This is a genomic window from Serratia sp. B501, assembly GCF_051172315.1.
Taxonomy (GTDB): Bacteria; Pseudomonadota; Gammaproteobacteria; order Enterobacterales; family Enterobacteriaceae; genus Serratia; species Serratia ureilytica.
Genome location: NZ_JBPIZB010000001.1, coordinates 108,626 through 221,261, shown reverse-complemented (window position 1 = coordinate 221,261; position 112,636 = coordinate 108,626). Strand labels below are relative to the sequence as shown.

General features: G+C 57.2%; 112 protein-coding genes, 3 tRNA genes, 2 other RNA genes and 3 pseudogenes (2 of these 120 cut by a window edge). 46 read left to right on the top strand and 74 right to left on the bottom strand.

The genetic code is table 11. The features are described from left to right. Positions 1–559, top strand: partial view of a two-component system response regulator DcuR gene (gene dcuR / locus ACSBQV_RS01245; RefSeq protein ID WP_033642727.1) — the 3' portion only. It extends 161 nt beyond the left edge of the window; 559 of the gene's 720 nt are visible here — the last part of the coding sequence; the start codon falls outside the window, past its left edge; it ends in the stop codon at positions 557–559. Positions 560–596: 37 nt separating this feature from the next. On the opposite strand, the gene ACSBQV_RS01240 is transcribed toward dcuR, so the two are convergent. The 7 genes from ACSBQV_RS01240 to ACSBQV_RS01210 form a co-directional block, all read right to left on the bottom strand. After that, on the bottom strand, positions 597–932 hold the full coding sequence (locus ACSBQV_RS01240) for a hypothetical protein (protein WP_099782357.1): 336 nt from the start codon (positions 930–932) through the stop codon (positions 597–599). Positions 933–965: 33 nt separating this feature from the next. Beyond that, a complete protein-coding gene (locus ACSBQV_RS01235) occupies positions 966–1,391 on the bottom strand; it encodes a hypothetical protein (protein WP_050440156.1) in 426 nt (141 codons plus the stop codon). 61 nt (positions 1,392–1,452) lie between these two features. Further along, positions 1,453–1,752: a hypothetical protein gene (locus ACSBQV_RS01230; protein ID WP_033642724.1), complete on the bottom strand. Its 300-nt coding sequence runs from the start codon at positions 1,750–1,752 to the stop codon at positions 1,453–1,455. 637 nt (positions 1,753–2,389) lie between these two features. Continuing rightward, on the bottom strand, positions 2,390–2,605 hold the full coding sequence (locus ACSBQV_RS01225; protein WP_025302459.1) for a helix-turn-helix domain-containing protein: 216 nt from the start codon (positions 2,603–2,605) through the stop codon (positions 2,390–2,392). A 7-nt stretch (positions 2,606–2,612) separates the two neighbouring features. After that, positions 2,613–3,176 carry a DUF2975 domain-containing protein gene (locus tag ACSBQV_RS01220; protein WP_033642723.1) on the bottom strand — a complete coding sequence of 188 codons (564 nt, stop codon included), beginning with the start codon at positions 3,174–3,176 and terminating at the stop codon, positions 2,613–2,615. Between the two features lie 157 nt (positions 3,177–3,333). Continuing rightward, positions 3,334–4,533 carry an enoyl-ACP reductase FabV gene (gene fabV / locus ACSBQV_RS01215; protein WP_099782358.1) on the bottom strand — a complete coding sequence of 400 codons (1,200 nt, stop codon included), beginning with the start codon at positions 4,531–4,533 and terminating at the stop codon, positions 3,334–3,336. Positions 4,534–4,702: 169 nt separating this feature from the next. Beyond that, the gene (locus tag ACSBQV_RS01210) at positions 4,703–5,053 is read right to left on the bottom strand and encodes a DUF4377 domain-containing protein (RefSeq protein ID WP_099782359.1); all 351 of its coding nucleotides are present in this window, start codon (positions 5,051–5,053) and stop codon (positions 4,703–4,705) included. Positions 5,054–5,300: 247 nt separating this feature from the next. Here ACSBQV_RS01210 and ACSBQV_RS01205 point away from each other — a divergent pair, with 247 nt between their 5' ends. Both ACSBQV_RS01205 and ACSBQV_RS01200 read left to right on the top strand, forming a co-directional pair. After that, on the top strand, positions 5,301–5,645 hold the full coding sequence (locus ACSBQV_RS01205) for a hypothetical protein (RefSeq protein WP_033642719.1): 345 nt from the start codon (positions 5,301–5,303) through the stop codon (positions 5,643–5,645). A 76-nt stretch (positions 5,646–5,721) separates the two neighbouring features. Beyond that, the gene (locus ACSBQV_RS01200) at positions 5,722–5,940 is read left to right on the top strand and encodes a hypothetical protein (RefSeq protein ID WP_004940942.1); all 219 of its coding nucleotides are present in this window, start codon (positions 5,722–5,724) and stop codon (positions 5,938–5,940) included. On the opposite strand, the gene ACSBQV_RS01195 is transcribed toward ACSBQV_RS01200, so the two are convergent. Further along, complete coding sequence (locus ACSBQV_RS01195) at positions 5,937–6,341, bottom strand: hypothetical protein (RefSeq protein ID WP_099782360.1); 405 nt, start codon at positions 6,339–6,341, stop codon at positions 5,937–5,939. The genes ACSBQV_RS01200 and ACSBQV_RS01195 overlap by 4 nt on opposite strands. A 586-nt stretch (positions 6,342–6,927) precedes the next feature. After that, a pseudogene (locus ACSBQV_RS01190) lies at positions 6,928–7,888 on the bottom strand (IS5 family transposase); the annotation flags it as partial. A gap of 248 nt (positions 7,889–8,136) precedes the next feature. Between ACSBQV_RS01190 and ACSBQV_RS01185 the strand changes: the two are divergent. Next, positions 8,137–9,720, top strand: coding sequence for a P-loop ATPase, Sll1717 family (locus tag ACSBQV_RS01185; protein WP_143557033.1), 1,584 nt, complete (start codon positions 8,137–8,139; stop codon positions 9,718–9,720). 533 nt (positions 9,721–10,253) lie between these two features. Here ACSBQV_RS01185 and ACSBQV_RS01180 read toward each other — a convergent pair. From ACSBQV_RS01180 to ftnA, 4 genes are all read right to left on the bottom strand, one after another. Beyond that, positions 10,254–10,595 carry a YebY family protein gene (locus ACSBQV_RS01180; protein WP_016928154.1) on the bottom strand — a complete coding sequence of 114 codons (342 nt, stop codon included), beginning with the start codon at positions 10,593–10,595 and terminating at the stop codon, positions 10,254–10,256. Positions 10,596–10,664: 69 nt separating this feature from the next. Continuing rightward, positions 10,665–11,546 (bottom strand): copper homeostasis membrane protein CopD, encoded by an 882-nt coding sequence (copD, locus tag ACSBQV_RS01175; protein ID WP_099782636.1) that lies wholly within the window; start codon positions 11,544–11,546, stop codon positions 10,665–10,667. 2 nt (positions 11,547–11,548) lie between these two features. Continuing rightward, entirely contained in the window at positions 11,549–11,965 is a 417-nt protein-coding gene (gene yobA / locus ACSBQV_RS01170; protein WP_046686875.1) for a CopC domain-containing protein YobA, read from the bottom strand. Between the two features lie 293 nt (positions 11,966–12,258). After that, the gene (gene ftnA / locus ACSBQV_RS01165; protein ID WP_033642716.1) at positions 12,259–12,777 is read right to left on the bottom strand and encodes a non-heme ferritin; all 519 of its coding nucleotides are present in this window, start codon (positions 12,775–12,777) and stop codon (positions 12,259–12,261) included. 340 nt (positions 12,778–13,117) lie between these two features. On the opposite strand from ftnA, the gene ACSBQV_RS01160 reads away from it, so the two are divergent. Next, positions 13,118–13,348 (top strand): DNA polymerase III subunit theta, encoded by a 231-nt coding sequence (locus tag ACSBQV_RS01160; protein WP_033642715.1) that lies wholly within the window; start codon positions 13,118–13,120, stop codon positions 13,346–13,348. 31 nt (positions 13,349–13,379) lie between these two features. Here ACSBQV_RS01160 and pip read toward each other — a convergent pair whose 3' ends face one another. Continuing rightward, positions 13,380–14,333: a prolyl aminopeptidase gene (gene pip, locus ACSBQV_RS01155; RefSeq protein ID WP_089192588.1), complete on the bottom strand. Its 954-nt coding sequence runs from the start codon at positions 14,331–14,333 to the stop codon at positions 13,380–13,382. A gap of 177 nt (positions 14,334–14,510) precedes the next feature. Continuing rightward, positions 14,511–14,936: an RNA polymerase-binding protein DksA gene (gene dksA, locus ACSBQV_RS01150; RefSeq protein WP_033652008.1), complete on the bottom strand. Its 426-nt coding sequence runs from the start codon at positions 14,934–14,936 to the stop codon at positions 14,511–14,513. Positions 14,937–15,305: 369 nt separating this feature from the next. Between dksA and ACSBQV_RS01145 the strand changes: the two genes are divergently transcribed. Continuing rightward, on the top strand, positions 15,306–16,052 hold the full coding sequence (locus ACSBQV_RS01145) for a carbon-nitrogen hydrolase family protein (RefSeq protein ID WP_099782638.1): 747 nt from the start codon (positions 15,306–15,308) through the stop codon (positions 16,050–16,052). A gap of 26 nt (positions 16,053–16,078) precedes the next feature. Continuing rightward, the gene (exoX, locus tag ACSBQV_RS01140) at positions 16,079–16,747 is read left to right on the top strand and encodes an exodeoxyribonuclease X (protein WP_033644251.1); all 669 of its coding nucleotides are present in this window, start codon (positions 16,079–16,081) and stop codon (positions 16,745–16,747) included. A gap of 35 nt (positions 16,748–16,782) precedes the next feature. Here the strand turns inward: exoX and ACSBQV_RS01135 are convergent, their stop codons facing one another. The 6 genes from ACSBQV_RS01135 to ACSBQV_RS01110 all read right to left on the bottom strand — a co-directional run bounded on the left by ACSBQV_RS01135 (position 16,783) and on the right by ACSBQV_RS01110 (position 23,672). After that, on the bottom strand, positions 16,783–18,816 hold the full coding sequence (locus ACSBQV_RS01135; RefSeq protein ID WP_099818190.1) for a S9 family peptidase: 2,034 nt from the start codon (positions 18,814–18,816) through the stop codon (positions 16,783–16,785). A gap of 68 nt (positions 18,817–18,884) precedes the next feature. Continuing rightward, positions 18,885–19,538, bottom strand: a complete 654-nt coding sequence (locus tag ACSBQV_RS01130) for a tellurite resistance TerB family protein (protein WP_099782788.1) — start codon at positions 19,536–19,538, stop codon at positions 18,885–18,887. A 149-nt stretch (positions 19,539–19,687) separates the two neighbouring features. Beyond that, a complete protein-coding gene (locus ACSBQV_RS01125; protein ID WP_046899285.1) occupies positions 19,688–20,266 on the bottom strand; it encodes a TorD/DmsD family molecular chaperone in 579 nt (192 codons plus the stop codon). 42 nt (positions 20,267–20,308) lie between these two features. Next, positions 20,309–21,046 (bottom strand): phosphatase, encoded by a 738-nt coding sequence (locus ACSBQV_RS01120; RefSeq protein ID WP_099782644.1) that lies wholly within the window; start codon positions 21,044–21,046, stop codon positions 20,309–20,311. A gap of 90 nt (positions 21,047–21,136) precedes the next feature. Further along, positions 21,137–22,078 (bottom strand): glyoxylate/hydroxypyruvate reductase GhrA, encoded by a 942-nt coding sequence (ghrA, locus tag ACSBQV_RS01115; protein WP_099782646.1) that lies wholly within the window; start codon positions 22,076–22,078, stop codon positions 21,137–21,139. A 127-nt stretch (positions 22,079–22,205) separates the two neighbouring features. Beyond that, positions 22,206–23,672 (bottom strand): peptide MFS transporter, encoded by a 1,467-nt coding sequence (locus ACSBQV_RS01110; RefSeq protein WP_099782648.1) that lies wholly within the window; start codon positions 23,670–23,672, stop codon positions 22,206–22,208. 446 nt (positions 23,673–24,118) lie between these two features. Here ACSBQV_RS01110 and ACSBQV_RS01105 point away from each other — a divergent pair. The 4 genes from ACSBQV_RS01105 (at position 24,119) to ACSBQV_RS01090 (ending at position 24,993) form a co-directional block, all read left to right on the top strand. After that, positions 24,119–24,208: transfer RNA gene (locus tag ACSBQV_RS01105), tRNA-Ser, on the top strand. A 364-nt stretch (positions 24,209–24,572) separates the two neighbouring features. Next, positions 24,573–24,662: transfer RNA gene (locus ACSBQV_RS01100), tRNA-Ser, on the top strand. 46 nt (positions 24,663–24,708) lie between these two features. Next, positions 24,709–24,828, top strand: a non-coding RNA gene (locus tag ACSBQV_RS01095) — RtT sRNA. A gap of 46 nt (positions 24,829–24,874) precedes the next feature. Next, positions 24,875–24,993: non-coding RNA, RtT sRNA (locus ACSBQV_RS01090), on the top strand. Between the two features lie 219 nt (positions 24,994–25,212). Here ACSBQV_RS01090 and ACSBQV_RS01085 read toward each other — a convergent pair. After that, positions 25,213–25,569 carry a helix-turn-helix domain-containing protein gene (locus ACSBQV_RS01085; protein WP_033642706.1) on the bottom strand — a complete coding sequence of 119 codons (357 nt, stop codon included), beginning with the start codon at positions 25,567–25,569 and terminating at the stop codon, positions 25,213–25,215. A gap of 297 nt (positions 25,570–25,866) precedes the next feature. Between ACSBQV_RS01085 and sdeA the strand changes: the two genes are divergently transcribed. Further along, complete coding sequence (gene sdeA / locus ACSBQV_RS01080) at positions 25,867–27,054, top strand: multidrug efflux RND transporter periplasmic adaptor subunit SdeA (RefSeq protein WP_099782650.1); 1,188 nt, start codon at positions 25,867–25,869, stop codon at positions 27,052–27,054. A gap of 24 nt (positions 27,055–27,078) precedes the next feature. Next, positions 27,079–30,222 carry a multidrug efflux RND transporter permease subunit SdeB gene (sdeB, locus tag ACSBQV_RS01075; RefSeq protein WP_042784219.1) on the top strand — a complete coding sequence of 1,048 codons (3,144 nt, stop codon included), beginning with the start codon at positions 27,079–27,081 and terminating at the stop codon, positions 30,220–30,222. Between the two features lie 65 nt (positions 30,223–30,287). On the opposite strand, the gene ACSBQV_RS01070 is transcribed toward sdeB, so the two are convergent. The 9 genes from ACSBQV_RS01070 to hinT form a co-directional block, all read right to left on the bottom strand. Beyond that, positions 30,288–30,767 (bottom strand): RrF2 family transcriptional regulator, encoded by a 480-nt coding sequence (locus ACSBQV_RS01070; RefSeq protein WP_099782652.1) that lies wholly within the window; start codon positions 30,765–30,767, stop codon positions 30,288–30,290. 265 nt (positions 30,768–31,032) lie between these two features. After that, complete coding sequence (locus ACSBQV_RS01065; RefSeq protein WP_004928798.1) at positions 31,033–31,569, bottom strand: glycine zipper 2TM domain-containing protein; 537 nt, start codon at positions 31,567–31,569, stop codon at positions 31,033–31,035. A gap of 356 nt (positions 31,570–31,925) precedes the next feature. Beyond that, a complete protein-coding gene (locus tag ACSBQV_RS01060; RefSeq protein ID WP_099782654.1) occupies positions 31,926–33,230 on the bottom strand; it encodes an NAD(P)/FAD-dependent oxidoreductase in 1,305 nt (434 codons plus the stop codon). Between the two features lie 332 nt (positions 33,231–33,562). After that, positions 33,563–34,105 carry an alpha/beta hydrolase YcfP gene (ycfP, locus tag ACSBQV_RS01055; protein WP_015377468.1) on the bottom strand — a complete coding sequence of 181 codons (543 nt, stop codon included), beginning with the start codon at positions 34,103–34,105 and terminating at the stop codon, positions 33,563–33,565. Positions 34,106–34,184: 79 nt separating this feature from the next. Beyond that, positions 34,185–35,204: a beta-N-acetylhexosaminidase gene (gene nagZ / locus ACSBQV_RS01050; RefSeq protein WP_099782656.1), complete on the bottom strand. Its 1,020-nt coding sequence runs from the start codon at positions 35,202–35,204 to the stop codon at positions 34,185–34,187. Positions 35,205–35,241: 37 nt separating this feature from the next. Beyond that, entirely contained in the window at positions 35,242–36,108 is an 867-nt protein-coding gene (locus ACSBQV_RS01045; RefSeq protein ID WP_099782658.1) for a phosphotransferase, read from the bottom strand. After that, entirely contained in the window at positions 36,089–36,676 is a 588-nt protein-coding gene (gene lpoB / locus ACSBQV_RS01040) for a penicillin-binding protein activator LpoB (protein ID WP_099782660.1), read from the bottom strand. Before lpoB ends, ACSBQV_RS01045 begins: the two co-directional genes overlap by 20 nt. A gap of 26 nt (positions 36,677–36,702) precedes the next feature. Further along, entirely contained in the window at positions 36,703–37,098 is a 396-nt protein-coding gene (locus ACSBQV_RS01035; RefSeq protein ID WP_099782661.1) for a YcfL family protein, read from the bottom strand. Positions 37,099–37,109: 11 nt separating this feature from the next. After that, a complete protein-coding gene (gene hinT, locus ACSBQV_RS01030; protein WP_004928776.1) occupies positions 37,110–37,460 on the bottom strand; it encodes a purine nucleoside phosphoramidase in 351 nt (116 codons plus the stop codon). 221 nt (positions 37,461–37,681) lie between these two features. Between hinT and ACSBQV_RS01025 the strand changes: the two genes are divergently transcribed. Continuing rightward, on the top strand, positions 37,682–38,587 hold the full coding sequence (locus ACSBQV_RS01025) for a transporter substrate-binding domain-containing protein (protein WP_099782663.1): 906 nt from the start codon (positions 37,682–37,684) through the stop codon (positions 38,585–38,587). Here the strand turns inward: ACSBQV_RS01025 and ACSBQV_RS01020 are convergent. Continuing rightward, positions 38,584–38,961: a winged helix-turn-helix transcriptional regulator gene (locus tag ACSBQV_RS01020; RefSeq protein ID WP_099782665.1), complete on the bottom strand. Its 378-nt coding sequence runs from the start codon at positions 38,959–38,961 to the stop codon at positions 38,584–38,586. The two genes, ACSBQV_RS01025 and ACSBQV_RS01020, sit on opposite strands and share 4 nt — an antisense overlap. A 99-nt stretch (positions 38,962–39,060) precedes the next feature. Here ACSBQV_RS01020 and ACSBQV_RS01015 point away from each other — a divergent pair, with 99 nt between their 5' ends. After that, positions 39,061–39,810, top strand: coding sequence for an SDR family oxidoreductase (locus ACSBQV_RS01015; protein WP_099782667.1), 750 nt, complete (start codon positions 39,061–39,063; stop codon positions 39,808–39,810). A 36-nt stretch (positions 39,811–39,846) separates the two neighbouring features. Here ACSBQV_RS01015 and ACSBQV_RS01010 read toward each other — a convergent pair whose 3' ends face one another. Beyond that, entirely contained in the window at positions 39,847–41,151 is a 1,305-nt protein-coding gene (locus ACSBQV_RS01010) for an Nramp family divalent metal transporter (protein ID WP_099782669.1), read from the bottom strand. Positions 41,152–41,381: 230 nt separating this feature from the next. Here ACSBQV_RS01010 and mntR point away from each other — a divergent pair, with 230 nt between their 5' ends. Together mntR and ACSBQV_RS01000 are read left to right on the top strand one after the other, a co-directional pair. Further along, on the top strand, positions 41,382–41,852 hold the full coding sequence (gene mntR, locus ACSBQV_RS01005) for a manganese-binding transcriptional regulator MntR (protein WP_016928182.1): 471 nt from the start codon (positions 41,382–41,384) through the stop codon (positions 41,850–41,852). 14 nt (positions 41,853–41,866) lie between these two features. Beyond that, entirely contained in the window at positions 41,867–42,232 is a 366-nt protein-coding gene (locus ACSBQV_RS01000; RefSeq protein WP_099782671.1) for a DUF4180 domain-containing protein, read from the top strand. Positions 42,233–42,289: 57 nt separating this feature from the next. Here the strand turns inward: ACSBQV_RS01000 and ptsG are convergent, their stop codons facing one another. The 14 genes from ptsG to yceD form a co-directional block, all read right to left on the bottom strand. Beyond that, the gene (gene ptsG / locus ACSBQV_RS00995) at positions 42,290–43,723 is read right to left on the bottom strand and encodes a PTS glucose transporter subunit IIBC (protein ID WP_016928184.1); all 1,434 of its coding nucleotides are present in this window, start codon (positions 43,721–43,723) and stop codon (positions 42,290–42,292) included. A 344-nt stretch (positions 43,724–44,067) separates the two neighbouring features. After that, positions 44,068–44,844, bottom strand: a complete 777-nt coding sequence (locus ACSBQV_RS00990; RefSeq protein WP_042784208.1) for a metal-dependent hydrolase — start codon at positions 44,842–44,844, stop codon at positions 44,068–44,070. 19 nt (positions 44,845–44,863) lie between these two features. Further along, entirely contained in the window at positions 44,864–45,871 is a 1,008-nt protein-coding gene (gene holB / locus ACSBQV_RS00985; protein WP_033650744.1) for a DNA polymerase III subunit delta', read from the bottom strand. Then, positions 45,871–46,509: a dTMP kinase gene (gene tmk, locus ACSBQV_RS00980; protein WP_099782673.1), complete on the bottom strand. Its 639-nt coding sequence runs from the start codon at positions 46,507–46,509 to the stop codon at positions 45,871–45,873. The genes holB and tmk overlap by 1 nt, the downstream gene beginning before the upstream one ends. Next, the gene (gene mltG / locus ACSBQV_RS00975) at positions 46,499–47,524 is read right to left on the bottom strand and encodes an endolytic transglycosylase MltG (protein ID WP_308348290.1); all 1,026 of its coding nucleotides are present in this window, start codon (positions 47,522–47,524) and stop codon (positions 46,499–46,501) included. The genes tmk and mltG overlap by 11 nt, the downstream gene beginning before the upstream one ends. A gap of 13 nt (positions 47,525–47,537) precedes the next feature. Further along, positions 47,538–48,335, bottom strand: a complete 798-nt coding sequence (gene pabC, locus ACSBQV_RS00970) for an aminodeoxychorismate lyase (protein ID WP_033642686.1) — start codon at positions 48,333–48,335, stop codon at positions 47,538–47,540. A gap of 145 nt (positions 48,336–48,480) precedes the next feature. Continuing rightward, positions 48,481–49,722, bottom strand: coding sequence for a beta-ketoacyl-ACP synthase II (gene fabF, locus ACSBQV_RS00965; protein WP_033642685.1), 1,242 nt, complete (start codon positions 49,720–49,722; stop codon positions 48,481–48,483). An 82-nt stretch (positions 49,723–49,804) separates the two neighbouring features. Next, positions 49,805–50,041, bottom strand: coding sequence for an acyl carrier protein (acpP, locus tag ACSBQV_RS00960; protein WP_004719003.1), 237 nt, complete (start codon positions 50,039–50,041; stop codon positions 49,805–49,807). Between the two features lie 154 nt (positions 50,042–50,195). Further along, a complete protein-coding gene (gene fabG, locus ACSBQV_RS00955; RefSeq protein WP_004928729.1) occupies positions 50,196–50,930 on the bottom strand; it encodes a 3-oxoacyl-ACP reductase FabG in 735 nt (244 codons plus the stop codon). An 11-nt stretch (positions 50,931–50,941) separates the two neighbouring features. Beyond that, a complete protein-coding gene (gene fabD / locus ACSBQV_RS00950) occupies positions 50,942–51,871 on the bottom strand; it encodes an ACP S-malonyltransferase (RefSeq protein WP_099782677.1) in 930 nt (309 codons plus the stop codon). Between the two features lie 18 nt (positions 51,872–51,889). After that, on the bottom strand, positions 51,890–52,843 hold the full coding sequence (locus ACSBQV_RS00945) for a beta-ketoacyl-ACP synthase III (RefSeq protein ID WP_033642683.1): 954 nt from the start codon (positions 52,841–52,843) through the stop codon (positions 51,890–51,892). Between the two features lie 6 nt (positions 52,844–52,849). After that, the gene (gene plsX / locus ACSBQV_RS00940) at positions 52,850–53,884 is read right to left on the bottom strand and encodes a phosphate acyltransferase PlsX (RefSeq protein WP_099782679.1); all 1,035 of its coding nucleotides are present in this window, start codon (positions 53,882–53,884) and stop codon (positions 52,850–52,852) included. A gap of 11 nt (positions 53,885–53,895) precedes the next feature. Further along, the gene (rpmF, locus tag ACSBQV_RS00935; RefSeq protein ID WP_004927778.1) at positions 53,896–54,063 is read right to left on the bottom strand and encodes a 50S ribosomal protein L32; all 168 of its coding nucleotides are present in this window, start codon (positions 54,061–54,063) and stop codon (positions 53,896–53,898) included. A 16-nt stretch (positions 54,064–54,079) separates the two neighbouring features. After that, positions 54,080–54,601: a 23S rRNA accumulation protein YceD gene (gene yceD / locus ACSBQV_RS00930; protein WP_099782681.1), complete on the bottom strand. Its 522-nt coding sequence runs from the start codon at positions 54,599–54,601 to the stop codon at positions 54,080–54,082. Between the two features lie 141 nt (positions 54,602–54,742). On the opposite strand from yceD, the gene ACSBQV_RS00925 reads away from it, so the two are divergent. Then, a complete protein-coding gene (locus tag ACSBQV_RS00925) occupies positions 54,743–55,324 on the top strand; it encodes a Maf family protein (protein WP_099782684.1) in 582 nt (193 codons plus the stop codon). A gap of 6 nt (positions 55,325–55,330) precedes the next feature. On the opposite strand, the gene rluC is transcribed toward ACSBQV_RS00925, so the two are convergent. Next, entirely contained in the window at positions 55,331–56,290 is a 960-nt protein-coding gene (gene rluC / locus ACSBQV_RS00920) for a 23S rRNA pseudouridine(955/2504/2580) synthase RluC (protein ID WP_004927787.1), read from the bottom strand. Positions 56,291–56,842: 552 nt separating this feature from the next. Here rluC and rne point away from each other — a divergent pair. Next, entirely contained in the window at positions 56,843–60,205 is a 3,363-nt protein-coding gene (gene rne / locus ACSBQV_RS00915; protein WP_099782686.1) for a ribonuclease E, read from the top strand. A gap of 60 nt (positions 60,206–60,265) precedes the next feature. Here the strand turns inward: rne and ACSBQV_RS00910 are convergent, their stop codons facing one another. Further along, positions 60,266–60,553 carry a putative quinol monooxygenase gene (locus ACSBQV_RS00910; protein WP_025302406.1) on the bottom strand — a complete coding sequence of 96 codons (288 nt, stop codon included), beginning with the start codon at positions 60,551–60,553 and terminating at the stop codon, positions 60,266–60,268. Between the two features lie 213 nt (positions 60,554–60,766). On the opposite strand from ACSBQV_RS00910, the gene pyrC reads away from it, so the two are divergent. From pyrC to ACSBQV_RS00870, 8 genes are all read left to right on the top strand, one after another. Beyond that, entirely contained in the window at positions 60,767–61,813 is a 1,047-nt protein-coding gene (pyrC, locus tag ACSBQV_RS00905) for a dihydroorotase (protein WP_047026294.1), read from the top strand. 75 nt (positions 61,814–61,888) lie between these two features. Further along, complete coding sequence (gene dinI, locus ACSBQV_RS00900) at positions 61,889–62,128, top strand: DNA damage-inducible protein I (protein ID WP_099782688.1); 240 nt, start codon at positions 61,889–61,891, stop codon at positions 62,126–62,128. A gap of 130 nt (positions 62,129–62,258) precedes the next feature. Then, positions 62,259–62,540 (top strand): hypothetical protein, encoded by a 282-nt coding sequence (locus ACSBQV_RS00895; protein ID WP_046686854.1) that lies wholly within the window; start codon positions 62,259–62,261, stop codon positions 62,538–62,540. 199 nt (positions 62,541–62,739) lie between these two features. Further along, entirely contained in the window at positions 62,740–62,994 is a 255-nt protein-coding gene (gene bssS / locus ACSBQV_RS00890; protein ID WP_004927812.1) for a biofilm formation regulator BssS, read from the top strand. Positions 62,995–63,133: 139 nt separating this feature from the next. Next, positions 63,134–64,249 (top strand): N-methyl-L-tryptophan oxidase, encoded by a 1,116-nt coding sequence (gene solA, locus ACSBQV_RS00885; RefSeq protein ID WP_047026296.1) that lies wholly within the window; start codon positions 63,134–63,136, stop codon positions 64,247–64,249. A 216-nt stretch (positions 64,250–64,465) separates the two neighbouring features. Beyond that, a complete protein-coding gene (locus ACSBQV_RS00880; protein ID WP_033642674.1) occupies positions 64,466–65,092 on the top strand; it encodes a LuxR C-terminal-related transcriptional regulator in 627 nt (208 codons plus the stop codon). A 122-nt stretch (positions 65,093–65,214) separates the two neighbouring features. Continuing rightward, a complete protein-coding gene (locus tag ACSBQV_RS00875; protein ID WP_004927822.1) occupies positions 65,215–65,331 on the top strand; it encodes a DUF2770 family protein in 117 nt (38 codons plus the stop codon). A gap of 3 nt (positions 65,332–65,334) precedes the next feature. Beyond that, entirely contained in the window at positions 65,335–66,354 is a 1,020-nt protein-coding gene (locus ACSBQV_RS00870) for a zinc-dependent alcohol dehydrogenase family protein (RefSeq protein ID WP_099782692.1), read from the top strand. A gap of 278 nt (positions 66,355–66,632) precedes the next feature. On the opposite strand, the pseudogene ACSBQV_RS00865 reads toward ACSBQV_RS00870, so the two are convergent. From ACSBQV_RS00865 to ACSBQV_RS00820, 10 genes and pseudogenes are all read right to left on the bottom strand, one after another. Next, positions 66,633–67,112: pseudogene (locus ACSBQV_RS00865) on the bottom strand (DDE-type integrase/transposase/recombinase); the annotation flags it as partial. Between the two features lie 65 nt (positions 67,113–67,177). Further along, the gene (locus ACSBQV_RS00860) at positions 67,178–67,594 is read right to left on the bottom strand and encodes a ParB N-terminal domain-containing protein (protein ID WP_099782790.1); all 417 of its coding nucleotides are present in this window, start codon (positions 67,592–67,594) and stop codon (positions 67,178–67,180) included. A gap of 7 nt (positions 67,595–67,601) precedes the next feature. Next, positions 67,602–68,786: an aminotransferase class V-fold PLP-dependent enzyme gene (locus tag ACSBQV_RS00855; RefSeq protein WP_099782694.1), complete on the bottom strand. Its 1,185-nt coding sequence runs from the start codon at positions 68,784–68,786 to the stop codon at positions 67,602–67,604. Further along, positions 68,755–69,915 carry an ABC transporter substrate-binding protein gene (locus ACSBQV_RS00850; protein ID WP_099782696.1) on the bottom strand — a complete coding sequence of 387 codons (1,161 nt, stop codon included), beginning with the start codon at positions 69,913–69,915 and terminating at the stop codon, positions 68,755–68,757. The genes ACSBQV_RS00855 and ACSBQV_RS00850 overlap by 32 nt, the downstream gene beginning before the upstream one ends. After that, the gene (locus ACSBQV_RS00845) at positions 69,912–71,138 is read right to left on the bottom strand and encodes an MFS transporter (protein WP_099782698.1); all 1,227 of its coding nucleotides are present in this window, start codon (positions 71,136–71,138) and stop codon (positions 69,912–69,914) included. Before ACSBQV_RS00845 ends, ACSBQV_RS00850 begins: the two co-directional genes overlap by 4 nt. Before the next feature lie 2 nt (positions 71,139–71,140). Further along, on the bottom strand, positions 71,141–72,298 hold the full coding sequence (locus ACSBQV_RS00840) for an NAD/NADP octopine/nopaline dehydrogenase family protein (RefSeq protein ID WP_099782700.1): 1,158 nt from the start codon (positions 72,296–72,298) through the stop codon (positions 71,141–71,143). Further along, positions 72,298–73,311: a PLP-dependent cysteine synthase family protein gene (locus ACSBQV_RS00835; protein ID WP_099782702.1), complete on the bottom strand. Its 1,014-nt coding sequence runs from the start codon at positions 73,309–73,311 to the stop codon at positions 72,298–72,300. Before ACSBQV_RS00835 ends, ACSBQV_RS00840 begins: the two co-directional genes overlap by 1 nt. 11 nt (positions 73,312–73,322) lie before the next feature. Next, the gene (locus ACSBQV_RS00830; protein ID WP_055313500.1) at positions 73,323–74,723 is read right to left on the bottom strand and encodes a Y4yA family PLP-dependent enzyme; all 1,401 of its coding nucleotides are present in this window, start codon (positions 74,721–74,723) and stop codon (positions 73,323–73,325) included. An 11-nt stretch (positions 74,724–74,734) separates the two neighbouring features. Then, positions 74,735–76,840 (bottom strand): TonB-dependent receptor, encoded by a 2,106-nt coding sequence (locus ACSBQV_RS00825; protein ID WP_099782792.1) that lies wholly within the window; start codon positions 76,838–76,840, stop codon positions 74,735–74,737. Positions 76,841–76,874: 34 nt separating this feature from the next. After that, entirely contained in the window at positions 76,875–78,734 is a 1,860-nt protein-coding gene (locus ACSBQV_RS00820; RefSeq protein WP_099782704.1) for an IucA/IucC family protein, read from the bottom strand. A 216-nt stretch (positions 78,735–78,950) separates the two neighbouring features. Here ACSBQV_RS00820 and ACSBQV_RS00815 point away from each other — a divergent pair, with 216 nt between their 5' ends. Further along, positions 78,951–79,775, top strand: coding sequence for an HpcH/HpaI aldolase/citrate lyase family protein (locus ACSBQV_RS00815; RefSeq protein ID WP_099782706.1), 825 nt, complete (start codon positions 78,951–78,953; stop codon positions 79,773–79,775). Positions 79,776–79,902: 127 nt separating this feature from the next. Here the strand turns inward: ACSBQV_RS00815 and ACSBQV_RS00810 are convergent, their stop codons facing one another. Beyond that, a complete protein-coding gene (locus tag ACSBQV_RS00810) occupies positions 79,903–80,961 on the bottom strand; it encodes an AI-2E family transporter (RefSeq protein WP_099782708.1) in 1,059 nt (352 codons plus the stop codon). A gap of 442 nt (positions 80,962–81,403) precedes the next feature. On the opposite strand from ACSBQV_RS00810, the gene ACSBQV_RS00805 reads away from it, so the two are divergent. Beyond that, positions 81,404–81,958 (top strand): cytochrome b, encoded by a 555-nt coding sequence (locus ACSBQV_RS00805; protein WP_099782710.1) that lies wholly within the window; start codon positions 81,404–81,406, stop codon positions 81,956–81,958. 23 nt (positions 81,959–81,981) lie between these two features. Continuing rightward, positions 81,982–82,560: a YceI family protein gene (locus tag ACSBQV_RS00800; protein ID WP_016928208.1), complete on the top strand. Its 579-nt coding sequence runs from the start codon at positions 81,982–81,984 to the stop codon at positions 82,558–82,560. 42 nt (positions 82,561–82,602) lie between these two features. Here the strand turns inward: ACSBQV_RS00800 and ACSBQV_RS00795 are convergent, their stop codons facing one another. Further along, positions 82,603–83,670 carry a rhodanese-related sulfurtransferase gene (locus ACSBQV_RS00795; RefSeq protein ID WP_033638032.1) on the bottom strand — a complete coding sequence of 356 codons (1,068 nt, stop codon included), beginning with the start codon at positions 83,668–83,670 and terminating at the stop codon, positions 82,603–82,605. 405 nt (positions 83,671–84,075) lie between these two features. Between ACSBQV_RS00795 and ACSBQV_RS00790 the strand changes: the two genes are divergently transcribed. From ACSBQV_RS00790 to ACSBQV_RS00775, 4 genes are all read left to right on the top strand, one after another. Then, positions 84,076–84,996 carry a Kdo(2)-lipid IV(A) acyltransferase gene (locus ACSBQV_RS00790; RefSeq protein WP_025159951.1) on the top strand — a complete coding sequence of 307 codons (921 nt, stop codon included), beginning with the start codon at positions 84,076–84,078 and terminating at the stop codon, positions 84,994–84,996. A 101-nt stretch (positions 84,997–85,097) separates the two neighbouring features. Further along, positions 85,098–85,382, top strand: coding sequence for a YciI family protein (locus ACSBQV_RS00785; RefSeq protein ID WP_033642669.1), 285 nt, complete (start codon positions 85,098–85,100; stop codon positions 85,380–85,382). Between the two features lie 199 nt (positions 85,383–85,581). Next, positions 85,582–86,820, top strand: coding sequence for a multidrug efflux MFS transporter MdtG (gene mdtG, locus ACSBQV_RS00780; protein ID WP_099782712.1), 1,239 nt, complete (start codon positions 85,582–85,584; stop codon positions 86,818–86,820). 474 nt (positions 86,821–87,294) lie between these two features. Next, positions 87,295–88,848, top strand: a complete 1,554-nt coding sequence (locus ACSBQV_RS00775; protein ID WP_042784184.1) for a peptide MFS transporter — start codon at positions 87,295–87,297, stop codon at positions 88,846–88,848. Positions 88,849–88,897: 49 nt separating this feature from the next. On the opposite strand, the gene ACSBQV_RS00770 is transcribed toward ACSBQV_RS00775, so the two are convergent. Genes ACSBQV_RS00770 through ACSBQV_RS00755 form a run of 4 tightly spaced genes read right to left on the bottom strand, consistent with a single transcriptional unit; the run spans position 88,898 to position 90,459 of the window. Further along, positions 88,898–89,296, bottom strand: a complete 399-nt coding sequence (locus ACSBQV_RS00770; protein WP_033642666.1) for a VOC family protein — start codon at positions 89,294–89,296, stop codon at positions 88,898–88,900. After that, on the bottom strand, positions 89,287–89,715 hold the full coding sequence (locus ACSBQV_RS00765) for a YeeE/YedE family protein (RefSeq protein ID WP_099782714.1): 429 nt from the start codon (positions 89,713–89,715) through the stop codon (positions 89,287–89,289). The genes ACSBQV_RS00770 and ACSBQV_RS00765 overlap by 10 nt, the downstream gene beginning before the upstream one ends. 2 nt (positions 89,716–89,717) lie before the next feature. Then, a complete protein-coding gene (locus ACSBQV_RS00760; RefSeq protein WP_033642664.1) occupies positions 89,718–90,152 on the bottom strand; it encodes a YeeE/YedE family protein in 435 nt (144 codons plus the stop codon). Then, entirely contained in the window at positions 90,142–90,459 is a 318-nt protein-coding gene (locus ACSBQV_RS00755; RefSeq protein ID WP_069100846.1) for an ArsR/SmtB family transcription factor, read from the bottom strand. Before ACSBQV_RS00755 ends, ACSBQV_RS00760 begins: the two co-directional genes overlap by 11 nt. A gap of 137 nt (positions 90,460–90,596) precedes the next feature. Between ACSBQV_RS00755 and ACSBQV_RS00750 the strand changes: the two genes are divergently transcribed. Continuing rightward, positions 90,597–91,397 carry an AraC family transcriptional regulator gene (locus ACSBQV_RS00750; protein WP_099782716.1) on the top strand — a complete coding sequence of 267 codons (801 nt, stop codon included), beginning with the start codon at positions 90,597–90,599 and terminating at the stop codon, positions 91,395–91,397. On the opposite strand, the gene leuA is transcribed toward ACSBQV_RS00750, so the two are convergent. Then, positions 91,348–93,036, bottom strand: coding sequence for a 2-isopropylmalate synthase (gene leuA / locus ACSBQV_RS00745; RefSeq protein WP_099782718.1), 1,689 nt, complete (start codon positions 93,034–93,036; stop codon positions 91,348–91,350). The genes ACSBQV_RS00750 and leuA overlap by 50 nt on opposite strands. A 209-nt stretch (positions 93,037–93,245) precedes the next feature. Between leuA and ACSBQV_RS00740 the strand changes: the two are divergent. Both ACSBQV_RS00740 and ACSBQV_RS00735 read left to right on the top strand, forming a co-directional pair. After that, positions 93,246–93,622: pseudogene (locus ACSBQV_RS00740) on the top strand (MysB family protein). Positions 93,623–93,655: 33 nt separating this feature from the next. Then, the gene (locus tag ACSBQV_RS00735) at positions 93,656–94,201 is read left to right on the top strand and encodes a GNAT family N-acetyltransferase (protein ID WP_099782720.1); all 546 of its coding nucleotides are present in this window, start codon (positions 93,656–93,658) and stop codon (positions 94,199–94,201) included. A 6-nt stretch (positions 94,202–94,207) separates the two neighbouring features. Here the strand turns inward: ACSBQV_RS00735 and ACSBQV_RS00730 are convergent, their stop codons facing one another. The 3 genes from ACSBQV_RS00730 to mdoG form a co-directional block, all read right to left on the bottom strand. After that, positions 94,208–94,453 (bottom strand): YceK/YidQ family lipoprotein, encoded by a 246-nt coding sequence (locus ACSBQV_RS00730; protein WP_033642658.1) that lies wholly within the window; start codon positions 94,451–94,453, stop codon positions 94,208–94,210. A gap of 163 nt (positions 94,454–94,616) precedes the next feature. Continuing rightward, positions 94,617–97,175, bottom strand: a complete 2,559-nt coding sequence (gene mdoH / locus ACSBQV_RS00725; protein ID WP_099782722.1) for a glucans biosynthesis glucosyltransferase MdoH — start codon at positions 97,173–97,175, stop codon at positions 94,617–94,619. Continuing rightward, entirely contained in the window at positions 97,168–98,736 is a 1,569-nt protein-coding gene (gene mdoG, locus ACSBQV_RS00720; protein WP_169539530.1) for a glucans biosynthesis protein MdoG, read from the bottom strand. The genes mdoH and mdoG overlap by 8 nt, the downstream gene beginning before the upstream one ends. Before the next feature lie 259 nt (positions 98,737–98,995). On the opposite strand from mdoG, the gene mdoC reads away from it, so the two are divergent. The 5 genes from mdoC to ACSBQV_RS00695 all read left to right on the top strand — a co-directional run bounded on the left by mdoC (position 98,996) and on the right by ACSBQV_RS00695 (position 104,264). After that, the gene (gene mdoC, locus ACSBQV_RS00715) at positions 98,996–100,126 is read left to right on the top strand and encodes a glucans biosynthesis protein MdoC (protein ID WP_042784177.1); all 1,131 of its coding nucleotides are present in this window, start codon (positions 98,996–98,998) and stop codon (positions 100,124–100,126) included. Between the two features lie 217 nt (positions 100,127–100,343). Beyond that, positions 100,344–101,360 (top strand): acyltransferase family protein, encoded by a 1,017-nt coding sequence (locus ACSBQV_RS00710; protein WP_033650721.1) that lies wholly within the window; start codon positions 100,344–100,346, stop codon positions 101,358–101,360. Between the two features lie 302 nt (positions 101,361–101,662). Further along, positions 101,663–101,887: a hypothetical protein gene (locus ACSBQV_RS00705; RefSeq protein WP_033642653.1), complete on the top strand. Its 225-nt coding sequence runs from the start codon at positions 101,663–101,665 to the stop codon at positions 101,885–101,887. A gap of 283 nt (positions 101,888–102,170) precedes the next feature. Then, positions 102,171–103,892 (top strand): potassium/proton antiporter, encoded by a 1,722-nt coding sequence (locus ACSBQV_RS00700; protein ID WP_004927894.1) that lies wholly within the window; start codon positions 102,171–102,173, stop codon positions 103,890–103,892. A 243-nt stretch (positions 103,893–104,135) separates the two neighbouring features. After that, a complete protein-coding gene (locus tag ACSBQV_RS00695) occupies positions 104,136–104,264 on the top strand; it encodes a hypothetical protein (RefSeq protein WP_033642652.1) in 129 nt (42 codons plus the stop codon). A gap of 60 nt (positions 104,265–104,324) precedes the next feature. Here ACSBQV_RS00695 and ACSBQV_RS00690 read toward each other — a convergent pair whose 3' ends face one another. The 5 genes from ACSBQV_RS00690 to cho form a co-directional block, all read right to left on the bottom strand. Further along, entirely contained in the window at positions 104,325–104,456 is a 132-nt protein-coding gene (locus tag ACSBQV_RS00690) for a hypothetical protein (RefSeq protein WP_015377413.1), read from the bottom strand. Between the two features lie 69 nt (positions 104,457–104,525). Then, on the bottom strand, positions 104,526–105,029 hold the full coding sequence (locus tag ACSBQV_RS00685) for a YlaC family protein (RefSeq protein ID WP_047026308.1): 504 nt from the start codon (positions 105,027–105,029) through the stop codon (positions 104,526–104,528). 123 nt (positions 105,030–105,152) lie between these two features. Continuing rightward, the gene (locus ACSBQV_RS00680) at positions 105,153–105,452 is read right to left on the bottom strand and encodes a sigma-S stabilization anti-adapter protein IraP (protein WP_033642650.1); all 300 of its coding nucleotides are present in this window, start codon (positions 105,450–105,452) and stop codon (positions 105,153–105,155) included. Positions 105,453–105,638: 186 nt separating this feature from the next. Then, positions 105,639–105,735 (bottom strand) — tRNA-OTHER (locus tag ACSBQV_RS00675). 112 nt (positions 105,736–105,847) lie between these two features. Further along, positions 105,848–106,696 (bottom strand): excinuclease Cho, encoded by an 849-nt coding sequence (cho, locus tag ACSBQV_RS00670; RefSeq protein WP_033644249.1) that lies wholly within the window; start codon positions 106,694–106,696, stop codon positions 105,848–105,850. Positions 106,697–106,912: 216 nt separating this feature from the next. Between cho and ACSBQV_RS00665 the strand changes: the two genes are divergently transcribed. The 4 genes from ACSBQV_RS00665 to proP form a co-directional block, all read left to right on the top strand. Beyond that, the gene (locus ACSBQV_RS00665) at positions 106,913–108,118 is read left to right on the top strand and encodes an efflux RND transporter periplasmic adaptor subunit (protein WP_080280844.1); all 1,206 of its coding nucleotides are present in this window, start codon (positions 106,913–106,915) and stop codon (positions 108,116–108,118) included. Beyond that, complete coding sequence (locus ACSBQV_RS00660; RefSeq protein ID WP_047571986.1) at positions 108,115–110,052, top strand: MacB family efflux pump subunit; 1,938 nt, start codon at positions 108,115–108,117, stop codon at positions 110,050–110,052. The genes ACSBQV_RS00665 and ACSBQV_RS00660 overlap by 4 nt, the downstream gene beginning before the upstream one ends. A gap of 3 nt (positions 110,053–110,055) precedes the next feature. Then, a complete protein-coding gene (locus tag ACSBQV_RS00655) occupies positions 110,056–111,423 on the top strand; it encodes a TolC family protein (RefSeq protein WP_099782724.1) in 1,368 nt (455 codons plus the stop codon). Positions 111,424–111,837: 414 nt separating this feature from the next. Continuing rightward, a protein-coding gene (gene proP / locus ACSBQV_RS00650; protein WP_025302375.1) for a glycine betaine/L-proline transporter ProP crosses the window boundary here: on the top strand, positions 111,838–112,636 show its 5' portion. 704 nt of this gene lie beyond the right edge of the window; 799 of the gene's 1,503 nt are visible here — the first part of the coding sequence; its start codon is at positions 111,838–111,840; the stop codon falls past the right edge of the window.

The window sequence follows — 112,636 nt, the reverse complement described above, 5'->3', positions numbered from 1 at the left end:
GCTGGATATCTACATGCAGCAGGAGAACGGGCTGGATCTGCTGCCCGGCCTGCGCGAGCTCGGCGAGAAGACCGATGTGATCATCATCTCTTCCGCCAGCGATGTGAACACGGTGCAAAAGGCGCTGCACTACGGCGTGGTGGATTACCTGATCAAGCCATTCCAGTTCAGCCGCTTCAAAGAGGCGCTCAGCCACTATCGACAACAGTCGCAGCTGCTGGCGCAGCGCGAGTTTTCGCAGGCTGACGTCGACAGCCTGCTGCGCCGCCAGCCCGGCGGCCAGGAGAGCAAAAAGCTGCCGAAGGGCCTGACCAGCATCACCCTGAGCACGGTCTGCGAGTGGATAGAACAGCAGCACGACAGCGAATTCTCCACCGACAACCTGGCCAACGCCATCGGCATTTCGCGGGTGTCCTGCCGCAAATACCTCATCTACCTGGCGGAAAGCGGCATTCTCGGTACCCGCATTCTGTACGGCGCGACTGGCCGCCCGGTCTATCTGTATCAGCTGAAGCCGGACGCGATCGCCATGCTGAAAGAGCATTGCCGCCCGGCATAAACGACGCCGGGCGCTGCAAGCGCCCGGACGTTGAAAGCTAGAAGTTGTACATGTAACACCTCGCCTCGCGGTGAGGATCTTTCGAGTGTATCCGCAGGCAGCGCTGCTTTTTCTGCTGTTGCTCCAGGTGACGCTGCTGCCGCTTGGCGGCTTCTGCGGCCTCGCGCTGCTGCTCACGCGCGATCGCCTGCTCATTGGCCTGCGTCAGGCTGTCGACATTCCACACCTTGTGGCGCAGCGCGCTGCGTTTTTTCTGGTACTCCTCGGGGACTTTATTGTCGTTCGGCGGCGCCGCGTGGTATTCCAAATCCACCCGCGCCTGCGCAAAGCAGGCGCAACACAGGGCCACGCCGACCAACACTAGCCTTTTCATCGATAAACTCCTGACAAATCCCTGTTCTCATCTTTAGCAATTCAGCGGCCGGCCATTCAGCCAGGCGCGGCAATAAACGCCGACAAACGGTCGATGCGGCCCCGTCAGAGACGTCCGCCGCAGACGCAGCGACAGGCAACGGACGATATCGGCACCCTGCTCACAGGCCGATCGGGCGCTCTGATGCCCCTGCGCGGAAGGTCTCGCCGCTTCCTGCGTTTGCAACCGGATTTCCAACGCTTCCCGCTCCGCACGCAGCAGTGCCAGCTGCATGCGCTCCGCCTGAATCTGTTCAGCCAACCAAATATGCTGCAACAAGCCATCCAGCCGCGCCGGACACCCCGCCGCAGAGGGACTTTCCGTCGAGGCGCCGGGCGAGGAATGGCGATCGATGAACGCCTGACTGCAAAATGAGGCCAGCAGCGCCAGCGCCGCAGCGATTAACGAAGGTAGTTTCAATACACAAGCTCCATGAATAAGCCGACTGGGGCGCGCCGCGAAAAACGACGCAGAGAACCGTTCAACAGCCGTTGAGTGAAGACACCTGAGGCTCCGCGGGATCGGGCGCATGTTGCCCTCCCGTCGCCGGCGCTTTCGCGTTTTCGGCATCGCATTCCGCCAGACGCGCCAAGGTTTCGGCCTCATTCTCCGTGGGCGGGGTCGGCTCAGCCATCTCTTGTCGCAGGCCATGCGCCAGCTCTTTCAATTTCTTCTGAAACAGCACGGGAGAAATTCCCTCGCATTGCCGATCGTAACGGGCCGCATTTGCTTGCAGACTCAACAACGACATTATCAACATGGCGACAATACGCTTTGCCATTGAAAACTCCTGTAAGGATGTCTGGGTATGTTGATATATATTCAACAAGCAGAGATTCATCGTTTAAAGATAAATAACGCATCGGAAAAACAGAGTAGCGAATTAATAATAAACCGTTCCACAATATCTTTGAGATAACGTCTGCCGCCCCGCCGAATAAAGAGCAGCGGTTAGCGCCCCCCTATTTTCGACCAGTCCAGCGTACCGCCGATACCGACCCGGCCTTCATTCAGCACGGCAGCGGCGGATTCGCCGGCGATAATGCGCTGTTTCTGTTCTCGCGTTGCGGGCTGCGGTGTCCCCCAATTCCCCCAGTGAGTGGAGGAGGATGAGGATGAAACAGTGGGGTGAATGGCACTGCATCCGTTTAATACAAGACACAATGCCAGAAGAGAATTACGCCATGTCATACTATTTCCCTTAAAATAACGCTATTGGTAGTGACGGTAAATGAAAAACGAGTTTATTTAGTTTAATAACTTTCGCCGCATGCAATCGCCTGCGACAAAAAGAATACGCAAGTGTTAATCACCCGTTATTTTAATTAACCTGAATCAAACAAATATCGTTCAATAACACAACGCTAATCGCAGAAATGGGCCAGCAGGTTCAGCGCACTTCCGAGTGCGCTGGGATCTTACTCTTCGCCGTCCGGCTGCCAGGCCAGCAGATCGCCAGGCTGGCAGTCGAGAATGCGGCAGATCTTGTCCAGCGTTTCCAGCCTGACTCCCTTGACCTTGCCGTTTTTCAACAGAGACAGGTTTTGCTCGGTGATCCCCACCTGCTCCGCCAGCTCCTTTGAACGCATCTTCCTTTTGGCCAACATGACATCAAGACTTACGATTATTGCCACTCTATTCTCACACGAAAGAAAGCTGTTCTTCATTCAGCCGCAACGCTTCCAGAAATACCCGGCTAAATACCAGGATTGCGCAGCCTACGATCAGCGAGCGCACCGACTCGCTATTGACGCCATAATAAAGGATAAACAGCATTTTTTCATCGGCGGTCAATACCATCACCTGCAGCAGACCGGCTAACGACGGGAACAACACATCGACGATCAGCAAGATGCCAATGATCTGCAACAGCACCATATTGTTGCGATGCCACACGTTGCCGCGGAAGAATTGATAAAACAGCCCGGCGCCGCACAGCAGCGCGCTGTAATAGGGCAAATAACCGAGCATGTCGATAACCAGCGTGGCGAACAGCGCCCAGCGTTGCTGCGGGATCGCGTAGGCGAGCAGCTCCGGGTAATATTCCCGGTAAGAGGCGACGATATCGCGATAGGCTACGCCCTGCAGCCAGTCCCGCACGATGATGAACATCTCAACGCCGGTGCTGACGATCAGCATCGCCATGATGAGCAAACACAGACAACGCACATACAGCGGCAGATGGATCCTTGGCGCAGCGCCCATAATTTTCTATCCCTTAATCAACAGCAATAAATTATCGTAAAACGATAATTTATTGCTGTCAATGATCAAGTGGACTGATGAGTCAGGCGGTGGTCGCCAACGCGCGGACAATAAAAAAGGCCGGGCTAACCCGACCTTGTTTGACCGCTCGACGCGCTTAGACCAGTTCGATCACATCGAAGTTGGCTTCGCCGCTCAGATCGGCATCGTAATCAACGCCCTGCAGACCGAAGCCGAACAGGCGCAGGAATTCCGCCTTGTAGCCCTGGTAATCGGTCAGGTCGTTGATGTTGCTGTCGTTAAGCTGCTTCCAGATTTCACGGCAGGTTTCCTGCACTTCGTCACGCAGTTCCCAGTCATCCAGGCGCAGACGGTGTTTCTCGTCGGTATCCGGCGCCGCACCGCTGTACAGCTTGGTGGCGAACAGACGCTGGATCTGCTCGATGCAGCCTTCGTGAATGCCCTGCTCCTTCATGATCTTGAACACGATGGAGATATACAGCGGCATCACCGGAATGGCGGAAGAAGCCTGCGTCACCACCGACTTGAGCACCGCAACGTAAGCCGCACCGCCTTTGGCCTGCAGCTTCTGGTTGATGGCGTGCGCCGCGCGATCCAGATCTTCTTTCGCCTTGCCCAGCGTACCGTGCCAATAGATTGGCCAGGTCAGATCGGTACCGATGTAGGAGTAAGCGACAGACTGCGCGTTATCCGCCAGCACGCCCGCTTCGTCCAGCGCGTCCATCCACAGCTGCCAGTCCTGGCCGCCCATCACCTTCACGGTGTCGGCGATTTCTTGCTCGTTGGCCGGCTCGACCACGGCCTCAACCAGCACGTCTTTGTTGGTGTCCAGCGCGACGGATTTGTACGGCTCGCCGATCGGCTTCAGTGCGGAACGCACCACTTCGCCGGTTTCCGGCATCTTACGCACCGGCGAAGCCAGCGAGTAAACCACCAGGTCAACCTGACCCAGGTCTTTCTTGATCAGATCGATAACGGTCTGACGGCACTCGTTGGAAAATGCGTCGCCGTTGATGCTTTTCGCGTACAGGCCTTCTTCTTTAGCTGCCTTGTCGAAACCGGCGGAGTTGTACCAACCGGCGGAACCGGTTTTGCCTTCGCTGCCAGGCTTCTCGAAAAATACGCCGATGGTGGCCGCACCGCTGCCGAAAGCGGCATTGATGCGCGAGGCCAGACCGTAACCGGTGGATGCACCAATGACCAGCACCTTTTTAGGCCCGTTTTTCAGTTCGCCGCGCGACTTAACGTAGGCGATTTGCTCACGGACGTTGGCTTCACAGCCTGCCGGGTGAGCGGTGGTGCAGATAAAACCACGAATTTTAGGTTTGATAATCATAGTAATTTTTTCTTGGTAGCTAAAAACCGAAGGACAATATACCTGATTTTCTCGATATACTTAAGAAAGTGCGAAAACAAGCGCAGTGAACAGACCAGTCAACGGCCCTGCGACACAGGCAAAGGATAATGATAGCAGGCCAGGTTGCTATTGCCCGGCCTGTTGAGGGTCATGCCTTGTGCTTTTCCAACTGCTCGATCAGCGTGTAACGCAGCGATGAGGCGTCGGCCGGTACGTTCTCCACCGGGGTGACGCGCACTTTCAGCCGATACTGATAGCCTGGTTCGAAGGTGAAACCCTCGATGCCGGTATAGAACAACTCCCACGGCTGCTGCGCGGAGCGGCGCACCTGCATGCACTTCATCGGGCCGACGCCCACGCAGTCCACCAGCGCGCTGTTGACCAACAACACTTCCGTTTGGCCTTCTTTCGCGTTTGCGGGCTGATTCATCGAGGTTCCCTCCTGGCTGCAGCCGGCCAGCGCGGCCAACGCAACAAATAACAACGCTTTAATTTTCAATGTACTGCACCAATAGTCATCCAGGGGCGCCATGCTAACAAATTAACCGGCTCAAGAGAACGGATAGCGATACGGATCCACACGCCCAAAATATCATTCCTCGGTGCTCTATCAGTCTGGAAAATATCGCAAAATAAACCCCCTGTTCTTATCCGAACCGGTAATTACCCCCGCTATTTTTTCTGTTAAAACAGCTGGCTTGCGCAAGCTTTACTGAATTTAACTGAATCGATAAAGAGGGAATTTTATGCAAGAGATCGATGCCAAACACTTTCACCTGATCGCCGGCGCCGGTAACTTTGCCGACAACCGCGGCAGCAATGGCCGCGTCAACAACAACGGCGGCAACAAGAACGGGGGCGGGTCATCCAATCAGGGATTCTACGGCAAGCACACCTCGCCGGATTGCGTTAACGGCGTGATCACCGGTTCTCTGGGCGGCCTTGGCGGCCTGGCGGTGGGCGCGCTCAACGGCGGCTGCTTCAAGGAAGGCAGCAAAGGCGGCGGCAACGTCGGCATGGGGAAAGGCGGCAACAAAAACAGCGGCAGCAACTGCAATAGCAATAAAGGCGGCAATACCTGTTCGCGCTAAGCGGTTTTAATTAATCAAAGCCCCGGCTGAGCCTCTCTCCGTTCGGTCGGTGCTTTCCGTATTTTTGGTGATAACCATGTTTAAACTGTTTCGTACCTTATGCCTGCTGCTCGGCTTCTGGATCGCCACCCTGCTGCTCAGCGGCGCGGGGGTCTCCTTTACCCACGGCTACGCCGCGCCTAAAAATCTGTCGCATTTCGTCGTCTCGCTGGTGGTGGTCGGCGCCATCCTGCTGTGGACCCATAAATTGCTGCGGTTCTTTTTTGCCGAGAAATTTGAGAAGAAACCGCGTTAAGCCGTGTTCTTATTGGGAGCGCCGCCCGCAACGATAAAACCGGCATCGCGAATCGCCGCCTTAACCTGCCTGGCGTCCATCACGGCCGTTTTCACATAGCCAAAAAAGGCCACCCGTGCGCTGGGCAAACGGATTGGCGTCGCCAGTTGGGCCATAAGATCACGATTGCGCTGCGCCATCAGCTCGGCGCGCGCCCGCCAAAACGCGGTGGCATCGGCGCGTGTTTCAGTGACGGTGTCGAACCGAGACGCCAACTCGCTGAGCGCCTCCCACTCAGCCAACAGGGCGGCGACCACTTCAGGATGAGCCACCTGCTCCCAGTCAGAGGGTAAGGCCCCCTCACGCCACGCATTGAAATAGCCGGGCAACATCATCTTTAGTTGACTCAGTTGCTCGTTCACTGCGGGCTACCTTTTATAGCGCCTGATGCCGGGATATTTCCCATAATGACACTCTCGTTAAACCGTTGATGGGAGCAATGGCCGAAGCTTATCAGCGCCATACGCCATAGATGACGTAATGACTTTTGGTGCGACCAAATTAGCGTTAGGTGCGGTTGGGGAGTGCAGGAGTGCAGGAGTGCAGGAGTGCAGGAGTGCAGGAGTGCAGGAGTGCAGGAGTGCAGGAGTGCAGGAGTGCAGGAGTGCAGGAGTGCAGGAGTGCAGGAGTGCAGGAGTGCAGGAGTGCAGGAACACTAACGCATCAAAAATATTTGTGAAGCTGTAATTTTAGAATCATTCAATATGCCAAAGATGTGCGAAAAGCGTTCACTAAGGCTGACCTATTTGAGTCAGGGCTAGCAGGCACTACTGTTAAATCAGGGTCTTTCTTAGGGATCAGGAAAACCTGACTTTTTACCTGTGCTCTTATATTCCGTAATTGAAACCATTGGTTGTAAGGAACAGTTCCAGCTAGTTGTTGGATATCCAGCACGGCTTTGTTGAATAAATCAGATTTAAGGAGAGTTTCCCTGTATCGGGCTATCGTTTAGGCAATACGCACACTTTCTGGCATGCCAGCCTTTATCATTTTGTTCAGCGCACGCACCATAGCCAAAGCCTCTGCAACCTGACCGTCGTATTCACGCAACGTCAGTGTTCCGCCGAACAACTGTTTTATTCTGTACATCGCCGTTTCGGCTATTGAGCGACGATTATATTCCGTTGACCATTTCCATCGCGCATTACTCCCGCTCAGGCGCTGATTCGCAACTGCACGGTTTCGGTCTGCATACTCCTCAGGCCAGTAACCCGCTCCCTTTCGGGGAGGGATGAGTGCTATGATTTTCTTACGGTGCAGTTCATCGTGGCATCGTCGTGTATCGTAAGCCCCGCCTGCCGCCGCAGACTTTATTTTTCGGTGTGTCTGTCGGATAAGACCCAGGAAAGCTTCTGTATCGATCACGTTGTTCAGCGACAGGTCAGCACAGATAATTTCATGGGTTTTTGCATCCACTGCCAGATGCAGTTTACGCCAGGTACGACGCCGCTCCTTGCCGTGCTTTTTAACTTTCCACTCCCCTTCACCGAAAACTTTCAGCCCCGTGGAATCAATCACCAGATGCGCAATTTCACCCCGGGTGGGCGTTTTAAAGCTGACATTAACCGACTTTGCTCGTTTGCTGACACAGGAGTAGTCCGGGCTGCGCAGTGGAACCCTCATCAGGGAAAAATAGAATCAATAAAGCCCTGAGCTGCCCGCAAGGTCAGTCGGAAAACGCACTTAATCACGAGGACGGTTGTGATGGCCAGGTCAGAATAGCGCTGAGGTCTTCCCCGTGATGAGGATGCTGCTGAGTCGTACCACGCCTGAATGGCTTCATTGTCGAGCCAGAAAGTGATGGAGCCACGATAGATGAGGGCTTTGTTGTAGGTCTTCCAGTTGATGATTTTGTACTTCTGTTTTGCCACGGGGTGCCTGCGTTATCAGGATGATGCGTGCTCTGATCCTACCGTTGAGCAAAAGTTCGATTTATTCAACAAAGCCATCCAACACCTCACAGTTACCGTTCGTCGCCTGCTCTGTATGTGGCTATTTTGCGGATCGTAGACTACTTTGGTATCCAGATTATTGAAAAAACAAATTATTAGAACGAGGTAGGTATAATTATCTAATATGGCATGTAACTTTCTTTATGATAACATGACTAAGATTTAACCTTGCCAAGATAAAAACCACTGGAGATTATTATTAAAAATGAGAAATATTAGCAATCTAATAATACCATCTGTTGACGCCATTGATTATACATCCTCTGAAAAGAAAAATTTCTTTAAAGAATCATATTTATCAACAAGTTTCTCTGATAAGGCTTGTGAAGAAAACTGCTACTATTTTGTTGGTGAAAAAGGAACTGGAAAAACAGCTTTAGCTTTTCATATACAAAATAATGAGCCTAATGACATCAATGCAAAGTTATTACCAATTTCCGAAGCGCAATATACTAGATTTATCAATTTAAAAACATCAGGAAAATTGGCGTACACTGACTACCCCATTATTTGGCGAGCTACAATACTTTACTTAATCTGCAAACTTATAATTGAAAAAAGGAAGCGTTGGTATCATAGCCTAACTAAAAAATTCAACAAATTACAGTCAGCCATAACAACCTACGATAAGGATGCTCACATTCCTGAGTTAGAGTATGTTATAGAATTCGCAACCTCACTAACGGAGGGAGGAAAGATATCAGCCAATCTTCCAGAGGCATTTAAACTTGCGTTAGAATCCAGTGAGACAAATTCAGTTAAAACAACCCAAACATCAATAAAAGCCTCCTTGCTTGAATGTGAGAAAGTTCTTAAAAACAGTCTTTACGACCTTAAGCTAAACAAACAAGTTGTATTATTTCTCGATGGTATTGATGCGAAACCCGGTGGGATAGAGTTTATAGAATATCAGAAATGCATAGCAGGGCTAGCTGAAGCCGCATGGAGTTTGAATAAAGATTTCTTTTCGAATTTTAAACACTCATCAAAGAAACCAAGGGTTGTTTTACTTCTTCGTCCAGATGTATTTGATTCATTAAACTTGCACAATTCAAACTGCAAGTTAACTGATAACTCTGTAATCTTCGATTGGGGTTCCTCTAGACTTGGTTATAAGCACTCTGACCTTTACAAAATGTCTGACAAATATTTTAATTCACAAAACGATGGTAAATTCGGATGGGAGGATTATTTTCAAGACACTTCACTACCCAATAGAAACAAATCATATAGAAAGCTATTGAGAATATCATACCAAAGACCTCGCGATATTTTCTCCGCAATTAAAATCCTCATAGGGTTATATAAGAAAAATGGTAGGAAAGGCTCTGAGCTTTTTACTGGGCAAGACATTCACAGCCCTGAGTTCACTAAGCTTTACTCCCAATATCTCCTTGGTGAAGTTAAAAATTACTCAAACTATTATATATCAAATAGCCAATTCGACATTCTCATATCATTTTTCCAGCATTTTGACGGAAAGAGTAATTTCACCGAAGAAGAATTCGAGGAAGCGTATAATAAATTCAGTATAAAACTTGGTGATGAGATTAAAGGAGCGCCGAACATCACTACCGATTATGCTTCCTTCTTGCAATTTTGGTATGACGTTAACGTTATTGGTTACAAAGAAAGAATAGCAGAGGAAAATAATAACTTTTACCACTGGTCTTATCGTGAAAGAAATGCAATGAATGTAATGCCAAAAATAAAAAAAGGGTGTATTTACATCATACACCCTGGCATTGCAAAGGCATTAGACATCGGAAAACCAACGATCAGGGAATAGTTTTCACTATAGAATAAACATTGGGGGGGATTCCCCAATGTTTATTCTTAGAGCATTTTAATTTAAATTTTAACAGAAGAGTTTTATTCTAGAGAAAGAGAAGCATGGTCGACTGCCGCCAGAGAAAGAGTTCACTCAAAAACTGCTTGGCCATAGGATGACACAGAAGCACCTGGATACCCGTAGAAAGGAGTTCATTCTGTTGTGACGAAAAAAAAGACCGACTATCAAAATTCGTGGGAATTTCGTGTTTTTTCGTGGATGGGTGAAATTTTCCATTATAAATCAATCACACAAAAAAAGACCGAATACGATTCCTATATTCGGTCTAGGGAAATGGCTCTTGGGAGAGAGCCGTGCGCTAAAAGTTGGCATTTAATGCAGGGCTTGTTCAGCCGTGCACTTTAAGAGTAGCCTACCGCGCCAGTTTTGCCAGCCGCCCGGCGGCCGCGTGATAGTTTCGTGACGAAATAACTATGCGGCAAATGCGCATCAATCTGCGCGCGCTGGGCAAGGCGTTGGCAAACAAGCGGTTAGTCAGCACACAGCTTCTCGGCGCGTTCGATAAACGGCGCCATGCTCATTTTCTTCCCCGGTTCAGCGGGATCGTCCAGCAGGATCACGTCCAGCGGCTGTGCGCGCTGATGGCCCTTCTTCACCTGCTGCTCCGCCGCGTCGTTGAGCGGATATTGCATCAGGGTGCTGTTATTCAGCACGAACAGCGCGCCGCCGCTGCGGCACTGCAGCGTCACCTCTTCCTTGGTGAACGCCCACTGTTTGCCGTACTCCAGTTTGGTGATGTTAACCAGTTTGTCTGCCGCCAGCGCGCCGGTCGCGGTTGCCAGCAGCGTAATGCCGAGTAATACCGATTTCATGTGATGGCCTTAAGGTTGCTATTCGCGTCGATTTTCCCGCAGCTTGCCGGCCTGCGGCAAGCTGAAATGTCAAACCGGCGCATAGGTTGCAAATAAACTGACCAGCAGCAGCACCGCCATCCCCAGCCCGACTTCGAGCCAGCAGGCCAGCACCACCCCGCGCTGCGCCAGCGCCGGTACGCGGCTCATCGCCGGCACGATGGCGTAGCGATTGGCCAGCGCCACCATCACCATCAGCGCCACCAGCGCGGTTTTGATCAGCAGCAGGCGCTGATAAGGCGAGCTGAGATTAAGCGGCCAACCGCCGAGTATGATCAGGCTGTTGACGATGCCGGTAACAATCACCGCCGCCACCGCCAGGTGCCCCCAGCGCGAGAAACGGATCAGCGTGGTAATGGCGTCGCTGCGCCATTGCGGCGGCTGCAGGTAGCGCAGGCAGACCAGCAGCGGCGCCAGGCTGCCGAACCAGTAACCGGCGGCCAGCAGGTGCACCGCATGGTTGGCGCGGTGCAGCGCGCCCAGCGCGCCTTCGTGCATCGCCGCGTGGCCGATGAACGCCAGGCTCACCAGCAGCAGCGCTGAGCACAGCGCCACTGCCTGCGCGCGCGGCCGTTCCGGCAGCAGCAGGCTCAGGATCGCCAGCAGCGACAGGCCCAGATGCCAGCGCCACACTTCGCCGAAGGTGGTGCCGAGCACCGCCCACCAAACCTCCAGCCGCCAGGCGTCTTGCCAACCGTCGCCCATCTGCCCGGCCTGAATGGCCAGCAGCGCCACGGCGGAAAGCCCGGCAGCCCAGGTACCGGCAAGCAGCAGCGGACGCACATCGCGGGAGAGGATCGGGGAAAGGCGCTGCGGTGCCAATAAGGCGGTGAACAGACTGATGCCAAACATCAGCATCACCGCCGCAAAGTGCACCAAGCGACACAGAACGAACAGGGTCGCCAGACTCACGATCAGTTTACGGTGAAGCTGTACTGGCCTTTGGTTTTATGCCCGTCGACCGACACCACATGCCAGCTGACGTTGTATTTGCCCGCGCTCAGCTCGCCTTCGATCGGCACGTTGACCTGGGTGTTGTTGTTCGGATCGAGCTGCAGCTTGCCGGTTTTCACCACGGCGTTATCCGGGCCGGTGATTTTCACGCCGCTGAAGTTCGGCTCGATGCCTTCGGAGAAGCTGAGAGTCAGCGCCTTCGGCGCCGGGCTGACGCTGGCGTCGGCCTTCGGCGTTTCCACTTTCAGGTGAGCGTGCGCTAACGCTTGCTGTGAAGACAGGCCAACGAACAGGACGAAAACGGTGGAAAGCAGGCGACAGGAGGAACGAATTTTACCGATCACAGTGGTATCCCTTAACAATATAAAGAGGGTCATAAGGGTTAAGGCCACAGCCAAGGCGATGTATCAGCGGCCCCAACCCACCGCAAATGATTGCGCCACGGGTAAACAGAAAAACGGGTTGTATCGGCTAACCCGCTGTTTTGACTCTACCATCCCTGTAGCGTATCGCGGTAAATCATAGCGAGCACGCCTCAGCAAGTCGAGCGCATCACTGGCATTTTGCGATCCGGCAGCACGTATCGCCGCATAACCGCGATAAACGCAGGGTAAAAAAAACCACGCGTCGGGTTTGCCCCGCGCGCGGTTTTTCAATGTTCAGTCAGGGATCAGGCCTGGCCGTTGCCGCCCTGGCCCATCGCGCCCATTTTCTTCAGGTCTTTGTCGATGAAGAACAGGCCTTTGCCGCTGGTGCCCACCAGCGCCAGCTTATCCAGCACGGATTTGAACAGTTTCTCTTCTTCGTGCTGCTCCGCCACGTACCATTGCAGGAAGTTGAAGGTGGAGTAATCGTGCGAGGACATTGCCGCGTGCGCCAGCTCGTTGATCTGACGGGTGATCAGCTTCTCGTGTTCGTAGGTCTGTTCGAACACGTCCGCCAGCGACTCAAACGCCACCGGCGGGGCCGCGATAGTGCCCAGCAGCGGCAGAGAGCCGGTGTCGCTCAGGTAGTCGAACAGACGTTGCATATGCTGCATCTCTTCCTGAGAGTGCTCTTTAAGAAATGCGGCGGCGCCTTCAAAGCCTTTGTCGCTGCACCATGCGCTCATCTGCAGATACAGGTTGGCGGAGTAGAACTCCAGATTCAGTTGCTCATTCAGCTTTTGAGTCATTTCTTGCGTCAGCATAATGATTCCTTTTATTTTGCAGGTCATGAATTTAATTTTCGCGCATTATGCCCTGTCGCCGTAAAAATAAAAACACCTTATTTACATTCAAACCAAATCAATTACAAAAACAAATTATATCAATAAGTTAAAATATCATAAAATTATTGGTAATTAACATGAGAATTATTTAGATCTTTTATTTTAATCAAAAAGCGAATCATTCTTATTTAAAAGAATAAATAGATTGCATTACTCTTGGATAAATATCGCCCGCCGCCGCGGCGCAACGGGCTTGCCAAGCGCCGCCGGGTGGATTACCTTCTGCGCAGATTCAATGCGGCAAAGTAAGGAGCATAAGGTGGGTTACAATCTGGCCGAGTTGTCCAAAGAAGAAATGGACAGGGTGAATGTGGATCTCGCCGCCTCAGGCGTGGCGTACAAAGAGCGTTACAACATGCCGGTGATCCCGGAAGTGGTGGAGCGCGAACAGCCGGAGCCGCTGCGCGACTATTTTCGCGAGCGCGTGGCGCACTACCGCGCGGAATCCCACAAGTTTTCGCGTCTGCCTTACGAACCGAAGGCCAAATAACAAAACCCGCCGTTACGGCGGGTTTTTCGTGTCACTTGCCGGCGAATCGATCGGTGGCGATCATCAGCTGGTGCAAAATGCCCGGTTCATCAAACGAATGCCCCGCCCCTTCCACGATATGCAGCTCCGCCTCCGGCCAGGCCTTGGCCAGATCCCAAGCGTTCTGCACCTGGCAGGCCATGTCATAGCGGCCGTGGACGATCACCGCCGGGATATGGCGGATCAGCGGCACGTTGCGCAGCAGTTGGTCATCGCTCTCCAGGAACCCCAAATGCGTGAAGTAGTGGTTTTCAATGCGGGCGAACGCCAGCGCGAAATCATCCTCGCCGAACGAAGCGGATTCACGGCTTGGCAACAGCGTCACCGTTTCCCCTTCCCACACGCTCCACAGTTTGGCCGCTTCGAGCTGCACCTGCGGATCGGCTGAAGTCAGCCGCTGCCGATAGGCGGCAATCACGTCTTTGCGCTCGTCATCCGACAGAATGGACAGCACGCGCTCCCACTTGTCCGGGAAGAAGCGCGAAGCGCCGTCCTGGTAATACCAATGCAGCTCCTGCTTGCGCAGGGTAAAGATACCGCGCAGCACCATTTCACTGACGCGCGCCGGGTGGGTCTGCGCATAGGCGAGCGCCAACGTAGATCCCCAGGAGCCGCCGAACACCAGCCACTGCTCGACGCCGGCCATTTCGCGCAGCCGCTCGATATCGGCCACCAAATGCCAGGTGGTGTTGTTGTCCAGGCTGGCGTGCGGACGGGAGCGGCCACAGCCGCGCTGATCGAACAGCAGCACCTTGTAGCGCTCGGGATCGAACAGCTGGCGATGATGCGCAGAGATGCCGCCGCCCGGCCCGCCATGAATGAAGACCGCCGGTTTACCGTTCGGGTTGCCGCTCAGCTCCCAGTAGATCCGGTGGCCATCCCCAGTGTCCAGCCAACCGCTGTCGTATGCCGCTAACGGCGGGTACAAACCTCGTAATTGTTCCATGGCGCTTTCCGTCTCTCTGTGAGTCATGCTTTCATCAAAGCGGAAGCCGCCCGGCAGGTCAACGGTAAAACCTGAAAACTCGAACGCGCGCCGGGAACTCGGCGCGCGTTTGCTCAAAATCGCAACGACCCGCCTGCAAAACACCCACAGGCCCGATCAGTTCACGCCTTGTTACGCCTACACACCTTTACGCATATGCGGCTCGCGCATCTCCTGTGCGGTTTTCGCCTCGATGCTCAGTTCCGCCGTCGGGCGCAACATCAGGCGTGCCAAGCCGATGGGTTCGCCGGTTTCCCGGCAGTAGCCGTATTCGCCGTTCTGCAACCGCGCCAGCGCCGCATCGATTTTCGGCAGCAGGCGGCTTTCGCGATCCAACTGGCGGAACAACAGGCGCAGCTCTTCTTCGCGCGCCGCCTTGTCGGCTTCATCGCCCGTCGCTTCGCCGCTGTCGATCGCCTTCTTCAGCTCATCGATGTGCAACAGCAGTTTTTGCCGCTCATCCTGCAGCAGCTGGCGGAAAAAAGCCCGTTGAACCGAGTTCATGTAATCAGAATCCGGCATGGCCAGCAGTTGCTGCGCATCCGGTAATGTCATCACTGTCATTGCGTTCTCCGAACCCTAAAGGTGTAATATTATAACATAATAAATATTTTAAGCACCCGGTCATCCAAAAACAAAATTTCACGTGCAAACAGCAGGTTACATACTACTTGCACTTTGTCGCTTGCATCCTGTCGGCTTTAGGCGGTTAATGGCTGAGCAAGCCACCCAATCATAGGTAACGAGAGGCCATCATGAGTAAGGGAATGGATAGCAAAAAAAATGCGAAGAAGAAGCCGTTGAAAACCCCAGCCGAGAAACGTGCGGAGAAACGCGCCAAAAAAGCGCATCCGTCTGGTGAGTAAGCGTCCTTCCATCCGTCATTAAACCCGCCAAGGCGGGTTTTTTATTGCCTCACTGGAGAGATGGCCAATGCCGTGCTTTACCCTCGCCGCAGCCCAATACCCCGCCGCTGCGGCCAATATCGCCTGCAACCTTGAACGTCACCTTGAATTTGTCGCGCAGGCAGCCGAACAGCAGGTGCAACTGCTGGTTTTTCCCGAACTGTCGCTAAGCGGCTATGAGCTGGCCGATGCCGCCGAACTGGCGCTGACGCTGGGCGATCCGCGTCTGCAACCGCTCGCTGCGGCGGCGCAATCGCATCAGATGACGATCATCGTCGGCGCGCCCTTGCGCAGCGGCCAGGCGCTGCATATCGCCGCCTTGATCTTTCCCCCCAACGGCGCGGTGGCCGCCTATACCAAGCAACATCTGCACGGCGCGGAACAGCAACGGTTCTTGCCCGGTAATGGCGGCACGCTGCTGGAAATACATCGGCAACGCATCGCGCTGGCTATCTGCGCCGACACCTCGCAACCCGGCCACGCAAGCGCCGCCGCGCTGGCGGGTGCGCAGATTTATGCCGCCGGCGTGCTGGTATCTGAAGCCGGTTACGCGAAAGACAGCGCCGCGCTGGCAGGCTATGCCCGTCGTTATGGCATGGTCACGCTGATGGCCAACCATGCGGCGCCGACTGGAGGCTGGATCCCGGCAGGCCGCAGCGCCATCTGGGATGAAACGGGAGCGCTTTTGGTTGCCGCGCCGGATGACGCCCCTGGTCTTATCATCGCCGACAGGACCCGCGACGGTTGGCACGGCCGCCTGTGCCGGTTAAGCTGAAGCCTGACGGCAACGCGGAGGAAAGCATGACGTTACGCGTAATAGATACCGAGACCTGCGGGCTGGACGGCGGCGTGGTGGAAGTGGCCTCCCTCGATCTGCTCGACGGCCAATTGACCAACCCGATGAGCGACCTGATCAGCCCGGACCGCCCCATCAGCCTCGACGCGATGGCTATTCATCACATCACCGAACAGATGGTGGAAGGCAAACCGCGCATTGCGGTGGCGATCGGCCGCTATCAGGGCAGCCCCTACTACGTGGCGCACAACGCCGCCTTTGATCGCGGGGTGTTGCCGGAGATGAACGGCGCCTGGATCTGCACCCTCAAGCTGGCGCGCACGCTGTATCCGGACATCAAGTACGGCAACCAGTATCTGCGCTACGCGCTGAATCTGGACGTGCAGTTGCCGGCAGACGCCACGCTGTACCCGCACCGCGCGCTGTATGACTGCTACGTCACCGCCGCGCTGCTGCAACGCATCATCAAGGATTCGGGCTGGACGCCGGAGCAAATGGTGCAGATCACCGAACAGCCGGTGCTGCTGAAGAAGTTCAAGTTCGGCAAGTATCGCGGGCAGGAGATCGATCGCATCGCCCAGGAAGACCCCGGCTATCTGCGCTGGATGCTGAAATCCATCGACGATCTGAGCCCGGACATGAAACACACGCTGAAATACTATCTGATTGGCTAACACGGCGGGCGGCGCAGGCCGCCCGCCGAACGCTATTATTCCGCCAGCGCCAGAATGAAGGCGTACTCCAACGCAATATCCTCATAGGCCTTGAAGCGGCCGGATTTGCCGCCGTGGCCGGCATCCATGTCGGTATACAGCAGCAGCTGCCGATCGTCGGTTTTCAGTTCGCGCAGCTTGGCCACCCACTTGGCCGGCTCCCAATACTGCACCTGCGAATCGTGCAGGCCGGTGGTCACCAGCAGATGCGGGTACTCCTGCGCTTTCACCTGATCGTACGGGCTGTACTGCTTGATGTAGTCGTAATAGGCCTGCTCGTTCGGGTTGCCCCACTCGTCGTATTCGCCGGTGGTCAGCGGAATGGACTCATCCAGCATGGTGGTCACCACGTCGACGAACGGCACCTGCGCCACCACGCCGTGGAACAGCTGCGGCGCCTGGTTGATCACCGCGCCCATCAGCAGGCCGCCCGCGCTGCCGCCCATCGCGAACACCCGCTTGCCGTCGCCGTACCCCTGGGCGACCAGCGTTTCGGTCACGTCGATAAAGTCGTTGAAGGTGTTCTGCTTGTTGAGCAGCTTGCCGTCTTCATACCACAGCTGCCCCAGCTCGCCGCCGCCACGAATGTGCGCCAGCGCGAACACGAAACCGCGATCCAGCAGGCTCAGGCGGCTGGCGCTGAACGCTGGATCCATGCTGCTGCCGTAAGAGCCGTAGCCATACACCATCAGCGGGTTGGCGCCGCGCTGGAAGCTGTCCTGGCGATACACCAACGAAACCGGCACCTCGACGCCGTCGCGCGCCTTCACCCACACCCGCTCGCTGCGGTAGTTGTCCGGCGTGAAATTCTTCACTTCCTGCTGTTTGAGCATCGTCCGCTCGCCGCTGTCCATGTTCAGCTCGTACAGCGTGGTCGGGGTGGTCATCGACGAATAGCCGTAGCGCAACAGCGCGGTTTCCGGATCCGGGTTATACGCCAGCCAGGTGGTGTAGGTCGGATCGTCGAAGGCGATGCGCTTCTCTTCGCCGCTTTGCCAGTGGATCTGGCGCAGCAGCGTCAGGCCGGCATTGCGCTCTTCCACCACTAACCAATCACGGAACAGGCTGAAGCCCTCCAGCATCACGTCGGCGCGCGGGGCGATCAGCGTCTGCCACTGCGCTTCGTCCGCCTGCTCGCTCTGGTACAGGCCGAAGTTCTTGCCGTCCTTGTTGGAGCGGATATAGAAATGCTGGTGATAGTGATCGATGGCGTACTCGTGATCCTTGCGGCGCGGCACGAACAGCTGCGGCTTGGCGTCCGCCCGATCGGCGTCCAGCAGCAGGATCTCCGAGGTGGTGGTGCTGCTCAGGTGGATCAGAATAAAGCGCTCGGAGGTGGTCTTCTCCAGCCCGACGTAAAAGGTATCGTCCAGCTCTTCGTAAATCAGCTCGTCCTGCTGCGGATCGCTGCCCACCACGTGGCGATAAACCTGATACGGCAACAGCGTCTTGGCGTGCTTGCGCACGTAGTACACCGTCGAGGAGTCGTTGGCCCACTCGAAGCTGCCGGAGGTGTTTTCCAGCACTTCGTCGGCCCAGCTGCCGTCGGCCAGGTTCTTGAAACGAATGTCATACTGGCGGCGCGACAGGAAATCCTCCGCCACCCCCAGCCGCTGGTTGTCGGGGCTGACGTCCAGTCCGCCCAGGGTGTAAAACTCGTGGTTCTCGGCGCGCTGGTTGCCGTCGATAAGCACATCCCACCGCTCGCTCTCGGCCTGCGGCTGGCGCACATAAATCGCGTATTCGTTACCCGGCTCGTAGCGCGTCTGATAACGATAGCCGTGACGCACGTAAGGCACCGAATGTTCCTGCTGCGGGATGCGCGCCACCATCTCTTCGTACAGGGTTTCGCGCAGCGCCTGCTGCGGCTTCAGCATCGCATCGGTGTAGGCGTTCTCCGCCTGCAGGTAGTCCAGCACCTGACGGTCTGCGCGCTCGTCGTCGCGCAGCCAGTAGTAGTCATCCACGCGCGTGTCGCCGTGGATGGTGATGGGATAAGGGCGTTTTTCCGCTTTTGGTGGGGTCATCATTGCTAAATCATCCGCTTACATAGATTGCGGCAAGAGTGACACGATTCCCCCCGGCTTGCCAAGCGGCGCTACGCCAGCTCGCGCTTTTTCTCGTTGACGTCGCTCTCGATGCCCTGCTTGACGTCCGCCGGGATCTTCAGCGCCTGCGCCAGCGCATCAAGATAGCCACGCTCCATAAAGTGATCGACGTCGATCACCAGACAACTCAGGTAATAAACCTCCAGCGCCTCGTCTTCGTTTTGCACGCTGCGGGCGATTAACTCCGGGTTGAGCGGCTGGTCGAGCGCTTCCTGCACCCAGCCCTGCGCCTCTTCCCCCACCTGCAGTTGCGCCAGGCTGTGATCGATGGCGCGCTGCTCGTCGGCATCGATATGGCCGTCGCTCTTGGCGGCGAACACCAGCGCCTGCACCAAACGCTTGGCGCGCAGATCCACCGGCGTGGTTTGCATACCGAACTGCGGTTCGTCCTGATGGGTCTCTTTCACCCGCTGCTTGTACTTGTTCCACAGCACCGCGCCCACCGCCGCGCTGCCGCCGATAATCAGCGCATTCTTGCCGAACTTACCCACCAGCTTGCGCGAAGATTTGTTGGCCAACAGCACGCCGACCAGGCCGCCCAGCGCCGTGGGCGCCAGCAGTTTGCCGATGCCTTCTGCCCCGCCCATCGCGCCGGCCTTCTGCCCGATCAACGTTTGAATCTGCTGCATCCAGTTACTTTTCATCATCTACCCCTTGCGTGAGAAAACGCGGCGCGCAGGCGCGGCCGAACCGACGGTAAACCGCCAGATTAGGGGATCTTTTGTCAATTTACGTCTGGGGGATGCAAACCTGTGTTTAGCGGGCCGGGTGGCCCGCCTGGATGGCTGCGGCGTTACGCGTCTTCGTCGCCCGCTTCATCGTCCTGCTCGTACTCGGCCAGCTCGTCGCGCATCGCCTGGATGGCATCGCGGGTCATCAGCGCCAGCGTGCGGTAGAAACCGGTGGTGGCGTGCGCTTCCACTTTGCCGAGGAAGCGGCCGCACCACGGCAGCAGGAACTCGTCGAATAGCGCGATCTGCGCCTGCGCTTCATCTTCCTGCGACTGATCTTCCAGCCAGGATGCCGCCAGCAGCAGCTGGCCGAAATGGTCGGCCGGCGCCTCAGCCAGAGGCATGCCGCGCTGCTGCAGGAAGGCGCGCACTTCAGCCTCGCTTGCGCCTTCAACATAGTCGGAGCGGAACGGCGGCACGCTGCATTCGCTGCCGACGAACATCGCATTGAAGTCGGTCGCCAGTTGGTTGACGTCGCCGCCCTGCTGCAGGCGCTTCAGCAGGTCATCCTGCTCCAGCGGCCAGTGCTGCTGCAGCTTGCCCTCTTTAATCAGCGCGAACAGCGGCACCAACAGCGGATCCTGCGGCTGGCGGTAGAACAGCGTACCCAGCACGCGGCAGACAATCGAAAACTCATTCATGATAAAGCCTTATTCAATACGGAAAATTTTGCCGGGACGATGTCACAAATCGGCCAATTCCGCAATCGCCGGCTTGCCGCGCCGCTCGAGAAAATCCAGCAGCCGGCGCGGGCTGACGTTGAGAATACGCTCCTGCGGGAAGCCCACCTCTTCGATAATGCGCTCGCAGTGCTCAAAGTTACCCAGCGAAAAGGCGACGTGCGAATCCGAGCCCAGCGCCAGCCAGCCGCCGGCGTCGCGCACCGCGGCGGCGATCGCCCGACAGTTGGCCTCGCTGCCCTTGCGGGAGTGGGTGAACGACGAGTTATTCAGCTCCAGCGCCACCTCGTATTTGGCCGCCGCCGCCGCGACGGCGGGAATGTCGATCGGATAACGCGGGTTGCCGGGGTGGCTGATGATATGCACGTCCCCCTGCGCCATCGCGGCGATCATCGCTTCAGTATTGGACGCTTTATCCTGCGGCGCAAACACCGGCTCATGGAAACCGGCGATGATCACGTCGGTGGCCGTCAGCATCGGGCCGGTGCAGTCGATGTCGCCCTGCAGGTTTTTGATGTTGGCTTCGATGCCGCGCAAGATGCCCACGCCGTTCACCCGGCGCGGCCACACGTGCATGTTCATAAAGTGCCAGTAGTGCGGCGCATCGGCCATGTCCGGGCCGTGATCGGTGATGGCGAACAGCTTGATGCCCTTCTGCCGGGCTTCGGCGATGTAATCGTGCAGCGTGCTGTAAGCGTGCGTGCTGGCGACGGTGTGCATATGCAAATCAACGGGGTACATTGTTTCTCCTTCCAGAGGGCCCACCCGCAGCGGTGCGGGCGGGCGCGATGACGGTGTCAGCTTATCAGTTACCGAACGGCGGCTGAAGGATCAGTACCCCCGTTGCCTGTCGACCACGCCGGCAGGGGTATGCCCCGCCTCCAGCGCGCGAATGTTGGCGGCGATCTGATCCATCGCCTGCTGCGGCAACGTGATGGCAGCAATATGCGGGGTAATGGTGACACGCGGATGACGCCAGAACGGGTGATCCTGCGGCAGCGGCTCGCGGACGAACACGTCCAGCGTGGCGGCGGCCAGTTGCCCCTGTTCCAACGCCGCCAGCAGATCGGCTTCCACCAGGTGCGCGCCGCGCGCGATGTTGATGAGGTAGGCGCCCGCGCTCAACTGCGCGAACAGCTCGCGGTTGAGGATGCCAACGGTCTCCGGCGTATTGGGCAGCAGGTTGATCAGCAGTTTGACGCCGTCGAGGAAGGCCGCGCGCTGAGCCTCCCCGGCGAAGCTTTGCACGCCGTCAATCTGTTTGGCGCTGCGGCTCCAGCAGCGCACGCTAAAGCCAAACTCGGTCAGCTTGCGCGCCACGCTCTGCCCCAGCACGCCGGCGCCGAGGATGCCGATGGTGAAATCATCCAGTGAGTGCGGATCGAGCGGCTGCCATTCCTGCCGCTGCTGCAACGCCTGATACTCGTCGAAACGGCGGAAATAGCGCAGCACATAGCTCAGCGCATATTCCTGCATCTGCTGCGCCATGCCGGTATCCTCCAGCCGCAGCAGCGGCACGCCGGCGGGCAGCGTGCCGGGGTGTTTGCGCTCCTGATCGAGAATGGCGTCGACGCCGGCGCCGAGGGCGAACACCGCTTTCAGATCGCGGCGGTTGGCTAACATCTCGTGCGGCGGGCGCCATACCAGCGCGTAATCCGCCGGCCGCTCGTCGCCGCGCTGCCATTCGCGGATCTCGGCCTGCGGCAGGCGTTGCTTGATGCCGGTCAGCCATTCCTGGGCGTTAAATAAGGGATGGTAATAGATGATGTTCATACTGCGGGCTCCCGTTTGTTTTTATTGGTTTTCCTTCAGCCTTCCGCGATTCATCGCCGGATGCAAGCGTTAAAGCCCAAAATAAAAACAGCCCCGACCAGTGGGGCTGTTGTGCATGTTCGCAAAATCAGGCGGCAGACGCGCCGTCGCGCCGGATAAGACGCCGCAACAGCGGAATTAAAATCAGCATCGCCACGCCGACGCCCGTCGCCCCCCAACCCAGCGCGCTGAAGATTTCGCTGTAGCCGGGATTGGTTTGCAGCGGCGTGCTGCCGCTGTTTTCCGGCATCAGGCCGGATACGTAGCCCGCCAACACCGAAGCGACGCCGGTCACCATCATCCAGCAGCCCATCATCACGCCCTGATAGCGCGGCGGCGCCAGCTTGCCGATCATCGCGTAACCGATCGGCGAGATCATCAATTCACCGACGCTTTGCAGCACATAGCTGATGACGATCCATTTGAATGCCACCAGCCCGTCGCCGCCCGCCATGCTGATGCCCAGCGGCAGCACCAGCATGCCGAGCCCGATGCAGAACAGCGATCCGGAGAACTGCAGCGGAATGTCGATGTTGCAGCCGCGAGCGCGCAGGCGGTTGAACCACCAGGCCAGCAGCGGGCCGCCCACCACGATCACCAGCGTGTTGATGTTCTGGATCCACTGCGGCGCCACCTGAATGCCGTAAACGTTCAGATTGATGTTGTGCTCGGAGAACAGCATCAGCCCCATCGGCGCCAGCTGATACAGCGCCCAGAACACCAGCGACCCCAGCGCCAGGATCAGATAGGCCGCCATTCTGCGGCGCTCATCGCGCGGATGGTGGCGCAGCGTCACGACGCACAGCATCAGGAAGATCAGCGCGCCGAGCACGATCACGAAATGGCCGCTGAACTCGGCATGGGTCAGCATCACGCGGATAATCGGCACCAGCGCCACCAGCACCGCCAACCCGGCCAGCATGCGCCAGCGGTATTGGCTGCGGCTGGCGTCGTGCAGCGGCGTATTGAGATCGGCCAGAATGCGCCAGCGACAGACGGCGACGATGATCGCCGCCGCGTTGCCCAGCGTGGCGAACAGGAACAGCGCGCGATAGTTTTCCGTCAGTTGGTAATACCCGGCCACGGTAAAGCCAACGAAGAACCCGAGGTTCATGCCGGCGTAATTCCACAGGAACGCCGATTCGCGCCGATCATCGTCCGGTTTGAAACGCTGGGTGAGCATCATATTGATGCAGGTCACGTTGAGGCCGCTGCCGGTCAGGAACATCGCCAGCCCCCAGTACAACCCCCACACGCCCGCGACGGCAATCAGCGCGCAGCCGAACACCTGCAGCACCATACCGAGCACGAACAGGTTGCGGTTGCTGAGGAAACGGCCGCCGAGATAGCCGCCGAACATGTGCAGGCCATAGTTGAAGGCGCCGAACACGCCCATCATGGCATTGGCGCTGCTTTCGTTGAAACCCAATCGCTTGGTGGCGTACAGCACCAGCGTGGAATAGAGCACGGCGAAACCCAGCGTGGCGAAGATCTGGATGAAGAACAGCGCCCCCGCGCCGGGGGGAATGGCATGGCGCGCTTGCGGCGCCGGCATGGCATCTGAAGGAGTCAAAACGAACCTCTACTGCATTATTATGTAATGAGTCTGTCCCTGTCTGCGGTATCGCCGGCCTGTCACCCGGCAATCTGCGCGGCGACGTGATGTTCCTTGCCAAAAACGCCGCGCCGACATGATTCCATTTAGCGACACATCTGACTAATAATCCAGTATTAATGCATATAACAGCAAACAACCCAACTTCAATGGCGAGATATTGAGCTATCTGTGCAGAAAAAAGTCAAACAATCGGCTTTCACGCATTTTGCTCGCTGCCGCCCTGTCCGCCGGCGGCCGAGAGTCAGGATATCGTTCGGTAAATCAGCAAATTGCTGCAAGTTTGACTAAACAGTCATGAGAATGAAATAAGAGGGTTGACGCTGAGATCAGATTCTCCTACATTAGCGCCCGTCGACAGCGCAAGGCGTTATCGGCAACAAAACGGTGAGGTGTCTGAGTGGCTGAAGGAGCACGCCTGGAAAGTGTGTATACGCGAAAGTGTATCGAGGGTTCGAACCCCTCTCTCACCGCCAAATTCAAAGAGAAAGCCTGGATTCGCGTCCAGGCTTTTTTTTGCATGGTGCACCGCCGAGAGGGGTGAGAAGCCTCGACAGGGTTCGACAAAACGCCTGCGTTTTGAACCGCCAACGGCGGCCCGCCGCGAACACCTCCCCGCCTTACGCTACCGAGGTTCCCCTTTTTCTCGGTTCTCCTCGAACCGCCTCTCTGATTTTCTCGCCCTTTCATGACTTCTGACGTGTAGTTCGCCGCAGTTTTCAACAAAGTGAACACGGCTTGAGCGGACAAGCAAAAACACAGAAATTATTCTTGACCGGATCGGCCCCACTCCCTATAGTAGCGCCCCGTTGCAGCGATGATTTCGCAACAAAAAAATATGGTGAGGTGTCCGAGTGGCTGAAGGAGCACGCCTGGAAAGTGTGTATACGCGAAAGTGTATCGAGGGTTCGAATCCCTCCCTCACCGCCATATTCTACGAAGAAGCCTGAACTCGCGTTCAGGCTTTTTTGTATGCATAGTGCACCGACCGGGAGGGTGAGAATCCTCGACAGGGTTCGACAAAACGCCTGCGTTTTGGACCGCCAACGGCGGCCCGCAGGGTGAGCGCAGCGAATCTATCCCTCCCTCACCGCCATATTCTACGAAGAAGCCTGAACTCGCGTTCAGGCTTTTTTGTTTGCATCGCGCACCGACCGGGAGGGTGAGAATCCTCGACAGGGTTCGACAAAACGCCCGCGTTTTGGACCGCCAACGTGGGCCGCAGGGTGAGCGCAGCGAATCAATCCCTCCCTCACCGCCATATTCTACGAAGAAGCCTGAACTCGCGTTCAGGCTTTTTTGTTTGCATCGCGCACCGGCCGGGAGGGTGAGAATCCTCAACAGGGTTCGACAAAACGCCCGCGTTTTGGACCGCCAACGTGGGCCGCAGGGTGAACGCAGCGAATCAATCCCTCCCTTACCGCCATACAAAAAAGCCCGAACGCAAATTCAGGCTTTTTTATTCCCACTGCCAAACCGTTCAGTGGTGCGTGCATCTCACCGCCGTCGGCTGCGCCAGTGCGCGGCGCCAATCCCCCGGCGTTTGGCCGAACTGGCGTTTGAAGCTGCGGTTGAACGACTGCTGTGAGTCGAAGCCGAGCGAGATCGCCACGCTGACGATCGGTTCGCCGCTATTGGCCAGGCGCTCCGCCGACACCTTCAGTTTTTGCATGCGGATATACTCCCCCAACGCATAGCCGGTCTGACGCTTGAACATGCGCTGCAGATGCCATTTGGAGTAGCCCGCGCGGTCCGCTACGGTGTTGATATCCAGTTTTTCTTCCAGATTGTTGTCGATCCACGTCTTCAAATCGGTAATGAAACCCGTCGTGTTCATGCTGATGCTCCCATCATGTCGGCAGGGTCCCCCTCTGCCCAGTGCGCATACGTTGCAACAGTTTCGCTTTAAATGCAATTTTTATTATTGCATTTACCAGAAAGCCGCCTCTATACTCCACCCAATTAATGTAACCGATATTGATACATTAATGTGACACCAATATGTTTCAAAACCTAACGTTGCGCCATGACAAAGCGCGACGCCCCTTCCGCCGAACGCCGGCATGAAGGGAAAAGCCCGGAAAACAGGGCTGGGTATGGGGCCAGACAGCGCTTACTTATCGGAATAAAAATAATGCCAAATCAACCAAACTCATCGTTCAACGCCGGCGGCCGCACGCGCGCCTTCGCTCTGGGCCAGCGGCTCTCCGGGGTGGCGCTGCTGGCCGCCCTGCTCGCCGGGTGTGACAACAGCGTCGCGCACAACGCCCCGCCACCGCCGCCGGTGGTCAGCGCCGCCAGCGTGGTGGTCAAACCGATCAGCCAGTGGGATGCGTTCAATGGCCGGGTCGAAGCGGTGCAAAGCGTACAGCTGCGCCCGCGGGTTTCCGGCTACATCGAGCGGGTCAACTACACCGAAGGCGACGAGGTGAAGAAAGGCCAGGTGCTGTTCACCATTGACGATCGCACCTACCGCGCCGCGCGCGAACAGGCGCAGGCGGAGCTGGTGCGGGCGCGCAATCAGGCAGCCCTGGCGCGCAGCGAATCTTCGCGAACCGAGAAACTGATCGGCACTCAGGCCATCTCGCAAGAGGTGTGGGAACAGCGCCGTTCGTCCGCCGCGCAGGCGCAAAGCAACGTGCTGGCGGCGCAGGCCCAGCTCGATATGGCGCAGCTTAATCTCGACTTTACCCGCGTCACCGCCCCGATCGACGGGCGCGCCAGCCGCGCGATGATCACCGCCGGCAACCTGGTCACCGCCGGCGACAGCGCCAGCGTGCTGACGACGCTGGTATCGCTCGATAAGGTTTACGTCTATTTCGACGTGGATGAGGCGACCTTCCTGCGCTATCAGCAGCAGGGCCGACACGACGCGCGTCTGCCGGTGAAGGTGGGCCTGGTGGGCGAAGACGGCACTCCGCATCAGGGGCTGGTGGACTTCACCGACAATCAGTTGAACGCCGGTACCGGCACCATCCGCATGCGCGCCCTGCTCGACAACCGCGATCGCCGCTTCACGCCGGGGCTGTTCGCCCGCGTGCAGATGCCCGGCAGCGCCGAGTTCAACGCCATGCTGATCGACGACAAAGCGGTGATGACCGATCAGAACCGCAAGTTCGTTTACATCGTCGATAAAGACGGCAAGGCGCAGCGCCGCGACATCGACGTAGGCCGGATGGCCGAAGGATTGCGCATTGTGCAAAAAGGCCTGGTGAACGGCGATCGGGTGATCGTCGACGGCATGCAGAAAGTGTTTATGCCGGGCATGCCGGTCGACGCGAAAAGCGTCGCCATGACCACCACCGCCTCCGCCCTTAACTAAGCTCCCAGCAGAGAATTCTGACCCATGGACTTTTCCCGTTTTTTCATCGACCGGCCGATCTTCGCCGCGGTGCTGTCGATACTGATTTTTGTCGCCGGGGTGATCGCCATTCCGCTGCTGCCGATCAGCGAGTACCCGGACGTGGTGCCGCCCAGCGTGCAGGTGCGCGCCGAATACCCGGGCGCCAACCCGAAAGAGATTGCTGAAACGGTGGCGACGCCGCTGGAAGAAGCGATCAACGGCGTCGAAAACATGATGTACATGAAATCGGTCGCCGGCTCCGACGGCGTGCTGGTGACCACCGTCACCTTCCGCCCGGGCACCGATCCCGATCAGGCGCAGGTGCAGGTGCAAAACCGCGTGGCGCAGGCCGAAGCGCGCCTGCCGGAGGATGTGCGCCGCCAGGGCATCACTACCCAGAAACAGTCTCCGGCGCTGACGCTGGTGGTGCATCTGGTATCGCCTTCCGGCAAGTACGACTCGCTGTACCTGCGCAACTACGCCACCCTGAAGGTCAAAGATGAACTGGCTCGCCTGCCGGGCGTCGGCCAGGTGCAGATCTTCGGCGCCGGCGAATACGCAATGCGCATCTGGCTCGATCCGAACAAGGTCGCCGCGCGCGGGCTGACCGCCTCCGACGTGGTGAGCGCCATGCAGGAGCAGAACGTGCAGGTCTCCGCCGGCCAGCTCGGTGCGGAGCCGATGCCGACGCGCAGCGACTATCTGCTGTCGATCAACGCCCAGGGCCGCCTGCAAACCGAAGAAGAGTTCGGCAACATCATTCTCAAGAGCGGCGATAACGGCGAGATCGTGCGGCTGCGCGACGTGGCGCGCATCGAAATGGGTTCCGGCAGCTACGCGCTGCGCGCCCAGCTCAATAACAAGGATGCGGTCGGCATCGGCATCTTCCAGTCGCCGGGCGCCAACGCCATCGAGCTGTCGGACGCGGTGCGCGGCAAGATGGCCGAGCTGGCGACCCGCTTCCCGGACGGCATGAGTTGGAAATCGCCGTACGATCCGACGGTGTTCGTGCGCGATTCGATCCGCGCGGTGGTGGACACCCTGCTGGAAGCGGTGATCCTGGTGGTACTGGTGGTCATTCTGTTCCTGCAGACCTGGCGCGCCTCGATCATTCCGCTGTTGGCGGTACCGATCTCCGTGGTCGGCACCTTCGCCGCGCTGTATCTGCTCGGCTTCTCGCTCAACACCCTCAGCCTGTTCGGGCTGGTGCTGGCGATCGGTATTGTGGTAGATGACGCCATCGTGGTGGTGGAGAACGTCGAGCGCAACATCGAAGAGGGGCTGTCGCCGCTGGCGGCGGCGCACCAGGCGATGCGCGAGGTCTCCGGCCCGATCATCGCCATCGCCGTGGTGCTGTGCGCGGTGTTTGTGCCGATGGCGTTCCTCTCCGGCGTTACCGGCCAGTTCTACAAACAGTTCGCCGTCACCATCGCCATCTCGACGGTGATCTCCGCCATCAACTCACTGACCCTGTCGCCGGCGTTGGCGGCGCGCTTGCTGAAGCCGCACGGCGCACCGAAAGATCTGCCGTCGCGCCTGATCGACCGGCTGTTCGGCTGGCTGTTCCGGCCGTTCAACCGCTTCTTCGCCAGCGGCTCGCAGCGTTATCAGCACGGGGTCTCCCGCGTGCTGGGCCGACGCGGTGCAGTGTTCGTCGTCTACCTGCTGCTGCTGGTCGCCGCCGGGGTGATGTTCAAGACCGTGCCCGGCGGCTTTATCCCGACGCAGGACAAGCTGTATCTGATTGGCGGCGTGAAGATGCCGGAAGGCGCCTCGCTGGAGCGCACCGATGCGGTGATCCGTAAGATGAGCGCCATCGGCCTGAGCGTGGACGGCGTCACCGATGCGGTGGCCTTCCCCGGCCTGAACGCGCTGCAGTTCACCAATACGCCGAATACCGGCACGGTGTTCTTCGCGCTGGAGTCATTGAGCACCCGTACCCGCACCGCAGCGCAGATCAACGCCGAGATCAACGCGCGCATTTCACAGATCCAGGAAGGTTTCGCCTTCTCGATCATGCCGCCGCCGATCCTCGGCATCGGCCAGGGTTCCGGCTATTCGCTGTACGTGCAGGATCGCGGCGGGCTGGGTTACGGCGCGCTGCAGACCGCGATCAACACGATGTCCGGCGCCATTATGCAAACGCCAGGCATGGGGTTCCCGATCTCCTCTTATCAGGCCAACGTGCCGCAGCTGGACGCCAAAATCGATCGCGATAAGGCCAAGGCCCAGGGGGTGCCGCTCAATGCGCTGTTCAGCACGTTGCAGACCTACCTCGGTTCGTCTTACATCAACGACTTTAACCGTTACGGCCGCACCTGGAAGGTGATGGCGCAGGCCGACGGCCAGTTCCGCGACAGCGTGGAAGACATCGCCAACCTGCGTACCCGCAACGACAAAGGCGAAATGGTGCCGATCGGCAGTATGGTCAGCATCGGCACGACCTACGGCCCGGATCCGGTGATCCGCTACAACGGTTTCCCGGCGGCGGACCTGATCGGCGACGCCGATCCGCGCGTCCTCTCCTCTACCCAGGCGATGAGCGCGCTGACGCAAATGGCCGGCAAGCTGTTGCCGAACGGCATGAACATCCAGTGGACCGATCTCAGCTACCAGCAATCGACCCAGGGCAACGCCGCGCTGGTGGTGTTCCCGGTCGCGGTGCTGCTGGCGTTCCTCGCGCTGGCGGCGCTGTATGAAAGCTGGACGCTGCCGCTGGCGGTGATCCTGATCGTGCCGATGACCATGCTGTCGGCGCTGTTCGGCGTGTGGTTGACCGGCGGCGACAACAATGTGTTCGTGCAGGTCGGGTTGGTCGTTCTGATGGGGCTGGCCTGCAAGAACGCCATTCTGATCGTCGAGTTCGCCCGCGAGCTGGAAATGCAGGGCAAAGGCATCGTCGAGGCGGCGCTGGAAGCCTGTCGATTGCGGTTGCGCCCGATCGTGATGACCTCCATCGCCTTCATCGCCGGCACCATCCCGCTGATCCTCGGCCACGGCGCCGGCGCCGAAGTGCGCGGCGTCACCGGCATCACGGTGTTCTCCGGCATGCTGGGGGTCACGCTGTTCGGGCTGTTCCTGACGCCGGTGTTCTACGTCACCCTGCGTCGCCTGGTGGCACGCAAAACGCAGACGCAGACGGCGTAATCCTCGTCTTAACATGCAAAAAGGTCGGGCATTGCCCGACCTTTCTTTATGCATCAGAACCGCGATTATTTATCGGCGGTTTCGGCCTCTTGCGAGGCGGCGTATTCCGCACAGGCGCGCTTGTCGCCCCGCTCCAGTTCGGCCAGCGAGTCAGCCACGGTGTGGCGCGCCAGCACCGCGAGCGAAGCCTGCTCGGCCTCGTTCACCACCGATTTAAAATACCAACAGGCGTTGGCGCTCACCAGGCAACGGGCCGGCACTTCAGGGCGTGAGGCCCAGATGCGCTTGTCGTCGATCACCGCCAGGTAGATATCCCGCAGGGTAATCTCTTCCGCCGGGCGGCCAAGGTGGATAGAGCCGTTTCGGCCCAGGGTGGAAACGATGATGCCGTCTTTGGTCAGCGGCACCATCAGTTTGCGGATAAAGCTCGGGTTAGCTTCCAGAGTGGCGGCGAGCGTGGCGCTCGTCGAACGCATGCCCTGCTTCTCAGCTACGGCGACGCTAAGGACCATTTGCAACGCTGTCGGAAAGCGAAAATCTAACATGTCGTTATCTCTGCGAGACGAAATACTCGGGTTTGGCCGGTGCGGCGATTAGCGCCGAACACACCGCTTAATCGCACAATAATATAACAAACGCGGGGGCTTTTTTGAAGTTTTGCCCAGTGATATCGCACGCAGACATTAGAACGATCGTCGAATTCGCGGGCAGACAAAAAGCAGAAACCCGCGTCAATGTTAACGCCGCTCGCTTAACCGAGTTAAACGATCAGAACTAACACTGCCCGCGGGTTTAATTCGAATGCGTCGATCAGGCTCTGTTCAGCACCAGCTGGCCGTTTTTGTCCAACGGGATTTGGGTGCCCGGATCGTGATCCATGCGGATCTTGCCCTGCTGATTGCCGATCTTGTAGGTCACGTCATAGCCCAGCATTTTCTGAGACTTGTCGTAGACCGTTTTGCAACGCTGCTGAACGCTGGTGGTGACATCGTTATTCTGCATCGCCCCTTGCACCTGGTTACCGGCGTAGCCGCCGCCCAGAGCGCCCACCACGGTCGCCACGTCGCGTCCGCGACCGCCGCCGAACTGGTGGCCGATCACGCCGCCCGCCACTGCGCCCAGCACAGAACCGGCGATGCGGTTTTCATCCTGCACCGGTGCACGGTGCGTGACGGTGACGTTGCGGCATTCCTGACGCGGCGTTTTGATGGTTTCTTTAATCGGCGTTGCGGCGAGCACCTGCGCATATTGCGGACCGGCAGAAAAGACGTCCAGGCTGGCTACCGCGGCAATCCCCAGAGCGGCAGCGATGCCAATCCCAACACCGGCTAACATTGACTTGTTCACAGGAAACCTCCTGAAAGTGTTACCACGCATTTTTTCCGGGTCTGTTACCGGCATGGCACCGCGCTTATTATTTTGCGCATGGGCGGCTTGCGGTATCCCGGTTTACGGCGTGCGCGACGCGCCGTCTGTAAACGAGGTAAAGTCTGCACAATGATTTGAGGGCTCGCAATAAGACAAGGGGACCAAAAATGCGGGAAAACGGCCGTTTTGCCGTTGTTTAGGAGGAATCTTAAGAATTTTACCCATGTCGGCGACAGCTTATGCTGAAGAATCAAGCAACCGCCGCCGTTAGCCTCGCCCCGCCATAAAAAAACCCGCGCGGGCGAACCGGCGCGGGTTGATCGACAACGGCGGGATCAGTGCATCTTCAGACGCGGGCGGATCACCCGGTTAATGCCGCCCACCAGCATCATCAGGCCGGTTTTGATGTAGCCGTGCAGCGCCACCTGGTGCATGCGGTACAGCGAGATGTAGACGAAACGCGCAATGCGCCCTTCCACCATCATCGAGCCGCGCATCAGGTTGCCCATCAGGCTGCCAACGGTGCTAAAGCGCGACAGCGACACCAGCGAACCGTGGTCTTTGTACGCGTAAGGCTTCAGCGTCTGACCGTTCATCAGCGCCAGGATATTGGTGGCGCAGCGTGAGGCCATCTGGTGCGCCGACTGGGCGCGTGGCGGCACGAAACCGCCGCCCTCTTTCGGGCAAGAGGCGCAGTCGCCGATGGCGAAGATGTTCGGATCGCGCGTGGTCTGCAGCGTCGGCTCCACCACCAACTGGTTGATGCGGTTGGTTTCCAGGCCGCCGATGTCCTTCATAAAGTCCGGCGCTTTGATGCCTGCCGCCCATACCATCAGATCGGCGTCGATGAACTCGCCGCCCTTGGTATTCAGGCCTTTGGCGTCCGCGCTGGTCACCATGGTGTTGGTCAGCACGCGCACGCCCAACTTGATCAGCTCCTGGTGCGCCGCAGCGGAAATGCGCGGCGGCAGCGCCGGCAGAATGCGCTCGCCGGCTTCGACCAGCGTCACGTTGAGCGCGCTGTTGTCCAGGCCTTCAAAACCGTAGCTGTGCAGCTGTTTCACCGCGTTGTGCAGTTCGGCGGACAGTTCAACGCCGGTGGCGCCGCCGCCGACGATGGCGATGTTGACCCGCTCTTTTTGCCCCGGCTGCGCCGAGAACTTCAGGAACAGGTTAAGCATTTCGTTGTGGAAACGACGTGCCTGATGCGGGTTATCCAGGAAGATGCAGTGCTCTTTCACGCCCGGCGTACCGAAATCGTTTGAGGTGCTGCCCAGCGCCATCACCAGGATGTCGTACGGCAGTTCACGCGCCGGCACCAGCTCGCCGCCCTGCTCGTCGCAGATCTGCGCCAGCTGCAGCGTTTGCGTCTCGCGGTTGATGTTGGTCAACGACCCCAGCTGGAAACTGAAATGGTGATTGCGCGCGTGCGCCAGGTAGCTGAGCGCATCCACGCCGTCATCGAGGGATCCGGTCGCCACTTCGTGCAACAGCGGTTTCCACAAATGGCTGTGGTTGCGATCCACCAGCGTGATCTCGGCTTTGTTCTTACGGCCAAGTTTATGGCCCAGGCTGGTCGCCAGCTCCAGACCACCGGCGCCGCCGCCGACAATAACGATTTTCTTCTTTGGCGTTGTCAAAATAACCCCCTAAATGTGAACCATTTGTTATCCCAGGGTAAATAAATAATATCCTTAGAATACATAGGGTTCGCGTAAAATAAATCGGCTCTCTGCAGCCAGAATAGCATGTGAGGTTATTTGGTCATACCAAAATTGACGTACATCAATTTTTTTTGGTTAAAGGCTGGACGAGGGCATTTTTTGGGGATTGCGATTCAAATAGTTAGCGCTGAGTCACAGTTTTAAATTTTGCCGATTGCCACGCAAAATCTGGCTTTGGCGCACAAAAAAGCCGCACTTTCCGTCGGTGAAAAACGGGGAGCGCGGCTCGCGGCAGCGTTATGAAACTGTTAACCCAGCGCCTTGAACGCCTTGAGCCGCTGCAGATGCGGCGAGATGTTTTTGAACTTGTGCGTCTGCTGTTCATCCCACACGATCTCGTAGTAGTGATGCAGCAATTCGGCGCTGCGCCGGTTATCCAGCACCTCGTCGTGGCGCGACAGCACCACCAGACAGCGATCGCGGTTTTTCTCGCGGAAATCCTCCACGCACTTGGTGGCGATATCGCGATACTCTTCCGGCCGGTCTATCTTGCCGTGCATGTGCTCTTCCGGGTACAGGTTGGGATTGAACATCGCCTGGCGAATGCCGCACAGGAAGCCGATGCGCTCCGCCCAGAAGCCGCCAAGGCCGACCCCGCAGATCAACGGGTGCGCATCGCCGCCCTGCTGCACCGCCTTGTCCACCTCTTTCAACAGATGCTGCATGTCGTGACGCGGGTGCAGCGTGCTGTAGCTGATAAAGCGCACATCCGGATCGATAAACTGCAGCTGTAACACCTTTTCATGATTGCCGGGGCTGGTGGAATCGAAGCCGTGCAAATAGATAATCATCTGGATCCTCGCAACAAGCCAAGGGCCGCGGGCGCGGCCCTCATCATTTCCGCTCTGCGCCGCGATGCGGCGCCTGGATTCACCCTTGCGAACGCTGCTTGTGCTCCTCCCAGCGTTCGCTCAGCGCGCTGAGCGCCTTGTGCGCCTGCTGCCAGCGCTCGGAGTCGCGCAGTTCCTGACGGGTGAACTGACCGCGATGATATAACCGCTTCACCTTCTCTGCTTTGACCGGGGACAGGTTATCCAACACGCTGACCGCGCCTTCGCGGTGGTTGCACACCAGGATCATGTCGCAACCGGCATCCAGCGCCGCCTGGCCGCGTTCGGCATAGCTGCCCATGATGGCGGCGCCTTCCATCGACAGATCGTCGGAGAAAATCACGCCGTCGAAGCCCAGCTCCTGACGCAGGATCTGCTGCAGCCAGTACGGCGAGCCGCTGGCCGGACGCGGGTCCGCTTCAGTATAGATGACGTGAGCCGGCATGACGGCGTCCAGCAATTGACGATTGATCAGCTCGCGGAAGATCGCCATGTCATGCTCGCGGATCTGCGCGAGCGGCCGCGGATCGCGCGGGGTTTCCTTGTGCGAATCGGCGCTGACGGCACCGTGCCCCGGGAAGTGTTTACCGGTGGTTTTCATGCCGGCGCTGTGCATGCCGAGGATAAAGCGCTCCGCCATCGCCAGCGCCTGCTGCGGATCGCTGTGGAACGAACGCTCGCCGATCGCCGCGCTGCCGTGGCCGATATCCAGCACCGGCGCAAAGCTGATGTCGATATCCTGCGCGATCATCTCCGCCGCCATCAGCCAGCCGGCCTCCTGCGCCAGGCGGCCGCCTTCCTGCGCATCGTTCAAGGCAGCGAACGACTGCGCCGCCGGCAAACGGGTGAAGCCTTCGCGGAAGCGCTGCACGCGCCCGCCCTCCTGATCCACGGCCACCACCAGCCGATCGTGCGAAGCGGCGCGGATCTGGCGCACCAGCTCACGCAGCTGTTCCGCATCGTGGAAATTGCGGGTAAACAGGATCAACCCGCCAACCAGCGGGTGTTTCAGAATCTCGCGTTCTTCTGCATCCAGCTCGTAGCCGGCGACATCTAGCATTACTGGGCCCACGGGCACCTCACTTCATATTGTTCGTTCAGAATTCGGATGATGATAAACAGAATTGCCGGCGCAGCGCCGCGCCCCAACGCAAAAATTCGGCGTCGCCGCTCTGCTGCCAGCGCACTTCACACCACAGCAGCATCAGATAGTCCACCCACGGCAGCCAGCGGCGCACCTGCGCCTGCAACCGGGCGACATCGTGATAGCCCTGACGCGCATAGTGCTGCAAAAAGCGTTGCTGCGGCTCGGCCGCCCAGCCGTTGCCGCGAAACAGCGCGGCGATATCCAGCGCCACATCGCCGTCGGCGGCATACTCCCAGTCGATCAGCCGCAGCCCCTCGCCGGTCGCGAGCAAATTGCCCGGATGGATGTCCATGTGCAGCGGCGCCAGGCGTAATGGCCGCGGCGGCGCGCAGCGTAAGAAATGACGCTGCCAGCGCAGCCAGGTGGGGGTTAAACGCCGCCCATCCAGCTGCTGCCAGTAACGAATGAACTGCCGACGCAGATCCAACCGGTAATCGCTGAGCGGCCGCCGGTGCAGCGTCGCCGCCATCGCAGCCAGCTCGCCGCGTTGATTCAGCGCGTCAAACTCAGCTTCTGTGACGATGTCACCTTCGAGCCATTCGAGGACAAGCCACTGATTATTCTGCGCGAAAACCCGTGGCCCCAGCCCCGACGCGCAGCGACGCAAGACCTGCGCTTCCCGCCGTCGGCTCACGCCCAGCGTGCGTTTCTCCGCGCTGTTTTGCCGCGCCAGCAGCGTGATGCCCGATCCGTCGATGCGCCAGCTCTCGCCGGTCAGCCCCTGCACCGGGCTGAAATGACAACCGGCGGTATTCACCGCCGGCAGCCTGGTTTCCATCAATTGTCGCAGCGCGGCCTCAGCGTTTAACGGCGCCATTGCCCGACCAGACGATCTCGCCGGTTTGCACCAGCATCAACTGCATATCCAGCGCCGGCGACTTCACGTCGCCGCTGACGTCGCTGTACAACACGTACTGCGCGCCGACGATGCGCGCCAGGCCAATCGCCTTGCTGCGCGAGCCGAAGCTGTCATCCGCCGACAGGCCCAGCGTTTGTCTGGCGCTGGTCAGCTTCGCTTCCGGCACCACGCTGAAGGTGGAATTCGACGCCAGCGCCTTATACAGCGCAGCGGTGGCTTTGCCCATCTGCAGCGAACCGTTGGTGTTGTTCTTGACGCTGTCCAGCAGCAGCACGCTGCCGGCCGCTACGCCATCGGCCTTCAGCATCTGATTCACCAGCGGCTGAACGCTGCCCAGCCAGTCAAGCTGCTGGATTTTCGGCGGCTGCGGCACCGGTTCGGTGGTTGGCGGCGGCTGCTCTACCGGCGGCGTGGGCTGTTCCGGTTCGACGGTGACCGGCGGCAACGGCTGATCCGGCTCAGGCGGACGCGACAGACAGCCGCTCAGGGTGAATGCGGCCAGCGCCACTAAGACGTACTTTTTCATGCTTTCTCTCCAAACCTGGCAAGCGCTTACAGGTACAGATACAGACGCGCGCTTTTAGCTTCCAGATTACCGTTAATCGAGTAGATTTTGGCGTCCGAGTTAGGCGCCACGACGATCTCACGCGGTTTCTCGAAGGGGCGAATATCCAGCCCCTGCGCGTCGTACCAATAGAAACGATAATGCACGGTGACCGGCGTCGGTTGGCTGTTATTGAGCACCGAAGTCGCCATCACCCGCCCGGAAGCGTTCGAGACAGAGGGCGTATCGGCAAAAATGCCGGCGGTCAGCACCGAAGGATCCATCACCACCGTTTGCCCCCGGTTAACCGCGATGCCGGATGGCGAACTGCACCCCATCAGCAATGCGGCGGGCAGCGCCAACGCCAACGCCATCAGACAACGCAGAGTTTTTTTACCGCGCATGATTTCCTCGCTTAACGTGACAGCAGCGGCCCCAGCGAGCGGCCACCGACCAGGTGCATATGAATATGATAGACCTCCTGACCGGCGTGGCGGTTGCAGTTGACGATCAGGCGGTAGCCGTCCTCGGCGATGCCTTCCTGTTCGGCGATTTTTGCCGCGGCGGTGATCATGCGCCCCAACGCGGCCTCATGCTCCACGGTCACGTCGTTGACGGTTGGGATCAGCACGTTGGGAACGATCAGCACATGGGTGGGCGCCTGGGGGGAGATGTCACGGAAAGCGGTGACCAGTTCATCCTGGTAAACCACATCAGCAGGGATTTCGCGGCGGATAATTTTACTGAAAATCGTTTCTTCGGCCATCTGGCGTTCCTTGTTTTACACAATTAGCTGTACGCAGTATGAGTGACAAATTCTACTGCTTTCAACCTGATTGCGCACTTTCCACGTCGAGTGCTGCAGATTCGCGCAGGCCGTCGCCCCGCTTGTGCATCTTTTCACTTTGGTTATTCACTATTGTTGCTTTACTTGCCCCGCGCCGCCGCCAATAGTAACCCCATGATTAACAAAGGATAGAGGGTACTATGCCACTGAAGATTGCGGCGCTGTGCGCGCTGTTGCTGAGCGCCGCCGTGCAGGCGGCCACGACGGGCGGTATCGACCTGCAGGCTAACCGAGAGCCGATACGCGCGGAGAAAAATCCGGCGGCTATCGCGCTGATCCCGGCGAACTTTCACTTCGCGGTGCCCGGCAAGCTGACGGTGGCGGTAGCATTCGAGAACTCCCCGCCGCTGGCGCTGTTCGCCGAAGACAATAAAACGCTGATCGGCAGCGATCCGGACATCGCCCGCCTGGTGGCCGACAGCCTCGGGCTGGAGCTGAATCTGGTGCCCACCTCCTGGGAAGATTGGCCGCTGGGCATCAGCGCGGGCAAATACGATGCGGCGATCTTCAACATCGCCGTCACCAAACAGCGTAAAACCAAATTCGATTTCGCCACCTACCGGGTGGACACGCTGGGCTTTTACGTCAAATCCACCAGCCACATCACCGCGATCAACCACCCGCAGGATGTGGCCGGGCTGCGGATCATCGTCGGATCCGGCACCAATCAGGAAAACATTCTGCTGGGATGGGATAAGCAGAATCGCGCCGCCGGGCTGCCGCCGGTACAGCCGATCTACGTGACCGACGACGCCGCCACCAACCTCAGCATTCAGTCCGGGCGCGCCGATGCGTTCTTCGGCCCCCACTCCACCGGCGCCTACAAGGCGGCGCTGACCGGCAAAACCAAAATGGTCGGCATCGGCCCCAACGTGGCCTACGTCGCGGTCACCACCAAAAAAGGCAACGGATTGGTGAACGCCGTCAACGCCGCGATCAATGGCGCGATCGTCAGCGGCGAATACGCGCAGGTGCTGGAACGCTGGGGCGAAGGCGACGAAAAGGTCGAGCGTTCAACCATCAACCCGCCGGGCATCGGCGACTAACCGCCGATCAGCTGCGGGGCATGCCGACGCATCCACTCGGCCAGCGAGTCCAGCGTCGGCCGCAGCGATTTGCCCAGCGCGGTGACCTGATACTCCACTCGCGGCGGCACTTCGGGATACACCTGCCGCGTCACCAGACCGCGCTGTTCAAACAGCCGCAGCTGGCGCGTCAGCTCTTTTTGCGCGATGGGCGCCACCGCCCGCTGCAGCTCGCTGAATCGCACCGGGCCATCGATTATGATCAGCCGGTACAGGATGGGTATCGCCCATTTGCCCGACACCAGATTGACGAAGTCCACCATCGGGCAGGGTTCGCCCGCCGTCGGCAGCGCCGACAAACTATTTTCCGCCGCTAACAGCGCTTGCGTCGTCATTTCATCCCTCCTCGTCCTTTAGTATCCAAAAGGTGCCTACTATGCAAAAGGAACTATAGCGCAAATAATGCCGCAACAGACGCTAAAGAGGAATCGGTTATGTCACGACTGCAAGGCAAATACGCATTGATTACCGGCGGCACCAGCGGCATCGGGCTGGAAACCGCCCGCCAGTTCATCGCCGAGGGCGCAACGGTGGCGATCACCGGCCGCAGCCAACGCGCCCTGGACGCGGCGGGCCAGGCATTGGCGGGCAAGGCGCTGTTGCTGCTGAGCGACGCCGGCGATATCCCGCAGCAGCGCGCGCTGGCGCAGCAGTTGGAGCAACGGTGGCCGCGGCTGGACGTGCTGTACGTTAACGCCGGCGACGTCACGCACCGCCCGCTGCAGGAGTGGGATGAGCAAAGCTACCAGCGGCTGATGGACATCAACCTGAAGGGGCCGTTCTTTCTGATCCAGGCGCTGCTGCCGCTGCTGGCCAACCCTTCATCGGTGATCCTGTGCGGTTCGGTCAGCGCCCATATCGGCCTGCCGCAGAGCAGCGCCTACGCCGCCAGCAAAGCCGGTTTGTTGTCTTTGGCCAGAACGCTCTCCGGCGAGTTGCACGCGCGCGGCATTCGCCTTAACGGCCTCAGCCCCGGCCCGACCGAAACCCCGGCGCTGGGTAAGCTGGGGTTGGCGGAAGCGGATGAGCAGGCATTGCGCGATGATATCCGTTCGCTGGTGCCGATCGGCCGCATGGGCAGCGCGTTGGAGCTGGCCAAAGCGGCGGTGTTTCTGGCGGCGGATGAGTCGGCCTTTATGGTCGGCGCGGAGCTGCAGATGGACGGCGGCGTAGGGAATTTATAATTCGGCGGTGCGGCCGCGGCCTGCGCGGCCCGAAAATCACCCCAGGCCGGGAATATCGACGCCAAAGGTCTGCAGCAGCAACACCACGTTGAGCAGCACGATCACCACCGTGCCGACCATCGCCGCCAGGCTGGTCCAGCGGCCGTTGGCGAATTCGCCCATGATGTCGCGGCGGCGGGTGAACATTACCAGCGCAATCATCGGCGCCGGCAGCGCCAGGCTCAACACCACCTGACTGTAGACCAGCGCGTCGGTGGCGTTGACGCCCATCGCCACCACGATAAACGCCGGCACCATCGTGACCAGACGGCGTACCCAGACCGGTATGCGGAAACCGACGAAGCCCTGCATGATCATTTGCCCGGCCATGGTGCCCACCACCGAGCTGGAAATGCCGGAGGCGATCAACGAAGCCAGGAAGATGCCGGCGGCCGCAGCGCCGAACAGCGGCGTCAGCGTATGGTAGGCAGTGCCGATTTCGGCCACGTCGCTGTTACCGGCGTGGAAGGCGCTCGAGGCCATGATCACCATCGCAATATTCACCAGCCCGGCAAGCGCCAGCGCGATCACCACTTCAATATTGGAAAAACGCAGCAGCTTGCGCCGCTCGCCGTTGTCGCTGGCCGGGCTGCGGTGCTGGGTCAGCCCCGAATGCAGGAAAATGGCGTGCGGCATCACGGTGGCGCCGATAATGCCGACGGCGATGGTCAACGCCTGTGCATCCGGCAACTGCGGCGTCACCATGCCGAGGCCGGCCGCCGGCCAATCCACCGGCACGATGAACATTTCCACCAGGTAGCACAGCGCGATGATGCCCACCAGGCCGCCGATCATCAGCTCGACCGGGCGGAAACCTTTCTTTTCCACCATCAACAGTGCATAGGTGATCACCGCCGTCACCCCCATGCCCGCCAGCAGCGGCATATGGAACAGCAGCGCTAACGCGATCGCCCCACCGAGAAACTCCGCCAGATCGGTGGCCATCGCCGCCACTTCGCTGAGCAGCCACATGCCGATCACTACCGGCCGGGAAAACTGGTCGCGACACATCTCCGCCAGATTGCGGTTGGTGACAATGCCCAATTTGGCTGACAGCGCCTGGAACAACATAGCGATCAGGTTGGCCATCACCACTACCCACAGCAGACTGTAGCCATATTTCGCCCCGGCCTGAATGTTGGTGGCGAAGTTACCGGGATCCATATAGGCGATCGAGGCAATCACCGCCGGGCCGGCGAACAGCAGCGGCGTAAAGGCGCCGCGCTTGCGTCCGGCAAGGGCAGCGCCAATCGCGATGTTGGTCCGTTCGGTTAACGATGAGGGGGTTGCCGCGTCTCGCATGAAGTACCCTTAATCTTTTGCTGGTTATTTTTCCACCGATCATGCTGACAATGTAGCATCGGCTACACTTTATGCAACAGGCGAAATTAATGGGCTTTGTGTAGAGATATTTCTAACTACCACAATGCATGGCATCGAATTGATAATGTGTGCTATTTGGACTAACTTAGGGCAACCCTCCCCGCATTGCCGGGAGACGCCATTTTTATGCTTACAGGACGCCCCACGCTATGGTTACCCGCGCGCCAGATAACGCCGACCGCCACGCCCAGACCGACATGCCGGACGAGGCCGAGCACGCCCTGCGTTTTAGCCGCGCCCGCGAAGCGCAGTCCAATGCGCTGATCGAAGATTACGTTGAGCTGATCGCCGATTTGCTGCAAAGCACCCGCGAAGCCAGAACCACCGATATCGCGCGCCGCTTCGGCGTCTCTCACCCGACGGCGATCAAAAATATCGCGCGGTTGAAAAGCGCCGGGCTGGTGGAGTCGCGCCCTTATCGCGGGGTGTTTTTAACGGAAGAAGGCGAGCAGTTGGCGCAGAAAGTGCGCCGCCGTCACCGCATCGTGGTCGATCTGCTGATGTGCCTCGGGGTGCCGAGCGAAACCGCCGAGCTGGACAGCGAAGGAATTGAACACCATATCTCGGACGAAACGCTGGCGGTGTTCGAGCATTACCTGCAAAAGCACGCCAAACCCTGACTCCCGGAACGCCGATGAGCTACGCCGTGCAGCAAGTCCATGGTCTGCGCCTGGTGGTTTTCGCCGAAGCCGGGCCGATGTTGAAAGACGAAAACGACGTCAGCCTGTTTATCGCGCCCGCCTTTGAACACGAGGCCGGGATGATTGCCCTCCCCGTCAAGCGCCTCGACGCCGCCTTCTTCCAGCTCAGAAGCGGCATTGCCGGCGCCGTATTGCAGAAATTCATCAACTACCGCCTGCGCGTGGCGCTGCTGGGCGATATCACCCCCTGGCTGGCGAAAAGCAACGCGCTGCAAGATTTCGTGCGCGAAGCCAATCGCGGCGAACAGGTCTGGTTCCTCTCTTCTCTCACCGAACTCGAACAGCGGCTTGGCGCCTGACGACAGGCAATAAAAAAAGGGAGGCTTTCGCCTCCCTTTACAACTCCCCTGCCTGAATCAATGATTACGGATGTATTCGTCCATATCGGTTTTCAGGTTGTCGGACTTGGTACCGAAGATGGCCTGCACGCCGGAGCCAGCGACGACTACACCGGCTGCGCCCAGTTTCTTCAGGCCCGCCTGGTCGACTTTGGACACGTCGGCCACGCTGACGCGCAGACGGGTGATGCAAGCATCCAGGTTAGTGATGTTTTCTTTACCGCCGAAGGCCTGAACCAGCGCTGCGGACATTTCGGAACCGCCCTGCGCAGTCTGCTCGGCAGCGGTGTCTTCACGGCCCGGCGTTTTCAGATCCAGCTTGGCGATCAGCACGCGGAAGATGGTGTAGTACACCAGACCGTAGACGATACCGACGATTGGGAACAGCCAGATCTTGCTGCTGTTGCCGCTCAGTACGATAAAGTCGATCAGGCCGTGCGAGAAGCTGGTGCCGTCACGCATGCCCAACAGGATGCAGATTGGGAACGCCAGGCCGGCCAGGATAGCGTGGATCACGTACAGGATCGGCGCGACGAACATGAAGGAGAACTCGATCGGCTCGGTGATACCGGTCAGGAACGAGGTCAGCGCGGCGGAGATCATGATGCCGCCGACTTTCGCGCGGTTTTCCGGCTTGGCCGAGTGCCAGATGGCGATGGCCGCAGCAGGCAGACCGTACATTTTGAACAGGAAGCCGCCGGACAGTTTGCCCGCGGTCGGGTCGCCCGCCATATAGCGAGGGATATCACCGTGGAATACCTGGCCCGCCGCGTTGGTGAACTCGCCAATTTGCATTTGGAACGGGACGTTCCAGATGTGGTGCAGACCGAACGGCACCAGAGCACGCTCAACCACGCCGTAGATGCCGAAGGCCACGACCGGGTTCTGATAAGCCGCCCACTGCGAGAAGGTCTGGATAGCCGTACCGATCGGCGGCCAGATGAAGGACAGCACTACGCCCAGAACGATCGCCGCCAGACCGGAAATGATCGGCACGAAACGCTTACCGGCAAAGAAGCCCAGGTATTCCGGCAGTTGAATGCGGAAGAAGCGGTTAAACATATAGGCCGCGATGGCGCCGGAGATAATCCCCCCGAGCACACCGGTATCCGCCAGGTGTTTGGCCGCAATTTCTTCAGCCGGCAAGTGCAGCACCAGCGGCGCAACCACCGCCATGGTTTTCACCATGATGCCGTAAGCCACCACTGCCGCCAGCGCGGAAACGCCGTCGTTGTTGGTGAAGCCCAAGGCGACGCCGATGGCGAAAATCAGCGGCATGTTGGCGAAGACCGAACCGCCCGCTTCCGCCATCACGTGGGAGACTACCGCAGGTAGCCAGCTAAAGTTGGCGGAACCGACGCCCAGCAGGATACCTGCGATAGGCAACACGGACACCGGCAGCATTAGCGATTTACCTACTTTTTGCAGGTTTGCAAATGCGTTCTTGAACATAGTTGAGTGTGCTCCTGAGTAATAATGCTTTGCTACTTCTTGTCGCGATTGGTCGCGCTGCAAGGGGGGGGAGAAAAACCCCTGCAATTCAGGGTGTCTGAGCACCCCTTGAATTTATTACGCAGAGTAAAATAAATAGCCTGCGCAATGTTTGATGACAATCACGTTTCGATGATCGAGCCGCGGCAACTTTGCATAAACCGGCGTTTTTTTGGCAAAACAGAGCAAAAAACGCGCGCCAATCACCCTGAAACGGGAGCGAACCTTACCCGTTTCAGTGATTAATTACGAGCTTAAAAAAAATTACGCAGACAATGACCTACTGCTATAGCCTAGGTCAAAGATCATAGTTCAAGGTGAAATAAGCGTGAAAAGTTGGCGGTGGTCGCTTCGGCCAGTTGTTCCAGGCTGACGCCCTTCAATACCGCCATGTATTCAGCCACATCACGCACATAGGCGGGTTGGTTTTCTTTGCCGCGATGCGGCACCGGCGCCAGATAAGGCGAGTCGGTTTCCACCAGCATGCGATCCAGAGGCACATAGCGTGCCACTTCGCGCAGCTGTTCGGCATTGCGGAAGGTGACAATGCCGGAGAAGGAGATGTAGAAGCCCAGATCCAGCAAGGCTTCGGCCGTGGCCAGATCTTCGGTGAAGCAGTGCAGCACGCCGCCGCAGTCTTGCGCGTTCTCTTCACGCAGGATCGCCAGCGTGTCCGCGCGCGCCTCGCGGGTGTGGACGATCACCGGCTTGTTCAGATCACGGCCAATGCGGATATGTTCGCGGAAAGAGTCCTGCTGCAGCTCAAGGTTGTCTTTCTGGTAGAAGTAATCGAGCCCGGTCTCTCCCAGCGCCACCACCTGCTCCGCCGCCGCCAGGCGACGCAGCTCGGCGTAATCATAGCCCTCTTCCAGATTAAGCGGATGCACCCCGCAGGAGAAAGCCACATCGTTGCGCTCGCCGATCAGTTCGGTCATGGAACGGTAACCCGGCAACGTGGTGGCGACCGCCAGCACATAGCCGACGTCGCGCGCCTTGGCCTTGGCCAGCGCGTCGTCCACATTCTGGTGCAGCGTTTGGTAATCCAGGCCGTCAAGGTGGCAATGAGAATCGACTAACAACATAATTTTTAACTCTTTTACTTTACAGCGAATGAGGTTGGGAATAGCCGGCGGCGCCAAGCATCTGTTCCCAGCGAAGTAACTGTTCGGTCAGCAGCAGCTCGCGGTTGACGCCCACTACGCTGAGCAGCTGGTGACGGCAGTTCAGCCACTGCTGCACAATCTGTTGCAGCGAAGCGCTGCTCAGCAGGCTGGCCAGCTGATGCACCAGCGGCTGCTGATCCTGATTCAATACATAGTGATGCGCGCCCTGTTGCCACTTCATTGCGTCCACCAATAACGCGCACAGCCAATGCAGGCGTTCGGCGACGTCTTCATGGTTTAGCACCGGCAACAGCGACAGCATATCGCGTTGCGGCAGCGCGGCGCTCAATGCGGCGCACAGGGCGCCGCGCTGTTGCCACTGCTGCGGTTGCAACAGCTGTTCGGCGGCCAGGGGCGCGCCGTCGTGCAGGCGCAGCGCCGTGACTCGGTCTGTCTGAGAGCCCGCCGCCTGCCGGCCCAACCACTGCAGGCTGAGCTGCTCATCCGGGCTGGCCAAATGCCAGTACAGGCAGCGGCTGCGCAGCGTCGCCATCAGCCGCGATGGCTCACGGCAACCCAACAGAAAATAGGTTTTCTCCGGCGGCTCTTCCAGCGTTTTCAACAGCGCGTTGGCCGCCGCCTCGGTCAGCTGTTCCGCCTGCGGCAGCCAAATCACCTTGGCACCGCCCTGTTGCGCGTGGGCGTACAGCGTTTCAATCACCTGGCGGATGGGTTCGATGCCCAGGCTGCTCTTGCCCTTTTCCGGCGCCAACACGTGATAATCCGGGTGATTGCCCGCCAGCATCAACCGGCAGCTGTGGCACTCGCCGCAGCTTTTTTCGCCGTTGCGCTGTTGGCAGATCAACCAACGGCTCAGGCCGTAGGCCAACGCATCGTCACCATTGCCCGCCGCCGCATGCAGCAGCAGCGCATGATGGCCACGGCCGTCGGCGTACTGCCCAATCAGCTGGCGATAAGGGCCATTCAGCCACGGGTACCAGTTCATTATGCGCCTTCCTGCTGCCGCAGCCAGTGGCTGACGCAGTCGCGGATCGCCGCAGTCACCTGCTCCAGCGGCTGGGCGGCGTCGACGGTGACGATCGTTTCGTCCTGCGCCGCCAGTTCGAGATAGCGAGCGCGGGTGCGTTCGAAGAACGGCAGCGCCTCCTGCTCGATGCGATCCAACTGACCGCGCGCCTGCGCGCGTTGCAGGCCGACCAGCGGCGGCAGATCGAGATAGACCGTCAGATCCGGGTGAAAATCCCCCAGCACGGTGTCGCGCAGCGAGGCCATCAGCTGCGGATCCACGCCACGGCCGCCGCCCTGATAGGCTTGTGAAGAGAGATCGTGGCGATCGCCCACCACCCAGGCGCCACGCGCCAGGGCGGGTTTGATCACGGTTTCCACCAACTGCACGCGCGCAGCGTACAGCATTAAGACTTCGGCCTTGATGGTCGGCAATTCGCCGTCGATGCCGCGCTTGAACAGGTCGCGCAGCTTCTCCGCCAACGGCGTGCCGCCGGGTTCACGGGTGAAGACGATGTCGTTGATGCCATGTTCACGCAGCACATTGACTACCGTGTCGCGCGCGGTGGTTTTGCCCGCGCCTTCCAGCCCTTCGATTACAACGAATTTACTTTTCATTCTTTTCCTTTAACGCCTGAAGGTACACGCGCACCGCCTGGTTATGGCTCGCCAGATTGGTGGTGAAGGTATGCCCACCCTTGCCGTCGGCGACAAAATAGAGATATGGCGTTTTGGCCGGATTGGCGGCCGCTTGCAGCGAGGCCTCGCCCGGCATGGCGATCGGCGTTGGCGGCAGGCCGGCGATCACATAGGTGTTGTAAGGCGTCGGCGTCTCCAGATCCTTGCGCGTGATGTTGCCATTATAGCGCTCGCCCATGCCGTAGATCACCGTCGGATCGGTCTGCAGACGCATGCCGAGACGCAAACGGTTGACGAACACCGACGCCACCTTGCTGCGCTCTTCCGGCACCGCAGTCTCTTTCTCGACGATCGATGCCATGGTCAGCAGCTCTTCCGGCGTTTTGTACGGCAGACTGGTGTCGCGGCCGTCCCAGGCGGCCTGCAGCGCTTTGTTCATGCGGACGTGGGCGCGTTTGAGCAGCGCGATGTCGCTCATGCCAGCGGTATACTGGTAGGTATCCGGGTACAGCCGCCCTTCCGGGGTTTCTCCTGCAGCAATGCCGAGCGCGGCGGCGATCTCCGCGTCGCTTTTGCCCGCCAGAGTGTGTTTCAGGTATTTGGACTGCTGGAGCACCTGCTGCCAGTCACGCAGGCGTGAGCCTTCGATAAAGCGCGCGGTAAACTGCGCCTCTTTGCCGCTGGCCAACAGTTTCAGCATCTGGCGCACCGTCATGCCCGGCGTGAACCGGTAGGTTCCGGCCTTGAACTCCGCCAGCTCCGGTTCCAGTTTCAGCAGCCACTGGAACCAGCGGCCGCTGCGCACCAGTTTATCGCGCACCAGTAACCCTTCCAGCGCCACCCGGCCGGTGCCGGCAGGCAGTTTGAAGATAGTCTCTTGCTGGATAGCCAGCGGCGTATCGGCAAAGCGTTCGATCTTCTGGTAGCCCCAAAACAGCAGCGCCAATGCCAGAACAACAATAACAGACAGGACCTTCAGCTTTCTTTTCTTCATCAATCAGCCATGGTTAACAGTGTGGACGCAAAAAATCATACAGCTGGCGCGAATGATAACGCCATGATTGAGCAACGTTTACCGGCAGCAGCGGCATCAGCGCGTTGCTCACCAGGACTTCGTCGGCATCGGCCAGCGTCTCCAGCGGCTCGCTGACGCAGTGCAGACGGTATTCCGATCCCGCCAACAGCGCGATCACCCGTCGCCGCATCAGGCCCGCGACGCCCGCCTGGCTCAGATCCGGGGTAAACACCGCTTTTCCCTTACGCCAGAACAAATTAGCCGCACAGCATTCCACCAGCATACCGGCAGTGTCAAGCACCAGCGCCTCGTCGGCGGCCGTCTGGTCAAGATGCGCGCGGATCAGCACCTGCTCCAGGCGGTTCAAATGCTTCAAACCCGCCAGCAGCGGATTGCGCGCCAGCGCCACCGGGCTGAGCGCAAGCGTGATGCCCTGCTCGCGCCACTGCAAATAGTGCGCAGGGTAGCTGCTGCGGGCGACGATGCGCGTCGGGTTTTCGCACCCCGTCGGGCTGTAGCCTCGTCCACCGCTGCCGCGCGTCAGTATCGCTTTGACCACGCCGAGCGAAATTGATTCTGCCGCCTGCGCCATCTCGCGCTCGAAAGCCGGCCAATCGGTGGCGGGCAGCATCAGCCGTTGGGCCGCCTGTTGCAGCCGCTCCAGATGCCAGGGCAGCAGCTCGATTTTACCGTCGATAACCCGGGCGGTAGTAAAGCAGCCGTCGCCGAACTGCAGACCACGATCGCTCGGCGCCAGCGCATCGTGGCGTTGTCCGTTAATCCAGTACATGCTTCCTCCTGTTGCCGGGTAATTTCATTACGTCCGCAGAATAGCAGGCAGCGAGGCAATACGCAGCCCTGCTGACGGCCGGACGCCAGGCGTAAAAAAGCCCGGTTAAAAAACCGGGCTTTTCATCAGCGAACAACCGCGCGAGTTACACTCGGCGGAAGATCAGCGAGCCATTGGTGCCGCCGAAGCCGAAAGAGTTACACAGGGTGTACTCCATATCGCTGACCTGGCGCGCTTCGTGAGGCACGAAGTCCAGATCGCAACCTTCATCCGGGTTATCCAGGTTGATGGTCGGCGGTACCGCCTGATCGCGCAGCGCCAGCACGGTAAAGATGGACTCGATCGCGCCCGCCGCACCCAACAGGTGGCCGGTCATCGATTTGGTCGAGCTCACCAGCACGCGCTGGGCATCAGCGCCGAACACAGATTTCACCGCCTGCGCTTCCGCCTGGTCACCCGCCGGCGTAGAGGTGCCGTGTGCGTTGATGTAACCGATTTGTGACGGGGTCACACCGGCGTCAAGCAGGGCATTTTCCATCGCCAACGCAGCGCCAGCGCCGTTTTCCGGTGGTGACGTCATGTGATAAGCATCGCTGCTCATCCCAAAGCCAACCACTTCGGCGTAGATTTTCGCGCCGCGTTTTTTCGCGTGTTCGTACTCTTCCAGCACCATCATGCCGGCGCCGTCGCCCAGCACGAAGCCGTCGCGGTCTTTATCCCACGGACGGCTCGCCGCCTGCGGGTTGTCATTACGGGTGGACAGGGCGCGCGCTGCGCCAAAGCCGCCGACGCCCAATGGGGTGCTGGCTTTCTCTGCCCCACCGGCCAGCATCACGTCCGCATCATTGTAAGCAATGATACGCGCGGCATGGCCGATGTTGTGTACACCTGAAGTACAGGCGGTGGCGATGGAAATGCTTGGGCCACGCATGCCGTACATGATTGTCAGGTGACCTGCAATCATATTCACAATGGTGGAAGGCACGAAAAACGGACTGATTTTCCGTGGGCCACCGTTAACCAGTGAACTGTGGTTTTCTTCAATCAAACCCAGGCCGCCGATGCCGGAACCGATCGCGGCTCCAATGCGGCTGGCGTTAGCCTCGGTGATGTCCAGACCTGCATCCTGCATGGCTTGCATGCCGGCAGCGATACCGTACTGGATAAAGGCGTCCATCTTGCGCGCATCTTTGCGAGAGATGAAATCCTCAGAATTAAAATTCTTTACCAGGCCAGCAAACTTGGTCGCATAGGCAGTGGTATCGAAATGGTCGATCAGGCTGATGCCACTCTGACCGGCAAGAAGAGCGTTCCACGTGGACTCTACCGTATTGCCGACAGGAGACAACATGCCCAGTCCGGTCACAACTACTCGACGCTTAGACACGTTTGTCCTCCAGGGAGGGAAAAATATGACACTAGGGATAGAAAAAACTTAGGCGGTCGAACGACCGCCTAGATATGTTCTCTTACTGCTGGCTAGCGTTGATGAAATCAATAGCTGCCTGAACAGTAGTGATCTTCTCAGCTTCTTCGTCTGGAATCTCGGTGTCGAATTCTTCTTCCAGTGCCATTACCAGCTCAACGGTGTCAAGAGAATCAGCGCCCAGATCTTCAACGAAAGAAGCGTTGTTCAAAACTTCTTCCTGTTTAACACCCAGTTGCTCAACAATGATTTTCTTAACGCGTTCTTCGATAGTGCTCATACTCTTAAATTTCCTATCAAAACTCGCTTTCGCGATGGTTTTCGTAGTGTATAAAATGCTGAAAAAGATGCAACTAAATCCCGGCTGGTCAAACCACGATTTTACGCTATTTTGCGGTTTTTGCCTCAAATAACGCAAATGGTTTTCACATTTTTTAAATCATGTACATGCCGCCATTGACATGTAACGTTTCACCGGTGATATAGCCGGCCTCATCAGAGGCCAAAAATGCAACAGCGCTGGCGATTTCTTTAGCATCGCCCAGCCGGTTGGCTGGAACTGATGACAAAATGCCTGCGCGTTGATCATCTGTCAACGCCCGTGTCATGTCCGTCTCAATAAAGCCAGGTGCCACGACGTTGACCGTAATGCCACGAGAAGCAACTTCACGTGCCAAAGATTTGCTAAAACCAATCAGACCGGCTTTAGCCGCCGCGTAGTTCGCCTGCCCTGCGTTCCCCATGGTGCCGACAACGGAACCGATGGTGATGATACGGCCAAACCGCTTTTTCATCATAGCGCGCATTACCGCTTTTGACAGGCGGAATACGGAAGTCAGGTTAGTGTCGAGGATATCCTCCCACTCATCATCCTTCATACGCATCAGCAGGTTATCACGCGTAATGCCGGCATTATTCACTAAAATGTCGATTTCGCCAAATTCGGCGCGAATCGATGCCAGCACGCTGTCGATAGATTGCGCATCAACAACGTTCAACATAAACCCTTTGCCGTTTGCGCCCAGGTAGCCGCTGATCGCTTCAGCGCCGCTCTCGCTGGTCGCGGTGCCGATCACTTTGGCGCCGCGGGCCACAAACGTTTCTGCAATAGCTCGGCCAATACCGCGGCTCGCGCCGGTGACCAGAACGATTTTACCTTCGAAGCTCATCATTTTCCTCTTTATTGTTCAAGCGCCGCCGACAGGCTGGCGGTGTCGTTCACCGCCGCAGCCGTCAGGGTGTCAACAATACGTTTAGTGAGACCGGTCAGCACTTTGCCCGGCCCCACTTCCAGCAGCGACGTCACTCCCTGTGCTGCGATAAATTCAACGCTCTCGGTCCAACGCACCGGGCTGTACAGCTGACGCACCAGCGCACTGCGGATCGCTTCAGGATCGTTTTCGGTGCGTACGTCGACGTTGTTCACCACCGGCACCTGCGGCGCGTTGAAGGTGATGTCCTGCAGCGCCACGGCCAACTTGTCGGCGGCCGGTTTCATCAGCGCGCAGTGCGAAGGCACGCTCACCGGCAGCGGCAGTGCACGTTTGGCGCCCGCCGTTTTACAGGCGGCGCCTGCACGTTCAACCGCTTCTTTATTGCCGGCGATAACCACCTGGCCCGGCGAGTTGAAGTTGACCGGAGAAACCACCTGTCCCTGCGCGGACTCTTCGCACGCCTTGGCGATCGCATCGTTGTCCAGACCGATGATGGCGTACATAGCGCCGGTGCCTTCCGGCACCGCTTCCTGCATCAGCTTGCCGCGCAGCTCGACCAGGCGGATCGCCGCCTTGAAGTCCAGCACGCCGGCGCAGACCAGCGCCGAGTATTCGCCCAGGCTGTGGCCAGCCATCAATGCGGGCGCTTTACCGCCCTGCTGCTGCCACACGCGGAAAATCGCCACGGAAGCCGCCAGCAGAGCCGGTTGGGTCTGCCAGGTCTTGTTCAGCTCTTCCGCCGGGCCTTGCTGCACCAGCTGCCACAGATCGTAATCCAGCGCGGAAGAGGCCTCGCCGAAAGTCTCTTCGACGATCGGGAACTGTGCGGCCAATTCGGCCAGCATGCCAACGGCCTGTGACCCCTGGCCCGGGAAAACAAAAGCAAATTGCGTCATTTTTTATTCCTGTTCAAATCAGAAACGAACCAGCGCCGAGCCCCAGGTAAAGCCGCCGCCGAAGGCTTCCAGCAGCACCAGCTGGCCACGCTGAATTCGCCCGTCTCGCACGGCTTCGTCCAGTGCGGAAGGCACCGAGGCGGCAGAGGTGTTGCCGTGACGATCGAGCGTCACCACCACTTTGTCCATCCCCATGCCCAGTTTTTTCGCCGTTGCGCTGATGATGCGCAGGTTGGCCTGGTGCGGCACCAGCCAATCCAGCTCGCTGCGGTCCATGTTGTTGGCCTGCAACGTCTCATCGACGATGCGCGCCAGTTCGGTGACCGCAACCTTGAAGACTTCATTGCCCGCCATGGTGACATAGGCCGGCTTGTCTTGATTCTGACGATCCTTGTAAGGCAGCGTCAGCAGGCTGCCGTAGCTGCCGTCGGCATGCAGGTGGGTAGACAGAATGCCCTGCTCTTCAGAAGCCCCCAGCACCACCGCCCCTGCGCCATCGCCAAACAGAATGATGGTGCCGCGATCTTCAGGATCCAGCGTGCGCGACAAGACGTCCGCGCCGATAACCAGCGCATGTTTGACCGCGCCGTTTTTCACGTACTGATCGGCCACGCTGAGCGCATAAGTAAAGCCGGCGCAGGCCGCAGCCAGATCGAACGCCGCGCAGTCTTTGATGCCCAACATTTGCTGCACCAGGCACGCCGCACTCGGGAACGCGTGAGTCGTCGTGGTGGTCGCCACGACGATAAGCCCAATGTCTTCTTTAGCCACACCTGCCATTTCCAGCGCTTTCTCAGCGGCCTGGAAGCTCATCGTCGCGACGGTTTCATCCGCAGCGGCGATGCGACGTTCGCGAATACCGGTACGCGTGACGATCCACTCGTCAGAGGTATCCACCATTTTTTCCAAATCAGCATTGGTGCGCACTTGTACGGGCAAATAACTCCCCGTACCGAGAATCTTTGTATACATGTACGATCAGTCACTCTTAGGTAATACAGCCTCAAGGCGCGCAGCAATCCTTTCCGGGACTTGCCGCTGCACCGCCTGCACAGCCTGTTCGATTGCGACTGCAAACGCGTGAGGGTTCGCAGCGCCGTGGCTCTTGACTACGGTGCTGCGCAATCCTAACAGACATGCGCCATTATACTGGTCGGGGTTCAGGTGGCCGAACCGCTTGACCACCCGTTTTTGCAACCAACGGCCCAACAATTTCAGCCACCAGGCTCGCTTGTTTCCATCGCCGGACGATTTCAGCAGCGATAAGAACACCCTGACCACCCCTTCCATGGTTTTCAGCGTGACGTTGCCCACGAAGCCGTCGCAGACCAACACATCGGTCTTGCCGGTGAGCAGTTCGTTTCCTTCCAGGTAACCAATATAGTTGATTGCCGGAGTATTTTTTAGCACAGCGGCCGCTTCGCGGATATTATCCAGGCCTTTGGTCTCTTCTTCGCCGATATTCAGCAGCGCCACCCGCGGTTGCGCAATGCCGATCACCTCTTCCGCCATCACCGCGCCCATCACGGCAAACTGCACCAGCATGGTGCTGTCGCACTCGACGTTAGCGCCCAGATCCAGCACCACGGTTTTGCTGCGCTGCTGGTTCGGGATCACCGTCATCAGCGCCGGGCGCTCAATGCCCTCCAACGGCTTGACCAACAGCTTCGCCAATCCCATCAGCGCGCCGGTATTGCCGGCGCTGACGCAGCCCTGCGCGTTGCCGCTGCTGAGCTGTTCGAGCGCAATGCGCATCGACGTGCCGCGGCTGGCGCGTATCGCTTGTGAAGGTTTGGCGTCGCCGGCGATCACAGACTCGGCGGGCACGACTCGCAGACGCTCCAGAAGAACCGGATCGGCGTGGGCAAGCAAAGGGGAGATGGCGTCGGGATTACCGACCAGCAAGAGATGAAGCTGTAAATTAGAGGCCAGTGCCTGCAACGAAGCAGGCACTGTGACGCAGGGACCGAAGTCCCCGCCCATTGCATCTAACGCCAGGGTTAGACGAGTCAAGGTATCGCTACTTAGCCGATAACCTTGCGACCGCGGTAGAAACCGTCGGCAGTGATGTGGTGACGACGGTGAGTTTCACCGGATACTTTGTCTACAGACAGAGTAGTCGTGGTCAGAGCATCGTGAGAACGACGCATGCCACGCTTGGAACGGGTTGGTTTATTCTGTTGTACGGCCATGGACCTTACTCCTCAATTACTTACGCTTTAAACTGGCTAATACGGCAAACGGATTCGGTTTCTCCGCCTCGGGAGGCAGTTGGCCAAATACCATGTCCGCTTCGGACACTTCACAGTGTTCAGATTCATGTACCGGAACGACAGGCAGTGAAAGAATAATTTCGTCTTCAATCATTGCCAACAGATCGACTTCGCCAAACTCGTCAACTTCGATCGGTTCGTACGCTTCCGGTAATGCCTCAGCCTGCTCATCATTGACGACCGGGCTAAAACAATATGTTGTGTGAACCTGATGTTCGAACGGGACTCCACAGCGTTGGCACATCAACGTTACCGAGACGTCCGCATGCCCTGTTATCACCGCGAGGCGTTGATTGTCGATATTAAACGACAACGACACCTCAACATCACTGTCCACACTGACCACGGAGTCGGCAACACGAGTAACCTGCTCAGGCGCATAGACACCAGCATAGTCCAGGCGTTTCTGAGCGGTACGTACCGCATCAATGGTCAAGGGTAATTTTACCTTTTGCATAGGGCGCGCATATTAACTTTGTAACGACATAGAGTCAAAGAAAAAGGCCGTAAAACGGCTCCTTTCACCAATATTCGCTTCCACAGCGGCCGACAGTTTAAAATGCCGTACCCATTTACGCTACGGTTTGCGAAAAAAATTATGCAGAGATTGCTTTTAGCCTCCACCTCCCCCTATCGAAAAATGCTGCTGGAGAAACTGCAGCTGCCGTTCGACTGCGCCGCGCCGGAGGTGGATGAAACCCCGCTGCCGGGCGAAGGCGCGGAAGCGCTGGTGCTGCGCCTGGCGGCAGCGAAGGCCCAGGCGCTGGCCCTCGCCTACCCCGAGCATCTGATCATCGGTTCCGATCAGGTCTGCGTAATCGATGGCAGCATCGCCGGCAAGCCCCATACCGAGGAAAACGCCCGCGCGCAGCTGCGCCAGGCAAGCGGCCAGGCCGTGACCTTCTACACCGGCCTGGCGCTGTACAACGGCCGCAGCAAGCAGCTGCAGGCCCTGTGCGAGCCTTTCCACGTGCATTTTCGCGCGCTGAGCGAAGCGGAGATCGCCGCCTATGTGCGTCTGGAGCAACCGCTGAACTGCGCGGGCAGTTTCAAGAGCGAGGGGTTGGGGATCGCGTTGTTCGACAGGCTGGAAGGCCGGGATCCGAACGCCCTGATCGGCCTGCCGTTGATCGCGCTGTTGGAGATGTTGCGGGCTGAAGGCATCAACCCGCTGGTGTGACGCGGATTATTTGGCGGCCTGTCGGCGCAGCACTTGCAGGCAGTGACGCAGCTCTTCGTCCATCGGCGCTTCGATACGCATCGTTTCGCCGGTGGCCGGATGCTCGAAGCGCAGCGCCGCGGCGTGCAGGAACAGACGCTTCAGGCCGGTACCTGCCAGTTGACGATCGAACTCGCGGTCGCCATAGCGATCGTCAAAGGCGATCGGATGCCCGGCATGCAGGGTGTGCACGCGGATCTGGTGGGTACGCCCGGTGATTGGGCTGGCCTTCACCAGGGTGGCGAATTCGTAACGCTCCTCCACCTTGAAGCGGGTTTCCGAAGGCTTGCCTTCGCTGTTGACGCGCACGATACGTTCGCCGCTTTGCAGAATGTTTTTCAGCAGCGGCGCCTGTACGGCCTTGCAGTGGGACTGCCACTGGCCGCGCACCAGCGCCAGATAATCCTTCTGCATGCCCTTCAGCCGCAGTTGCTCATGCAGCGAACGCAGCGCGGAACGCTTCTTGGCGACCAGCAGCACGCCGGAGGTATCGCGATCGAGCCGATGCACCAGCTCCAGGAAACGGGCCTCAGGGCGCAGCGCCCGCAGCCCTTCAATCACGCCGAAGCTCAGGCCGCTGCCGCCGTGCACCGCGGTGCCGGAAGGCTTGTTGAGGATCAGCAGGTGGTCATCTTCATACAGAATGCAGTCGGCCAGCGCGGCCACCTTATCCAGCTTCGCCGACACCGGCGCCTCTTCGCGCTCGGCCACGCGCACCGGCGGCACGCGCACCACGTCGCCGGCCGCCAATTTGTACTCGACCTTGATGCGCCCTTTATTAACCCGCACCTCGCCTTTGCGCACGATGCGATAAATCATGCTCTTCGGCACGCCTTTCAGGCGAGCGAGCAGAAAGTTGTCGATTCTCTGACCGGCTTCGTCGTCGGAAATCGTGATGAATTGTACTGCTGGATTGTTCGTTTTCATGGTGCGGGATTCTAAATAGAGCGCGTGAATAGCGCCACATCTTTTTCTGTGCTTAACTGTCTCTCTGACGGCGGGCGAAACCCCAGCGGACAATAAGGCAGCAAGCCGATTTGAACGTTTGCGATTTCTTCCGCAGTTAAGGAAAAGTCACCTTGCTATAACGGCATCAGCAGTGGAATAATGCAGTCACTTTCCGCGTTGATTCTCGTTAAACAGGGAAAACGGTGGAATTATAAAATTTGTCTGATCGCGCAAAAACGCAGCAATGGCGTAAGACGTAATGCGAAATCAAACAATTAGCGGGCTGCGGGTTGCAGCTTGGCCGGCAAATGGAATCAGATCTGTCGACGTAAATCAGAGGCTATTCCCCTAGTAAAAGTGCTGTCTTTCACAAAGAAAAGCAGGCTTACCGAGATAATGCGCCCCTATGCAGGCGACAACCGTGAGGTTGACGGCTTTGCGAGAAGACACGGGGCTTTCGGTTTAACTCCGGCCATGAGGTTATTTTGCCCGCAGCTTTGTCGATAATGTAAAAATAACGAGTAAGTTAAGATGAAAAGAATGTTGATTAACGCAACTCAGCAGGAAGAGTTGCGTGTTGCCCTCGTAGATGGACAGCGGCTGTATGATTTGGATATCGAAAGTCCGGGTCATGAGCAGAAAAAAGCGAATATTTACAAAGGCAAAATCACCCGCATTGAACCAAGTCTTGAAGCAGCGTTCGTGGACTACGGCGCAGAACGACATGGTTTCCTCCCTCTTAAAGAAATCGCCCGCGAATACTTCCCTAGCAATTACTCTTCCCATGGCCGCCCGAACATCAAAGATGTGCTGCGCGAAGGCCAGGAAGTCATCGTTCAGGTAGACAAAGAAGAACGTGGCAACAAAGGCGCCGCCTTGACCACCTTCATCAGCCTGGCGGGCAGCTATCTGGTGCTGATGCCGAACAACCCGCGCGCCGGCGGTATTTCTCGCCGCATCGAGGGTGACGATCGCACCGAGCTGAAAGAAGCGCTCTCTTCGCTGCAACTGCCGGACGGCATGGGCCTGATCGTTCGCACCGCGGGCGTAGGCAAATCCGCCGACGCGCTGCAGTGGGATCTCTCCTTCCGCCTGAAGCACTGGGAAGCGATCAAAAAAGCCGCCGAAGGCCGCCCTGCGCCGTTCCTGATCCACCAGGAAAGCAACGTTATCGTGCGCGCCTTCCGCGATTACCTGCGCCCGGACATCGGCGAAATCCTGATCGACAACCCGAAAATTCTCGATCTGGCCAAAGAGCACATCGCCGCGCTGGGCCGCCCGGATTTCAGCAGCAAAATCAAACTGTACAGCGGTGAAATTCCTCTGTTCAGCCACTATCAGATCGAATCGCAGATCGAATCCGCCTTCCAGCGCGAAGTGCGCCTGCCGTCCGGCGGCTCGATCGTCATCGACAGCACCGAAGCGCTGACCGCCATCGACATCAACTCCGCGCGCGCAACCCGCGGCGGCGACATCGAAGAGACGGCGTTCAACACCAACCTGGAAGCGGCGGACGAAATCGCTCGCCAGCTTCGCCTGCGCGACCTCGGCGGCCTGATCGTCATCGACTTCATCGACATGACGCCGGTACGCCACCAGCGCGAAGTGGAAAACCGCTTGCGCGACGCCGTGCGTCAAGACCGCGCGCGCATCCAAATCGGCCGCATCTCCCGCTTCGGCCTGCTGGAAATGTCGCGTCAGCGCCTCAGCCCGTCGCTGGGTGAATCCAGCCACCACGTGTGCCCACGCTGTAACGGCACCGGCACCATCCGCGACAACGAATCGCTGGCGCTGTCCATCCTGCGCCTGATCGAAGAAGAAGCGCTGAAGGAAAACACCAAAGAAGTTCACGCTATCGTACCGGTTCAGGTCGCTTCGTACCTGCTGAACGAAAAGCGTGAATCCGTCAGCGCGATCGAAAAACGTCAGGGTGGCGTGAAAGCCGTCATCGTGCCGAACGATGAAATGCAAACCCCGCACTACTCGGTGCTGCGCGTACGCAAGGGCGAGGAAACCTCTACCCTCAGCTACCTGCTGCCGAAACTGCACGAAGAAGACATGGAGCGTCCGCTGGAAGATGCGCCGATGGAACGCAAGCGTCCGGAGCAACCGGCCCTGGCTTCCTTCTCCCTGTCCGCCGATGTGCCGCCGCCGGCTGAAGAACCCGTCGCCGTTGCCAAACCTGTCGCTGCAGCCGCCAAGGCTAAAGCCGCAGCGCCGGCCGCCGCCAAGCCGGGCTTCCTGGGTCGCCTGTTCGGTGGTTTGAAGAGCCTGTTCGCCGGTGAAGAACAACCTGCCGTCGAAGAAGCCAAACCGGCCGAAACGCCGAAGGCGGAAGGCAACGGTGAAAACCGTCGTCAGGATCGTCGCGGTCAGCGCCGTCAAGGCACCGGCCGTAAAGAGCGCGGTGAGCGTAGCGACCGTGGCGATCGTCCGGAACGCGGCGAACGTAAAGAGCGCGGTGAAGGCCGTGACAATCGCGAACGCGACAACCGTGAACCGCGTGAGAACCGTGAAGGCCGTGAATCGCGTGAATCTCGCGATGAGCAGCGCCGTAACCGTCGCAACCAGCAGCAGAACGCGCCGGTAGCGGAGGAAACTGCCTCGGAAGAAAGCGCTAAAGCGCCGCGCGAAGATCAGCAGCAGCGCCGTGAACAGCGTGCTGAACGCCAGCGTCGCCGTCAGGAAGAGAAACGCCAGGCTCAGCAGGAAGTGAAAGCGCTGGAAAGCGTTGACGCGGTCGAGAGCACCGACGAAGAGCAGGAAGAACGCCAGCAGCAGAACATGCAGCGCCGTCAGCGCCGCCCTCTGACGCAGAAAGTGCGCATCCTGTCCGCGGAAGAAGAGCTGCAGCGCGCAGCGGAAGAGCTGTTGGCGCCGAAAGCGCCGGTAGCGAAAGCCGAAGATGCGCAGCCAACTGCCGACGACAGCGTGAAGCTGCTGCCGGAAACCGTTGCCGCTCAGGCGGAAGACGATGCCCAGGGCGAAAACCGCGGCAACGGCGAAGGCATGCCGCGTCGTTCCCGTCGTTCACCGCGTCACCTTCGCGTCAGCGGCCAGCGTCGCCGTCGTTACCGCGACGAGCGTTACCCGCTCCAATCCCCTATGCCGTTGGTGGGCGCGTTCGCTTCCCCGGAAATGGCATCAGGCAAAGTCTGGGTAAGCTACCCGGTCGCTCAGGTTGAAGAAGCCGAAGTGCAAACCGAAGCCGTAGAGCAGGCGCCGGTTGTCGCCGCAGCGGTTGAACAGCACAGCGTTGCCGTGGAAGAAACTCAGGCCGCGGCCAGCGTCAACGAACCGGCACCAGAAGCCGCCGTTGAAACTGCCGCCGTCACCGTAACGGAAGAAGCGGCAGTCGTAGCGCCGGTTGTTGCCACCCCGGCCGAGGAAACCCCGGCGCCGGTGGAAACCGCCCCGGCAACGGTTGCGGTTGAAGAACCGAAAGCGGAAGAGACTGCCCCTGCAGTGGAAGCTGAGCCGGTACCTGAAACCGTAGCGGCAGAGCCAGTGGTTGAAGCTAAGCCAGCGGAAGACGAGCCGGTGGAAGAAGCTGCACCGGTAGAAGCCGCGCCGGCGGAAGAAGCGCCAGTGGTAGAAGCCGCACCTGCAGCGGCAGCCGCTCCGGTAGAAAAAGCGCCGGAACCAACGGCCGCCGAGCCTGCGCCTGCTCAGCAGCCGGCACCGGTGAAAGCCGTGCAGGACGCACTGTACAAACACATCGCCACTGCGCCGATGACCAAAGCGCCTGCGCCGGCCTACGTGCCGGAAGAACGCAAGCACAGCGACTGGCAGCGCCCTTCCTTCAACTTTGAAGGCAAAGGTTCAGCCGGTGGTCACTCGGCAGTGAGCCAGGCCACCGCGCCGGCCACCAAGCCGCAGCCGGTTAACGAATAAGTTAATCTGCACACCTAAAAAAACCCGCCGACGGCGGGTTTTTTCTTGCCTGCAAAAAGCTCAGGCGATCTTTTTCAGTTTTTTGATGTCCAGAACATCCAACTTGCCGTCAAGTCGACTGACGAACTGCTGAAAATGCGCCGTCTCATTATGCTTATCCAGCGCTTCGCTGCTGGCCCAACGCTCAAAGAACACGAAGGTGCCCGGCTTTTCCAGATCGCGATGCAAATCATATTGCAGGTTGCCCAGCTCCTGGCGGCTCGGCTCGAGAATGTCGTGCACCGCTTCACTGACTGCGGCCTCAAATCCCGCTTTCGCTTGCAGGGTGGCGATAACGCGTACTTCCATTGTTTTCTCCCTTTCCACTTGATGAAAGTCGACGGTATTGGCGTCGGCATCGTTGAAATCATTGTCACTATGCGCCTGCTGCGCCGTTGATTTCAACTTGTCGCCAACAAACAGATGCATCTGCGGCACTTTCCGCTTATCCTTACACCCCGGCGTGAATAAACCCATTATTCGCTTTTCATTAGACGTATTTGACCGCCGGAGCCTAGCTAGATGACCGCACAACCTCAAGTTCTGAAAATCCGCCGCCCAGACGACTGGCATATCCACCTGCGTGACGATGAGATGCTGAAAACGGTGGTGCCCTATACCAGCCAGGTATTTGGCCGGGCGATCGTGATGCCGAACCTGGTTCCGCCCGTGACGACCGTGGCCGCCGCGCGCGCCTACCGCGATCGGATTCTGGCGGCGGTGCCGCAGGGTCACAACTTTACTCCGCTGATGACCTGTTACCTGACCAACTCTCTGGCGGCCAGTGAACTGGTCAGCGGTTTCGAACAAGGGGTGTTTACCGCCGCCAAGCTGTATCCGGCCAACGCCACCACCAACTCCAGCCACGGCGTCAGCGACGTGACCGGCATTTACCCGCTGTTCGAGCAAATGCAAAAAATCGGCATGCCGCTGCTGATCCACGGTGAAGTGACCGATCCTGCCGTCGATATTTTCGACCGCGAGGCGCGCTTTATCGAACAGGTGATGGAGCCTATCCGCCGTCACTTCCCGGAACTGAAAATCGTCTTCGAACACATCACCACCAAAGAAGCGGCGCAGTACGTGCAGGCAGGCAACCGTTTCCTCGGCGCCACCATCACCCCGCAGCACCTGATGTTCAACCGCAACCACATGCTGGTCGGCGGCATTCGCCCACACCTGTTCTGCCTGCCGATCCTCAAGCGCAACGTCCATCAGGAAGCGCTGCGTCAGGCGGTGGCCAGCGGCTCGGACCGTTTCTTCCTCGGCACCGACTCCGCGCCGCACCTCAAGCATCGCAAAGAGTCCAGCTGCGGCTGCGCCGGCTGCTTCAATGCGCCGAATGCGATCCCGGCTTACGCTGCCGTCTTCGAACAGCTCGGCGCGCTGGAGCACTTCGAGGCCTTCTGCTCGCTCAACGGCCCACGCTTCTATGGCCTGCCGCTCAACGAAGACTTCATCGAACTGCAGCGCGTGCCGACCACCCAGCCGGAAGAGATCGCCCTGGGCAATGAATCCGTGATCCCATTCCTGGCCGGCGAAACCCTGAACTGGTCGCTGAAAGGCTGATATTTTTGCTTCGCCCTCTTGCCCTCACTTACGGTTAACTGTATAAATAAACAGTGAATCGCTTCGGGGGCAATTATGCGTATTGAAGTCACTATAGATAAAACCCGGCCGCTGCCGTCGGGCGCCATTGAGGCGCTGACCGGCGAGCTGGGCAAACGGGTCAATCGCCAGTTTCCAGGCGCCGTCGTGCACGTCCGTTATGCCGGCGCCAACGGGCTCTCCGTGCTGGGGGGCGCCAAAACCGACCGGGATCTGATTGAGGAAATCCTTCAGGAAACCTGGGAAAGCGCGGACGAATGGTTCAGCGCAGAATAACACTGCAATGCTGTTTTTGCCGGGGGTCGCTCTCCGGCTTTTTTGTTTCTGGCGCCCTGCCCATTCATCGCTTACCCTTACTCTGGAACCAAATCCGCCTCAGCGCTGTATTTAACGCAAAGGAGTAAGCATGGCCCCGGACAAGGTGAAATCCGAAGACGCAATGACGTTTGGCGAATTGCTGGCGCTGATTGCCGATCAAAAAAGACGCTTGAACGTACTGGAAGTGGCCTTCTCTTACCTGGCCTTCAGCCTGGATGACAAAGCCAACCAACGGCTGATCCACAGCCTGAGGCTGGAATCGCAAAGCCAGAATCGCGACGCCGAAACGCAGAAACATTTCGCGCACTTGGCCGAAGAACTGGAAAAATGTCTGCACGGCTCCGCCCCACCCACCGGCGGCGCGGAATAACGCCACAGGCTTTACTCATCGCGCGTTCGCACCCGAATTTGTAGAATAATTGTTCAAATAAATATTTATTTTGCAATTTTAGGTGACAACCCCTCCACCGATGAAAGCGGATGCGTATACTGTAATTGCTCTCATGATGATGAGCCGCATTGATCCTCGTTAGTCACTCACGGTAGTTACTACTCAATAAGGGGTCTTTATGGACAGAAATGATGAAGTAATTCAGACGCACCCGCTTGTCGGTTGGGATATCAGTACTGTCGACGTTTACGACGCCATGATGATACGCCTTCATTACCTGTCTTCACTAGACCAAACGCCCGAAGAAGCCCAAGTAGACCGAACGCTTTGGCTGACCACAGATGTCGCCCGTCAATTAATCAATATCTTAGAGGCCGGCATCGCCAAGATTGAAGCTACGGATTACCAGGATCTTGATCGCAGAAAACATTGATTCATCGTCTCCTACCCCCTAAGGCGCCGCGATCTTTCCCGGCGCCTTTTCTTCGCCTTTCGCCGTTCAATCAGTGCATTGCGTCCGCCAACCTTTTATCATGGGGGCATAAGAAATCGCTATCAGAGAGGGTTGGCACGTGGAATATGATTTGATTGTGGTGGGCAGCGGTTCCGTCGGCGCGGCGGCAGGCTATTATGCCACGCGGGCCGGCTTGAAAGTGCTGATGATCGACAGCGCTATCCCTCCGCACCGAAACGGCAGCCATCACGGCGATACCCGCATTATCCGTCACGCTTACGGCGAAGGCGAAAAGTACGTGCCGCTGGTGCTGCGCGCGCAGGCGCTGTGGAATGCGCTGATTCAACAATCCGGCGAGGAACTGTTCCAGTCGTGCGGCGTGCTCAACCTGGGGCCACAGCACTCCGAATTCATTCGCAATGCGCAGCTCAGCGCGCAAAAATTCCGCCTGAACGCGCAAACCCTCAGCGCCGAACAGATCAATCAGCGCTGGCCGGAATTCCGAGCACCGGAAGGTTATGTCGGCGTATTCGAGCCAGACGCGGGGTTCCTGCGCGCCGAGCTGGCGATAACCAGCCTGATCAAGCTGGCGAAAGAAGCCGGCTGCAGCCAGCTGTTCAACTGCCCGGTCAACGCGGTAGAACCCATCGATGGCGGCGTTGAGGTCATCACCGGCGAAGGGCGTTTCACGGCGCGAAAAGCGGTGATCACCGCCGGCACCTGGGTCAAAGCGCTGTTGCCGCAACTGCCGATCGCACCGCTGCGCAAAGTCTTCTCCTGGCATCAGGCAGATGGCCGCTACAGCGTGAACAATCGTTTCCCTGCCTTTACCGTCGAAGCGCAAGACGGCACGCACTATTACGGTTTTCCGGCGGATAACGACGGCCTGAAAGTGGGCAAACACGACGGCGGCCAGCCGATGGATGCCCCCGAGCAGCGCAAACCCTTCGGCAGCTACGCCAGCGACGGCACGGAAGTTTTCTCCTTCCTGCGGCAATTTTTGCCGGGTGTAGGCGTATGTTTACACGGCGAAGCCTGCAGCTATGATATGAGCCCCGACGAAGACTTTATTATCGATACCCTGCCGGATTGCGATCGCCTGATGGTCATCAGCGGATTGAGCGGCCACGGCTTCAAGTTCGCCAGCGCTCTGGGCGAGATCGCCGCGCTGTTCGCGCAGGACAAAGCGCCGCCGGTTGACGTCTCAAGCTTTGGTCTGAAACGATTTAGCTGAGCGAAGGATTTCGCTGTCCAAGTCCCCCTCAGGCACTGGACAGCGAAATTTGGCGGTTACAATTTGTTAACCTGCTAACTCTTTTAAATACCAAGTAAAAATCCTGATAACGGAAATTTCTTATATTCAGCAGTTGAATTTCCGAATTGAACACTTGCAGTGTAAGTCCTATTTTACAGAAGATATGCTCCATCGGCTTTCAACAAGGACGTCACCATGAAACTACTTGTCGTGGACGAATGCTGCTTCACCCGGGTCGGTATAGCCAGCTACTTTGCTGATAGTGGGATCACGACGATCAAGTGCTGCCACAGCATTGAATACGCTACATCGCTGTTGGCCAGCTTTCAGCCGAGCCACATTCTGGTGAACCTCAGCAACCAATGCCGCTATAACGAAGCGGACGCGCAACTGCAGGCCTTTATGGAAGCCAGCCAGTCCGCCTTGCTATTTATCTATCTCGACACACCTTACCCTTACAGCGAAGCGCCAATGCGCATCGCCGATAACGCTTTTCTGTTCAATAAAAGCATTCTGCCGCTCACCTTACGCACGCTGCGCGAGAATCCGCTGGCGCTGGCCGATGACGGCGAAGAGCGTTCCCTGTTCAGCCCGCAGGAGCTGACGGTAATGAAGTATTGGATGGCAGAGATGCCTAACTACCGCATTGCGAAAAAACTGCAGATCAGCTCCCATACGGTCTATGTGCACAAGCGTCACATCACGGAAAAGATCAACGCGCGCAACCGGCTGGAGTTTTACTCGCTGTATAACGTGCTGCGCTATTTCTACCCGCCGAGCACGCCGGCGAATTCAACGCCGCTGGCGCTGTTGGCCGTGTAACCTCAAGCCTGCGATAACGCAGGCTTTTTTATCGTCACTTTCCCGCCCCTCACGCGCGGCGCGCTATAAATGACGCCGAGAAAAGGACTATAATCAAGGGTCCTTCTCTTCAGGCGGCTGAAATGTTAAACCGAATACTGGCGGCTATCGTCAACAATGTGCGTGAGCACCTGGTGCTGTACCTTTGTCTGTGGCTGGTGCTGCTGGCGTTGGATGTCTATTTCTTCTTCGTCATGTAATCCATGCCGCCGTTATTTCCCCGATTGAGCTTCAGCCGCTTCGGCGATCCCGCCCAGGTGCTGGAATTCCAGCAGATGAGCAGACCGCTGCTGCGCCCCGGACAGCGGTTATTGCAGATGCGCTATGCCCCGCTCAACCCTTCCGATCTGATCCCGATCTTCGGCCAATACGCGCACCGCATCGCCCTTCCTCAGGTGCCGGGATATGAAGGCGTGGGCGTCGTCGTCAATCCGCAGAATGGGCATTCAACGGGCCGACGCGCGCTGGCGGTAGCGGGTAACGGCAGTTGGCAAACGTTCGTCACGCTGCCTGAAGATCGGGTGGTCTGGGTGCCGGACGACATCGACGACGCCTGCGCAGCGCAAATCTATATCAACCCGCTCACCTGCTGGGTGCTGTTGACCCAATGGCTGCCGCTCAGCGCCGGCGACGTACTGCTGCTCAACGGCGGCGGCTCCGCTGTCAGCCTGCTGCTGGCGCAGCTGACAGCGCTGCGCGGCATTCGTCTGGCGGTCGTGGCGCGCAATGCCGCTCATCGCCAGGCGTTGCTGGCCGCCGGCGCCTGGCGCGTTATCGAAGCGCCGCAGCTGGCGGAAATGACGAATTTTGGCGCCCGAGCGGCCATCGACTGCATCGGTGGAGAGGACGGATTGCAGCTGGCGCGGGCGGTCCGCACCGGCGGCGATTTTGTGGCGCTGGGCCTGCTGAGCGGCCGCCAGGTAGACTGGCGGTGCGTGGTGGACGAGTTAAAGCTGCGCGCTTCGCTGTTCCACCTGCGTAAATGGAATGCGCAGGCGGCGCCGGCGCAGTGGCAAACGGCGTTTTATCAGCTATTCCAGCTGCTGCGGCGTGGCCAGTTGACGCTGCGCCCGCCCGCCGCGATTTACCCTTTGCATCAGTACGCAGCGGCGCTGCACCACGCCACGCAGCCCGGCGTGAATGGCAAAATCTTCCTTACGCCGACGACATCTGAGACGATTGCGGTGGATGAACCATTATTCAACGGGGTTCCCAATAAATAAAACGCAATGGAGGAAAAGGCGCCTTTTCCGTTAATGTAAACTTATTAGTGGTGAGATGCCCTTTTATTAGGGCAACGGACATTATTATGCTATCAATCTCTACGCTTTGAGATAAGGCGCATCGTTACCCAAGAAATAACGATCGATAGTAAAATGAGCATGACAATTAAAGAGTCAAACGATGAACTCATTAAATCTAGTGGGTTTGAGATCTTCGCCACCTTTAAGTACGAATCCTCTGATAGATGCCTGAAAACTACTTCAGCCAGTACGACAAGTCAGGCAACAACAGCAGATTGGGGTTGTAGTGGTAAAGTAATACTGGCCACGGTTTTACAGTAAGAACGGTATCTGTTCTCTGATTCTTCCGGTGTCAGCCCCCCGCTGTAATGATGAGGTCTGACGCTATTGTCTTAATTCAGGATATAACCGCCGATTTGACGCCGGGCCTCATCACTCCCTGCGTAACCATTTGTCGGAACCCATTCTGTTTTCAGACTACAGAAGAAGCGTCCCATTGGGCTGTTATCCCAGCAGTTCCCTCGCCGACTGACGCTTTGCTTTATCCTGTAACGCCAAAGAACTTGTTGATATTTAAGGCCGGTATACTGGCTTCCTTGATCACTATGGAACATGACCTACCGGGGTTGGCCACGCGTCTCATAGGCCATCCGTAGGACACGACTTACCCACTCTGTATCGGCATTCGCTGACAGACTCCAGCCGATAATTCTGCGGACAAAAAGATCCATGACAACTCCCTAGTGCAAAACTATTCCAGCAAAAAGGCTCCGGTATTAATTTTTTTCAGAGCCAACAATAGTTACATGGTTAATGAATTTATATCGAGTAACTGCCTTAGCTGAAAATCAACGACTGGAAGAACCGGTGAAAATAAATGACGAGTGGTTTTATACGGAAAAATTTTTCCTTGGTTGACTATGTGCTCTCTGATTTTTAACGGGCAGAACGGCTCACCATTATTCCAGTCGTTTACTCTCACGCGTACATCAGTATAGTCAAGCAATATACAAGGAAGGTACGTTAGCCCAAGATTATTGGCCACGCGATATCGATGGTTGCCATCCATAATGATCCCCGTGTTTTTTTCAATGGGAACGGGTGTTATCCATTTTTGGCAACGCGCTATCTCCTCTGTTAATGCTATAACATGTTCCATGTTGACCTCTTCAGAGGGACGGATCAAGGCAACTGGGTGTAATATTACCTCATACTGCATGTTCACCTCACCTGAAATTTTCAAGGGCATTAAGTAAGATATCTATCTCATCTTCACTGTTATACGCATGAACGGATGCACGAACGACTGACTCCAACCCACGATTTCGCATGTCAATGAATGTCGAACTCGATCGAGAACATGAGACATTAATTCGACGTGGTTGAGCCGATAGGTATTCCTTAACAGATTCAGCTGTTTTATTTTTAACTGTAAATGTAACGATTCCTGATAGATTATCTCCTTTATCCTGTAACTGAACGTGCGGTATACATTTCAGGCCTGAGCGAAGTTGCTTAGCCAACTTAAAAATCCTTTGCGTTACTTTATCTTGCCCTAACGAAAGCGCATATTTCGCGGCCGCCCCCAGGCCAAGCCTGTCAGCAATATTTGCCTCCCAGCATTCGAATCGTCGGGCTCCCTCGCTAATATGATAACGCCGCTCATCTATAAGACTGGCAGCATGGTGATCAAGCCACACCGGTTCAATATTCGAACTCAGGGTGCTGTCCATCCATAAAAAACCCGTACCGCGTGGAGCTCTCAGGTATTTACGCCCTGAGGCTGTTAACACGTGACACCCAATTTTTTGGACATCAAGTTGTAAATGTCCAATACCCTGGCAAGCATCAAGGAAAAACCACACGCCAGCATCACGAGCAAGGACGCCCATTTTTTCTACCGGCTGTATTGGTCCTCCATGAGTTCCCAGTATTGGGAGACTGATTAATCTGACTCGAGGATTGTCAAGGGTATGTTGTAACTGCTTCAGACAAACAGCCCCGTCCTCATCCGCTTCCAGAATGTTGATCTGAATGCCATCACGTTTTTGTCGTTGCAGGTAAGGTATATAATTGCCTGCATATTCAGTGGTCGAAGTCAGGATGATATCCCCTGGGCGCAAGGGAAGAGAGTAGAATGCGATGTCCCAGGCCCGGGTAGCATTTTCCACAAGCGCGATATCTGCAGGCTTTGCCTGGATCAATTTCGCCAGATAACCATATATGTCACCAAGCCATTGGCGCTCACGCTCTGCGGCTTCATACCCACCGAGGGTAATTTCTTTTAAATAGTGTTCATGTACAGCCTGTATAACCGGGACAGGCATTAAGCTTGCTCCTGCATTGTTAAAATGAATAACATGCTCAGTCCCTGGCGTGTCAGTGCGGAGTTGCGCCAGACTTAACGTCATGATTATTACCCTCTTTTTTCAGGCTTACCATATATCCGGATTGATACGGAACGGGAAGAAATTCCTGATGCAGGCGACGGAATGTGTCATCAGCGTCCAGGTCCGCGAATAATTGTGGATGTATCCATCTGGCTAGTTGCTGGATGGCAATGACATCATACGGGCTGTTGTAGAACTGATGCCAGATGGCGAAAAATGCGCTATTACGGCGGGCAGTGCTATCTGCATAAGCTGGACGGCTGGTGAACCATGCCAGCTTACGCCTGGATTCGTCGATATTGACGCCCGGCCCGAGAGGGATCCACCTTCCACCAGGAACGAAGGCCTGAAAATTCCCGCTGGTGAGTATGACGACATCAGGATTTGCAGCTATCACCTTTTCAGGATTTAACGTAAAAAATGAACCGGGAGCAAGATTGGCTGCGATATTGTCTCCTCCGGCTAATTTAGTAAAACGCCCAAAGCTCCCCTTGCCAAAGGTCATACAGCATTCTTCTGAATAACCTCCAAGACGTTCTAAAAATACCTTTGGCAATGGCTTCTTTAATTTTAAAGTCCTGGATGTGACGCGTTGTAATTCACTATCGCGAAACTTTAAATAGGCTTCAGAGCGTTCCGATTGGCCAAATAGCTCGCCAAATAGTTTCACTGTTGGAGGAATATGTGCAATAGGGTCATACCGAAAATCCACGTAGACAATTGGGATACCCGCACTGGCAAGTGCGGCTTCATACCCTGAGTCAACAATGGAATTTCGCGCATCCATATTCATGATGATGACGTCAGGTTTCAGATTAATAGCCTGTTCGATATCGAAGGTCCCTTGCTCGCGGCCTCCAAATGTCGGGATTTTCTCCAGTTGTGGAAACTGTTGCCGGTACTGCTGCCATGTTGCCGGATCTGACTGTATTAAATCTTTCCGCCAGGCCACTATCCTCTTGGCAGGATTTTCTTTATCAAGCATGGCGACCAGATACAGTTGGCGCCCTTCCCCAAGGATGACACGCTGTACCGGTAATTTGATGTTAACGGTTCGGCCAAAGAGATCGGTTACAGGCGTCATCGTCTGTTCAGCATGAGCAATTGATGAGGTTAACAATACTATAAAGAGCACAAGTCGTAATATCATTTCTCATAACCTATTTTCTTGTTGAATTCCCTTGAAGAGCGGCTGATTTTTAACGTAATAATTAAAGTCATGGAATACATAACAGCAACGCAAAGAAACAACGCTGACAACCCTGGCCAGAGAAGGACTACGCCCCCCAAAGCAATACCTGTAATGGAGGCGAACTGGCTGATACTCTGGACTACCCCCAATATATACCCTTGCATACCTTCGGCTGTTGTACGCGAGATTAATGCGGTAAGCACAGGCGTGGTTGCGCCAAGGAGAATTCCCCATAAAAAATAAAGCCCGATAAACCAGCGGGTTTCCCTTACTGTAGCCAGCAGCAGTGTTACCAGGATACATCCCATGATGACCCCCACCATTCGGTAGAGCGTGCTGGCTATATCGTGCGCTTCAAACCATCTTGCCCAGAGAGACGCTGATACAATCACTCCCGTAGCCTGTAATCCATAAGCTAATCCTGTTAGCCAATTAGGTGCATTGAACACCGTGCTGACATAAAGAGAAAAAGGCGTTTGCGTAATCATGCGGCTCATTAATAACAAGCCAAGAACCGTCAGTAAGCCAACAATGACGCCATTGTTGATTCCAGTTGGAGTCCTTTTCTTATCTTTTGAATGAACAGCTGAAGTGGACGAGACTCCATGAGGAGCATCAGCAGGTAATATGAAAAGAACAATCAGTGCACACAGCGTACAAATAATAAATGCGCTGACGTTTATCCAGAAGAAACTCAGTAGATCGAGAATGGCTCCCCCGATAATCGCCCCTGCCAAAGAGCCTGCGTTGGTTGACACCTGTAACCAGGCAAAAAGTCTCGTACGCTGTGCCGCTGGCACCATTGCAATACCATAGGCCTGAGCCGGCGCAATATAACCCGCACAGGTACCCTGCAAAAAACGTAAAATAAGCACCAGCCAGACTTCATTGGCGAAAGCAAGCCCGAGTTGCGTTAATGCCAGGCCCATCAGTGCGCGGATCATCATGACTTTATTGCCCGTTTTGTCGCCTACCCGCCCCCAGAATGTACTGGTTAGCATAACGCCAAGCATCGGCGCTATATACACTCCCGTGCCAGCGATGCTCAGTAGTTCTGTGGACGTCATGCTTTCGAGATGAAGCGGCCAAAAAGGGCCACTCATTTCCATCGCTCCCATCGAAAGCAGTTGCACGATAAACAGAAACTGGACAATAAAAGTCACGCTGCCCGTTACGCGCATCCTCACTTCCCCCTTACCGTTGGCCAATCGGCGGGGGTCGGGGAGGGGGCAATCTTCCCTCCCATATACTCGCAACACCAGTAATAGATTTCTTCTATATATGGTGTTGGCACCCTGAGCCTCTGGCCGATCGAAACCAGCAGGCTTAAACCACAGCCAATATCTTCCCGAAAGACCCGATGGTTTTTGTCAAAAATAAAAGTGTCGGATCGCCCTTCGCGGATCAGAGGCAGCGGGATACCCTCATAGGCCTTATTCGTTCGTAAAACGCTGAGGAGTGTTCTGGGGTCAGAAATTGAGTCACCGTATGCCTCGACTATTTCCTGCTGCAATGACTGCACAGAGCTGAGATCGATGCCCAGTGAAAGTTCGGCAGCTTTACATAAGGCCTGATTTTCCTCATCACAGCGAGCAAGGAAATAAGCACCGAGTTCCGGGCAGTCACTCCACCAACACGGAATATGATTGAAAGCATGCCCGTGCCACTGCCCCCATGGGCCGATGAGACCATAAATGACGGAGCTGTGCATGATTGGATTTCCTGGTGTAAGGGTAATCTCCAGGTAATTAGAAAGCAGAGTGACGGGAGCTTCATAAAGCTGCTTCAGGTAGTCAAGCAGAATATCGGTATTCTCAGGTGTTTCCCGGCAATGAACAGCCACGTACAACTGTGATTTCGCCCCCCCCATCCTGACACTTTTTCCAGGTACAAGATCAAACGCAATATGGGGGACATCTTTCATGCCCCATATAACAATATTCGATAAGCCTCCAAATGCTTTTTCTGCCATCCAGTCAAATCCGCAAAAACCGGGAATGGCTCCGACGAAGACCTGCTTATGCCGTGACAGCGCTGGCGCGATGCTGTGAAGCACGCTTTCGCGCACATGGCTTGGGGCAGTAATGATAATGAGATCTGCAGCGGCACAGGCTTCATCGGCTGACGCCGTCATCCTGACGGCAGGGGCTTTTATAACATTTCCGTCAGGCATGATCGCATGCAACTGAGCGCCACTGCCTTGATATGCGGTGACAGTTTCTGGCCGGCTAGTGTAGAGAGTTACTGCAACTGCCGGATTTTGACTGAATAAAATGGCAGCAAGATGGCCCGTACGGCCGGCCCCACATATTGTTACCCTTAACTTCTCGCCTGAGAACATTATTCTCCCTCCTCAACAGAAGAGAGTGCAAACCAGCTATCAAGTTGCCCCCAAACTTGCACGGAGAGAAGATCCCGTTCTTTGAGCCACTCCTCATTGAAGATCGTATTTAGATATTTTTCACCGCCATCTGCAATAACGAGAGCCACATTCCCCCGAATCGTTCCATTATTGATAAATTCCAACGCTTTATATATTGCACCCCCGGTAGAACCGCCAACAAGCAGCCCGAAACGGCGCGCAAGATAGCGTGCAGTTTCAAAAGCGCAGACGTCGGAAACCTGTTCACCATAATCAATGCAGCTGTAATCCAGAACTAATCCGACGGTGTCTCCTTCCGGTGTGCCGGTTCCTGATTGATAATAGGGCTTTCCTGGCTTTCCAAATACGATAGAGCCTTCTGGCTCTACGGCGATCGTGACTGTATCCGGATTATGAACCTTGAGGCCATGCGCTATCCCTGTCATCGAACCGCCAGTACCAACACATCCAACCCACGCGTCGACTTTGCCAATCTGGCAGATAATTTCACGCACCAGGTCTGCATATCCACCGGCATTGGCTGCATTATCTGATTGGTTCATGAACACTGCGCCGGGTATTTCACTCGCAATTTCAGCCGCCATACGCTGTCGTTCCACAACCGCGACTTCATTTTCGCCGTAATTACCCTTAACGTAACGAATATCTGCTCCCAGAGCTCGCATGATGGTAATTTTATCCTGAGCGGCATGGTGGTCCACCACTGCAATAAATTTAAGCCCAAATTCGATAGCCGCAATGGCCAGGCCGATCCCCGTATTTCCTGACGATGATTCAACAATTGTCCCACCTGGTTGGATCCGCCCTGATTTCAGCGCCGCAACAATCATATTTCTGGCCATGCGATCTTTCATGCTCCCGCCAGGATTGTTTTTCTCCACTTTGATATAAAGGCGAGATTCAGATTGCGCCAGCGGTAATTGAATGACGGGAGTATTGCCAATCAAATCAGTTACTTTTCTGAAGATCATTTTACAACTCCTTAATTGTCAACGGTAAAAATGAGGTTTTGACGCGAGCTCATGACGGCGGTCAGTCTTGTGGGGAGCGGGTGCCGGTGGAACTGGTTTTCCAGTAAATCCATTTGGTAACCAGCAGTATTGGCAAATATCAGCAAGTCGCCCGGTTCAGGCAGGTGCTTGAATGTAATCAGACGGTTAGTTATAACGTCCTCGTCAAGGCAACTATGACCCGCAATCCATGCTTTCGCAGCAGGAGGTGGCTCATGAGAATTCTGACGAATATGGAGCGGATCGCTTAGGAATTCAGAGTTAAACCACGTTTCGCATGCACTGAAGCTACTTCCCTCGACAAAAATAACGTATCCGGAATCACCGTGAGGCCGGACTCGACATACGCGAAAAACACTTATGGCGCTCTGGTTGGCCAGACTTCTTCCGGGCTCGACACACAGCGTTAATCCTTCATCGATTAATGCATCGCAGACTCTTTTACCCGCAGGGTCCGCGCCGCCAAGAAACTGAGTGAGCCAGTGCTCAGCGTTTATATCGCCACCATAGGGATAGAAAGCATCCGGGACCCGTCGAGTACGATAGTTTTCCTGCGTTTGTGAGGATAGCCATGCCTTATAGCAATTCCCCTCTACATACTGAACGGGCAATCCTCCCCCGATATCGATAATGCATGGGGAATGGCCAAGACTACGGGCGCAGGCAATTAACGGTAAAGTGTCAAAAAAAGCGTTAACTCTGGATACGGGCGAGTAGCCACTAAGATGGAAATGGAAGCCATCGATTTTTAAGGGATTACAGGTCTCGAGTTTCTGAAGCACGGCACTCACTTCACGGGATGACATACCAAAACGGCTGGTATGGCTGAACGCGGGGCGAAGGCGCAGTAGTATACTGATCCGGCCTGTCGGGCTTTTCCAGCGTTTAGCTACCTCCATGAGATCGTCCATTTCCTCGACTGAATCCACAACAATCCGCGCCCCCTGCAGAATTAACTCCTGCAAAAAACGTATTGTTTTTGCAGGCCCAGTGGCACACAAATCGTTGCCTCTGCATCCAGCGCGGATAGCATCGTTGAGTTCATGCAGGCTGGATACATCAGCCCCTGTTCCGGCAGTGACGGCCGCCTGTAATAACGACTGTGATTTATTGACTTTAACGCCATAATAAAATTTCGCTTCAATGCCAAATCCCGCCGTAATAGCAGCCATCGCATTGAAATTATTCTCCACGGTATGCGGCCAAACAATATTGAGCGGAGAACCGTAAATTTCTGATAAGCGAACAAGAGTATCAGGGGACGTCTCTAACCATCGGGCAATAACAGGATCCACATAGGGGGGCAATTCTCTGGCAGGGCTTAACCGCCATGAAGTTGTTTCCCGGCAATAGGTATTTAACAGCGAAGCCATATTAAATCCTCTCAGAAATCAAGGGTTACCGATGCAAGGAAGGTGCGTGGCGCTCCCTGCGCAATGGTGCTGTATGACGCCACGCCAGCCCAATAATGGCGATCTAACACGTTTTGAACATCAAAGCGGAAAGTTGCCGGTGTACCGTAAACACGCGTTTTATAGGCAGCCCCCATATCTACCGTGGTCCAAGAACGGATAGACTGCGTATTCGCCTGATTGACGTACTGCTTCCCGCTGTAATTGACATGACTGTTCAGGGACAATCCCCGTAGGACAGGGAGGTCATATTCCACACTCGCGTTTGCTTGTATCGGGGATACACCAACGGGTTTGTTACCACGAACGCCAGTGGTGGGAGATTTGGTGAGCTCAGCATCAATCAGGGAAAGACTTCCTGATATTCGCAAATTATCCAGAGGTTCATGGGAGATATTCAGTTCAATTCCACGGTTCCGTTGTTCGCTGTTGGAATTGAATGTATTGTTACCGTCGATTGCACCGCTTGGCTTCGTGATCTGGAAAAGAGCAAGACTGCTTTGGATTCCCGCCTCATCGTATTTAATGCCCACTTCGTATTGACGCGATCGGTATGGACGCATCACCTGACCTGCGTTTTGTGCCGTACCAGGGGCGACATCACCTTTGCTGAGCCCCTCAATGTAGTTAGCATACAGCGAAACGGGTTTCCAGGGACGGTAGACCAGGCCAAGCATCGGAGTGACGGCATATTCATCATAGGAAGATGAACGATCGCCATTAGCGGCGAAGTTATCGGCACGAACCCTTTGGACACGCACGCCTGGCGTGATGTCAACACTTCCATCCAGTACGGTCATTGTGTCTGCAAGCGCGAGACCACTTAACTGGCTGGAGGAGGTTTTTGATATTCTGGCTGGCGCAGAAGGCAGGGTGACATCAACGTCTGGCGGGGAATAAATATTGGAATCTACCGTTTGCCCCCAGGTGCTGGCGATAGCAAGGCGATCATGGTAATAACTGACCTGCAGCGTCGCCTGGTGATCAATGGAACCGGTTGAAAAATAACTTCTCGCGCCAGTTTCTAAAGTATAACGATTCACCTTAAAGCGGAAATTAGTAATCGTCGAGACGACATCTCCTTTGTCGTTAATAATATTAGGGGTTTGCTCTGATATGCGTGAAACCATCGAGCGCCCACCGCCTGCATTCGCAAAAACGGTCACGTTGTCATTAATATCGTATTCTGTGTGTAGCAATGCCCCCTGATCCCGGATTTTCCACCACATCCCCTTTTGTGCGATGTTTGTCTTGCCGTCAGGAGCATCCGGAACATCTATGCCTGCAGCGACGGTGAAGGGGCGATTTGGGGATTTGACGCGCTGATATTGATCAAGCAGGTCAAGGGAAGCCCTCACCCCTCCGTTCCCATAATCGAGAGCAAGCGCGCCTAATGCCGTATTTTTATTGGCATTGTCGAGTGCCAAATCGCCACCACTACCGCCACCGTTAAAACGGATTCCCCACATCTCCCCGTCCGGGTTAACCCACAATTTACCGACATCGACATATGCACCGAGTTGGTTGTTGGACTCCCAGGCGGTGGTGAGTCGTTTAATATCCTGAGCTGTAGCTCTTTTAGTCACGGCGTTAATGACACCGCCAACCCCTCCGTTCGGGGACATCCCATAGAGTCCCGCGCCCGGCCCCTTCAGTAACTCTATTCGTTCGAGATATTGCGGCAATAATTGATAATTTGGTGCCACACCATAGACACCATTGAGTGCCACTTCACCGGTATTGCCTTCACCAATAGGGAATCCACGGATCATGAAAGAATCCAGGATCCCACCTGAAGGAGAGGTAACCCGCACGGATGAATCATTTTTTATAACATCGCCGAGAGATTTAGCCTGCCTATTTTCAATGTATCGCGAGTTATATACCTTGATACTAAATGGCGTATCATGAATGACTTTACTTCCTAATAAGCCAATATTGGTTTGTTCGGATAGTGCATCTTCAGTTTGTGTAACAGTACTGTCGGCGCTAACGACAACGGTATCTTCCGCGTTCGCAATATAAGGAATTAAAACTTCTACAACAGCCAAAACCAGAAACTTCTTTCTACGATTCATAACCATTATCTCTAGTCCCAGAATTACCGGCGTATCAATCAGCTAAAGGATTATTAAGACCGTGCTGAAGTCGATAATCAGTATATTGTTGTAAATGCATGCTCATTAATGAGCGGGTATACCAGGGATGGTTCATAAAATGCTCGCGTTCCTGATGCCAGAAGCTGGCATCCAGCCTTGGGTGAAGTTCTTTAAATACACGGTCAAGTTCTTCGCCAATAACTTTCCACATACGATTATCTGGGATGCAATAGAAGTGAGTCAGGCAAAGGGCGATTTCATGTAAATGACTGACAAGGCAAGCATCCACGACGAAGGTTCTGACGGGTTCAATATCATCTTCAAACACCGTGGGTAAAATGCCAGGCCAGATATAAGGTTTGAGTTCGTAACCTTGCCTACGGAGTGCTGGGGCCCAGGTGCGGCCATCACCGAAGTCACGGATAAGCATGGCCACAGCGCGGCCGGAATCATCAAATAAAACCTGCGTATTTTGTTGGTGTGCTTCAAGCGCCACGCCATAAATCAAATACATAGCCAAGACCGGTTTCAGTATGATCCGGGTATAATGACGAAACCATGTCTCAGGCGTGTCTCCTGACAAGGCAATCAGCTCACTGATAAGGGGATCGGATTTATGCGGGAGCGCGGTAAATAGCGATGCAACCGTGATAGCCAATGAATTATCGTTTCTTGTCCACGCATCCGTACTACGAAACACGACGGAGAGAAACTTACCCTCAGCGTCATCCATACGATCTTTATGACGAAAGTGCCATGCGGCATCTTCCCGAAAAAAGTCGAGCTTGCCGTCAAAACCTTGCTCCACATCCAGGATATCCTCAATAATCGTACTAATACGCGGCCCCATGTGAATGGATTTGGCCTGGAGGCTGCGCATCTCACTGGTCATCCATATGGCAACGGGCAATTTTATAAAAGGCAATGCCGGGGCCGTCGGAAGCATTGTTCTGAACGACATTGAGGGTGCGGTTTCAATTTCGGGACCAAATGGCAAAAGAATTCCTTCGTCTATTTCTTTGGCGAAATGACCCAAGATCCAATGTTCAAGATGCCAGGGGTGAAGGGGAATGGGCAGCCATTCTTGAGGGTTGCGATGCTGACTTTCGAGCCAGTCGCACCATTCACTCCAGACGTCAGGAAAGGCCGATGACAGCCATTGACGGATATCCTGAACATGAGGCATCTTCTCGCAATAAACCATGTCGTCCTGTATGGCCCCCATGCGAAGAGTGACTCGGGCTCCAAATTCGGCGGATAGGGCTTCGATGTCTTCATCGTTTAATCCAGGCCGGGACTTCCAGGTAGGATAATAAGGGTGGCCTTCCAGAGATCCCCACTGGTCCAGGAGGGTCGCCCCCTCTCTCAAACTGTGATGACGTCCTACCCATTTAACAAAATAAGACTCCCCCTCTTTCTCCATATCTTTAGCAATGCTATTCCGCCATTTTGACCGATGCGCTCTGGCCAGCCGATCATTATGGATACTGTTAGCAACATCTTTATTGAATTTAGCTATCCCCTCAGCCGATGGGCTGAAACTGAATTCATTTTTCAGGACGTCGATCAGTTGTTCATGTGACTGAACCGGGGTTTTGCTCCCGTCGGCTGCCTCGAGGATAATATCACCACGATTAATAACACTATTCGCCGGAAAAACCGCCGTTAGATTTAGCTGAAGGATATGTTCTCCATCAGAGAGGCGGTAATTAACCCTACTTTCGTCACCGAAAACCTCAAGTTTCTTTTCATCAAGTAGTTTTTCCGCAAAAAGACAACGAATTATGCGAGAGAGTGCGTTACGTGCCGAAAAATCAGGTTGTGTTGAAAGTGCTTGTCCTGCAAAGCCATTCTCCTCTGCCAACTCCATCATATTTTCTCCCAATGTAAGAGGGTTGAAACAATTAGGTGTAAATTGAGCATCTTAAGGTCAACGTGATATTTCATTGCTCTCTCAGGCTCCTTGAAAACTTTCAGTCACTACGCTACCATCAAAATAAATTCATGTAAATGATAATCAATATCATTCTCATAACTGTAATCAATGATGAGATAACAAATTTATATCAATCACTTAGGCGGTAAAGGTATGAGTGTAGAGATTAGCTATTTGTTTGTCCCTGCTAATAAAGAGGTTATGTTTTCGAAGGCGTTGGCCAGTGGTACAGATGCGATCATTATTGATCTTGAAGATGCCGTTCATCCGAACGAAAAGCCCCTTGGTCGCGATAACGTTCTGAGTTGGCTACATAAAATTAATAAGAGCAACATTAAAACCGGAATATATATCCGGATAAATCATCCAAACGACAAGGAGTTTGATGACGACATCAGCTTGCTCAATTCATTAAATAAGCCATTGATTACGGGTGTGATGGTGCCAAAACTGGAATGCAGTGAAACGATAACCCATATAAACTCAAGGCTTAATTCCGGAATATCAAGGCTACCCTTTATCGGCATCATAGAAACGGCGCGAGGATTGTATCACTGTGAGAATATAGCCTGTAGCGGTGTGGTCAGATTAGCGTTCGGCTCTTTAGATTATTCACACGATATTAATTGTCTGCAAACACCAGAGGCACTTCTCTATGCGAGAAGTCGTATCGTGGTGGCTTCACGGCTTGCCAACCTATCGCCCCCTATTGATTGCGTCACCCCCGAATTTTGTACGTCCGAAACGTTGTTAACGGATTGCTGCCATGCTCGTTCCCTTGGATTCGGTGCTAAATTATGTATTCATCCGGATCAAATCAATGTGGTTGCCAAGGCATTTAGCCCTACGGAGGAACAAATTAAATGGGCTGAAGAGGTGTTAAAACAGTCCAGAGATAACTATGCTTTTCAGGTTGGTGGCTCGATGGTTGATTTACCCTTAATAAAACAGGCAGTCCGTTTAATGAACAGTAAATAAACCAGAGTGAATGTATTGGTCAACCACGCAAACTATAAACAGTCAGATAGAAGCGTTAAGCCACCGTTGGGGGGGTTATTCAAACGCATTAACAACCCCGGGCACAATGTGGCTACAAGAATTCTCCTCACTCCGGCTCTGCCGGAGGCTGGCGCGGCGGGCGGCCGTCCCCCAGGATAACCGCCAGCCGATAGCCGCCCTCGGTAGTCTCCAGCGCGATGCGCGCCACGATCGTCAGCGGCACCGACAGCAACATGCCCACCGGGCCGAGCAGCCAGCCCCAGAAGATCAGCGACAGGAACACCACCAGCGTCGACAGCCCCAGCCCGCGCCCCATCACGCGCGGCTCGAGGATATTGCCGATCACCATGTTGACAGCGATAAAGCCACCCGCCACCACCAGCGCATCACCCAATCCGTTGAACAACAGCGCCTGAATCAGCGGCGGAATGGCGGCCAATACCGAGCCAATGTTGGGAATGTAGTTAAGCAGAAATGCCAGCAGCCCCCAGATAAAGGCAAAACGCACGCCGACCGCCTCCAGGAAGATCCAGACGATTACCCCGGTGGCCAGGCTGATGATGGTTTTAATCACCAGATAGCGCGTCACGCCATCCAACGCCCGCCGCATCGCGGCGAGCCCCTCGTTCGGTTTATCCAGCGCCTGCTGCAGCTTGTAAGGCAGCAACTGCACTTCGAACAGCATAAACACCACGGTCATCAGGAGCAGGAAGACGTTGGTCATCGCGCCAGACAGGTGCCCCAGCATGCGGGTGACCAGATTCATCGCCGCGCTGGGATCGACATACTGCAGCATCGCTTCGCTGGAAAGGCTGATATTGAAACGGTCGGCGTAATGCTGCAGCTCGCGCAGCTTCTCGATCATCATGCCGCGGTACTGCGGCAGCGAACGGGCGAACTCGTTCAACGAAGCCCCCAACATGCCGATAAACAGCATCACGACCACGATCACCGCCATCACCAGCAGCGTCACCCCGACGATACGCGGCACCCGTTTACGCTCCAGCATCGCCACCAGCGGATTCAGCACCATAGCGAGAAATACCGCCAGCAAAAACGGCACCACAATGTCGGCGGCGGCTTTCACCCCGGCCAAAATGATCACCAACATCGCCAGCAGGACGGCCAGACGCAGGCTGCTGTCGGTCACACGGGTTCGGCCCATGACGTTTCCTTGTTATTTCACTGGGTTAACCGGCGCCAGGGCGCCGGCTCTTGGCGCTAATGGTAGCAAAATCCGCCGCTGCACCGCAGGGGATTTAGCGCAACCGTTCGACAAAGTTAATCTTTCCGCCCTGCCCTGCGCCGCAATAAATAGGCATAACCTTTGCCAACAAATAATCTCGCCGGGTAACTCACGAGGGGTTTACGTAAAATGACAAAAGCTGACATTAATAGATAATAACCCCATTTTTCAATGACTAGCATAAACCTCTCGTGAGCGAAATAATATTATCTCCAACGATTTATCTGATTAACTCCGAACATCTCGAACAAATTCACTGACTAATATTTCAAAGTAGTAACATAGTTAAATTTATTATTGATTTTATGTTTCCTAAAGTTTAATTATTGCAGCCAGCCAATCGGTAATCGAAGGAAACAGGATGCTCTGGAAAAATACCGCCGATCGTTTCGGCCATGTGTCAGTGTTGATCCACTGGCTGGTGGCGCTGACGGTGTACGGCATGTTCGCACTCGGCCTGTGGATGGTCACGCTGGGCTATTACGACGTCTGGTACCATCAGGCGCCGGAGATCCACAAAAGCATCGGCACGCTGCTGTTCATCGTGATGGTGATCCGCGTGGTCTGGCGCTTTGTCTCACCGCCGCCTAAACCTCTGGCCAGCTATGGCCGCCTCACTCGCGTCAGCGCCATCCTCGCGCATCTGGCGCTGTACACCGTGTTGTTCGGCATTCTGATCAGCGGCTATCTGATCTCCACCGCAGACGGCCAACCGATCAGCGTGTTCGGCTGGTTCAACGTGCCCGCCACCGTGACCGGCATGGCGGAACAGGCCGACACCGCCGGCGCCATACACCTTTATCTGGCCTGGGCCGTGGTAGTGCTCTCGGTACTGCACGGGCTGGCCGCGCTTAAACATCACTTTATCGATCGTGATGTCACTTTGAAACGGATGCTGGGTAGCAGCGCCGATTAACCTTTGGATTTATGGAGATTGCTATGTTGAAAAAGACCGTATTGGGCCTGACCGCAGGCGCCCTGCTGCTGAGCGCCGGTTCCGCACTGGCGGCAGACTACAAGATCGACAAACAAGGCCAACACGCCTTTATCGAATTCCGCATCCAGCACCTGGGCTACAGCTGGCTGTACGGCAGCTTTAAAGACTTCGACGGCGGCTTCACCTTCGACGAGAAAGATCCGTCCAAGGACAAGGTCAACGTGACCATCAATACCGCCAGCGTCGACACCAACCACGCCGAGCGCGACAAGCACCTGCGCAGCGCCGAGTTCCTCAACGTGGAGAAGAACAAGCAAGCCAAGTTTGAATCCACCGAAGTGAAGAAAAGCGGCGACGGTTACGCGGTGGTCGGCAACCTGACGCTGAACGGCGTCACCAAACCGGTTACGCTCGATGCCAAACTGATTGGCCAGGGCAACGATCCGTGGGGCGGCTACCGCGCCGGCTTTGAAGCCAACGGCAAGATCAAGCTGAAAGATTTCGGCATCACCACCGATCTTGGCCCGGCGTCGCAAGACGTTGAGCTGATCATCTCCGTAGAAGGCGTGCGCGAGAAATAAAAAAAGCCCGGCTTAGCGGCCGGGCTTGTCGGTTCCTCAGGCTCAGCGGGCTGGGCCTTCTTCTTCCGGTGCCGGAATGTGCATCGTGGTCTGCAACAATCCTTTCGATTTATTGAAAATCTTGACGCCGTTTTCGCGGCCGGCGCGGCGCGCGCGCTGCTCTTCGCGCGGCAGCTTCAGCTCTTCGCGGCAAATCTCACTGCAGCATCCTTCAAACTTGGCGGCGCAGCTCGGGCACTGAATGAACAGCAGATGGCAGCCGTCGTTCTTGCAGTTGGTATGGGTATCGCACGGCGCGCCGCACTGGTGGCAGTTGGCGATCACATCGTCGGAGATGCGCTCACCCATACGCTCATCGAACACGAAGTTTTTGCCGATAAACTTCAGCGGCAACCCCTGTTCTTTCGCTTTGCGGGTGTACTCGATAATCCCGCCTTCCACGTGATAGATGTTTTTAAAGCCGTTGTGCAGCATATAGGCGCTGGCTTTTTCACAGCGAATGCCGCCGGTGCAGTACATGACGATATTCTTGTCTTTGCTGTCCTGCAACATCTCCACCGCCATCGGCAGCTGATCGCGGAAGGTATCCGACGGCACCTCGATGGCGTTTTCGAAATGGCCGACTTCGTACTCATAGTGGTTGCGCATATCGACGAATACCGTATTCGGATCGTCGATCATCTGATTGACGCGATCGGCCTGCAGATACTCACCGACGTTGCTCGGATCGAAGCTCTCGTCATCGATGCCGTCAGCCACGATGCGCTCGCGCACCTTGAGGCGCAGCACCCAGAAGGATTTGCCGTCGTCTTCCAGCGCGATATTCAGGCGGACCTGATCCAACGCCGGGTGCGAGGCGAACAGCGCGGCTTTGAACGCGTCGAAGTTATGCTGCGGCACGCTGATCTGCGCGTTGATGCCCTCTTTCGCCACGTAGATGCGGCCGAACACCTTCAGTTTTTCGAACTGAACGTACAGGCTGTCGCGAAACGCCTTGGGATCGTCGATGGAGAAGTATTTGTAAAAAGAAACTGTGGTGCGCGGCTCGGTTTCCGCCAGCATGCGCGCCTTCAGTTCCTCATTAGAAATTCGGTTATGTAACACTGGCATGGTGTACTTTCCTGTCTTTCGGGAGGTGACTGATTACCGCGCGCAGCCAGCCGGCCCGCGCGCGGCGCACATCATACCCGAAAAACCGCCGCCGCGCAGCCCTGGCGCTCGCGTGCGCATACCTGCATCGCGCACTCATCCCGGATGCCACCGTATTGACCTCCTGATAAGGATATCGCCATGGGCTTTTGGCAGGAAATATTGTGGAAAAATTCGGCACTCGATGCATATTTAACGCCCAAAAGGGGATTTTAATGCGTTGTGTTTTCCCGGATCGTCAGAAAAATGCCACAATAGTCGCAAACAATCGGCAGAAACGAACCTAGCGACCGAGCCCACCCGGCCGTCAGACCATGCTATGACTCTGTCATTACACTTAAACAACCGTATTAAAACAGAGAACCCATGACTCAAGTTCCTACTTTCAATCGCTCCTTACTGCACCCGCGCTACTGGCTGACCTGGGTAGGCATCGGCTTGCTGTATCTGCTGGTGTTGCTGCCTTATCCCGTCATCTACTGGCTCGGCACCTCGATCGGGCGATTTTCCATGCGCTTTCTCAAGCGGCGCGTCGTTATCGCCCAACGTAACCTCGAACTCTGTTTTCCCGACATGCCGCAGGCTGAACGCGATGCGCTGGTGGTAAAGAATTTCGAATCGGTCGGCATGGGGTTGTTTGAAACCGGCATGGCGTGGTTCTGGCCGAACTGGCGCATCGAGCGCTGGTTCAAGGTCAGCGGCCTGGAGCACATTCAAAAAGCGCGCGACAACCATCAGGGCGTGTTGCTGATTGGCCTGCACTTTTTGACGCTGGAGCTGGGCGCACGCATCTTCGGCATTCACAACCCGGGCATCGGCGTTTACCGCCCGCACGACAACAAGCTGATGGACTGGCTGCAAACCTGGGGCCGGATGCGTTCCAACAAATCGATGCTGGATCGTAAAGACGTCAAAGGCATGATCCGCGCCCTGAAACAGGGAGATATCATCTGGTATGCGCCGGATCACGACTACGGCCCGCGCAGCAGCGTTTTCGTGCCGCTGTTCGCGGTGGATAAAGCCGCCACCACCACCGGCAGCTACGTGCTGGTGCGGATGGGCAAACCGGCGATCATTCCGTTCACCCCGCGTCGCCTGCCGGACGGCAAAGGCTATGAGCTGATCATGCAGCCGGCGGTGGAAAACTTCCCGCTGGACAACGAACTCGACGCCGCCGCCTTTATGAATAAAGTGGTGGAAAAAGAGATCCTGATGGCGCCGGACCAATACATGTGGCTGCACCGCCGCTTCAAGACCCGCCCGGAAGGCGAGCCTTCGCTGTACTGATCGCGCAAACCCGCCGCCGGCGGGTTTTTTATTGCGCGCCCCTTGAGAATCGCCGGCGAGGGTGGGATGGTAATGCTTTTGCCGCCACCCTTGGAGCCGCCATGTACATTGTCAGCCTGACCTACCATCGCCCGATCGCCGACGTCGATAGCCACCTTGACGGACACATCGCCTGGCTTAAGAAATATTTTCAGGACGGCACCTTCGTCGCCTCCGGCCGCAAGAATCCCCGCACCGGCGGCGTGATCCTGGCCAAAGGCATTGAGCGTGCTCGGCTGGACGCCATCCTGGCCGAAGATCCGTTCAACGCCGTGGCCCACTACGAGGTCACCGACTTTAGCGCCACCACCACTGCCGCCGGTTTCGAGGCGCTGGCCGGACTATAAAACGCTGTAAATTCCGCGCGCCAAGCGCGGAATAAGGTTTAAACGCCATTTTTAAAACTTTATTTCATTTTTTGCCCTATCTGCGTCCCCTCGTTTGCCGTCGCCGCGCCTGCGGCGCATACTTACCACGCTAACTTTCACGTTTTGCCCCATCATCTCGCCACCGGCAAAACGCGTCACCTTTCGGCAGTGGACATTTATGGCTTCGGCAGCAGAACCCGTTAACTGGAAACGCAATCTTTTCGTCGCCTGGCTGGGATGTTTTCTCACCGGCGCCGCCTTCAGCCTGGTGATGCCGTTTCTGCCGCTGTACGTAGAGACGCTGGGCGTTACCGGCCATCAGGCGCTCAACATGTGGTCCGGTCTGCTGTTCAGCATCACCTTCCTGTTTTCCGCTATCGCCGCACCGTTCTGGGGCGCCCTGGCCGATCGACGCGGCCGCAAACTGATGCTGCTGCGTTCGGCGCTCGGTATGGCGATCGTCATGGCGCTGATGGGCATGGCGCAAACGGTCTGGCAGTTTCTCGCACTGCGTGCGGTGCTGGGGCTGCTCGGCGGGTTCATTCCCAACGCCAACGCGCTGATCGCCACCCAGGTGCCGCGCAACCGCAGCGGCTGGGCGCTCGGCACCCTGTCCACCGGCGGCGTCGGCGGTGCGCTGATCGGCCCGCTGATCGGGGGGCTGCTGGCCGATTTATACGGCCTGCGCCCGGTGTTTTATATCACCGCCGCGGTGCTGTTCGTCTGCTTCGTGCTGACGCTGCTGTATGTCAAAGAACAATTCACCCCGGTGCAAAAGCGCGACATGCTGCACGCAAAACAGGTGTTCGCTTCGCTGAAAAACCCGAAGCTGGTGCTCAGCCTGTTCGTCACCACCATGATCATCCAGATCGCCACCGGCTCGATCGCGCCGATCCTGACGCTGTATGTGCGCGATTTGGCCGGCGCCACCCACAATCTGGCGTTTATCAGCGGGCTGATCGCCTCGGTGCCCGGCGTCGCGGCATTGATGAGCGCCCCGCGGCTGGGCAAGCTGGGCGATCGCATCGGCCCGGAACGCATACTGGTGTTCATGCTGATCGTTTCGGTGCTGCTGCTGATCCCGATGGCGTTCGTGCAAACGCCGTGGCAACTCGGGGTGCTGCGTTTTCTGCTGGGGGCGGCCGACGGCGCGTTGCTGCCGGCGGTACAGACGCTGTTGATTTATAACTGCACCAATCAGGTGGCCGGCCGTATTTTCAGCTATAACCAGTCGTTCCGCGACGTCGGCAACGTCAGCGGCCCGCTGCTCGGCGCCGCTGTCTCCGCCGGTTACGGTTTTCGCGCGGTCTTCGGCGTCACCGCGCTGGTGGTGCTGTTCAACGCCAGCTATTCCTGGTGGTGTCTGCGGCGACGGCCGGGCTATATGCGGGAAGATACGCTGCAGGAAGAGCAATAGCTGCATTTATCGCCAGTTTCCGCCGTTGGCCGGATCAACGGCGCGTTTCCCGTATTTTTAATAATGTTTTCTCGCCGCCGGTGAATTTTCACCTAACCCAGAGCTTTCTTAATACAACATCTTGTTTATCAACAAATAATTAACTTTCAGCGCATAAAACCCGCTGTCAATCATATTCCTGTCACAACCAACAGAAAAACCAGAAAAGGAGATGCTTGTCGACTTTTCGTCTAAAAAATGGGATACAGGTACTAGACAAAACCAACGACCAGTTATCAAATGGTTAAATAATATCACGCCAGATGTGAACCATCGGCCAAGTGAAGAAAAGGTCAGCACGCTTTCCACGGTTTATCAGCGTTGCAGCCGCGGTTTTGTCGGGTAATCCGCATTGGGCGGATCGCCTTCATTAAATACACATACATACCACAGTACGGGCTGCAGCCTTGCAGCGCCTTTTATTGGGAAATCGTTATGCAATCCTCTGTCAATAAGTCAGAAAGCCGGACCTTCTTCGGCCATCCCTATCCGCTGGGTTCTCTGTTCTTCACCGAAATGTGGGAGCGCTTCTCGTTCTACGGCATCCGTCCGCTGCTGATCCTGTTTATGGCCGCCACGGTGTACGACGGCGGCCTGGGCCTGGCGCGCGAGAACGCGTCGGCGATCGTCGGCATCTTCGCCGGCAGCATGTACCTGGCGGCGCTGCCCGGCGGCTGGCTGGCGGACAACTGGCTCGGCCAACGCAAGGCCGTCTGGTACGGTTCGATTCTGATCGCGCTCGGCCACCTGTCGATCGCGCTGTCCGCAGTGATGGGCACCAACCTGTTCTTCATCGGTCTGATGTTCATCGTGCTCGGTTCCGGCCTGTTCAAGACCTGTATCTCGGTGATGGTCGGTACGCTGTACAAGAAAGGCGATGCGCGTCGCGACGGCGGTTTCTCGCTGTTCTACATGGGCATCAACATCGGTTCGTTCATCGCCCCGCTGATCTCCGGCTGGCTGATCAAGTCACACGGCTGGCACTGGGGCTTCGGCATCGGCGGTATCGGGATGCTGGTGGCGTTGGTGATCTTCCGGGTGTTCGCCGTCCCGGCGATGAAACGCTATGACCGCGAAGTGGGCCTGGACTCCACCTGGAACAGCCCGGTCGCGAAGAAAAAAGGCGTCGGCGCCTGGTTGCTGGCGTTGGCGGCCATCCTGGTGGCGGTCATCGTGCTGATCGCCCAAGGCACTATCGTCATCAATCCGGTCGAGGTGGCCAGCGTGCTGGTGTACGTGATCGCCGCGTCGGTCACGTTGTACTTCATCTATCTGTTCGCCTTTGCCGGCCTGAGCCGCAAAGAGCGCGCACGCCTGCTGGTGTGCTTCATCCTGCTGATCTCCGCCGCGTTCTTCTGGTCAGCGTTTGAACAGAAACCGACCTCGTTTAACCTGTTCGCCAACGATTACACCAATCGCATGATCGGCGACTTCGAGATCCCGGCGGTATGGTTCCAGTCGATCAACGCCCTGTTCATCATCCTGCTGGCACCGGTCTTCAGCTGGGCCTGGCCTGCGCTGGCGCGCAATAACGTGCGTCCGAGCAGCATCACCAAGTTCGTGATCGGCATCCTGTGCGCCGCCGGCGGTTTTGGCCTGATGATGCTGGCCGCGCAGAATGTGCTGAGCAACGGCGGCGCCGGCGTATCGCCGATGTGGCTGGTGGGCAGTATCCTGATGCTGACGCTGGGTGAACTCTGCCTGAGCCCGATCGGGCTGGCCACCATGACGCTGCTGGCGCCGGAGAGAATGCGCGGTCAGATGATGGGGCTGTGGTTCTGCGCCAGCGCGTTGGGCAACCTGGCAGCCGGTCTGATCGGCGGTCACGTCAAGGCCGACCAACTGGATATGCTGCCGAATCTGTTCGCCCGCTGCTCAGTCGCGTTGCTGATCTGCGCCGCCGTGCTTATCGTGCTGATCGTGCCGATTCGCCGCATGCTGGAAAATACCCAGTCCAAGAGCGCGCAAAAACCGGCGACCAACGCCTGACGGATAGCCCGTTTTATCTCGCAAACCGGCGCTCGATGCGCCGGTTTTTTTATGCTTGCCAGGCCTGATGCTGCAATACCACTCGGTAGCCATCAGGATCTTCAAAGGTTTGCCCCGCCCGATCCCAATAGGGATTATAGGCGGCGACCGATAAGAATCCCGCCGCCCGCATCCGCTCACACGCGGCCCGCCATTCGTTCTCATCCGGCAGATAAAATACCAGCAGATGATCCTGCGTCGGCGCCTGCCCGACCCGTACCCCGCGATGCTGCGTGAACTCCAGATGGTAGGCATGCTGCGGATGCCCGATCATCATGCCGTCGAACCCCTGATGATCGACAAACTCGCCCAGCTTTTCGAACCCCAGCCCGCGGCAATACAGCGTAGCAATCTCTTGCAACCGATCGGTCGGGCGCGCGATGCGCAACACCGCTTTGGCTATCGACATATCCTCCTTCTCCTCATGATAACGTCATACAGCGCCATGCCCGCCAGCATCGCCAGCAGGAACGGCCATACCCGGCTTATCTCCGCCCCGGCCAACACCCAGGCTGGTCCGGGGCAAATACCCGCGATGCCCCAGCCGATGCCGAACAGCGCGCTGCCCGCCAGCAAACGACGATCCAGACGCCCGGCGGCCGGGATCTGCAGCGTTTCCCCCAACAGGCTACGCTCTCGTCGCCTCGTCCACAGGAAGGCCGGCGCCGCCACCGCGATCGCACCAGCCATCACCAACGCCAGCGAGGGATCCCACGCGCCGGTAACGTCGAGAAACGCCAACACTTTGGCCGGATTGGCCATGCCGGCGACGATCAGCCCCAGACCAAAAATGACGCCGCTCAGCAGCGCCAACAGCGTTTTAAGCATTCTCAACCTCCCGCCAGGTGGCGCATCAACCACACGGTCATAAAGCCCAGCAGCATAAACACCGCCGTGGCGGCCAGCGAACGCGGCGCCAACCGTGCGACGCCGCACACGCCGTGCCCGCTGGTGCAACCGCTGCCCAATCGAGTGCCCAATCCCACCAACAGCCCTGCGGCCGCCAGCCCACCGTTGCCGACCGCGATCTCACCGGACGGCAAAGCCGCAGCGGCAGCATACAGCCAGGGAGAGAGCAGCAACCCGCCAATAAATGCGGCGCGCCAGCCCCGCTCCTGGCCACCGGCACTCAATACACCGCCGGTAATGCCGCTGATGCCGGCGATCCGGCCGTTGAACAGCAGCAGCAGCGCCACCGCGCCGCCGATAATGGCCCCGCCCGCCAGCGCGGAATAAGGCGTGAAGTGTTGCCAGTCAATGGTCATCGCGGTTCTCCGGTTGTGGGCAATAAAGCTGATACAGGGTATGGAGCAGCGCCAGCGCTTTGGCATCGGCCACCGCATAGTAAATCTGCTTGCCGGCGCGCCGGGTGGACACCAACCCTTCCTCCCGCAGCACGCCAAGCTGCTGGGACAGCGTCGGCTGGCGGATATCCAGCGCCTGCGCCAGCTCGCTCACCGCCATCTCGCCCTGACTGAGCCGGCACAGCAGCAGCAGCCGATCTTCGTTGCCCAGGGTACGCAGCATCGCGCCGGCCTGCGTCGCCGCCTTACGCATCGCGTCAATATCCATTGCTCCTCCATCAATATATAAAATTATATAATATTATTTTATAAAGTATTCGCACACAAAGCCACCGACTAGCGTGAAATAACGCCGCATGGCATGCTGTTTGGTCTTATCCTTTTGCCGCGCGGAGGGCGCCAGCGATGCTGTTTTTTCACGACGTTCTGCCGCCCGATCAGCCTGTCCGGCCGTTAGCCAGGGATTATCATCATGGCGACAGCGAGCCGGAGCACTACCATAACTGCGCGCAGCTGATCCACAGCCTGAGCGGCGTGGTGCAGGTCACTACCCGGCTCGGCAGTTGGGTGGTGCCGCCCGGCCGCGGCGTCTGGGTACCGGCGAAAGTGGTGCACAGTCTGCGCATCACCGGCCAGGTAGCGGCCAGGACGTTATTCATCGATCCGCTGGCGCGCGCCGATCTGCCGGCTCAGTGCCAGGTGGTGCAGGTGTCGCCGCTGCTGCGCGAGCTGATTATCAGCGCGATGGAGATTGCGCCCGGCTACCCCAGCGGCGGGCGCGACGAGCGCATCATGGAGTTGATTCTGGATGAATTACGGGTGCTGACGAGCCTGCCGCTGCACCTGCCCGAACCGCGCGAGGCCTCGCTGCTCGCCCTGTGCCGCCATATTCAGGCCACGCTGGCGCAGCCCTGGACGCTGGAACAGGCGGCCGAACGCCTCAATGTCAGCGGACGCACCCTGTCGCGGCGCTTCCAGCGAGAAACCGGGCTGCGTTTTGGCGATTGGGTGCGACGCGCCCGTTTGCTGGCGGCGCTGAACGCGCTGGCGATCGGACGTTCGGTGTTGGAAGTGGCGCTGGATCTCGGCTATGACAGCCCCAGCGCGTTCAGCGCCATGTTTCGCCGGGTGCTGGGGGTAGCGCCCAGCGACTATTTCAGCCGGGCCGCGCCGACGTTGACGCCAGATAGCGCCCGGCGACGTTGAACAACGCCTGCAGCGAAGCGCTGGCGGAGTCGACGTCGATGCCAACGCCGTAGCTCGCCTCGCCGTGCGGCAAAACGCAGCGAATGTAAGCCACCGCTCGGCTGTCGCTCTGATGCCCCAGCGTATGCTCGTGGTAATCTTCGATAGCCAACGGCAAACCGAAGCGTTGGCGCAGCGCATCCACCGCGCTGGAAAGCAGGCCGTTGCCGGCCCCCTGCAGCTGCAGAGGCTCCCCCTGCCAGGCGACTCGCGCGTTGAAACTGTACGCTTCCACGCCGTGACTTTCCGTTTGATAGCTCAACAGCTGCAAGCGCGGCTGCTCCACCAGCCCGTAAGTGTCGCGGAATAAGCGCCACAGCTGCGCGACGCTCATTTCCTTACCGCTGCCGTCGGTCGCCCGCTGGACCACCTGGCTGAAATCAATCTGCAAACCGCGCGGCAGCGCCAGCCCATGGTTCTGCTCCAACAGCCAGGCGGCGCCGCTTTTGCCGGACTGGCTGTTAACCCGGATCACCGCCTCATAGCTGCAGCCGACATCGGCGGGATCGAGCGGCAGGTAAGGCACCTGCCACCAGCCATCTTGCCGCTGCCGTTGCGCGGCGAAGCCTTTCTTGATCGCATCCTGATGCGATCCGGAGAAGGCGGTAAACACCAATTCGCCGGCATAAGGATGGCGAGGATGCACCGGCAGCTGATTGCACTGTTCCACCACCTCCACCACCTGCTTCAAGCGGCTGAAGTCCAGGCCCGGCGCCACGCCCTGGGTATAGAGATTCAACGCCAGCGTGACCAGATCGACGTTGCCGGTACGCTCGCCGTTGCCGAACAGGCAGCCTTCGACCCGATCGGCGCCGGCCAGCAGCGCCAGCTCGGCGCAGGCGACGCCGGTGCCGCGATCGTTATGCGGGTGCACGCCGATTGTCACATCGGCGCGACGGCTGAAGTGGCGGCAGAACCATTCGATCTGATCGGCATACACGTTGGGTGTACTCACCTCCACCGTCGCCGGCAGGTTGATGATCATCGGCCGCTGTGCCCCCGGTTGCCAAACATCCGCCACCGCTTCGCAGATCTCCAGCGCGAACGCCAATTCGGTAAAGCAGAAGGTTTCCGGCGAATATTCGAAGCACCAGACGGTATCGGGCTGCGCCTCGCAATGCCGGCGAATGCGCCGCGCGCCATTCACCGCCAGCGCCACGGTAGCCGCCTTATCCTGGCGGAACACGATGTCGCGAAACATCGGCGCCGTGGCGTTATACAGATGCACGATAGCCCGCGGCGCTCCCTGCAGCGCCTCGAAGGTACGGTCGATCAGATCGTCGCGCGACTGCGTCAGCACCTGAATGGTGACATCGTCCGGGATCAGCCGCTCATCGATCAGGGCGCGCACAAAGTCGAAGTCCGTTTGCGACGCCGAAGGGAAAGCCACCTCGATCTCTTTGAAACCGCACTGCAACAGCAGCTGATAGAACTCGCGCTTGCGCGCGTTATCCATGGGCTCCGCCAGCGCCTGGTTGCCATCGCGCAGATCGCTGGAACACCAGCGCGGTGCCTGTCGCAGGGTACGCGAAGGCCACTGGCGATCCGGTAACGTCACCGGCGGGAACGGTCGGTATTTGTTTGAAGGGTCGATTAACATGGGCTTCTCCTGATGCCTGAATGAACGATACCGTCATTATTTCCCGCCTCCGCGCTTGCTTCTCCCGCTTTGCGGACAACCGTCGTCGCAGAGCGGACAACAAAAAAATTTGCATCCTGCGCCAGTGAGACAACAATTAGTTTTGACGTTTTCCCCACCGAGCCGGCAGCACGCCGGACGCTTTACTCTCATTGTCAACGGAGGCGAACATGAGCCTGTATGCAACCCTGGAAGAAGCCATCGAGGCCGCACGCGAAGAGTTTCTCGACACCGCCGAAGGCGGCGGCGGTGACGAACCGCCGGTGCCGCAGCAGTTCAATCTGCAAAAGTACGTGATGCAGGATGGCGACACGATGTGGCAGGCGGAGTTCTTCGAAGAAGAAGGCGAGGCGGTGGAATGCCTGACGCTGCGCAGCGGTGCGGCGGCGCAGGCGATCTTCGACGGTGACTACGACGAGGTGGAAATCACCGCCGAGTGGATAGACGAAAACACCCTGTACGAATGGGAGGAAGGCGACTTCCAGCTCGAGCCGCCGCTGGATACCGAAGAGGCCAGGCCGCCGCCGATGAGTGGGATGAACGTTAACCCGCACGACGCTTTGAACGCCAAGGAGGCAGCATGAACATTCGCCAGGCCCGCCCCACCGACTACCCCGCCATTTTGCAACTGCAGGCGGAAAACGTGCCGGAAGCGCTCGATGAGCGCCAAAAACGGCAGGGATTTATCGTATCGCGCATGAATGAGGCGCAGCTGACGGCGATCAACCGCGGCATCGGCATATGGGTGGCGGAACAGGAGGGCCAACTGGCGGGGTTCGTTTGCCTGATGCCCGCCGACGCGCAGCCGCGGCCGCCGGTGGTGGATGCGATGCTGGCGACGCTCGCCACGCACTCATTCGCCGGACGGCCGCTGCGTGAGCAGCGGGTATTTCTCTACGGCCCGGTCTGCCTCGGCATGGCCTGGCGCGGCAAAGGCGTATTAAAGCGCCTCTACGCCGCAGTCAAAGCGCACACCCGCCATGATTACGACGTGGGCGCACTGTTTATCGACGACGACAATCCGCATTCGTTGGCCGCTCACGTGCAAGGGCTGGGGATGACGGCGCTGGCGCCTTTCCATTGCGGGCAGAAAGGCTACCAGCTGGTGGTGTTCGCCAGCCGCTGAACGAAGTTACTCGTAGGGGCCATGCTGCGCATCGAACGGCAGCATAAAGGTGTCCACCACCATCGACAGCGGCACGTCTATCACCGTGACGTAGCGCCAGGGCGTATCGCGCAGATCCCACTGCACGCCGGGATAATACTGATGACCGTGCCCGGCGCCGGGCACGGTGCGGCTGATGATGCTGCCGCAGCCGGTTAGGGCCATCACGCCGGCCGTCACGCAGGCCAGGCGAAAGTAGGAAGAGAGCTTCACGACATTGACTCTGAGAAAGGGGTTGTTTCGCGAGTGAACAACGCATCGGCCGCAGTCTATCACAGTTCCCTTTTTTCACCGGCACCGGCGCGCTCAGGCAAAAGGTAAAAAAAACGGGGAACGCGCCGTGCGCATTCCCCGTCTAAGCGTTGCCGCTAAGAGATTAACGCCGGCCCGTTGGGTGCGCCAGCGGGTTGTGCGGCAACTGCTGGTAGTGTTCACGCCAGGCGGCGCCTTCCGGCAGCAGCCAGACGCGCTGGTGCAGACGAGCCAGCGTGACCGGATCGCTCAGCAGTTCCAGACGCTTGCCCTTCACCAGCTTCTCCGGCCCCAGCTGCAGCGCTTCGTTTACCCGCTCCTCGCGATTGCGATCGAGCGTCGCGCGCAGGTGGTGACGCGCCGTCGCCAGCGCCGTCGCCAACGCGTTGAAGGACGGGTTGACCACCGCGTGCATAAAGCCGTTGGTCAACGCGCGGTTGCGGTTGAGATGCAGGTACTCTTCCGTCGCCAGCAGCTCACGCGGCGGATTGTACTCTTCCGGGATCAGGAACAGCTTGGCGCGTTTGCTTTTCATGCCCAGCGTCGCGCGGCTCGACAGCACCGACACGAACGGCGACAGGATCAGCGAGAACACGATTGGCGACAGCCACCACAGGAAACGCAGATCCAACCACGCCATGCCGCCGGCCCACACCAGGCCCAGCAACATCTGCGAGCCATGGCGGCGGAACGCTTCGCCCCACGGCGTGTCGTCGTCGTCACGCTGTGGCGAATTCCACACCACTTCCCAACCGAGGAAGGCGCTCACCACGAACACGGTATGGAACAGCATGCGCACCGGCGCCAACAGCACCGAGAACAGCATTTCCATCAGCATCGAAATGAACAAACGGAACGCGCCGCCATACTCTTTCGCCCCCTTGGCCCAGATCAGCACGATGCTGAGCAGCTTCGGCAGGAACAGCAGCACCAGCGTGGTGGAGAACAGCGCTATCGCCAGCTCCGGCCGCCACTGCGGCCAGACCGGGAACAGCTGCCGCGGCTGCAGGAAGTATTGCGGCTCCATCAGGGTATGCACCACCTGCAATGCGGTGGAGAGCGCCAGGAACATGAACCACAGCGGCGCCGACAGGTAGGACATCACGCCGGTGAGGAACACCGCACGGTGCACCGGGTGCATGCCCTTCACCAGGAACAGGCGGAAGTTCATCAGGTTGCCGTGGCACCAGCGACGGTCGCGTTTCAGCTCATCCAGCAGGTTCGGCGGCAGCTCTTCGTAACTGCCCGGCAGATCGTAAGCGATCCACACGCCCCAGCCGGCGCGGCGCATCAGCGCCGCTTCAACAAAGTCGTGCGACAAGATAGAACCGGCGAAGGAGCCCTCGCCCGGCAGCGGCGCCAGCGCACAGTGCTCGATAAACGGCTTCACGCGGATGATGGCGTTATGGCCCCAGTAGTGCGACTCGCCCAGCTGCCAGAAATGCAGACCGGCGGTAAACAGCGGCCCGTAAACGCGGGTAGCGAACTGCTGCACGCGCGCGTACAGGGTATCCATGCCGGACGCCTTCGGCGCGGACTGGATGATGCCGGCGTTCGGGTTGGCTTCCATCAGGCGCACCAGCCCGGTGAGGCATTCGCCGCTCATCACGCTGTCAGCATCCAGGATCACCATGTAGCTGTACTCACCGCCCCAGCGACGGCAGAAGTCGTCGATGTTGCCGCTCTTGCGTTTGACGCGGCGGCGACGGCGGCGATAGAAGATGCGGCCGTGGCCGTCGACATCGCGGCACAGCTCCATCCACGCCTTTTGCTCGGCCACGCAGATGTCCGGATCGTAGCTGTCGCTCAGCACGTAGATATCGAAGTGTTCCAGCTGACCGGTCGCGGCGACGGACTCATAGGTCGCGCGCAGGCCGGCGAACACGCGTTCGACGTCTTCGTTGCAGATCGGCATGATCAGCGCGGTGCGGTGCGCCGGGTTGATCGGCTCATCGCCCTTGATGGTGGAGGAAATGCTGTATTTGTCCTTGCCGATCAGCAGCTGCAGGAAGCCCATCAGCGCGGTCCAGAAACCGGCCGAGACCCAGCAGAACAGCACGGCGAACAGGATCAGAATGCCGGTTTGCAGCACATACGGCAGCAGCTGCAGCACCGACTGCATCAGATCCTGGTCCAGCATGGCGATAGGATCGATCAGCGCCCAGCCCTGGTAAGGCAAGATGGTTTTCATGTACCAGGTGGCGATGCCGGTTTGCACCAGCATCAGCACCAGCAGCACATAGCGGCGCATGGAGCCGACGGTACGCCAGCGGTTCTCGGCCTCGGCCTCCTCTTTGGTGGCGTGCCGATTGTGCGGCGACCGCCCCAGCAGAGAATCCCAGAAGCGCGCCACCGGGTTGGTGCGCCAGGCTTCCGGGAACATGGTGGTGCGTTTGATCGGCGGCGTCGCCTTCAGAATGGCGCGCCCTTCGGCGTCGGTATCGAAGTCGTCATCGCTGACCGCATCCGGCCAGGCGCTTTCGATGCGCGGTTTGACCGAGGCCAGCGCCACGTCATCCGCCGACAGGCTATTGACGTTGGCGTCGGCGGCGCCCATCTGCCGATGGAGCGCCTCCAGAGCCTGAGCGCCATCCGCCGTTTTAGGGGTAAGCGCCTCCGACCGCTCGGCGGTCAGAGGCAGCGCCGCAAGATAATCCTGGGCGGGTTGAGTAGGCTTATTCATTGGCAGGTAGCTGATAGCTCCAGGTTTCCGACAGTGTCTTATCGCCATTGACCAGCGCCGCGCGCATTTCTACCGGCTTCTTGTCGTCTTTCACTTTCAGACGCACCGTCAGGCGCCAGCCTTTGGTCACTGGGTTATAGCGGACGTTGTTTTCTACCATTTCACCGTTGTCGCCGATGCTGATCTGAGAAGCGACCGGCGTATTGGCGTCCAGCGCTTTCAGCACCGGGCCGACGAAATCGACCAGGAAGGCGACGCTGCCGTCAGGCTCGCGGATCAGGTTGGACTGTTTCACGTCACCGGTCGAACGCATGGTCCGCGCCACATAGGCGATGTCTTGCGAATGCAGTTTGTCTTCATCGCGGGTGAAGTTCAGACGGTAGCTCAGCGTCAGCGGTTTTTTGGCTTCCGGCAAGGTATCCGGCGTCCAGAACGCGACGATGTTGTCGTTGGTTTCATCCGCCGTTGGGATCTCCACCAGCTCGACCTTGCCTTTGCCCCAGTCGCCTTTCGGTTCGATCCAGGCGCTCGGGCGCAGATCGTAACGATCGTCCAGATCTTCGTACTCTTTGAAGTTGCGACCGCGCTGCAGCAGACCGAAGCCTTTCGGATTCTCAACGGTATAGGTGCTGACGGACAGGTGTTTAGGATTGTTCAGCGGACGCCAGATCCACTCGCCGTTGCCGGCATGGATAGACAGACCGTTGGAATCGTGCAGCGCCGGGCGGTAGTTCAGCGTCGGCGACGGCTGGTTCGGGCCGAACAGGAACATGCTGGTCAGCGGCGCCAGGCCCAATTTGCCCACCTTATCGCGCAGGAACACTTTGGACTCGACGTCCACGGTGGTGTCACGGCCCGGGATCACCGTGAAACGGTAAGCGCCGGTGGCGCGCGGGGAATCCAGCAGCGCGTAGATCACTAGGTGTTTGTCGCCCTGCTTCGGACGCTCAACCCAGAATTCGCGGAAACGCGGGAACTCTTCGCCGGAAGGCAAAGCGGTATCGATAGCCAGGCCACGAGCGGAAAGCCCGTAAACCTGCCCTTTACCCACCACGCGGAAATAGCTCGCGCCCAGCAGGCTCATAATCTCATCGTTTTTGTCGGCGCTGTTGATCGGGTAGAGCACCTTGAAGCCGGCAAAGCCGAGGTTCTTCACTGATTCAGGATCGTGTTTGACCGAGCCGAAGTTGAAGTAATCCGGGCTGTACTTGATCTGTTTTACGCTGGTAGAGGTGACTTCGTTGATTTTCACCGGCGTATCGAAATACATCCCCTGATGATAAAACTCAAGCTTGAAAGGGGTTTTCAGTTTGCTCCAATAGGCTTTATCGTGATTGAACTGAATCTGCTGATAGTCTGCGAACTTCATCTCGCGGAACTGAGAAGGAAGGTTGCTCTTCGGGGCTTCGAAACCTTTCGCAGCCAGATCCTGCGCCTGCTTGGCCACATCATCAATAGAAAAGGCCCATGCCGGCGAACTGAACAGCGTGAACAATACGGTAGCACCTAACCAACGAACGCTCGCGGCGCGTGGTTGTCCGGATAATATATTAACTAGCACATCCCCCCCTATTCGTGTGCTCAAATCATTTAAATCCATATTAATGGATTACTCAGCTTTCCGACAACATGATAAATGGATGGTTCATGTTTACGGCTCATTGTTTAAGCAGCTGATGGAGCACCAGCGTAGCAAGCCGCGCAACAAGACGCTATGGAAAAATGCGAGGGGCTATAGTAGGGTTCCGGATAACAATTTAACGTTTGACGACTTATTAAGCGTGTTAATGAGCACCCGATTAAATCACCAGCGGTAATCTATGACTAAAGGCAGCAAACAGCGCGAGTTTTTCCTCGATTCGATCCGAGCCTATTTGATGCTGCTCGGCATTCCGTTTCACCTTTCCCTGATTTATTCCAGCCACGCCTGGGCGGTGAACAGCGCGTCGCCCTCCTTCTCGCTCACGGTGCTGAACGACTTCATCCACGCCTTCCGCATGCAGGTGTTCTTCGTGATTTCCGGCTACTTCTCCTACATGCTCTACGAGCGTTACGAGCGCCATCAGTGGCTGAAGGTCAGGCTGGAGCGGGTGGCGATCCCGCTGTTGAGCTCCATCCCGCTAATTACGGTGCCGCAATTTTTCATGCTGAAATATTTCACCGATAAATTAAACGGCTGGGACGAGTTTTCTCTCTATCAGAAAATAAATGTAACAGTTTGGGAATTGGTGTCTCATCTGTGGTTCTTATTGACCCTGTCATTGTTAACCTTCGCCTGCTTTTATCTGTTCCGCAAAATCAAGCGTCAAACCCGCGAGCCTATTCCAGCGTTAATCAACAGAATGCGTGGATTAGGAAACATCTCACTGTGTTTCTTTATTTATGCGGTATGCTATTCGGCCGCGCACCGTATTATTTTAATTTTCGCGCCGCAGCTATTATCCAATGGCCTGTTCAATTTCGTGGTGATGGAGACGATGTTCTACCTGCCGTTCTTCATCCTCGGCGCCTATGCGTTTAAGTATGTGTGGCTTAAAGAGATTTTTCTGCGCCGTTCGCCGCTGGCGCTGCTCGGCTCGCTGCTGCTGTTTATCGCATATATGCTGAACCAGAAACTGTTGGCGCACAGCAGCTATATGTTCGAGCTGGAAGTGGTGATCAAAACCCTAATGGGGATCCTGATGACCAATGTGGTGTTCTCTTTCGGGCATAACCTGCTGAATTATCACTCGCCGCGCATCACCTATCTGGTCAACGCCTCGCTGTTTATATATCTGGTGCACCATCCGTTGACCCTGATATATGGCGCTTTCGTGACGCCTTATATCGGCAACAACCTGTTGGGGTTCTTGCTGGGCCTGCTGTTTGTGTTCTCGCTGGCCTTCGCTTTATATGAGCTGCACAAACGCATCCCGGTGCTGCGCTTCCTGTTCTCCGGCAAGCCGCAATAAGGCCTTACGCCATTTCTGGGTGATGAATTATCGCCCAGAAATTAACCGCATCAATGTTATGATCCCTTCCATTACCGCTGCGGCATCGGCAGCACCCTGAGCATTTTCCTAATATTAATCCTAATCCCTGGGACGCATTGCAAAACGGCAACTGCCTGTTACGCTCACTATTGATACTTATAAATTAGTTGCGTTACTTTCTGGGCAAGGTACACATATGAGAGAAGCATGGGTCGATTATGCAAAAGGGATCGGCATCATTCTCGTGGTTTTCGGCCACGTCAACCGCGGTCTATACAGCGCAGGCATTCAACTCCCCGGCTCGTTCTATCAACTGACAGACAGCGTTATCTACAGCTTCCATATGCCGCTGTTTTTCTTCCTTTCAGGTTTGTTTTTTACGCAGTCGCTGGAGAGAAAGGGCAAAACTCGCTTCGTCATCAGCAAGATCGATACCATCGTCTACCCCTATGTGATCTGGTCGCTGCTGCAAGGCTTGGTGGAAGTCTTATTGTCACGTTACACCAATAATCCTTCGAGCCTCGGCGATGTCCTGGCGCTGTTTACGCATCCTCGCGCGCAGTTTTGGTTCTTGTATGCCTTGTTTATGGTCTTTGTGTTGGCAACTTTACTGTATAGCAAAGATGCATACCGTTATCTTCTGCCGGTGTTGATCGTCATCAGCATGGGGCTGTATCTCTACCAAGATAACCTCACCAAAGCCTTCCATTTCGATTACATCACCCGGTTCTTGATCTTCTTCCTGCTTGGCGCTTTGGCCGTTCGTTACGCTTCTCACATCGCCAATCTGGGCTTTGGCTCGCTGTTGGCTTCCCTGTTCGCGTTTATCTCGCTGCAATGGGGATTCCACGGCTATTCCGGCTTGCTGTATACCGATGCAGGAAGTTTCTCCCTGATACTGGCGGTTGAAGCCATCTTCTTCATCGTCACCCTATCGGTTATGTTGGCTAAAACGAAGCTTTCCTGGCTGCGCCGACTCGGTGAATTGAGCATGGTGATCTATCTGATGCATATCCTCGCCACCAGCGGTTTACGCATCATACTGACCAAGTTTCTGCACGTCAGCAATTGGCCGGCGCATGCGATCCTCGGCACTCTGGTTGGCTTGAGCGCGCCCATTATCGCTTATCTGCTGATACAGCGCCTGCATCTCAATTTTCTGTTGGAGCGTCCTCGCTTCAATAGCCGTCTGCAAAAAGAAAAAATCTCCTGAGGGCGGTTCCGCCGCCCCTGCCCGCTGTTCCTGACACTATACTTGATGGCGCAACCTGCCGGTTGCGTCTTCTTCCCCATGTCACACAGAGCACACATTGTTCAGCTTGACGTCGTCCGTTAAGGCAAAGTGATACGGCGGCATAGATAACATGGCCGTTATAACTGCAATGCATAAGTAGAAATCCGGATCCCTGCCTTACGGTAGTGATTGGGCTCAACCCCCGAAGGGCTGCGCGATCGCTTGATTGATTCGATGGCGTTACCTGTCTCTCCCTTCCGTCACGACAGAGAGGATTTTGAATGACCGATAAAAACACCCAGGCTCAGGAAGCCGTAGCGGAAAACGCCACCCTGCTGAAGATCCTCAGCAGGTTGCTGTCCGCGCTGGACGCTTCGATCAGCGGTAAAGAACGCAGCGTTTTGGTCGCTGAGCTCTCCAACTTCAATCTCGACGGCATTTCCGAAGCGGAACGCAAACTGGCCACCGAGCTGATCAAACGGTCGCTGGAATCGCTCGACCATTAACCCTACCGCGCCTGCAAACCATTAAGCCTGCCTGCGCGGGCTTAATGGTTTTTCCCGCCGTGCAAACCCGGCATTGTTGCCAAAACTAAAATACAGCAGCCTGATAATGTTGGATAAAAGGCAGAACTTCACCCCTTCCCCTCACTTTCTTAGTTTAATCGCACCAAAGGGTAATAATTGATCGATTGTTTTCGCAATCAGCCTTGGCGTTTTACCCACTAAACACGTTATCATCGAAATACGCGCAGTGCCCCCTATCCCCCAGCCTCAGGAGAACGATATTTTGGATGCCAGCACCATTAACAGCTTGTTCGTCATCGGTGCCGTGCTGGTGGGGGCAAGCATTCTGCTCAGCTCATTTTCTTCCCGGCTCGGCATTCCGATCCTGGTGATCTTCCTCGCGATCGGCATGCTGGCCGGCGTTGACGGCCCCGGCGGCATCGTCTTCAGCAATTACCCGGTCGCTTATCTGGTCAGCAACCTCGCGTTGGCGGTGATCCTGCTCGACGGCGGCATGCGCACCCGGGTCAGCTCATTCCGCGTGGCGCTGTGGCCGGCACTGTCTCTCGCCACCGTCGGCGTGGTGATCACCGCCGGCCTGACCGGCATGGCCGCCGCCTGGCTGTTCAATCTCGATCTGCTGCAGGGGTTGCTGATCGGCGCCATCATCGGTTCTACCGACGCCGCCGCGGTATTCTCGCTGCTGGGCGGCAAAGGGCTGAACGAACGCGTCAGCGCCACGCTGGAGATCGAGTCCGGCAGCAACGATCCTATGGCGGTATTTCTCACCATCACGCTGATTGCGATGATCGCCGCCGGGGAAACCGCGCTGAGCTGGACCTTCCCGCTGCATCTGATGCAGCAGTTCGGCATGGGCATCGTCTTCGGTCTCGGCGGCGGATGGCTGCTGCTGACGCTGATTAACCACATCAAGCTGGCGGACGGCCTCTACCCGCTGCTGGCGGTGAGCGGCGGCATTCTTATTTTCGCGCTGACCACCGCGCTGGACGGCAGCGGCATTCTGGCGGTGTACCTGTGCGGCCTGCTGCTGGGCAACCGTCCAATTCGCAACCGTCACGGCATCGTGCAAACCTTCGATGGCCTGGCATGGCTCAGCCAGATCGGCATGTTCCTGGTGCTCGGCCTGCTGCTCAACCCGCATGAGCTGCTGCCGATCGCCATCCCTGCCCTGCTGCTGTCGCTGTGGATGATCCTGTTCGCACGCCCGCTGTCGGTGTTTATCGGCCTACTGCCGTTCCGCAGCTTTACTCTGCGCGAACGCGGCTTTATTTCCTGGGTTGGCCTGCGCGGCGCGGTACCGGTGATCCTGGCGGTGTTCCCGATGATGGCCGGGCTGCCCAACGCCCAGCTGTTCTTTAACGTGGCGTTCTTCGTGGTGCTGGTCTCCCTGCTGCTGCAAGGCACCACGCTGTCGTTCGCCGCCAAAAAGGCCAAGGTGATCGTGCCACCGGCGCTGACGCCGATCTCCCGCGTTGGGCTGGACGTGCACCCGGAAAACCAGTGGGAACAGTTTGTGTATCAACTTTCGGCGGAAAACTGGTGCGTCGGCGCCGCGCTGCGCGAGCTGAAAATGCCACCCAATACCCGCATCGCCGCCCTGTTCCGCGGCAAAGAGCTGCTGCACCCTAGCGGCAGTACCCGGCTGCGCGAGAACGATATCCTGTGCGTTATCGGCCATGAGCACGATCTGCCGATCCTCGGCAAACTGTTTAGCCAAGCGCCGGCCGTGACGCTCGACGAACGCTTCTTCGGCGACTTTATCCTGCAATCCGACGCCCGTTTAAGCGACATCTCGCAGGTTTATGGCCTCAATCTGCAAGATGATGTCGACGAGCAACAGACGCTGGGGCAGTTCGTCATTCAGCTGATCGGCGGTGAACCGGTGATCGGCGACCAGGTGGAATGGGACGGCCTGACCTGGACCATTGCCGAAATGGAGGGCAATCAGGTCAGCAAGATAGGCGTCAGGATCGTGACCGACTAACGCGGCCGCGCTATCAGATGAGGGAACTTCTGGCCTTAAGAACGTTCTTAATCACTATCATGATGCATGAAGTACGGCGTCGCTGAATTATATCCGTTTGATATAAAAACAATTTAACAGCGGCGCCAACGGGGATTAGGGATGTGAACGGCAAGACTCGATTTCTTTCGGTGATGATGGTCATGGCGCTGGGCGTAGCGGCGCTCGATCTCAGTATCGCCGGTTTGGTCCATAGACTTTTAATTGGATAATTTCAACGTGACGCAGCGGGAACAAGAAAAAGACATTCTGGGGAAAATACTGGTGACGGTGTCCGCGCTTTGCCTGATTCTGGTGGCGGCGTTCCTCATCTGGGGATTCATGCTGGACTGATACCGAGGACGCTCAGAGATAAAAAAAACCGCCGCGGCGGTTTTTTTATGGGTCAGGCGATCAGATCTTGCAACCTTCGCAGTCCGCTTCGTCTTCGAGGAATTCAGGGACCTCTTTTACCTTCTGCGCCGCTTTTTCTTCGGCTTTCGCCAGTTCGGCATCGATATCAAAATCGAAAATATCATCACTCATCGCTTGGTCCTCATTCTGCTTCGCGTTCAAACGCTGAGTATAATCGACAAGCCGCCGGCCGGAAACCTTTCAGTTTGCCGCCGCCAGCTGCGATGGCTCATCCTGCGGCTTTTTTCCGTAGGCCATGTCGTACACGTCGTAGAAGTCGATTTCGCCCTTGTTGCCGATGATCACCCGCATCTTCTGTTTCAGCGCGGCGCCGATGGACGGCTCATCTAGCAGCTGCTGCACCGCATAAGGCGACAGCGCGCGGGTGAAGTACCACTCGCCGTTATAGCACACTCGCAGATCCAGCACCCCGATGTCCTCGAAGCGGTAGACCGGCCGGATCTCTATCAGCAGCATGGCGAACATGAACAGCACAAAGGCGGTGAAGCCGAGGAAGGCATACATCCCCATGTACGGCACCTGATACATCACGGCGATCACCGCGAAGTAACCGGCGAACATGGCAAGGCACAAATAGCGGTGAGTACGGGCGAATTCGCTGTTGAAGCGCGGCTTGCCGTCGCGCCCTTCGCGCCGATTGATCTGTTCAATCTCTTTAACCAAGATGCTTTTAATCGCGTCCATCGTTACAACCTTATGCTGGAAACAGCATTGCCATCAAATCTCACCGCTAAAAGTAACACAAGTACAGTTTTGCCGGGTAGATCAGTTAACCAACTTAATGGCGGCAACTGTTATAGTTCGGCTTCAGCGCGGTTGAGCGGCTTTGCCTTGCGCAAACATGAACATGCGCTGGGCGACGTCGTCGGCCTGTTTGATTTTCTGCTTTTGCGGTTCGTTGCTGCGTTGAATGGCGCGGGCGTAGGCGATTTCATGGGCCTGATCGATCATCGCGATGATGCGATCGCGTTCAGTCTTCTCCATATTGCCCAACATGGTGGTGATAATCGCCTGGTAAGCGTTGGACGCGGCGGTCAGCGCCTTCTCTCTCGCCTCGAGGGCGGCGACGCGTTGCAAGAGTTCCTGCAGTTGCTCGGAGTGTGACATATCGACCTCCTGTTGCCGGGCAGCAAGCCTGCCTGATTACAGTTTAGCAAAGGATCGAGAGAGAAAGAGGAAGGAAAGCCAGCGGTTACGGTAAAGCACACCCGAAAATCCCAACGAGGAGCCGATAGTGCAAATCAACCCGGGTGCGCTTTACGGTAAGCGCGATGAAATGAAGTGAAAGAAAGCTGGCGCGCTATGCAGGACTCGAACCCGCGTCTATCAATTTTCAAGCCAAAACAAGCCATTATAAAACCAATCACTCTGCCAACTGAGTTAATAGCGCGTTCCTTCGCTTCGGGGCGTTATTATCCATAACAACATTATGGACTCAAGCTTTTTTAGCATAATGCCCTGATTTTACGGATAAGTCTTAGGTTATCGCCAGCGTTATGGCCTTACGGCAGCTCAATAATCGGGTAATCGCCGGCGATAAGCGGCTTGCACAAAATCTTGTAGCCATCGCTGTCGAAATGGCTGGCCGCGCTCTGTAGCCGCTCCGCCTGCGCCAGATTGCCGACCGAGCCCAGATAAAACCAATTGTGGATCACATGGTACTGACGCAGCGTCTCGCCCTGCTCCTCCAGCGCCACGCGCCCGGCGAACGGCCAACAGGTGATACGCAGCTGCTCAAGCGCCGCGCTGAGCCGCAGCGCATGCTCCTGCGCCGACTCCACGCCACAGCAGGCGCCCGCGCACTTGCGCAGGCTGTAGCGGAAACAGGCTCGCCCCGCCGGCAGCTTGTCGATCCCCAGCTTGCCGTAACATAAACGATGCTCGTCGGCGATGGCGCGCAGCTTTTCCAGCGCGGCGTGGCGATTGGCAAACAGCCCGTAGAGATGGGGCGTGACGGCAAAGTCGATCTCTTTGGCGTGAGCAATCGTCACCGCATCTGCCTGCAAGCGCAGCGCGCACAGCTGTTTCGAGCGCCGCAGACGTTTGTTGAACAGCGGCTGTTGTTGTTTGATCAACTGCGCCTCCAGCAGCAATGCACCCAACTCGCCGGCGGTCTCGATAAAGCTGATGCGTCGGGTTTGGCGCAGCATTTTAGCCTCGTCCTGCGCGCGGAAGTGCGCCATCACCCGGCTGCGTATATTGACGCTTTTACCGATGTAAAGCGGCAGGCTCTCGCTTTGACCATGAAACACATACACGCCCGGCCCTTTGGGCAACGGCGCCAGGCAGGCGCGCAGGTGCTCCGGGTATTGATAAATGTCGAGTTCTGGCTCGAGGCGGTTTGGCATCATGGCGGTGGCATTATCCTGCTGATGAATGAACACTGGTTTTTTACCCAGTATAACGCCCAACGCAGCCGGTTGCACACCCGGCGGATAATAACTCACCGTGATCTTTAACGGGAAAGCCTTTACTATCCCCTTTCCAGCGGGAAAGTGCCTCACGTTTAGCGCCAGTTCAAGCTGGCGCTGCCATGATGGCATACTGGAACCGCCGCTTTTATCGTTATGGAAAACCTGGGTATGTCATCACTGAAACTCCCCTCCCGCCGTCTGGCGTTGATCGCCGCCATCGTTTTCATCGCCGTCGCCGTCGCGCTGGCCATCTTTTGGCAACGTCCGCCGCAGCAGGATTACGTTACCGCGCCAGCCCGTCTGGGCGATATCGAAAACGCCGTGCTGGCCACCGGGCGGCTGGATGCCATCGAACGCGTCAACGTCGGCGCCCGCGTCTCCGGCGAAGTCAAATCGCTGAAGGTCAAGCTGGGCGATCGCGTCACCAAAGGGCAACCGATCGCCGACATCGACGATCTGCAACAGCGCAACGATCTGCGCAACGCCGAAGCGGCGCTGAACGTAGTCAAAGCCAATATGTTAGCCAAACAGGCCTTGCTGAAACAGGCGGAGTCGCGTTTCAAACGCCAGCGCCGCATGCTGAACGACGAAGCCAGTTCGCGGGAAGACTTCGAGACCGCCGAAGCCTCGCTCGCCACCACTCGCGCCGATCTGCAGGCGCTCAATGCGCAGTTGGTGCAATCGCAGATCGAAGTCGAGAAGAAAAAAATCGATCTGGGCTATACCCGCGTGGTTGCGCCAATGGACGGCATTGTTATCGCCGTGGTCACGCAGCAGGGACAAACGGTCAACTCCAGCCAAAGTGCGCCGACCATCGTCAAGCTGGCGCGGCTGGATATGATGACCATTAAGGCGCAGATCTCCGAAGCCGACATCACCCGCATTTCGCCGGGACAAAAGGCTTACTTCACTATTTTCTCCGATCCGGATAAGCGCTACGACGCCACGCTGCGCACCATCGAGCTGGCACCGGAATCGGTGATGAAAGACGACTCGCTCGCCGGCACCAGCTCCGCTTCCGGCTCCGGTACCTCGAACGCCTCGGTCTATTACAACGCGCTGCTGGACGTGCCAAACCCGGAAAACCGCCTGCGCATCGCCATGACCGCGCAGGTGTCCTTGCTCCTCGGCGACGCGAAGAACACCCTGCTGGTGCCGATCCAGGCGGTGCATAAAATCGATGGCAAAGAGCAGCAGGTGCAGGTGCTGACCCAGGACCAGCGGTTGGAAACGCGCAAAGTGACCACCGGCATCACCAACAATGTCGACATTCAGATCCTCAGCGGCCTGAAAGCCGGTGAAACCGTGGTGCTGTCGCAGCCCGCCGCCAAATCGGCTGAGGATGGCATCTTCCTGTGAACGCGATCATCGAACTAAAAGGCATCAGCCGAACGTACACCAACGGCGGTCAAGCGTTAACGGTGTTGAAAGATATCGATCTGACCATCGCCGCCGGCGAGCTGGTGGCGATCATCGGCGCCTCCGGCTCCGGCAAATCGACGCTGATGAACATCATGGGCTGCCTCGACGTGCCGGATCGCGGCGATTACTACATCAGCGGCCAAAACGCCGCCCACCTGTCGCCGGACGAATTGGCCCGCCTGCGCCGCGAACATATCGGTTTTATCTTCCAGCGCTATCACCTGATGCCCGATCTCAGCGCGCTGGGCAACGTCGAAATCCCGGCCATCTACGCCAACGCCCGGCGCGATCAGCGTCGGCAGCGGGCGGCGCAATTGCTGGCGCGGTTGGGGCTTGAGGGACGCGAAGACCACAAGCCCGGCCAGCTTTCCGGCGGCCAACAGCAGCGCGTCAGCATCGCCCGCTCCCTGATCAACGGCGGTGAGATCATCCTGGCGGACGAACCGACCGGCGCGCTGGACACCCAATCCGGCCAGGAAGTGCTGGCGATCCTGAGCGAACTGAATCAGCGCGGCCACACCGTGGTGATCGTCACCCACGATATGAAAGTGGCGCAACATGCGCAGCGCGTCATCGAACTGCAAGACGGCAAGATCATCGCTGACAGCGGCCGCAAGTCGGCGTCCGGCCCATCGTTGCCGCCGCCGCACCGCAGCCGGCAAAGCGGCTGGCAACGCCTGATCGACCGCACCCGCGAATCGCTGCACATGGCGCTGAAAGCGATGAACGCTCATCGTCTGCGCACCGCGCTGACCATGACCGGCATCATCTTCGGCATCGCCGCCGTGGTCACGGTAGTGGCGCTGGGCGAAGGCGCCAAACAGCGCACGCTGGAAAACCTCAAAGATCTCGGCACTAACGTGGTAAGCATCTATCCGGGCCGCGATTTCTTCGACGACGCCATCGACAGCATCCGCACTCTGGTGCCGGCCGATGCCGACGCGCTGGCGCAGCAAAGCTTCGTCGACAGCGTCAGCCCGGAAGTAGACGCTTCCGACAGCATCCGTTTTCGCAGCAAATCCGCCACCGCCTCGATCACCGGCGTCGGGCGCGACTATTTCCGCGTTAACGGCGTCGAGCTGTTACAAGGCGTGACTTTCCGCGACGATCGTAATGCGCTGCAGGAAGTGATCATCGACGACAATGCGCGCCAGGCGCTGTTCGGCGATTTCGGCGTCGAGCCGCTCGGCCAGATCGTGTTTCTCGGCTCGGTGCCGGCCCGGGTGATCGGTGTGGCGAAAAGCAATCGCAACTACGCGCCCAATCGCATCACTGTTTGGATGCCCTACAGCACGGTGATGTATCGCATGGTAGGCAAACCGACGCTCAGCGGCATCACCGTTCGGCTAAAGGACAATGTCGCCAGCGAATCGGCCGTCACCGCTATCACACAGCTGTTGACCCAACGCCATGGCGTAAAAGATTTCCGTTTGTACAACTTCGATAAAATCCGAAAGTCCATCGAACGCACGTCAATGACTTTCAGCCTGCTGATCCTGATGGTGGCGTCCATCGCGCTGGTGATCGGCAGCTTGGGCGTGATGAACATCATGCTGGTCTCGGTGACCGAACGCACCCACGAAATCGGCGTGCGCATGGCGGTCGGCGCGCGGCGCAGCGACATCATGCAACAGTTCATGATAGAGGCGGTGCTGGTCTGTCTGATCGGCGGCGCTTTGGGCATCGCGCTGTCGTTCGCCGCCGGGTCGCTGTTCACCTCGCTGGCGGGCGGCATGTTCACCGCCATCTATTCCTGGCAAGCCGCCGCCACGGCATTTTTCTGTTCAACCTTAATCGGCATGATCTTCGGTTATCTCCCCGCCCGCAAAGCGGCAAGGATGGATCCGGTCGTTTCATTGGCCAGCGAGTAACCCATGAAAATTTTATCTCCCCTGGCGTTAAGCCTCGCCGCCCTGCTCACCGCCGGCTGCGGCAATGCCCTGAAAAGCGACTACCGGGCGCCGCAGGTCAACTATCCTGCGGGGTGGCAATACGCTGCCGGCAACGCCGCGCCGACGCCGTTCGACTGGCGCGATTTCCACGATCCCGAGCTCGATCGTTGGCTGCAACAGGTGATGGCGAGCAATAACGATCTGGCCGCCGCCGTGCTGCGCGTTTACCGCGCGCGGCTCGAGGCGGAACGCGTCGGCATCAGCACCGCGCCCGGCGTCAGCGCCTCATTAGGCAGCGGCATTAATCGCCCGCTGTCCGAGTCCTCCGCGTGGAATAAAACCAGCAACGCGTCGCTCACCACCAGCTATGAGGTCGATCTGTGGGGCAAGCTGGCGCGCCAGCGCGACGCGGCCGAGTGGAGCAGCCAGGCTTCCGTGCAGGATCTGCAGGCGGCGCGCCTGAAGCTGTTGGCCGATGCCGCCACCAACTACTGGCGCATCGGTTTTCTCAATCAACAAATCAGCGTCAGCCAGGCGAGCATCGCCTATGCCAAAACGACGCTGCGGCTGGCCAACGCCCGTTATCAGGCCGGCAGCATCTCGGCGCTGGACGTAGTGAATGCGGAACAAAACTTGCTGACGCAGGAACGCAGCCTGGTGACGTTACAACACGATCGTCAACAGGCGCTGAACGAACAGGCGGTGCTGCTGGGCGCGCCATCAGGCCAGGCCACCATCGCACCCGCGCGCCTGCCGACGACGGCGATGCCGCAGATCAACACCGGCATTCCCGCCAGCGTCCTGAGCCGTCGCCCGGATCTCAGCGCTCAAGAGCTGCGGTTGCGCGCCGCCCTGGCCAACGTCGATGAAAAACGTCTGCAATACTATCCCGCGTTCAGCCTGACCGGTTCACTGGGCGCCAGCAGCAGCGCGCTACTGGAATTCCTGCGCAACCCGACGGGCAGCCTCGGCGCCGGCCTGACGCTGCCGTTCCTGCAGTGGCGGCAAATGGGCGTGGAGATCAAGATCGCCCGCAACGACTATGAACAGCAAGTTCTGGCCTTCAAGCAGGCGCTGTACAAAGCGATGGGCGATGTGAACAACGCGCTGTCACTGCGCACGCAGCTGCTGGCGCAGGAGACGCAGTTGCGCGCCTCATTGGCGTTGGCGCGTAAATCGGAGCGGTTGAACGAGGTGCGTTATCGACAGGGCGCCGTCACCATTACCGACTGGCTGAACGCTCAGGAACAACGCCGTCAGGCGGAACTGGCGGTGGATGAGAACCGCTTCGCGCAGTACCAGAATCTGGCGAAAATCTATCTCGAATTCGGCGGTTCATCGGCGCCGTAATCTCAGCGGCCTGGCCACCCGGCCAGGCGTTTTTTTAGCGGCGAACACATCAATTTTTCCTGTGTTATCTCCCGTATTCTCTATACTGGAAACACCATCAATCAGCCGAAAAATCGCCATATCGCACAATTATCAGACCATTCTCGCACCAAATCGGTGCAAATACTTAAGTTAAACTGCTGGATTTGATCGCCGCAAGATATAACGTTAAGCTATAGATGCAAAATAATTAGTCACCTAAATGACATAACATCGGCATGAGCGACGCTATTTTGTGATCCACATCCCAACTTAAATGTGGATAATGAATCGTCTTGAACCGCGATTCGATTAGCCGATTTGATAACTCGAAAACAACAGTGAACGGAGATTACGCTTTCACGAACAACGAATAATTCATTAAGGGATGATTATATGAAGTTAAGAAAAAAACGACATAAACCGATGCACATTAACGACATCACCATCATCGATGACAGCAAACTCAAGAAGGCCATTACCGCCGCGGCCCTCGGCAACGCAATGGAGTGGTTCGACTTCGGCGTATACGGCTTTGTCGCCTATGCGCTTGGCCAGGTCTTCTTCCCCGGCGCCTCTCCCGGCGTACAAATGATCGCCGCGCTGGCGACCTTCTCCGTCCCCTTCCTGGTGCGTCCGCTCGGCGGTCTGTTCTTCGGCGCCATGGGCGACAAGTTCGGCCGTCAAAAAGTGCTCTCGGTCACCATTATCATCATGGCGGTCAGCACCTTCTGTATCGGCCTGATCCCGTCCTATGCGTCGATCGGCATCTGGGCGCCGATCCTGCTGCTGCTGGCCAAACTGGCGCAAGGCTTCTCCGTCGGCGGTGAATATTCCGGTGCGGCGATCTTCGTCGCCGAATACTCGCCGGACCGCAAACGCGGCTTTATGGGCAGCTGGCTGGACTTCGGCTCCATCGCCGGCTTTGTGATGGGCGCAGGCGTAGTGGTGCTGATCTCCAGTATCGTCGGCGAAGCCAACTTCCTCGACTGGGGCTGGCGTATCCCGTTCTTCATCGCCGCGCCGCTGGGCCTGATCGGTCTCTACCTGCGCCATGCGCTGGAAGAAACCCCGGCGTTCCAGCAGCACGTGGACAAGATGGAGAAAGAGGATCGCAACGCCATCGAGAATCCGCCAAAGACCTCGTTCAAAGAGATCGCGGCCAAACACTGGAAAAGTTTGCTGGTGTGCGTCG

What these genes read in the sequence shown, in the direction of transcription:
- ACSBQV_RS00690 (WP_015377413.1), bottom strand. Translation starts at nt 104,456, where the DNA reads ATGAGTGATGATATTTTCGATTTTGATATCGATGCCGAACTGGCGAAA.
- ACSBQV_RS00875 (WP_004927822.1), top strand. Translation starts at nt 65,215, where the DNA reads ATGTTAAACCGAATACTGGCGGCTATCGTCAACAATGTGCGTGAGCAC.
- ACSBQV_RS00945 (WP_033642683.1), bottom strand. Translation starts at nt 52,843, where the DNA reads ATGTATACAAAGATTCTCGGTACGGGGAGTTATTTGCCCGTACAAGTG.
- ACSBQV_RS00830 (WP_055313500.1), bottom strand. Translation starts at nt 74,723, where the DNA reads ATGGCTTCGCTGTTAAATACCTATTGCCGGGAAACAACTTCATGGCGG.
- ACSBQV_RS00860 (WP_099782790.1), bottom strand. Translation starts at nt 67,594, where the DNA reads ATGCAGTATGAGGTAATATTACACCCAGTTGCCTTGATCCGTCCCTCT.
- ACSBQV_RS01200 (WP_004940942.1), top strand. Translation starts at nt 5,722, where the DNA reads ATGTTTAAACTGTTTCGTACCTTATGCCTGCTGCTCGGCTTCTGGATC.
- ACSBQV_RS00870 (WP_099782692.1), top strand. Translation starts at nt 65,335, where the DNA reads ATGCCGCCGTTATTTCCCCGATTGAGCTTCAGCCGCTTCGGCGATCCC.
- cho (WP_033644249.1), bottom strand. Translation starts at nt 106,696, where the DNA reads ATGATGCCAAACCGCCTCGAGCCAGAACTCGACATTTATCAATACCCG.
- ACSBQV_RS00800 (WP_016928208.1), top strand. Translation starts at nt 81,982, where the DNA reads ATGTTGAAAAAGACCGTATTGGGCCTGACCGCAGGCGCCCTGCTGCTG.
- ACSBQV_RS01130 (WP_099782788.1), bottom strand. Translation starts at nt 19,538, where the DNA reads ATGAAAAGTAACTGGATGCAGCAGATTCAAACGTTGATCGGGCAGAAG.
- ACSBQV_RS00785 (WP_033642669.1), top strand. Translation starts at nt 85,098, where the DNA reads ATGTACATTGTCAGCCTGACCTACCATCGCCCGATCGCCGACGTCGAT.
- ACSBQV_RS00750 (WP_099782716.1), top strand. Translation starts at nt 90,597, where the DNA reads ATGCTGTTTTTTCACGACGTTCTGCCGCCCGATCAGCCTGTCCGGCCG.
- ACSBQV_RS01145 (WP_099782638.1), top strand. Translation starts at nt 15,306, where the DNA reads ATGCCGTGCTTTACCCTCGCCGCAGCCCAATACCCCGCCGCTGCGGCC.
- ACSBQV_RS00755 (WP_069100846.1), bottom strand. Translation starts at nt 90,459, where the DNA reads ATGGATATTGACGCGATGCGTAAGGCGGCGACGCAGGCCGGCGCGATG.
- ACSBQV_RS01180 (WP_016928154.1), bottom strand. Translation starts at nt 10,595, where the DNA reads ATGAAATCGGTATTACTCGGCATTACGCTGCTGGCAACCGCGACCGGC.
- acpP (WP_004719003.1), bottom strand. Translation starts at nt 50,041, where the DNA reads ATGAGCACTATCGAAGAACGCGTTAAGAAAATCATTGTTGAGCAACTG.
- tmk (WP_099782673.1), bottom strand. Translation starts at nt 46,509, where the DNA reads ATGAAAAGTAAATTCGTTGTAATCGAAGGGCTGGAAGGCGCGGGCAAA.
- ACSBQV_RS00735 (WP_099782720.1), top strand. Translation starts at nt 93,656, where the DNA reads ATGAACATTCGCCAGGCCCGCCCCACCGACTACCCCGCCATTTTGCAA.
- ACSBQV_RS00845 (WP_099782698.1), bottom strand. Translation starts at nt 71,138, where the DNA reads ATGCGCGTAACGGGCAGCGTGACTTTTATTGTCCAGTTTCTGTTTATC.
- yceD (WP_099782681.1), bottom strand. Translation starts at nt 54,601, where the DNA reads ATGCAAAAGGTAAAATTACCCTTGACCATTGATGCGGTACGTACCGCT.
- ACSBQV_RS01185 (WP_143557033.1), top strand. Translation starts at nt 8,137, where the DNA reads ATGAGAAATATTAGCAATCTAATAATACCATCTGTTGACGCCATTGAT.
- rluC (WP_004927787.1), bottom strand. Translation starts at nt 56,290, where the DNA reads ATGAAAACGAACAATCCAGCAGTACAATTCATCACGATTTCCGACGAC.
- sdeA (WP_099782650.1), top strand. Translation starts at nt 25,867, where the DNA reads ATGCCAAATCAACCAAACTCATCGTTCAACGCCGGCGGCCGCACGCGC.
- ACSBQV_RS00910 (WP_025302406.1), bottom strand. Translation starts at nt 60,553, where the DNA reads ATGGAAGTACGCGTTATCGCCACCCTGCAAGCGAAAGCGGGATTTGAG.
- ACSBQV_RS00895 (WP_046686854.1), top strand. Translation starts at nt 62,259, where the DNA reads ATGGCCCCGGACAAGGTGAAATCCGAAGACGCAATGACGTTTGGCGAA.
- ACSBQV_RS01020 (WP_099782665.1), bottom strand. Translation starts at nt 38,961, where the DNA reads ATGACGACGCAAGCGCTGTTAGCGGCGGAAAATAGTTTGTCGGCGCTG.
- ACSBQV_RS01000 (WP_099782671.1), top strand. Translation starts at nt 41,867, where the DNA reads ATGAGCTACGCCGTGCAGCAAGTCCATGGTCTGCGCCTGGTGGTTTTC.
- ACSBQV_RS00990 (WP_042784208.1), bottom strand. Translation starts at nt 44,844, where the DNA reads ATGTTGTTAGTCGATTCTCATTGCCACCTTGACGGCCTGGATTACCAA.
- mdoC (WP_042784177.1), top strand. Translation starts at nt 98,996, where the DNA reads ATGACTAAAGGCAGCAAACAGCGCGAGTTTTTCCTCGATTCGATCCGA.
- ACSBQV_RS00825 (WP_099782792.1), bottom strand. Translation starts at nt 76,840, where the DNA reads ATGAATCGTAGAAAGAAGTTTCTGGTTTTGGCTGTTGTAGAAGTTTTA.
- ACSBQV_RS00840 (WP_099782700.1), bottom strand. Translation starts at nt 72,298, where the DNA reads ATGTTCTCAGGCGAGAAGTTAAGGGTAACAATATGTGGGGCCGGCCGT.
- ACSBQV_RS00770 (WP_033642666.1), bottom strand. Translation starts at nt 89,296, where the DNA reads ATGTCGATAGCCAAAGCGGTGTTGCGCATCGCGCGCCCGACCGATCGG.
- dksA (WP_033652008.1), bottom strand. Translation starts at nt 14,936, where the DNA reads ATGACAGTGATGACATTACCGGATGCGCAGCAACTGCTGGCCATGCCG.
- ACSBQV_RS01220 (WP_033642723.1), bottom strand. Translation starts at nt 3,176, where the DNA reads ATGGGCGCTGCGCCAAGGATCCATCTGCCGCTGTATGTGCGTTGTCTG.
- mntR (WP_016928182.1), top strand. Translation starts at nt 41,382, where the DNA reads ATGGTTACCCGCGCGCCAGATAACGCCGACCGCCACGCCCAGACCGAC.
- ACSBQV_RS00765 (WP_099782714.1), bottom strand. Translation starts at nt 89,715, where the DNA reads ATGCTTAAAACGCTGTTGGCGCTGCTGAGCGGCGTCATTTTTGGTCTG.
- ACSBQV_RS01015 (WP_099782667.1), top strand. Translation starts at nt 39,061, where the DNA reads ATGTCACGACTGCAAGGCAAATACGCATTGATTACCGGCGGCACCAGC.
- ACSBQV_RS01135 (WP_099818190.1), bottom strand. Translation starts at nt 18,816, where the DNA reads ATGATGACCCCACCAAAAGCGGAAAAACGCCCTTATCCCATCACCATC.
- ACSBQV_RS01045 (WP_099782658.1), bottom strand. Translation starts at nt 36,108, where the DNA reads ATGGCGCCGTTAAACGCTGAGGCCGCGCTGCGACAATTGATGGAAACC.
- ACSBQV_RS01120 (WP_099782644.1), bottom strand. Translation starts at nt 21,046, where the DNA reads ATGTACCCCGTTGATTTGCATATGCACACCGTCGCCAGCACGCACGCT.
- ACSBQV_RS01025 (WP_099782663.1), top strand. Translation starts at nt 37,682, where the DNA reads ATGCCACTGAAGATTGCGGCGCTGTGCGCGCTGTTGCTGAGCGCCGCC.
- ACSBQV_RS01110 (WP_099782648.1), bottom strand. Translation starts at nt 23,672, where the DNA reads ATGCCGGCGCCGCAAGCGCGCCATGCCATTCCCCCCGGCGCGGGGGCG.
- ACSBQV_RS00665 (WP_080280844.1), top strand. Translation starts at nt 106,913, where the DNA reads ATGGAAAACCTGGGTATGTCATCACTGAAACTCCCCTCCCGCCGTCTG.
- ACSBQV_RS00710 (WP_033650721.1), top strand. Translation starts at nt 100,344, where the DNA reads ATGAGAGAAGCATGGGTCGATTATGCAAAAGGGATCGGCATCATTCTC.
- fabG (WP_004928729.1), bottom strand. Translation starts at nt 50,930, where the DNA reads ATGAGCTTCGAAGGTAAAATCGTTCTGGTCACCGGCGCGAGCCGCGGT.
- ACSBQV_RS01085 (WP_033642706.1), bottom strand. Translation starts at nt 25,569, where the DNA reads ATGAACACGACGGGTTTCATTACCGATTTGAAGACGTGGATCGACAAC.
- ACSBQV_RS00925 (WP_099782684.1), top strand. Translation starts at nt 54,743, where the DNA reads ATGCAGAGATTGCTTTTAGCCTCCACCTCCCCCTATCGAAAAATGCTG.
- ACSBQV_RS01035 (WP_099782661.1), bottom strand. Translation starts at nt 37,098, where the DNA reads ATGCGCGGTAAAAAAACTCTGCGTTGTCTGATGGCGTTGGCGTTGGCG.
- ACSBQV_RS00775 (WP_042784184.1), top strand. Translation starts at nt 87,295, where the DNA reads ATGCAATCCTCTGTCAATAAGTCAGAAAGCCGGACCTTCTTCGGCCAT.
- ACSBQV_RS00855 (WP_099782694.1), bottom strand. Translation starts at nt 68,786, where the DNA reads ATGACGTTAAGTCTGGCGCAACTCCGCACTGACACGCCAGGGACTGAG.
- pabC (WP_033642686.1), bottom strand. Translation starts at nt 48,335, where the DNA reads ATGTACTGGATTAACGGACAACGCCACGATGCGCTGGCGCCGAGCGAT.
- mltG (WP_308348290.1), bottom strand. Translation starts at nt 47,524, where the DNA reads ATGAAGAAAAGAAAGCTGAAGGTCCTGTCTGTTATTGTTGTTCTGGCA.
- ACSBQV_RS00815 (WP_099782706.1), top strand. Translation starts at nt 78,951, where the DNA reads ATGAGTGTAGAGATTAGCTATTTGTTTGTCCCTGCTAATAAAGAGGTT.
- ACSBQV_RS00835 (WP_099782702.1), bottom strand. Translation starts at nt 73,311, where the DNA reads ATGATCTTCAGAAAAGTAACTGATTTGATTGGCAATACTCCCGTCATT.
- nagZ (WP_099782656.1), bottom strand. Translation starts at nt 35,204, where the DNA reads ATGCTAGATGTCGCCGGCTACGAGCTGGATGCAGAAGAACGCGAGATT.
- leuA (WP_099782718.1), bottom strand. Translation starts at nt 93,036, where the DNA reads ATGTTAATCGACCCTTCAAACAAATACCGACCGTTCCCGCCGGTGACG.
- bssS (WP_004927812.1), top strand. Translation starts at nt 62,740, where the DNA reads ATGGACAGAAATGATGAAGTAATTCAGACGCACCCGCTTGTCGGTTGG.
- ACSBQV_RS00655 (WP_099782724.1), top strand. Translation starts at nt 110,056, where the DNA reads ATGAAAATTTTATCTCCCCTGGCGTTAAGCCTCGCCGCCCTGCTCACC.
- ACSBQV_RS00795 (WP_033638032.1), bottom strand. Translation starts at nt 83,670, where the DNA reads ATGCCAGTGTTACATAACCGAATTTCTAATGAGGAACTGAAGGCGCGC.
- rpmF (WP_004927778.1), bottom strand. Translation starts at nt 54,063, where the DNA reads ATGGCCGTACAACAGAATAAACCAACCCGTTCCAAGCGTGGCATGCGT.
- ftnA (WP_033642716.1), bottom strand. Translation starts at nt 12,777, where the DNA reads ATGCTGACGCAAGAAATGACTCAAAAGCTGAATGAGCAACTGAATCTG.
- ACSBQV_RS01205 (WP_033642719.1), top strand. Translation starts at nt 5,301, where the DNA reads ATGCAAGAGATCGATGCCAAACACTTTCACCTGATCGCCGGCGCCGGT.
- holB (WP_033650744.1), bottom strand. Translation starts at nt 45,871, where the DNA reads ATGAACTGGTACCCGTGGCTGAATGGCCCTTATCGCCAGCTGATTGGG.
- hinT (WP_004928776.1), bottom strand. Translation starts at nt 37,460, where the DNA reads ATGGCCGAAGAAACGATTTTCAGTAAAATTATCCGCCGCGAAATCCCT.
- mdoH (WP_099782722.1), bottom strand. Translation starts at nt 97,175, where the DNA reads ATGAATAAGCCTACTCAACCCGCCCAGGATTATCTTGCGGCGCTGCCT.
- yobA (WP_046686875.1), bottom strand. Translation starts at nt 11,965, where the DNA reads ATGACCCTCTTTATATTGTTAAGGGATACCACTGTGATCGGTAAAATT.
- ghrA (WP_099782646.1), bottom strand. Translation starts at nt 22,078, where the DNA reads ATGAACATCATCTATTACCATCCCTTATTTAACGCCCAGGAATGGCTG.
- ACSBQV_RS00820 (WP_099782704.1), bottom strand. Translation starts at nt 78,734, where the DNA reads ATGATGGAGTTGGCAGAGGAGAATGGCTTTGCAGGACAAGCACTTTCA.
- ACSBQV_RS01070 (WP_099782652.1), bottom strand. Translation starts at nt 30,767, where the DNA reads ATGTTAGATTTTCGCTTTCCGACAGCGTTGCAAATGGTCCTTAGCGTC.
- ACSBQV_RS00705 (WP_033642653.1), top strand. Translation starts at nt 101,663, where the DNA reads ATGACCGATAAAAACACCCAGGCTCAGGAAGCCGTAGCGGAAAACGCC.
- ACSBQV_RS00790 (WP_025159951.1), top strand. Translation starts at nt 84,076, where the DNA reads ATGACTCAAGTTCCTACTTTCAATCGCTCCTTACTGCACCCGCGCTAC.
- ACSBQV_RS00760 (WP_033642664.1), bottom strand. Translation starts at nt 90,152, where the DNA reads ATGACCATTGACTGGCAACACTTCACGCCTTATTCCGCGCTGGCGGGC.
- mdtG (WP_099782712.1), top strand. Translation starts at nt 85,582, where the DNA reads ATGGCTTCGGCAGCAGAACCCGTTAACTGGAAACGCAATCTTTTCGTC.
- ACSBQV_RS00810 (WP_099782708.1), bottom strand. Translation starts at nt 80,961, where the DNA reads ATGGGCCGAACCCGTGTGACCGACAGCAGCCTGCGTCTGGCCGTCCTG.
- lpoB (WP_099782660.1), bottom strand. Translation starts at nt 36,676, where the DNA reads ATGAAAAAGTACGTCTTAGTGGCGCTGGCCGCATTCACCCTGAGCGGC.
- rne (WP_099782686.1), top strand. Translation starts at nt 56,843, where the DNA reads ATGAAAAGAATGTTGATTAACGCAACTCAGCAGGAAGAGTTGCGTGTT.
- ACSBQV_RS01240 (WP_099782357.1), bottom strand. Translation starts at nt 932, where the DNA reads ATGAAAAGGCTAGTGTTGGTCGGCGTGGCCCTGTGTTGCGCCTGCTTT.
- ptsG (WP_016928184.1), bottom strand. Translation starts at nt 43,723, where the DNA reads ATGTTCAAGAACGCATTTGCAAACCTGCAAAAAGTAGGTAAATCGCTA.
- ACSBQV_RS00850 (WP_099782696.1), bottom strand. Translation starts at nt 69,915, where the DNA reads ATGATATTACGACTTGTGCTCTTTATAGTATTGTTAACCTCATCAATT.
- ACSBQV_RS00880 (WP_033642674.1), top strand. Translation starts at nt 64,466, where the DNA reads ATGAAACTACTTGTCGTGGACGAATGCTGCTTCACCCGGGTCGGTATA.
- pyrC (WP_047026294.1), top strand. Translation starts at nt 60,767, where the DNA reads ATGACCGCACAACCTCAAGTTCTGAAAATCCGCCGCCCAGACGACTGG.
- sdeB (WP_042784219.1), top strand. Translation starts at nt 27,079, where the DNA reads ATGGACTTTTCCCGTTTTTTCATCGACCGGCCGATCTTCGCCGCGGTG.
- fabV (WP_099782358.1), bottom strand. Translation starts at nt 4,533, where the DNA reads ATGATTATCAAACCTAAAATTCGTGGTTTTATCTGCACCACCGCTCAC.
- exoX (WP_033644251.1), top strand. Translation starts at nt 16,079, where the DNA reads ATGACGTTACGCGTAATAGATACCGAGACCTGCGGGCTGGACGGCGGC.
- ACSBQV_RS00680 (WP_033642650.1), bottom strand. Translation starts at nt 105,452, where the DNA reads ATGTCACACTCCGAGCAACTGCAGGAACTCTTGCAACGCGTCGCCGCC.
- pip (WP_089192588.1), bottom strand. Translation starts at nt 14,333, where the DNA reads ATGGAACAATTACGAGGTTTGTACCCGCCGTTAGCGGCATACGACAGC.
- ACSBQV_RS01010 (WP_099782669.1), bottom strand. Translation starts at nt 41,151, where the DNA reads ATGCGAGACGCGGCAACCCCCTCATCGTTAACCGAACGGACCAACATC.
- ACSBQV_RS01230 (WP_033642724.1), bottom strand. Translation starts at nt 1,752, where the DNA reads ATGGCAAAGCGTATTGTCGCCATGTTGATAATGTCGTTGTTGAGTCTG.
- fabD (WP_099782677.1), bottom strand. Translation starts at nt 51,871, where the DNA reads ATGACGCAATTTGCTTTTGTTTTCCCGGGCCAGGGGTCACAGGCCGTT.
- ACSBQV_RS00805 (WP_099782710.1), top strand. Translation starts at nt 81,404, where the DNA reads ATGCTCTGGAAAAATACCGCCGATCGTTTCGGCCATGTGTCAGTGTTG.
- ycfP (WP_015377468.1), bottom strand. Translation starts at nt 34,105, where the DNA reads ATGATTATCTATTTGCACGGCTTCGATTCCACCAGCCCCGGCAATCAT.
- ACSBQV_RS01125 (WP_046899285.1), bottom strand. Translation starts at nt 20,266, where the DNA reads ATGAATGAGTTTTCGATTGTCTGCCGCGTGCTGGGTACGCTGTTCTAC.
- ACSBQV_RS00685 (WP_047026308.1), bottom strand. Translation starts at nt 105,029, where the DNA reads ATGGACGCGATTAAAAGCATCTTGGTTAAAGAGATTGAACAGATCAAT.
- dinI (WP_099782688.1), top strand. Translation starts at nt 61,889, where the DNA reads ATGCGTATTGAAGTCACTATAGATAAAACCCGGCCGCTGCCGTCGGGC.